112 protein-coding genes, 23 tRNA genes, 1 rRNA gene and 1 pseudogene (2 of these 137 cut by a window edge) are annotated in these 115,343 nt (G+C 35.6%); 99 read left to right on the plus strand and 38 right to left on the minus strand.

All coding sequences use genetic code 11. The features are described 5' to 3' along the window. The 4 genes from uca to LPC09_RS06775 form a co-directional block, all read left to right on the plus strand. Positions 1–2,471, plus strand: the 3' portion of a protein-coding gene (gene uca, locus LPC09_RS06760) for an urea carboxylase (protein ID WP_231309292.1). Its footprint begins 1,162 nt before the window's first position; only the last 2,471 of its 3,633 coding nucleotides appear in the window; its start codon lies off the left edge, out of view; it ends in the stop codon at positions 2,469–2,471. Beyond that, positions 2,468–4,213: an allophanate hydrolase gene (atzF, locus tag LPC09_RS06765; protein WP_231309293.1), complete on the plus strand. Its 1,746-nt coding sequence runs from the start codon at positions 2,468–2,470 to the stop codon at positions 4,211–4,213. Before uca ends, atzF begins: the two co-directional genes overlap by 4 nt. Before the next feature lie 202 nt (positions 4,214–4,415). Beyond that, positions 4,416–5,027, plus strand: coding sequence for a PRC-barrel domain-containing protein (locus tag LPC09_RS06770; protein ID WP_098795982.1), 612 nt, complete (start codon positions 4,416–4,418; stop codon positions 5,025–5,027). 222 nt (positions 5,028–5,249) lie between these two features. Continuing rightward, the gene (locus tag LPC09_RS06775) at positions 5,250–6,209 is read left to right on the plus strand and encodes a 2-hydroxyacid dehydrogenase (RefSeq protein WP_098795981.1); all 960 of its coding nucleotides are present in this window, start codon (positions 5,250–5,252) and stop codon (positions 6,207–6,209) included. Positions 6,210–6,380: 171 nt separating this feature from the next. Here the strand turns inward: LPC09_RS06775 and LPC09_RS06780 are convergent, their stop codons facing one another. Beyond that, complete coding sequence (locus LPC09_RS06780) at positions 6,381–7,088, minus strand: glycosyltransferase family 2 protein (RefSeq protein ID WP_098795980.1); 708 nt, start codon at positions 7,086–7,088, stop codon at positions 6,381–6,383. Positions 7,089–7,115: 27 nt separating this feature from the next. Next, complete coding sequence (locus LPC09_RS06785; RefSeq protein ID WP_098795979.1) at positions 7,116–8,357, minus strand: glycosyltransferase family 2 protein; 1,242 nt, start codon at positions 8,355–8,357, stop codon at positions 7,116–7,118. A 197-nt stretch (positions 8,358–8,554) separates the two neighbouring features. On the opposite strand from LPC09_RS06785, the gene LPC09_RS06790 reads away from it, so the two are divergent. The 7 genes and pseudogenes from LPC09_RS06790 (at position 8,555) to LPC09_RS06820 (ending at position 15,464) form a co-directional block, all read left to right on the plus strand. Beyond that, on the plus strand, positions 8,555–8,971 hold the full coding sequence (locus tag LPC09_RS06790; RefSeq protein WP_098795978.1) for a hypothetical protein: 417 nt from the start codon (positions 8,555–8,557) through the stop codon (positions 8,969–8,971). Positions 8,972–8,985: 14 nt separating this feature from the next. Next, a complete protein-coding gene (locus LPC09_RS06795) occupies positions 8,986–9,447 on the plus strand; it encodes a hypothetical protein (RefSeq protein WP_098795977.1) in 462 nt (153 codons plus the stop codon). 78 nt (positions 9,448–9,525) lie between these two features. Continuing rightward, the gene (locus LPC09_RS06800; protein WP_098795976.1) at positions 9,526–10,269 is read left to right on the plus strand and encodes a hypothetical protein; all 744 of its coding nucleotides are present in this window, start codon (positions 9,526–9,528) and stop codon (positions 10,267–10,269) included. 69 nt (positions 10,270–10,338) lie between these two features. Beyond that, a complete protein-coding gene (locus tag LPC09_RS06805) occupies positions 10,339–10,626 on the plus strand; it encodes a hypothetical protein (RefSeq protein ID WP_098795975.1) in 288 nt (95 codons plus the stop codon). A gap of 29 nt (positions 10,627–10,655) precedes the next feature. Beyond that, a complete protein-coding gene (locus LPC09_RS06810; RefSeq protein ID WP_231309294.1) occupies positions 10,656–10,943 on the plus strand; it encodes a hypothetical protein in 288 nt (95 codons plus the stop codon). Positions 10,944–10,960: 17 nt separating this feature from the next. Continuing rightward, positions 10,961–14,607, plus strand: a pseudogene (locus tag LPC09_RS06815) (multicopper oxidase domain-containing protein). A 50-nt stretch (positions 14,608–14,657) separates the two neighbouring features. Further along, positions 14,658–15,464 (plus strand): hypothetical protein, encoded by an 807-nt coding sequence (locus tag LPC09_RS06820; protein ID WP_098795973.1) that lies wholly within the window; start codon positions 14,658–14,660, stop codon positions 15,462–15,464. A gap of 429 nt (positions 15,465–15,893) precedes the next feature. On the opposite strand, the gene LPC09_RS06825 is transcribed toward LPC09_RS06820, so the two are convergent. Next, positions 15,894–16,778, minus strand: coding sequence for a hypothetical protein (locus LPC09_RS06825; protein ID WP_231309295.1), 885 nt, complete (start codon positions 16,776–16,778; stop codon positions 15,894–15,896). 221 nt (positions 16,779–16,999) lie between these two features. On the opposite strand from LPC09_RS06825, the gene LPC09_RS06830 reads away from it, so the two are divergent. From LPC09_RS06830 to LPC09_RS06840, 3 genes are read left to right on the plus strand one after another with little or no spacing between them, the layout of a single operon-like run. Further along, positions 17,000–17,410, plus strand: coding sequence for a FixH family protein (locus LPC09_RS06830; RefSeq protein WP_176551146.1), 411 nt, complete (start codon positions 17,000–17,002; stop codon positions 17,408–17,410). A 1-nt stretch (position 17,411) separates the two neighbouring features. After that, positions 17,412–18,017: an SCO family protein gene (locus tag LPC09_RS06835; protein ID WP_098798448.1), complete on the plus strand. Its 606-nt coding sequence runs from the start codon at positions 17,412–17,414 to the stop codon at positions 18,015–18,017. Next, positions 18,017–18,727 (plus strand): cytochrome c biogenesis CcdA family protein, encoded by a 711-nt coding sequence (locus LPC09_RS06840; RefSeq protein ID WP_331275795.1) that lies wholly within the window; start codon positions 18,017–18,019, stop codon positions 18,725–18,727. Before LPC09_RS06835 ends, LPC09_RS06840 begins: the two co-directional genes overlap by 1 nt. Positions 18,728–18,798: 71 nt before the next feature. Here LPC09_RS06840 and LPC09_RS06845 read toward each other — a convergent pair whose 3' ends face one another. Then, positions 18,799–19,194 (minus strand): hypothetical protein, encoded by a 396-nt coding sequence (locus tag LPC09_RS06845; protein WP_098798449.1) that lies wholly within the window; start codon positions 19,192–19,194, stop codon positions 18,799–18,801. 265 nt (positions 19,195–19,459) lie between these two features. Between LPC09_RS06845 and LPC09_RS06850 the strand changes: the two genes are divergently transcribed. From LPC09_RS06850 to LPC09_RS06860, 3 genes are all read left to right on the plus strand, one after another. After that, on the plus strand, positions 19,460–19,702 hold the full coding sequence (locus tag LPC09_RS06850) for a hypothetical protein (RefSeq protein WP_098798450.1): 243 nt from the start codon (positions 19,460–19,462) through the stop codon (positions 19,700–19,702). Between the two features lie 217 nt (positions 19,703–19,919). After that, a complete protein-coding gene (locus tag LPC09_RS06855; protein WP_231309296.1) occupies positions 19,920–20,192 on the plus strand; it encodes a hypothetical protein in 273 nt (90 codons plus the stop codon). Positions 20,193–20,457: 265 nt separating this feature from the next. Next, positions 20,458–20,694: a hypothetical protein gene (locus LPC09_RS06860; protein ID WP_098798452.1), complete on the plus strand. Its 237-nt coding sequence runs from the start codon at positions 20,458–20,460 to the stop codon at positions 20,692–20,694. A gap of 43 nt (positions 20,695–20,737) precedes the next feature. On the opposite strand, the gene LPC09_RS06865 is transcribed toward LPC09_RS06860, so the two are convergent. Next, the gene (locus LPC09_RS06865; protein ID WP_231309297.1) at positions 20,738–22,261 is read right to left on the minus strand and encodes a coiled-coil domain-containing protein; all 1,524 of its coding nucleotides are present in this window, start codon (positions 22,259–22,261) and stop codon (positions 20,738–20,740) included. Positions 22,262–22,724: 463 nt separating this feature from the next. On the opposite strand from LPC09_RS06865, the gene LPC09_RS06870 reads away from it, so the two are divergent. From LPC09_RS06870 to LPC09_RS06880, 3 genes are all read left to right on the plus strand, one after another. After that, positions 22,725–23,063 (plus strand): hypothetical protein, encoded by a 339-nt coding sequence (locus LPC09_RS06870; protein ID WP_098798454.1) that lies wholly within the window; start codon positions 22,725–22,727, stop codon positions 23,061–23,063. A gap of 246 nt (positions 23,064–23,309) precedes the next feature. Beyond that, the gene (locus LPC09_RS06875; protein ID WP_098798455.1) at positions 23,310–23,516 is read left to right on the plus strand and encodes a hypothetical protein; all 207 of its coding nucleotides are present in this window, start codon (positions 23,310–23,312) and stop codon (positions 23,514–23,516) included. A 57-nt stretch (positions 23,517–23,573) separates the two neighbouring features. Then, a complete protein-coding gene (locus LPC09_RS06880) occupies positions 23,574–23,780 on the plus strand; it encodes a hypothetical protein (protein ID WP_098798456.1) in 207 nt (68 codons plus the stop codon). Positions 23,781–23,895: 115 nt separating this feature from the next. Here the strand turns inward: LPC09_RS06880 and LPC09_RS06885 are convergent, their stop codons facing one another. After that, on the minus strand, positions 23,896–24,072 hold the full coding sequence (locus LPC09_RS06885) for an SE1832 family protein (RefSeq protein WP_098798457.1): 177 nt from the start codon (positions 24,070–24,072) through the stop codon (positions 23,896–23,898). Between the two features lie 182 nt (positions 24,073–24,254). Between LPC09_RS06885 and LPC09_RS06890 the strand changes: the two genes are divergently transcribed. Next, positions 24,255–24,947, plus strand: a complete 693-nt coding sequence (locus LPC09_RS06890) for a YesL family protein (protein WP_176551147.1) — start codon at positions 24,255–24,257, stop codon at positions 24,945–24,947. Between the two features lie 76 nt (positions 24,948–25,023). On the opposite strand, the gene LPC09_RS06895 is transcribed toward LPC09_RS06890, so the two are convergent. Together LPC09_RS06895 and LPC09_RS06900 are read right to left on the minus strand one after the other, a co-directional pair. Next, positions 25,024–25,203, minus strand: coding sequence for a hypothetical protein (locus tag LPC09_RS06895; protein WP_098798459.1), 180 nt, complete (start codon positions 25,201–25,203; stop codon positions 25,024–25,026). A gap of 209 nt (positions 25,204–25,412) precedes the next feature. Beyond that, a complete protein-coding gene (locus LPC09_RS06900; protein ID WP_098798460.1) occupies positions 25,413–25,598 on the minus strand; it encodes a hypothetical protein in 186 nt (61 codons plus the stop codon). Between the two features lie 381 nt (positions 25,599–25,979). Between LPC09_RS06900 and LPC09_RS06905 the strand changes: the two genes are divergently transcribed. Then, positions 25,980–26,897: a proline dehydrogenase family protein gene (locus tag LPC09_RS06905; RefSeq protein WP_098798461.1), complete on the plus strand. Its 918-nt coding sequence runs from the start codon at positions 25,980–25,982 to the stop codon at positions 26,895–26,897. 28 nt (positions 26,898–26,925) lie between these two features. After that, a complete protein-coding gene (gene pruA, locus LPC09_RS06910; RefSeq protein WP_231309298.1) occupies positions 26,926–28,473 on the plus strand; it encodes an L-glutamate gamma-semialdehyde dehydrogenase in 1,548 nt (515 codons plus the stop codon). Between the two features lie 60 nt (positions 28,474–28,533). Here pruA and LPC09_RS06915 read toward each other — a convergent pair whose 3' ends face one another. Beyond that, positions 28,534–29,265 (minus strand): GNAT family N-acetyltransferase, encoded by a 732-nt coding sequence (locus LPC09_RS06915; protein ID WP_231309299.1) that lies wholly within the window; start codon positions 29,263–29,265, stop codon positions 28,534–28,536. 182 nt (positions 29,266–29,447) lie between these two features. Here LPC09_RS06915 and LPC09_RS06920 point away from each other — a divergent pair, with 182 nt between their 5' ends. The 3 genes from LPC09_RS06920 to LPC09_RS06930 all read left to right on the plus strand — a co-directional run bounded on the left by LPC09_RS06920 (position 29,448) and on the right by LPC09_RS06930 (position 33,775). Next, the gene (locus LPC09_RS06920; RefSeq protein WP_231309300.1) at positions 29,448–30,932 is read left to right on the plus strand and encodes a flotillin family protein; all 1,485 of its coding nucleotides are present in this window, start codon (positions 29,448–29,450) and stop codon (positions 30,930–30,932) included. Positions 30,933–31,064: 132 nt separating this feature from the next. Beyond that, positions 31,065–32,303 (plus strand): PucR family transcriptional regulator, encoded by a 1,239-nt coding sequence (locus LPC09_RS06925; RefSeq protein ID WP_231309301.1) that lies wholly within the window; start codon positions 31,065–31,067, stop codon positions 32,301–32,303. A 239-nt stretch (positions 32,304–32,542) separates the two neighbouring features. After that, entirely contained in the window at positions 32,543–33,775 is a 1,233-nt protein-coding gene (locus LPC09_RS06930; RefSeq protein WP_098798465.1) for a Zn-dependent hydrolase, read from the plus strand. 56 nt (positions 33,776–33,831) lie between these two features. On the opposite strand, the gene LPC09_RS06935 is transcribed toward LPC09_RS06930, so the two are convergent. Together LPC09_RS06935 and LPC09_RS06940 are read right to left on the minus strand one after the other, a co-directional pair. Next, on the minus strand, positions 33,832–34,251 hold the full coding sequence (locus LPC09_RS06935; RefSeq protein WP_098798466.1) for a DUF1801 domain-containing protein: 420 nt from the start codon (positions 34,249–34,251) through the stop codon (positions 33,832–33,834). A gap of 34 nt (positions 34,252–34,285) precedes the next feature. Then, positions 34,286–35,077, minus strand: coding sequence for a Cof-type HAD-IIB family hydrolase (locus LPC09_RS06940; protein ID WP_098798467.1), 792 nt, complete (start codon positions 35,075–35,077; stop codon positions 34,286–34,288). A 263-nt stretch (positions 35,078–35,340) separates the two neighbouring features. On the opposite strand from LPC09_RS06940, the gene LPC09_RS06945 reads away from it, so the two are divergent. Together LPC09_RS06945 and LPC09_RS06950 are read left to right on the plus strand one after the other, a co-directional pair. Further along, positions 35,341–35,541, plus strand: a complete 201-nt coding sequence (locus LPC09_RS06945) for a cold-shock protein (protein WP_098798468.1) — start codon at positions 35,341–35,343, stop codon at positions 35,539–35,541. A 65-nt stretch (positions 35,542–35,606) separates the two neighbouring features. Next, a complete protein-coding gene (locus LPC09_RS06950) occupies positions 35,607–36,497 on the plus strand; it encodes a manganese catalase family protein (protein WP_098798923.1) in 891 nt (296 codons plus the stop codon). A gap of 374 nt (positions 36,498–36,871) precedes the next feature. Here the strand turns inward: LPC09_RS06950 and LPC09_RS06955 are convergent, their stop codons facing one another. The 3 genes from LPC09_RS06955 to LPC09_RS06965 form a co-directional block, all read right to left on the minus strand. Continuing rightward, a complete protein-coding gene (locus LPC09_RS06955; protein WP_442920010.1) occupies positions 36,872–38,206 on the minus strand; it encodes an ABC transporter substrate-binding protein in 1,335 nt (444 codons plus the stop codon). Between the two features lie 183 nt (positions 38,207–38,389). After that, positions 38,390–39,022: a YesL family protein gene (locus tag LPC09_RS06960; RefSeq protein ID WP_098798922.1), complete on the minus strand. Its 633-nt coding sequence runs from the start codon at positions 39,020–39,022 to the stop codon at positions 38,390–38,392. 34 nt (positions 39,023–39,056) lie between these two features. Then, positions 39,057–39,722 carry a carbohydrate ABC transporter permease gene (locus LPC09_RS06965; RefSeq protein WP_269217423.1) on the minus strand — a complete coding sequence of 222 codons (666 nt, stop codon included), beginning with the start codon at positions 39,720–39,722 and terminating at the stop codon, positions 39,057–39,059. A 377-nt stretch (positions 39,723–40,099) separates the two neighbouring features. Between LPC09_RS06965 and LPC09_RS06975 the strand changes: the two genes are divergently transcribed. Together LPC09_RS06975 and LPC09_RS06980 are read left to right on the plus strand one after the other, a co-directional pair. Beyond that, positions 40,100–40,306 carry a YuzF family protein gene (locus LPC09_RS06975; RefSeq protein ID WP_098798924.1) on the plus strand — a complete coding sequence of 69 codons (207 nt, stop codon included), beginning with the start codon at positions 40,100–40,102 and terminating at the stop codon, positions 40,304–40,306. 23 nt (positions 40,307–40,329) lie between these two features. Beyond that, positions 40,330–41,220 carry a manganese catalase family protein gene (locus LPC09_RS06980; RefSeq protein WP_098798923.1) on the plus strand — a complete coding sequence of 297 codons (891 nt, stop codon included), beginning with the start codon at positions 40,330–40,332 and terminating at the stop codon, positions 41,218–41,220. 374 nt (positions 41,221–41,594) lie between these two features. On the opposite strand, the gene LPC09_RS06985 is transcribed toward LPC09_RS06980, so the two are convergent. The 3 genes from LPC09_RS06985 to LPC09_RS06995 form a co-directional block, all read right to left on the minus strand. Then, complete coding sequence (locus tag LPC09_RS06985) at positions 41,595–42,929, minus strand: ABC transporter substrate-binding protein (RefSeq protein ID WP_442920010.1); 1,335 nt, start codon at positions 42,927–42,929, stop codon at positions 41,595–41,597. A gap of 183 nt (positions 42,930–43,112) precedes the next feature. Continuing rightward, entirely contained in the window at positions 43,113–43,745 is a 633-nt protein-coding gene (locus tag LPC09_RS06990) for a YesL family protein (RefSeq protein WP_098798922.1), read from the minus strand. 34 nt (positions 43,746–43,779) lie between these two features. After that, entirely contained in the window at positions 43,780–44,445 is a 666-nt protein-coding gene (locus tag LPC09_RS06995) for a carbohydrate ABC transporter permease (protein WP_269217423.1), read from the minus strand. Positions 44,446–44,822: 377 nt separating this feature from the next. On the opposite strand from LPC09_RS06995, the gene LPC09_RS07005 reads away from it, so the two are divergent. Together LPC09_RS07005 and LPC09_RS07010 are read left to right on the plus strand one after the other, a co-directional pair. Then, positions 44,823–45,029, plus strand: coding sequence for a YuzF family protein (locus LPC09_RS07005; protein WP_098798924.1), 207 nt, complete (start codon positions 44,823–44,825; stop codon positions 45,027–45,029). Positions 45,030–45,052: 23 nt separating this feature from the next. Next, positions 45,053–45,943, plus strand: a complete 891-nt coding sequence (locus LPC09_RS07010) for a manganese catalase family protein (protein ID WP_098798923.1) — start codon at positions 45,053–45,055, stop codon at positions 45,941–45,943. Positions 45,944–46,317: 374 nt separating this feature from the next. Here the strand turns inward: LPC09_RS07010 and LPC09_RS07015 are convergent, their stop codons facing one another. From LPC09_RS07015 to LPC09_RS07025, 3 genes are all read right to left on the minus strand, one after another. Continuing rightward, positions 46,318–47,652, minus strand: a complete 1,335-nt coding sequence (locus LPC09_RS07015; RefSeq protein ID WP_442920010.1) for an ABC transporter substrate-binding protein — start codon at positions 47,650–47,652, stop codon at positions 46,318–46,320. 183 nt (positions 47,653–47,835) lie between these two features. Then, positions 47,836–48,468, minus strand: a complete 633-nt coding sequence (locus LPC09_RS07020; protein ID WP_098798922.1) for a YesL family protein — start codon at positions 48,466–48,468, stop codon at positions 47,836–47,838. 34 nt (positions 48,469–48,502) lie between these two features. Then, positions 48,503–49,168, minus strand: a complete 666-nt coding sequence (locus LPC09_RS07025; RefSeq protein ID WP_269217423.1) for a carbohydrate ABC transporter permease — start codon at positions 49,166–49,168, stop codon at positions 48,503–48,505. Positions 49,169–49,545: 377 nt separating this feature from the next. Here LPC09_RS07025 and LPC09_RS07035 point away from each other — a divergent pair, with 377 nt between their 5' ends. Beyond that, a complete protein-coding gene (locus LPC09_RS07035; RefSeq protein ID WP_098798924.1) occupies positions 49,546–49,752 on the plus strand; it encodes a YuzF family protein in 207 nt (68 codons plus the stop codon). Between the two features lie 23 nt (positions 49,753–49,775). Continuing rightward, the gene (locus tag LPC09_RS07040) at positions 49,776–50,666 is read left to right on the plus strand and encodes a manganese catalase family protein (RefSeq protein WP_098798923.1); all 891 of its coding nucleotides are present in this window, start codon (positions 49,776–49,778) and stop codon (positions 50,664–50,666) included. Positions 50,667–51,040: 374 nt separating this feature from the next. On the opposite strand, the gene LPC09_RS07045 is transcribed toward LPC09_RS07040, so the two are convergent. From LPC09_RS07045 to LPC09_RS07055, 3 genes are all read right to left on the minus strand, one after another. Beyond that, positions 51,041–52,375 (minus strand): ABC transporter substrate-binding protein, encoded by a 1,335-nt coding sequence (locus LPC09_RS07045; RefSeq protein ID WP_442920010.1) that lies wholly within the window; start codon positions 52,373–52,375, stop codon positions 51,041–51,043. A gap of 183 nt (positions 52,376–52,558) precedes the next feature. Next, positions 52,559–53,191, minus strand: coding sequence for a YesL family protein (locus tag LPC09_RS07050; RefSeq protein WP_098798922.1), 633 nt, complete (start codon positions 53,189–53,191; stop codon positions 52,559–52,561). A gap of 34 nt (positions 53,192–53,225) precedes the next feature. Further along, positions 53,226–53,891: a carbohydrate ABC transporter permease gene (locus LPC09_RS07055; RefSeq protein WP_269217423.1), complete on the minus strand. Its 666-nt coding sequence runs from the start codon at positions 53,889–53,891 to the stop codon at positions 53,226–53,228. Positions 53,892–54,268: 377 nt separating this feature from the next. Between LPC09_RS07055 and LPC09_RS07065 the strand changes: the two genes are divergently transcribed. From LPC09_RS07065 to spoIIP, 4 genes are all read left to right on the plus strand, one after another. After that, on the plus strand, positions 54,269–54,469 hold the full coding sequence (locus LPC09_RS07065; protein WP_231309302.1) for a YuzF family protein: 201 nt from the start codon (positions 54,269–54,271) through the stop codon (positions 54,467–54,469). 131 nt (positions 54,470–54,600) lie between these two features. Further along, positions 54,601–55,020: a hypothetical protein gene (locus LPC09_RS07070; RefSeq protein ID WP_098798469.1), complete on the plus strand. Its 420-nt coding sequence runs from the start codon at positions 54,601–54,603 to the stop codon at positions 55,018–55,020. Positions 55,021–55,204: 184 nt separating this feature from the next. After that, positions 55,205–56,386: an MFS transporter gene (locus LPC09_RS07075; RefSeq protein ID WP_231309303.1), complete on the plus strand. Its 1,182-nt coding sequence runs from the start codon at positions 55,205–55,207 to the stop codon at positions 56,384–56,386. A 112-nt stretch (positions 56,387–56,498) separates the two neighbouring features. Beyond that, positions 56,499–57,650, plus strand: a complete 1,152-nt coding sequence (spoIIP, locus tag LPC09_RS07080) for a stage II sporulation protein P (RefSeq protein ID WP_231309304.1) — start codon at positions 56,499–56,501, stop codon at positions 57,648–57,650. A 411-nt stretch (positions 57,651–58,061) separates the two neighbouring features. On the opposite strand, the gene LPC09_RS07085 is transcribed toward spoIIP, so the two are convergent. Continuing rightward, the gene (locus tag LPC09_RS07085) at positions 58,062–59,417 is read right to left on the minus strand and encodes an amino acid permease (RefSeq protein WP_098798471.1); all 1,356 of its coding nucleotides are present in this window, start codon (positions 59,415–59,417) and stop codon (positions 58,062–58,064) included. A gap of 133 nt (positions 59,418–59,550) precedes the next feature. Then, a complete protein-coding gene (gene gvpU, locus LPC09_RS07090; RefSeq protein WP_098796544.1) occupies positions 59,551–59,982 on the minus strand; it encodes a gas vesicle accessory protein GvpU in 432 nt (143 codons plus the stop codon). A gap of 147 nt (positions 59,983–60,129) precedes the next feature. On the opposite strand from gvpU, the gene LPC09_RS07095 reads away from it, so the two are divergent. From LPC09_RS07095 to LPC09_RS07200, 22 genes are all read left to right on the plus strand, one after another. Beyond that, entirely contained in the window at positions 60,130–60,765 is a 636-nt protein-coding gene (locus LPC09_RS07095) for a LysE family transporter (RefSeq protein WP_098796543.1), read from the plus strand. Between the two features lie 126 nt (positions 60,766–60,891). After that, positions 60,892–61,695, plus strand: coding sequence for an ABC transporter ATP-binding protein (locus LPC09_RS07100; RefSeq protein WP_098796542.1), 804 nt, complete (start codon positions 60,892–60,894; stop codon positions 61,693–61,695). Between the two features lie 71 nt (positions 61,696–61,766). Next, positions 61,767–63,155 carry a sigma-54 interaction domain-containing protein gene (locus LPC09_RS07105; protein WP_098796541.1) on the plus strand — a complete coding sequence of 463 codons (1,389 nt, stop codon included), beginning with the start codon at positions 61,767–61,769 and terminating at the stop codon, positions 63,153–63,155. Between the two features lie 15 nt (positions 63,156–63,170). Further along, positions 63,171–64,022 carry a putative beta-lysine N-acetyltransferase gene (gene ablB / locus LPC09_RS07110; protein ID WP_098796540.1) on the plus strand — a complete coding sequence of 284 codons (852 nt, stop codon included), beginning with the start codon at positions 63,171–63,173 and terminating at the stop codon, positions 64,020–64,022. 243 nt (positions 64,023–64,265) lie between these two features. Further along, a complete protein-coding gene (gene ablA, locus LPC09_RS07115) occupies positions 64,266–65,654 on the plus strand; it encodes a lysine 2,3-aminomutase (protein WP_231309305.1) in 1,389 nt (462 codons plus the stop codon). A 34-nt stretch (positions 65,655–65,688) separates the two neighbouring features. Then, positions 65,689–65,961, plus strand: a complete 273-nt coding sequence (locus LPC09_RS07120; RefSeq protein ID WP_231309306.1) for a YokU family protein — start codon at positions 65,689–65,691, stop codon at positions 65,959–65,961. 31 nt (positions 65,962–65,992) lie between these two features. Further along, positions 65,993–67,345 (plus strand): aspartate aminotransferase family protein, encoded by a 1,353-nt coding sequence (locus LPC09_RS07125; RefSeq protein WP_098796537.1) that lies wholly within the window; start codon positions 65,993–65,995, stop codon positions 67,343–67,345. Continuing rightward, entirely contained in the window at positions 67,342–68,046 is a 705-nt protein-coding gene (locus tag LPC09_RS07130) for a CoA transferase subunit A (protein ID WP_098796536.1), read from the plus strand. Before LPC09_RS07125 ends, LPC09_RS07130 begins: the two co-directional genes overlap by 4 nt. Positions 68,047–68,126: 80 nt before the next feature. Beyond that, the gene (locus LPC09_RS07135; RefSeq protein WP_098798475.1) at positions 68,127–68,792 is read left to right on the plus strand and encodes a 3-oxoacid CoA-transferase subunit B; all 666 of its coding nucleotides are present in this window, start codon (positions 68,127–68,129) and stop codon (positions 68,790–68,792) included. A gap of 38 nt (positions 68,793–68,830) precedes the next feature. Then, complete coding sequence (locus tag LPC09_RS07140; RefSeq protein WP_098798481.1) at positions 68,831–70,093, plus strand: peptidase; 1,263 nt, start codon at positions 68,831–68,833, stop codon at positions 70,091–70,093. Positions 70,094–70,361: 268 nt separating this feature from the next. Then, the gene (locus LPC09_RS07145) at positions 70,362–71,480 is read left to right on the plus strand and encodes a 5-methyltetrahydropteroyltriglutamate--homocysteine S-methyltransferase (protein WP_098798476.1); all 1,119 of its coding nucleotides are present in this window, start codon (positions 70,362–70,364) and stop codon (positions 71,478–71,480) included. 286 nt (positions 71,481–71,766) lie between these two features. Next, the gene (locus LPC09_RS07150) at positions 71,767–72,747 is read left to right on the plus strand and encodes a bile acid:sodium symporter family protein (protein ID WP_231309307.1); all 981 of its coding nucleotides are present in this window, start codon (positions 71,767–71,769) and stop codon (positions 72,745–72,747) included. Between the two features lie 4 nt (positions 72,748–72,751). Continuing rightward, positions 72,752–74,188, plus strand: a complete 1,437-nt coding sequence (locus LPC09_RS07155) for an aldehyde dehydrogenase family protein (RefSeq protein WP_231309308.1) — start codon at positions 72,752–72,754, stop codon at positions 74,186–74,188. Positions 74,189–74,532: 344 nt separating this feature from the next. Continuing rightward, on the plus strand, positions 74,533–75,234 hold the full coding sequence (locus tag LPC09_RS07160) for a FadR/GntR family transcriptional regulator (RefSeq protein ID WP_231309309.1): 702 nt from the start codon (positions 74,533–74,535) through the stop codon (positions 75,232–75,234). Between the two features lie 18 nt (positions 75,235–75,252). Continuing rightward, on the plus strand, positions 75,253–76,914 hold the full coding sequence (locus LPC09_RS07165) for a M20/M25/M40 family metallo-hydrolase (RefSeq protein ID WP_231309310.1): 1,662 nt from the start codon (positions 75,253–75,255) through the stop codon (positions 76,912–76,914). 13 nt (positions 76,915–76,927) lie between these two features. Continuing rightward, positions 76,928–77,875: a D-2-hydroxyacid dehydrogenase gene (locus LPC09_RS07170; protein ID WP_231309311.1), complete on the plus strand. Its 948-nt coding sequence runs from the start codon at positions 76,928–76,930 to the stop codon at positions 77,873–77,875. Between the two features lie 20 nt (positions 77,876–77,895). Then, entirely contained in the window at positions 77,896–78,945 is a 1,050-nt protein-coding gene (locus LPC09_RS07175; protein WP_231309312.1) for a TRAP transporter substrate-binding protein, read from the plus strand. A gap of 79 nt (positions 78,946–79,024) precedes the next feature. Beyond that, a complete protein-coding gene (locus tag LPC09_RS07180; protein ID WP_231309313.1) occupies positions 79,025–79,507 on the plus strand; it encodes a TRAP transporter small permease in 483 nt (160 codons plus the stop codon). A gap of 11 nt (positions 79,508–79,518) precedes the next feature. After that, positions 79,519–80,814 (plus strand): TRAP transporter large permease, encoded by a 1,296-nt coding sequence (locus tag LPC09_RS07185; RefSeq protein WP_231309314.1) that lies wholly within the window; start codon positions 79,519–79,521, stop codon positions 80,812–80,814. Positions 80,815–80,832: 18 nt separating this feature from the next. Beyond that, positions 80,833–82,452 carry an amidohydrolase gene (locus tag LPC09_RS07190; RefSeq protein ID WP_231309315.1) on the plus strand — a complete coding sequence of 540 codons (1,620 nt, stop codon included), beginning with the start codon at positions 80,833–80,835 and terminating at the stop codon, positions 82,450–82,452. Further along, entirely contained in the window at positions 82,449–83,774 is a 1,326-nt protein-coding gene (locus tag LPC09_RS07195; RefSeq protein ID WP_231309316.1) for an aminotransferase family protein, read from the plus strand. Before LPC09_RS07190 ends, LPC09_RS07195 begins: the two co-directional genes overlap by 4 nt. A 216-nt stretch (positions 83,775–83,990) precedes the next feature. Then, positions 83,991–85,055 carry a hypothetical protein gene (locus LPC09_RS07200; protein WP_231309317.1) on the plus strand — a complete coding sequence of 355 codons (1,065 nt, stop codon included), beginning with the start codon at positions 83,991–83,993 and terminating at the stop codon, positions 85,053–85,055. 57 nt (positions 85,056–85,112) lie between these two features. Here the strand turns inward: LPC09_RS07200 and LPC09_RS07205 are convergent, their stop codons facing one another. The 3 genes from LPC09_RS07205 to LPC09_RS07215 form a co-directional block, all read right to left on the minus strand. Next, complete coding sequence (locus LPC09_RS07205; protein WP_231309318.1) at positions 85,113–86,069, minus strand: 3'-5' exonuclease; 957 nt, start codon at positions 86,067–86,069, stop codon at positions 85,113–85,115. 163 nt (positions 86,070–86,232) lie between these two features. After that, positions 86,233–86,421 carry a hypothetical protein gene (locus LPC09_RS07210; RefSeq protein ID WP_098798479.1) on the minus strand — a complete coding sequence of 63 codons (189 nt, stop codon included), beginning with the start codon at positions 86,419–86,421 and terminating at the stop codon, positions 86,233–86,235. 345 nt (positions 86,422–86,766) lie between these two features. Continuing rightward, a complete protein-coding gene (locus LPC09_RS07215; RefSeq protein ID WP_231309319.1) occupies positions 86,767–87,030 on the minus strand; it encodes a DUF1292 domain-containing protein in 264 nt (87 codons plus the stop codon). 323 nt (positions 87,031–87,353) lie between these two features. Between LPC09_RS07215 and rrf the strand changes: the two genes are divergently transcribed. The 24 genes from rrf to LPC09_RS07335 all read left to right on the plus strand — a co-directional run bounded on the left by rrf (position 87,354) and on the right by LPC09_RS07335 (position 90,703). After that, a 5S ribosomal RNA gene (gene rrf / locus LPC09_RS07220) occupies positions 87,354–87,469 on the plus strand. Positions 87,470–87,498: 29 nt separating this feature from the next. Then, positions 87,499–87,570 (plus strand) — tRNA-Glu (locus LPC09_RS07225). Between the two features lie 41 nt (positions 87,571–87,611). Beyond that, positions 87,612–87,687 (plus strand) — tRNA-Val (locus tag LPC09_RS07230). 33 nt (positions 87,688–87,720) lie between these two features. After that, a tRNA-Leu gene (locus LPC09_RS07235) sits at positions 87,721–87,806 on the plus strand. Positions 87,807–87,843: 37 nt separating this feature from the next. Beyond that, positions 87,844–87,918: transfer RNA gene (locus LPC09_RS07240), tRNA-Gly, on the plus strand. 8 nt (positions 87,919–87,926) lie between these two features. Then, positions 87,927–88,015 (plus strand) — tRNA-Leu (locus LPC09_RS07245). Between the two features lie 58 nt (positions 88,016–88,073). Further along, positions 88,074–88,150: transfer RNA gene (locus LPC09_RS07250), tRNA-Arg, on the plus strand. Between the two features lie 17 nt (positions 88,151–88,167). Then, positions 88,168–88,244 (plus strand) — tRNA-Pro (locus tag LPC09_RS07255). 12 nt (positions 88,245–88,256) lie between these two features. Continuing rightward, positions 88,257–88,332, plus strand: a tRNA-Ala gene (locus LPC09_RS07260). A gap of 156 nt (positions 88,333–88,488) precedes the next feature. Then, a tRNA-Met gene (locus LPC09_RS07265) sits at positions 88,489–88,565 on the plus strand. A 35-nt stretch (positions 88,566–88,600) separates the two neighbouring features. Next, a tRNA-Ser gene (locus LPC09_RS07270) sits at positions 88,601–88,693 on the plus strand. Between the two features lie 24 nt (positions 88,694–88,717). Continuing rightward, a tRNA-Met gene (locus tag LPC09_RS07275) sits at positions 88,718–88,794 on the plus strand. 145 nt (positions 88,795–88,939) lie between these two features. Continuing rightward, positions 88,940–89,016, plus strand: a tRNA-Asp gene (locus LPC09_RS07280). A gap of 233 nt (positions 89,017–89,249) precedes the next feature. Further along, positions 89,250–89,322, plus strand: a tRNA-Phe gene (locus LPC09_RS07285). A 161-nt stretch (positions 89,323–89,483) separates the two neighbouring features. Beyond that, positions 89,484–89,556, plus strand: a tRNA-Thr gene (locus LPC09_RS07290). A gap of 11 nt (positions 89,557–89,567) precedes the next feature. Next, positions 89,568–89,651, plus strand: a tRNA-Tyr gene (locus LPC09_RS07295). A gap of 58 nt (positions 89,652–89,709) precedes the next feature. After that, positions 89,710–89,783 (plus strand) — tRNA-Trp (locus LPC09_RS07300). Positions 89,784–89,800: 17 nt separating this feature from the next. Beyond that, positions 89,801–89,876, plus strand: a tRNA-His gene (locus LPC09_RS07305). A gap of 301 nt (positions 89,877–90,177) precedes the next feature. Beyond that, positions 90,178–90,252, plus strand: a tRNA-Gln gene (locus LPC09_RS07310). Positions 90,253–90,262: 10 nt separating this feature from the next. Further along, positions 90,263–90,336, plus strand: a tRNA-Cys gene (locus LPC09_RS07315). Between the two features lie 14 nt (positions 90,337–90,350). Further along, a tRNA-Gly gene (locus LPC09_RS07320) sits at positions 90,351–90,424 on the plus strand. A 13-nt stretch (positions 90,425–90,437) separates the two neighbouring features. Next, positions 90,438–90,510 (plus strand) — tRNA-Ile (locus LPC09_RS07325). 27 nt (positions 90,511–90,537) lie between these two features. After that, a tRNA-Asn gene (locus LPC09_RS07330) sits at positions 90,538–90,612 on the plus strand. Positions 90,613–90,629: 17 nt separating this feature from the next. Then, positions 90,630–90,703 (plus strand) — tRNA-Arg (locus LPC09_RS07335). Between the two features lie 313 nt (positions 90,704–91,016). On the opposite strand, the gene LPC09_RS07340 is transcribed toward LPC09_RS07335, so the two are convergent. The 3 genes from LPC09_RS07340 to LPC09_RS07350 all read right to left on the minus strand — a co-directional run bounded on the left by LPC09_RS07340 (position 91,017) and on the right by LPC09_RS07350 (position 91,870). Further along, complete coding sequence (locus LPC09_RS07340) at positions 91,017–91,262, minus strand: DUF1256 domain-containing protein (protein WP_098795307.1); 246 nt, start codon at positions 91,260–91,262, stop codon at positions 91,017–91,019. 86 nt (positions 91,263–91,348) lie between these two features. Continuing rightward, positions 91,349–91,510 (minus strand): sporulation histidine kinase inhibitor Sda, encoded by a 162-nt coding sequence (sda, locus tag LPC09_RS07345; RefSeq protein WP_098795308.1) that lies wholly within the window; start codon positions 91,508–91,510, stop codon positions 91,349–91,351. Positions 91,511–91,648: 138 nt separating this feature from the next. Beyond that, complete coding sequence (locus LPC09_RS07350; RefSeq protein WP_098795309.1) at positions 91,649–91,870, minus strand: hypothetical protein; 222 nt, start codon at positions 91,868–91,870, stop codon at positions 91,649–91,651. 115 nt (positions 91,871–91,985) lie between these two features. Between LPC09_RS07350 and LPC09_RS07355 the strand changes: the two genes are divergently transcribed. The 7 genes from LPC09_RS07355 to LPC09_RS07385 all read left to right on the plus strand — a co-directional run bounded on the left by LPC09_RS07355 (position 91,986) and on the right by LPC09_RS07385 (position 98,559). Continuing rightward, the gene (locus LPC09_RS07355; protein ID WP_098795310.1) at positions 91,986–92,249 is read left to right on the plus strand and encodes a 2OG-Fe(II) oxygenase; all 264 of its coding nucleotides are present in this window, start codon (positions 91,986–91,988) and stop codon (positions 92,247–92,249) included. 234 nt (positions 92,250–92,483) lie between these two features. Further along, on the plus strand, positions 92,484–93,359 hold the full coding sequence (locus LPC09_RS07360; protein ID WP_098795311.1) for a carbon-nitrogen hydrolase family protein: 876 nt from the start codon (positions 92,484–92,486) through the stop codon (positions 93,357–93,359). Positions 93,360–93,372: 13 nt separating this feature from the next. Then, complete coding sequence (locus LPC09_RS07365; protein WP_098795312.1) at positions 93,373–94,041, plus strand: GNAT family N-acetyltransferase; 669 nt, start codon at positions 93,373–93,375, stop codon at positions 94,039–94,041. 20 nt (positions 94,042–94,061) lie between these two features. Beyond that, positions 94,062–94,733: a GNAT family N-acetyltransferase gene (locus LPC09_RS07370; RefSeq protein WP_231309321.1), complete on the plus strand. Its 672-nt coding sequence runs from the start codon at positions 94,062–94,064 to the stop codon at positions 94,731–94,733. A 156-nt stretch (positions 94,734–94,889) separates the two neighbouring features. Beyond that, entirely contained in the window at positions 94,890–95,372 is a 483-nt protein-coding gene (locus tag LPC09_RS07375; RefSeq protein WP_231309322.1) for a hypothetical protein, read from the plus strand. A 45-nt stretch (positions 95,373–95,417) separates the two neighbouring features. After that, a complete protein-coding gene (locus tag LPC09_RS07380; protein ID WP_231309323.1) occupies positions 95,418–95,846 on the plus strand; it encodes a ferritin-like domain-containing protein in 429 nt (142 codons plus the stop codon). A gap of 202 nt (positions 95,847–96,048) precedes the next feature. Further along, entirely contained in the window at positions 96,049–98,559 is a 2,511-nt protein-coding gene (locus LPC09_RS07385) for a DEAD/DEAH box helicase (RefSeq protein WP_231309324.1), read from the plus strand. Between the two features lie 54 nt (positions 98,560–98,613). On the opposite strand, the gene liaG is transcribed toward LPC09_RS07385, so the two are convergent. The 3 genes from liaG to LPC09_RS07400 all read right to left on the minus strand — a co-directional run bounded on the left by liaG (position 98,614) and on the right by LPC09_RS07400 (position 101,465). Next, positions 98,614–99,459, minus strand: coding sequence for a LiaG family protein (gene liaG / locus LPC09_RS07390; RefSeq protein WP_098795317.1), 846 nt, complete (start codon positions 99,457–99,459; stop codon positions 98,614–98,616). A 151-nt stretch (positions 99,460–99,610) separates the two neighbouring features. Continuing rightward, the gene (locus tag LPC09_RS07395) at positions 99,611–100,081 is read right to left on the minus strand and encodes a YndM family protein (RefSeq protein ID WP_098795318.1); all 471 of its coding nucleotides are present in this window, start codon (positions 100,079–100,081) and stop codon (positions 99,611–99,613) included. A 127-nt stretch (positions 100,082–100,208) separates the two neighbouring features. Beyond that, the gene (locus tag LPC09_RS07400; protein ID WP_098795319.1) at positions 100,209–101,465 is read right to left on the minus strand and encodes an MDR family MFS transporter; all 1,257 of its coding nucleotides are present in this window, start codon (positions 101,463–101,465) and stop codon (positions 100,209–100,211) included. A gap of 97 nt (positions 101,466–101,562) precedes the next feature. Between LPC09_RS07400 and LPC09_RS07405 the strand changes: the two genes are divergently transcribed. Together LPC09_RS07405 and LPC09_RS07410 are read left to right on the plus strand one after the other, a co-directional pair. Beyond that, positions 101,563–103,353 carry an ABC transporter substrate-binding protein gene (locus LPC09_RS07405; RefSeq protein WP_098795320.1) on the plus strand — a complete coding sequence of 597 codons (1,791 nt, stop codon included), beginning with the start codon at positions 101,563–101,565 and terminating at the stop codon, positions 103,351–103,353. Positions 103,354–103,402: 49 nt separating this feature from the next. Further along, positions 103,403–103,798 (plus strand): VOC family protein, encoded by a 396-nt coding sequence (locus LPC09_RS07410; protein ID WP_098795321.1) that lies wholly within the window; start codon positions 103,403–103,405, stop codon positions 103,796–103,798. A 269-nt stretch (positions 103,799–104,067) separates the two neighbouring features. Here LPC09_RS07410 and LPC09_RS07415 read toward each other — a convergent pair whose 3' ends face one another. Continuing rightward, entirely contained in the window at positions 104,068–105,117 is a 1,050-nt protein-coding gene (locus tag LPC09_RS07415) for a lactonase family protein (protein WP_231309325.1), read from the minus strand. 193 nt (positions 105,118–105,310) lie between these two features. Between LPC09_RS07415 and LPC09_RS07420 the strand changes: the two genes are divergently transcribed. After that, positions 105,311–107,026 (plus strand): ABC transporter ATP-binding protein, encoded by a 1,716-nt coding sequence (locus tag LPC09_RS07420; RefSeq protein ID WP_231309326.1) that lies wholly within the window; start codon positions 105,311–105,313, stop codon positions 107,024–107,026. A 188-nt stretch (positions 107,027–107,214) separates the two neighbouring features. Continuing rightward, entirely contained in the window at positions 107,215–107,832 is a 618-nt protein-coding gene (locus tag LPC09_RS07425; protein WP_098795324.1) for an acetate uptake transporter, read from the plus strand. A 200-nt stretch (positions 107,833–108,032) separates the two neighbouring features. On the opposite strand, the gene LPC09_RS07430 is transcribed toward LPC09_RS07425, so the two are convergent. Beyond that, positions 108,033–108,824: a formate/nitrite transporter family protein gene (locus LPC09_RS07430; RefSeq protein WP_098795325.1), complete on the minus strand. Its 792-nt coding sequence runs from the start codon at positions 108,822–108,824 to the stop codon at positions 108,033–108,035. A 324-nt stretch (positions 108,825–109,148) separates the two neighbouring features. On the opposite strand from LPC09_RS07430, the gene rocF reads away from it, so the two are divergent. Continuing rightward, complete coding sequence (rocF, locus tag LPC09_RS07435) at positions 109,149–110,057, plus strand: arginase (protein WP_231309327.1); 909 nt, start codon at positions 109,149–109,151, stop codon at positions 110,055–110,057. A gap of 32 nt (positions 110,058–110,089) precedes the next feature. Here rocF and LPC09_RS07440 read toward each other — a convergent pair whose 3' ends face one another. Beyond that, positions 110,090–111,505 carry a sigma-54 interaction domain-containing protein gene (locus LPC09_RS07440; RefSeq protein ID WP_231309328.1) on the minus strand — a complete coding sequence of 472 codons (1,416 nt, stop codon included), beginning with the start codon at positions 111,503–111,505 and terminating at the stop codon, positions 110,090–110,092. Between the two features lie 212 nt (positions 111,506–111,717). Here LPC09_RS07440 and LPC09_RS07445 point away from each other — a divergent pair, with 212 nt between their 5' ends. The 3 genes from LPC09_RS07445 to LPC09_RS07455 all read left to right on the plus strand — a co-directional run bounded on the left by LPC09_RS07445 (position 111,718) and on the right by LPC09_RS07455 (position 114,546). Continuing rightward, positions 111,718–112,911, plus strand: coding sequence for an ornithine--oxo-acid transaminase (locus tag LPC09_RS07445; protein ID WP_098795328.1), 1,194 nt, complete (start codon positions 111,718–111,720; stop codon positions 112,909–112,911). Positions 112,912–112,985: 74 nt separating this feature from the next. Next, positions 112,986–114,248: a Glu/Leu/Phe/Val family dehydrogenase gene (locus tag LPC09_RS07450; RefSeq protein WP_176550962.1), complete on the plus strand. Its 1,263-nt coding sequence runs from the start codon at positions 112,986–112,988 to the stop codon at positions 114,246–114,248. A 46-nt stretch (positions 114,249–114,294) separates the two neighbouring features. Beyond that, positions 114,295–114,546 (plus strand): biotin/lipoyl-containing protein, encoded by a 252-nt coding sequence (locus LPC09_RS07455; RefSeq protein WP_098795329.1) that lies wholly within the window; start codon positions 114,295–114,297, stop codon positions 114,544–114,546. A 101-nt stretch (positions 114,547–114,647) separates the two neighbouring features. Here LPC09_RS07455 and LPC09_RS07460 read toward each other — a convergent pair whose 3' ends face one another. Continuing rightward, positions 114,648–115,343, minus strand: the 3' portion of a protein-coding gene (locus tag LPC09_RS07460) for a YjiH family protein (RefSeq protein ID WP_098795338.1). The gene runs 666 nt beyond the window's last position; the window shows 696 of its 1,362 coding nt (coding positions 667–1,362); the start codon falls outside the window, past its right edge; it ends in the stop codon at positions 114,648–114,650.

Raw genomic sequence — 115,343 nt, forward strand, 5'->3', positions numbered from 1 at the left:
TCGTTCATGGTAAAGACAGACAAGATGCAATAGGCAAATTGATTCAGGCTTTAAGTGAAACGCGAATGTATGGAATCACAACGAATCTTCAGTATTTACAAGCATTGTTACATGAAGAGGAATGTGTTGCTGGTAATGTGTACACTAGAATGTTAAATAGCTTTAAAGCAGTTGAAAATGCACTTGAAGTACTAGATGGAGGAGTACAAACAACAATCCAAGATTGGCCTGGACGAAAAGGGTATTGGGATGTTGGAGTACCACCTTGTGGACCGATGGATCCCTTATCCTTTCGAATCGGAAATAAGCTTTTAGGAAATAACTACGATGCACCTGGCTTGGAGTTTACATTACGAGGAGGGTCTTATCAATTCCGAAATGAGATGTGGTTCTGTTTAACGGGTGCTGATATGGAAGCGAAGCTGGATGGTGAAGATGTTTCCTTATATAAACCGATTTTTGCTGAAAAGGGTCAGGTCTTATCTTTTGGTGAAGCAAAGGTTGGAATGAGAGCTTATATGCTAGTAGCAGGCGGATTCGATATGCCAAAAATATTAGGCAGCTCTTCTACATTTACACTCGGAAACTTTGGTGGACATGGTGGTAGAGCACTTAGAACAGGGGACGTTCTATCTGTTCATAACGATGTTATCCCTCCTGCTACAAAGGCACTTCCAATAGAATATCAACCAAAAGTTAACAACACATGGACAATTGGTGTTATTCCAGGACCGCATTGTACTGAGGAGTTTTTGCAACCGAATTATTTAACACAACTTACCGAAACAAAATGGGAAATTCATTTTAACAGCTCGCGCACTGGAGTCCGCTTAATTGGTCCAAAACCATTATGGACACGAGAAGACGGAGGAGAAGCAGGTCTTCATCCATCGAACATTCATGACAATGCATACGCAATCGGGACACTTGACTTAACTGGTGATATGCCAATTTTACTTGGTCCGGATGGTCCGAGTCTAGGTGGATTTGTTTGTCCTGTCACTACTGCTTCAGCAGAATTTTGGAAAATTGGTCAGCTGCATCCTGGTGATACTGTTCAATTTAAATTAATGACTCTAGAAGAAGCAGCTCGTTTGCGAAAGCTACAGGATGAAAATCTTCATGCAATCGGAGAAGCTAATTTCGCTCAGTTAAGTGAAGTTAAGCTTGCTGACCCTGAAGTTGAGATGACATCTGCTTACCCTGTTTTAGCTTTTGAAAAGGATCGTCAAATTCCAATTACAATCCGCTGCAGCGGAGATGAAAACCTCCTTGTAGAATACGGGGATATGGAGCTTGATTTACAATTACGATTCCAAGCACATGTCTTAATGGATGCTATTCAAAAGAGTGAGGATTTTCCTGTATTGGACCTAACACCAGGAATTCGTTCATTACAAATTCATATTGATGCTTCAAGAATAACGGTGAAAGAAGCTTGTCAAAAAGTATTAGAAATTGATCGTAACTTACCACCACTAGAATCGATTCAGGTGCCATCAAGAATTGTCCGACTACCGTTATCTTGGAATGATCCATCAGTACAATTAGCTACAGAACGCTATCAGCAAAATGTTCGACAGGATGCACCTTGGTGTCCGGATAACCTTGAATTCATTCGAAGAATAAATGGATTAGAAAGTATTGAAGATGTGAAAAATGTAGTTTTTGATGCTAATTATCTTGTTCTTGGATTAGGTGATGTTTATTTAGGGGCTCCTGTGGCAACGCCAATTGATCCACGACACCGATTAGTTACAACGAAGTACAACCCAGCTAGAACGTGGACACCAGAAAACGCTGTTGGAATTGGTGGTGCATATATGTGTGTATATGGAATGGAAGGACCTGGTGGCTATCAATTTGTTGGTCGTACAATTCAGATGTGGAATAAGCTTCGTTCAACTGAAAGCTTTGAACCAGGTAAACCATGGTTATTACGTTTCTTTGATCAAATTCAATTTTATCCAGTTGAAGCCGATGAATTGCTACAACTTCGTGAAGATGTACTTCGTGGTCGTTTTGAAGTTGATATTACTGAAACAACATTCGATCTCGGGGAATACTTGAAGTTCCAAGATGACATAAAAGAAAGTGCAGAGTTGTTTAAACAACGTCAACAAGCAGCCTTCCATGCAGAACGTGAAAGATGGAAGGAGCAAGGAATTGCAGAACATGTTTCAGAAGAAAATTCAATGGGTTCGATTGAAGATGATGAAATTCCAGAAGGCTCAATCCCTGTTAATTGTTCTATGCCAGGGAGTGTATGGAAAGTGCTTGTTTCTCCAGGTCAGCAGGTAAAAAAAGGTGATGTACTTATTATAGAAGAAAGTATGAAAATGGAATTTCCTCAAGCGGCTCCTTGTGATGGAGAAATTGCTGAAGTATATGTAAAACCTGGAGATTCAGTTCATGCAGGTCAATTGATTGTCAGTATCTTTGAAGAAAAAAAGGTAGGTGTTGCACAATGAATAAGATAGAAATTCCTGTGAAATTAACACTTAGCTGGTTACGTAAACAATATGAAACGAGAGCATTGAAGCCGGAAGAAGTTATTGAAGAAATCATTCAACGTTCCCGTGATGATGAGGAAATGAACATTTGGATTACAGCACCTCAAATGGAACATATTCAACCTTATCTTAACCGTCTTTCAGCGCTAGATTTTGAGTCTTCACCGTTATGGGGGATCCCGTTTGCTATAAAAGATAATATTGACCTAGCAAATGTTCCAACAACAGCTGGGTGTGCAGAATATAGTTATACACCTACTGAACATGCTTCAGTCGTTGAGAGATTAATAGCTGCAGGTGCCATTCCGGTTGGGAAAACAAATTTAGATCAATTTGCTACAGGGTTAGTAGGAACGCGAAGCCCTTATGGGGAAACACATAATTCGCTTCGTCCAGAGCTGATAAGCGGTGGCTCCAGCTCTGGATCTGCTATTTCAGTTGCAAGAGGGCAGGTTGCTTTCTCTCTGGGTACAGATACAGCTGGTTCTGGTCGTGTGCCTGCTGCACTGAATGATTTAGTAGGTTTAAAGCCGAGCCTAGGAGCATGGCCGACAAAGGGTGTTGTGCCAGCATGTGCCAGTCTTGATTGTGTTACAGTATTTTCACATAGTTTAGAAGAAGCGTATAAAGTTGATGCTGTTGCTAGAGGTTTAGATCAAGAAGATCCTTGGTCACGTGATCTTGCCATTCCACAAGCTAAGCTTCCTAAGAAAATCTGTTTACCAAAAGATGATTTAACGTTTTATGGTCCCTTTGCTAAGGAATATAAAAAAGCTTGGGATGGAGCTGTTAAACAAATCAAACAATTAAAAATCCAAATTGAATACATTGACTATCAATTCTTTGCAGAAGCAGCGGCGATTCTTTATGATGGACCGTTTGTAGCGGAACGATGGGCTGATCTAGGCGGATTTATTACTGAACATCCAGAAGTAACTTTCCCGGTAACGGAAAAAGTCCTTCGTTCAGGTTCACAACCACAACATGATGCTGCATCTGTATTTCATTCCATGCACAAGTTACAAGAATTTAAATTAAAGAATAGCAAACTACTACAGGATGCTGTTCTTGTTACGCCAACTGCAGGTGGAACATGGACTCGTGATCAAGTCCGTGAAGACCCGATTAAAACAAATAGTGATATGGGGCTATATACAAATCACTGTAATTTGTTAGATTTGTGTGCGGTTGCCGTGCAAGCCGGAGAAGCAGCCGTAAACCTGCCTTTTGGAATTACATTCTTTGCATTGTCTCAGAATGAAGGATTGATTGAAGGAGCTGCTGAGACATTTGTTAATAAAATGCCCGCAAAACAAGAAACCACTTTAGTTGCAGTATGTGGTTTGCATATGAGAGGCTTTCCGTTAGAAAAGCAAATGCTTGAATTCGGTGCGACCTTTGTCCGTGAAGCTGTGACAGCTGAAAAATACCAATTTGTGAAACTAGCTACAGAACCTGCAAAACCTGGATTGATTAAGAAACCAACAGGTGGAAAGGCAATTGAACTAGAAATCTGGGAAATGCCGCTTTCCTCATTTGGTGCCTTTGCTGCGTTAATTCCTGCGCCACTGGGAATAGGGAAAGTTGAGCTACAAGATGGTGTAGAAGTACCGGGGTTTATTTGTGAAGGATACGCATCTGAAGAGGCAGAAGACATTTCAGATGCTGGAAGTTGGAGAAAAATACTATCAGGAATTTAACAATTATAATAAAAATGTACCCTTGCTTAAAAGTGTTGAGCAAGGGTTTTTATGATTTTTAATTAATGGGTATGTTGCACATTTTAGCCCAGAAAGACATATAAAAATACAGTTACTTTATAAAGTGTTCTTAGTAGAAATATTTCTCTATTGCATCGGTTGAATAGAGTTTTGGTAAGTTGTTAAAAATGGAGGGCTATAAATGAAAAAGGCAAAAGAATTACTGCATTTACCAGTTATTAGTATTTCCGAAGGTAAACAGCTTGGAATGATTAAAGATTTGATTATTAATCCTGAAGACAAATCAGTGAATTATTTAATCATAGGACAGGATGATTGGCAGGTAAGCCTTAATGCACTTACTTATGACAACGTCGTAGGGGTTGGAGATTCTGCGGTTATGATTGAAAAGAAAAATTCAATTATTGGGCTAGACGATATCCCTTTTTTAAATAAAATGGTCCCATTAATCGGCTCTCAGGTTATAACAAGGGGTGGGGAACACTCAGGTGTTATATCAGATTACTATTTTAATGAAGAAAATGGACATTTGGAAAGTTTACTTATCCATTCAGCTAACAATAAATTTTTCTTACCAATCGAAAATGTACTATACCTTGGTAAAGAGCGGGTCATAACAAATGAAACTTCATCAGAGATGGTTCCTATTTTAGAAACAGAAGAGCAATTCGGAGGTAAGGCAGTGAAAAAAAGCAATAAAAAAGAAGCGTTAAAAGATATGTTAAATGAATTAATACTAAACGAACTTCCTAAATTAAGTAATTTAAATAATGATTACGATTCTGATAAATAAAAATAAGACTGGGTTATATGTGTTTTCCCGTTCATGCTACTTTTATTTGTTAATAAAATCTGATAAAAAGAAAATCCTTCTCAGTCGGTTAGCTGAGGAGGATTCCTTTGTTGATAAAACCCTCAATCTTTCATAAGTAATTATTGAAAAAGAAGGACTTTACAAAACAAACTTGAAGTATTTTAAGTGTGAAAAACTTATTTATTCCAAAGAGGTGGCAAAGTGAAGAAAAAAGTTGTGGTATATAGAGAAGTTACTGAAAAAGTTATAAATATTTTAAAGGAAAAGTATGAGGTAAGCTATTTCAAAAATTTACATACAAATAATTATGATGAATTTCTGAAAGAGCTTCATTATGCGGATGGATTACTAGGAGCCAGCATGAAAATAAATAAAGAACTTTTACATCATGCACCATATTTAAAAGTTATTTCTAATATTTCGGTAGGCTATGATAATCTCGACTTAGAAGAGTTAAAGAATAGGGGAATTTTAGCAACCAATACACCGGGAGTTTTAAACGATACAACAGCAGATACAATCTTTGGTTTACTTATCGCTACCGCTAGAAGAATGACGGAGCTTGATCATTATGTGAAATCTGGGAAATGGAATGGAAGTAAAAATGAAGATTTATTTGGTGTTGATGTTCACCATAAAAAATTAGGGATCATTGGAATGGGGAGTATCGGACAAGCTATTGCAAAACGAGCTCATTTTGGCTTTGATATGGAGATATTATATCACAATCGTTCAAAAAACAAAGAAGCCGAAGAGAAGTTTGGTGCGATTTATTGCTCGTTAGATGAGTTGCTTACTCAATCTGACTTTGTTTGTCTTATGATCCCACATACCCCTGATACAGAAAAGATGATCGGCGAAAGGGAATTTCAATTAATGAAAAATACGGCGATTTTTATTAACGGATCAAGAGGGAAAAACGTTGATGAGCAAGCGTTAATTAAAGCTTTACAACAAAATTGGATATTACGTGCGGGTCTCGATGTATTTGAAAAAGAACCTATAGATAAGGATAACCCTCTAGTAACGCTGCCTAATGTAGTGACATTACCCCACATAGGATCCGCTACAAAAGAAACAAGAGAAAAAATGGCGATGTTAGCAGCGGAAAATCTTGCAAAAGCACTAGAAGGGGAAATGCCTCCTAACCTTATAAGATAGTTAACGAGGGACAGGTCAATGATCTGTTTCTTTTCTAGGTTTACCTTTTCATTTTTCCTTTAAGGACTATATATTTTTTACAGGGAATCTATGTTTCAAGCATTTCAACTAAAGCTTATTTTTCAATATAAAACGAGATCTAAAAAGATCTCGATTTTACTTGGACCCGATTTATTTTGTATAGTCAGGGTTTTGGTATTTTTGAAGGGTATTTTTTAACATGGTCTTATAGACTTCTTTTAGGTCTAGAGATTTTTTCTCAGAGTTCTTTTCAGTTTCTAATTTAGTTTTTTGAATGTTACTTTTTATTGGTGGCTCATTATAATTGGGTAAAACCGACTTGAAATACCCGTTCTTTTTGCAATCTTCAATAAAAAAGTAGTCTTCAGCTCTTGTTCTTTTTTGAAACTGTACCTTGTTATAAACTTCTTTTCTAAAAATGAGTGTTGCTCCTGAAACTGTATCATCATAAGAGTTCTCTTTGTTTTGAATAAGCATTAGTGCCTTTTTATTTGTAAAATAAACGTAATATGAACTTTTTCCAAGAATAAAGATTTCATCATTTTCAAATACTCTCATGGAGTTTGAGAGATAGTTTGGGCCATAGTAGTCATCATCATCAAATTTCGCAATGTAGTCATAATTCGCTTTTAAAATGCCAAAATTAAGACAGTCTCCTAATGTGGCTCCTTCATGTAATTGAAACACGCGGACATTCGGATATTTCTCGGCTTCTTTCTGCCACTTACTTAGAACTAAATCATCTTTATTTAGGATGATAATTAGCTCTTTTTCATTCCATTGCTGTTGTTCATAATTTGTAAAGACATTGTCCATGAACTGATCTCTTATCGTACAGGTAATAATAGATACTTTCATCGGTATTACTCCCTTTAAGTTATTGAGTTAAGTAAAGATGATCTTTTCAGTTAATTTAGTTAACTTGTTGTAACGATTTAATTTGTTCAGTTTCATCAATTCACTGAGCAAATCATTTTTCTGTTCTATAGATAAACCTGTTGCACCCAAGATGTTTTTATGCCTGACATCTATTTTTAACAGTAAAGAAATCGTTACAAGGATCTTGATAAACATTTTGTTGAACAATAAAAATTCATAAAGGTCATTCTCCAGAAAATCATAATATTCCATAAGTACTTCATTCATCTCATATAGATTTGCTAGTTGACTTAACTCAATTCCTAAAATAAGAACGTCGATATCAGGATGTTTTGTTAGAAAAAGATAATAATTCTCGATCGCTTCTTGCCAATTATCCGAGCTGATGGGATGTTCTTGATGATAACTAATCACTTTATCACTTGCTAAGTATTCCGCACCTGCCTCATATAGACGGTATCCAAGCTCCCAATCTTCGTAGCCGTAGCCCACAAAATCCTCGTCAAATCCACCGACTTTATCTAGCAAAGATTTTCTTAAGGAAACATTGCCTGTTAAAAAAGCCATCCACGGAAATGAAAATCCATCTAAGTTAGAGCCGTATTGCTCCAATATGAAGCTAAACCACGAAGATTTTTCAAAGCATAAGGTTTTGTAGCTTCCATCATCAAAGTCACTATTTTCTAGCAAAGGAAAAGGCGTTGACAATGAGTGTTGATATTCTAAAGATCGAGATGAAAGCTTTGGATCGCCTTTAATCATCTCCTTAATTTCTTGCACTTGTTCTGGTTTAAAGCTTGGAAAAATACATGAATACAAGGCGTTATAGGACATGGCACCCGTTACAATTAAGTTGTTTTTTTGTTGATGATATTGATAATGATTTTGAATAAAACTTGGTTCTACGTACATTTCGGCATCTAAAAAAATAATGACTTTTCCACATGCTTGTTGAATACCTAAATTTCTTACTTTTGCTCGACCGTTGTTTGATTTACAGCGAATATAGTGAAAATGGTAAGGGGGGTGGTAATTCTCTAATAGTTCGGGTGTTTGATCTGTGGAAGCATCATCTAACAAAAAAACCTCTACTTTCGAAAGATCAAAGTGTTGTTTTTCTAGAGAGTAAAGAGTGATTAAATTCAATGGATATTTATTGTAAGACGGAATAATAATACTTACTTCAATCTCTTTAGGAGTCTGAATGTTTCTTGTTATAAATGAATCATTTTTCATGTAATTGAACATACAGCTGAAACAACCTTTCTCGATGTATTAGAATCGAATTTAATAATATAAGATATAAAGATTACTGAGGAATGTATAAGCGAGTATCTATTTTTACATGGAAATGGTTACATGTCATTTAGGAGTTTTAAAAATGAAGCTTGGCTATTAGGAACATGTTCTTATAAGATTCATATTTTAATATAGAGGTGATAAACATGTCCGAATGGTATGGCGTTTTGATTTATATGAATCTTGTTGTGTCAGTTTTAACGTATATATACTTTTATAAAAGACGAAAGTTAATTGGTTTTCATTTAGGCATGAACATAGCGATGGTTACTGGTGGTAGCATTGCGATCGGCACGGGAGTTATTCTAATTAATCAATTTCCGCTTCATTTTCTAGAAATTACTATTGTTGCAACAATAACAGGATTAATAATAGGTAGCTTATTTGGTGGGCTTTTTGATTATCAAACGTTATTAACAGGCTTTATCAATGGATTGATGATGGGAATTATGTCCCCTATGATCGGTGCAGCAGCAAGTGGAACGATATTTATTCTGTTTCTTGAGTTCTGTATTATTGGAGCATTTGGATTACTTATTCTTTCATCAAAAAATTCTTCTTAAGATAGGTGAAAAAATTGAACGCCATTGTGTTGACAATCTTAATAACAAACTGTCTTATTTCGTTATTTGGTTATCGAATCTTATTTCGTTCTCGCTATCTTTTTAGTGATCGTTTCGGGTTTATCGTTTCAATAACAGGAGGTAATATTGTAAGTCTTGTGATCACAAACAACCTTTTTTATTTATTCTCTAATCATTTTATTGTGATCAGCTTTATGAATCTTATCATCGGTGTAGCTGTAGGGGTGACGATAGGTTCTTTATTAAACTCGCAAACTCTAATTGCAGGCATTTACAGTGGTGGCACAGGCGCCGTAATGGGGACGATGATAGGAGCAGTTTCATTAGATCCTTCAATTTGTAGCCTTCCTACACAAATTTATAATCAGCAAGAGCTGGTCCTCTTTTTCGGTCTATTTGGTTTATTTCTTCATCTTCTTACAACCCTTCTATTGTTATATGCAATGAAAGTATAATCCCAGTTTAACCAAGATAACTAGCAAGATCTTTATTGACACATAGACTAATAGAAATTTTATCTGGAGGTGAAAGTTTTGAAAACAGGTATTCGACATGATCAATATGTGAAAAAGCTGTTGGAAGAAAGACAGAAAGAAGAGAGAAAAAAAGATCTTATATATGAAAATGGGGAACGAATTACATCTCCATCAGGCTCAACATCAATAGAAGAAATACGGATATTTAATGAGTATATGGAACAAGCAAACTTATTTAACATAACTAAAGCATTTCCAAGTCAAAGAAAACCTCTGATGTTAAAAAAATTCTTTAAAATGAAGCGATATCAGCAAGTAGAGATTTATTCACAACATGGAGAGGAGGCCGTTCGTACTCTTGGAAAAGTAACAGCGGTAGGAAGAGATTTTGTGATGATTACTAACTTGAAGGATCGCATTTGGTTTCCATATCAGTCTATTCTTTCCGCCAATATCCCTTCTGGTATTCCAAACTATTCAAACAGCCATCAATCGTTTATTTTCGATAATGATCTAAAAAGAAAATTGCTCTATGAATTTGGACAGACTGTTTCAAAACGTGATGCATTAATTCAGCAATTTTATGAGGAGACTTTGCGTACGAATTTAAATACATGGAAGGGTTTATGGGTGAAAGTTCATATAACAGATGGAACTCGCTCGGGTCAAATCGCAGATATAAGAAATAATGTACTAATTATCAAATCCGGGAAGAGCAAATTGGACATTGATTTAGAAAAAATTAACTCAATACAAAGTTTGCGCTTCTTATCATTTTTAACTTTTTTTTCCAAAATATAGGTTGTTATATGAAACAATGTTTCGTGTTTCTAATACTATATAATATTAGGTCGAAAGGAGGAATTAGATTTGAATACTGAAGATGAAATTTTTAGAGAGCTGAAAAAGTTAATTGGTGAGGATGTCTTAATTATAACAGAAGCATCTCAATTAAATTTGCTAGGTCAAACATTTCGTCCGATTTTCTGCGGACCTATAGTTGAGGTAGAAATAGGTCATGTCACGATAAGTCCTGCCACGATAAAAATATTAAATGCACCATTTTATCAATTTCCGACTCCATTATCGATACCACTTGAAAAAATTGCCCAATTTACTCCGAATTTTGATTGTGATGAGAGATTTCCACTTATTTAACATGAATTGGAAAGGAAGATGATTAAAAAGTGAACGTAAATTCGAATGGCCCAACGATCAATGTTATTCGTGACCAAGCAATAACGGATCATTTTACTGAGAATATTGGGAAACGAGCATTTATTCTTACTCCATCGTATCCCTTTATGTTTGTCGGTGAAATCCTGGATGTAATGGAGGATATGGTTTTAATAGACGTTGAAGCGACTCATTTTGCTCAGTTAGAGAATCGAACTTGGTTTATTCACATTCATAATATTGAGGTTTTTTATATTGAACAAGAAGGTGGAGTGGAAATTCCTGAACTATCAGACTAATAGAAAGGAGGGACACTATGATACGGCGATACCATGTCGTTGCGATACCCATTCGAATTGTTGTTAACAATTTTGGAGACTACAACCCGGATGGAAGAATATACGTGTTAAAAGAGAACGTAGATGAAGTAAGAGACTGCGTTCGTAAAAATCCGTTTACCCCTGTAGATTTAGTGCAGCCACTAACAATACGTGCAAATGAAGGGGATGTAGTGGAAATTCTTTTTGAAAATCAACTACCTTTTGCTGCAGGTATGCACTTTCAAGAAGCGGATTATGATGTATTAACATCTGATGGGGCTAATGTAGGCTTTAACCCAAACACATTAGTTGAGTGTGGAGAATCAATTTTGTATAAAATTTTTGCTACTAAAGAAGGAACCTACTTTTTTACAGACTTAGGTAATGTTGCAAGTACAGAAGAAGGTTCAAGTATTCAAGGATTATTTGGTGCCCTGCTCGTTGAAAAAAGAGGCTCCTGGTGGACCGATCCTGTCACGGGTGGTCCAATAAATAGTGGTGTTTATGCGGATATCCACAACCCATTTCTGCCTTCATTTAGAGAGTATGCATGGTTTTTTAATGACGAAATGGAAGTGAATGACTTAACAGGAAACAGACCTTTAAATCCAATTACAAATCAGGAATCTGAATCGTTTCATGGAGTTAACTTACGATATGAACCATTGAGAAATAGATTAAGGTTAATTGAAGAAGGTGTTGTTAGTCCAGAACTTGAAGGAGAAGAAGTCCACCATGATTCTTGGGTATTTGGTGATCCAGCTACTCCGATATTAAGAGGGTATAAAGGCGATCCGGCTATTATAAGATTGATTCATGGTGCTTCAAAAGAAACGCATGTTTTTCACTATCATGTCCATCAATGGCTTCGTGATCCAAGCAATACATTATCAGAAATTGTTGATTCACAAGCGATTAGTCCTCAATCGCACTATGATGTTAGCCCACTTTATGGACTCGGAAGTCTTCACGGAGCATTCGGTGATGCGATTATCCACTGTCATTTATATCCACACTTTGAAGCAGGGATGTGGGGAATTAATCGTATTTTCGACACTCTACAAGATGGAAGCCAGTGTTATCCAAACGGTGTACCAATTGCGCCGCTACAACCTTTACCTGATCGACCTTGTCCACCGCAGCCAACAAAAGAAAATCCTGGGTTCCCGAACTTTATTCCAGGTAAAGTAGGATGTAAAGCACCTCGGCCTCCACTTGGGATCGTTGGTGGCCGGGAAATGACTGAACTAGAAAAAAATGCAGCGGTTCCTAATGCTAGACCAGGTGCAGTATTTGTTGATTCATGTTTGTCTAATCCTGTTGTTGTTGAATATAACGTATCTCTTATTGAGTTACCGATTATTTATAATCGACAAGGCTGGCACGATCCGAAAGGGAGGTTCTATGTACTAGATAAAGATTTAGATGATGTACTCGCAGGTAGAAAAGAGCCTGAGCCCCTTGTTTTACAAATACCTGCTAGTTCGTGTATTCGAATGAATTTTACAAATTTGTTACCTCACATTCTTGACGGTGATGCATTCCAACTTGTAACAAGAACTTATGAAGTGGGTTTTCACATTCATTTTGTAAAATTTGATGTGTTAGTCACTGATGGTGCAAATGTAGGTTGGAATTATGATAGCTCGGTCCTACCTGGTCAGACAATACGTTATGAATGGTATGCTGATACCGAATTAAAGGCATTCTTTTACCATGATCATTTGAATGCGACTTCACATGAGCAGCATGGGATTTTTGGTGCAGGTATTATTCAGCCTAGGTTTTCAAAATTTTTTGATAGTCGTACAGGAGAAGAGACGGATTACGGTACTCAAGTAACCGTTGTGAACCCACTTATCCCTGATTATCGAGATCAATCTCTCTTTGTACAGGATTTTGCTTATCTTTTTGATAAAGATGGCTGTCCTATCCAACCACCTGAATTCCCAGGATCACTTGAAGATCCAGGTGTATTTGGGGTCAATTATAAAAATGAACCATTACAATTTAGATTAGGAAAAGACTGTGATCCAGCCTATTCGTTTAGTTCATACGTTCATGGAGATCCTGTCACACCAATTCTAAGAACCTATGAAGGTGATCCAATTCGAATCCGCTTGCTGCAAGGGGCGCACGAAGAATCTCATAGCTTTAATCTACACGGTCTAAAGTGGAAGTCGGAACGGGCTGATTTAGATTCCATGTTTCAAGCTCAACAGCACATAGGAATATCTGAATCATTCACATTTGAAACAGAAGTCCCACTAGCAGGTGATTATTTATGGGCCTTTGAAGATGAAGAGGACGTTTGGTTAGGAACTTGGGGCTTAATACGGGCTTATGATCAACTGGTTGATGATTTGATCGTACTACCAGATCGACCATGTCCACCACCAAGAACAAAGCCATTACCTGAAGTTACAGGTAAGCCACCTGAATTGGCTGATCCTTTATGTTCAATGCCACCTAGGGCATTTTGTGATGCTCCTGTGAGAAAATACGATGTGGTATGTTTCCAAACACCAATTATTTACAATAAGTTTGGTGATCACGATCCATTTGGTATTATTTTTGCCCTTGAAGAAGATGTTGAAGATATTTTATGTGGCAAAAAGAATCCTGAACCACTTGTTTTAAGAGGAAATGTAGGGGACTTAATAGAGGTCACGCTAACAAGTAAATTAAAATTTGATCTGTTTCCATTCCCAGACGGTATTCATCCTTATCCACCAGTAAAGGAGCAAGCTTTCTATCCACCTTCACTTAGAATATCTCTTCATACTAGTCTACTAGACTATGATGTGAAAACATCGAGTGGTGATACGGTAGGATTTAACCCAGATCAAACGGTTGGTCCAGATGAGAAAATCACATATCGATGGTTTGTGGATGGTGCTCATGGAACATGTGCAATGTGGGATGTAGCTGATTTACGTAATCATCGCTCGTTTGGTACATTTGGTGCATTTATTGCTGAACCAAGGTTCACAACCTATCATGACCCATACACATTGTGTGAGGTGAATACTGAGCCAATGTTGTCCTTAAAAACCCATTTTTACCGGAGACAAGAGAATTCGTATTAATTATGCATGATGGAGTCAGACTCGTTGATAAAAAAGATCAGCTTATTATTGATCCAATAGACGGTATCCTCCCACAACCTGATCCTGATGAAGAAGTAGACACGTATGATTTTGGTTCACGTGGGTTTAACTATCGAACAGAGCGTTTAATCAATCGATATCGGGAACATCCAATTTTAGGTGATTTATTTAGTTCTAAAGTTTTCGGTGATCCTTCAACACCTGTTTTTGAAGCATATCCAGGAGATCCAATTACAATTCGCTTAACAAATCCTTCAGAACGAAGACGTTCACATACGTTCCATTTACATGGACATAAGTGGAAATTTGATGCAAAGGATATTGATTCTCGTGTTACTTCCTTTGTTGGCCATATCATTGCTGGAGCAGCTGAAAATCTAGAAATCATTGGTGGAGCTGGAGGGATCTTTAACTTCCCAGGTGATTATATGTACCGTTCAGGAAATATCAGATGGGACATTGAACAAGGAATGTGGGGAATCATTCGTGTTCATGAGGAGCTTCAAAAACATTTGCCAACATTAAAAGAATAGAAATAGGGGAGGAAGGGGATTCCTCCCCAACTTCGAAAGGAGGGAAAAATGTGATTGAGAAATTTGAAAGCTGTGAATTCGGTTGTCCAGAGGTCGTTCCACCGGATGCACCCGATGACTTTTGTATTCCAGAACAATGCTGCCCTGATAAAATAGCCACACCAAAGTTTCCATCGCCAACCACTTGTTTACCAGAGGATGTTCAGCGTGAATTAGAAGAAAGAATTGATGTAGTAAATGAATTATTATTAAACCTAGCATTATCTGGTGAGCAGCCTGAAGAAGCTAGAAGAGATGCTTTTGATGGTTTAATGGGTCTGTTTATTAAGGTGAAGTTAACCTGTGAAGAAGAATTATTAGCAACAAAAAAGAGAATGTCAGTAAAAAAGAAACGATTGCTGAAGAGAAAATTACTTGCAAGAAGACCTAAAGGGTGTGTTAATCTCGTTGGCTGGGATTTTGTTCAATTGAAGCAAGAGGATACTTTCTTCCTTATTCCTTTTGAAAAGATTTGTCTTATTAAATCAGAGGAGCCTCTTCATGAAACTATAGAAGAACCTCAATTAACTAATATTGACCCATGTTTTAGACGCGCTTTAGCCTATAATTTTGGAGAGGTCGTTTCATCATCTCCTGAATTAATTCAACTATTTTTCCGAATACGTCTAAATAACTTTCTCCTTCTACTTTTGGATAAAGAGGTTGAGGTGAAATTGGACAATCAACTAGTTAAAGGTAAACTTATAGATTTGTCGCGTGAATCTATCACGATATGTAGAGAAGGTAAAGAAGATCGTGAAATTCCTCTAAATGTAGTTTGCTTTATGAAATTTAAAGAGTGTCTTGATGTAGATTGATTAAATAGTTTACTGTTACTCCTCTATCATATGGTAGGGGAGTTTCTTTTTGAATATGGGATTAGTTAACACAAAAAATGCCGAGAATTCGCAAAGCGAATCTCAGCATTTAATGCCACATCGTTTAATGAAAAGAAGATTATCTAGCAGCAATGGTCATGATGTCTAAAGCGAGAGCAGCAAGAATGTCTAAAACGTGGGAAACAAGAATGTCTAAAGTGAGAATGGAAAGAATCGCAACGATGTTTAAAAAAGTGGTCAAAGTGGAAGTCATCATGACATAGTGAACGACAACAGCAAGATTTCTTCTTTTTGCATGAACAGCTCATAATTTCACCTCCCTTCAAAATCAGATAGTATATCTTATGCGGGGAATACTAGATTGAAAGGGATAAAAGGGTAGAAAAAGAGAATTAGGCGGAGTTAGTATTAGCAGCAATCATCCTTTTTTTCCATAATAGAAAGTGACTTAATAGATTCAAATGGTAATATACGAAACTCATCTTTTTTCTCTTTACATCTTTTTTCCTTTTTAATAACTCTTTTCTTCATGAGTCGGTTTCTTTTTACTTTTTTCTTCTTCTTTTCTTTCTTCATAACATCAATCTCTACAAAATCAGCTCCAACGAAACAGATCCTGCCTTGAAGCATTTCCTCTTCTTCACATTCGAGTTCAATTTTTACATCACAATCAATTAATTGGCGAAGTCTAAAGGCCATTCCTCCTTCTAGGCCAGCTAATCGGAAACGGAAGCGATCATCACAAATAAAGTGATTGTTTAAGCAAAAATCGTCGTGGCAGTCAAAAGAATCATGATGCTGAAAGTCACATTCTTTTACGACAAAGCGTCTGTCAAAAATAACTGGATGCTTACAAGTTTCAAAATGATCATGATGATCACACTTCTTACAATCACAGTCATGGCGGTGATGGTGCTTGTGATCATGTTTCTTACAATCACAGTCGTGGTGGTGATGGTGCTTGTGATCATGTTTCTTACAATCACAGTCATGGCGGTGATGATGCTTGTGATCATGTTTCTTACAATCACAGTCATGGCGGTGATGGTGCTTGTGATCATGTTTCTTACAATCACAGTCGTGATGGTGATGATGCTTGTGATCATGTTTCTTACAATCACAGTCGTGATGACGGTGCCGAGGTTTCTTACATTTAGGACAGTGGTCGTCGTGATGATGACGACGGTGTTCACGACATTCATGGCAATCATCATGGAAATCGTTTCCATGCTTTTTACATTTGTGATAGTCATGATGATAATCATACTGTTTATCATGGTCATGATAGTTCATGCTTTTTCCTCCTTTAATTAATTCAACTTATACTTTCATAGGGAAGATAACGATAAGGACAACTGCATGAGTTATCCATCTTAATTAACCCTATAATAATCATGGTATGTTTTTCCAATGAAAAGGGATTAAACGTATGTCTAAAGTACTGAAAATCCGCTAATATCATAGACCGGTATCACACACAAAACATAGAATGTTAAAAAATGGGAGGTAATATAATGAGAAAGCTAACAAATATGATTATGACGTCCTTCTTGTTTTTCTTTGTGAGTGCTTGTCAGAGCCCTTCTAGTCATCATGAACATATGAAGGGCCAAGAAGAATTTTTAGATGTTTCAGTTAAGCTTAATCCAAAGGAGATAGAAGCAGGTGTTTCATTTTCTATACAGCTCCATATTACTCAAATGGACAATGATATAAATCATGCAGATGATGTACGAATAGATGTATGGAAGGATGGAGAAGAATCAGAGAAAGAAACGTATGAAGCGACTTATGACGGAAAGGGGATGTATGTCGTTGACCTTATGCTCGAGGAATCCGGTTCTTATAAGGTCATGTATCATGTTACAGCAAAAGAGCAGCATGTTATGAATGAAGTCCCTTTAACCGTCCAGGAGGGGAATTAATTTGAAGAATAGAAAAGTGATAGTAAATGGTCTGGCTGCTATGTTTATCTTAGTAGGTTTTTTTCTTATTTATTCTGTTTGGCCAAGAGAAGAAAAGCTTCCTGTTCTAGATAAAGTAGAACCATTTATTTTGCAATCAATTGATGAACAAAGCTATAACTCGGATAATGGAAAAGTCAAATTATTGACCTTTTTTTACACAAAATGTCCAGATATTTGCCCACTCACTATGGTTGATTTTCAAACATTACAATCCGAGCTTCAAAAAAAAGGTCTTTTTGGAGATAAGGTAGAGCTGGTGGCTGTTACTCTTGACCCTGAGAACGACACCATTGAAGTGGTTAAAGAATATTCTCAGGCTTTTGAGGCCAGTCCTGAGGGATGGAAATTTCTGAGGGGGTCTGAAGAGGAGACACAAGCAATTGCAGACCTTTATCATATGAAATACAAGAAACTCGAAGGTGACTTTATTGCACATAACACAACCATGTTTTTAGTTGATGGGAAGCAGCAAATAAGAGGTCTTTATGATATGGCGAATCAAAACAATGCAGTTAAAGTAGATGATATTCTACTTGCAATGGAAGAGCTAGTTGTGGATGAATAATGGTGATTGATGTAAATGTTTTCTTAGCCTTTGGAGCTGGATGTTTGTCCTTTCTCTCACCCTGCTGTCTACCTTTATATCCTGTATTTTTGTCATATATGACAGGATTATCTGCACGGGAAATAACCGAGGGTGCAGATGGGAAAAAACGTATTGTTATATTTCACACGCTATCTTTCTTATTGGGCTTTTCCATTATTTTTATTGTGTTAGGAATTTCAACCTCTTGGCTAAGTAACATATTTATTCAGTACCAGGATTTAATTAGACAAATAGGGGCAGTTTTCATCCTGTTTTTTGGCTTTGTAACGATCGGACTCTTGAAGCCAAGGGTTCTATTAAGAGAAAAAAGAATTAAGCTAAAATGGAGTCCTTCAAGTTATGTGGGGTCAGTATTAATTGGGGTTGGATTTGCAGCTGGATGGACGCCGTGTGTGGGGCCGATTCTTGCCTCGGTTATTGCTCTTGGACTTTATACAGGGGAAGGATTTCTTTACGTGATGTCCTATATGCTTGGATTTGCCATCCCTTTTTTTGTGATGGCCTTTTTTCTAGAAAAAACAAATTCCTTAAGAAAATATAGTCAAAAGCTTATGAAAATGTCAGGGCTTATGATGATCATTATGGGGCTCCTCTTATTTTTTGATCTTCTTACAAAGCTTACTAGCTTCCTGACTGAATATATTTATAGAGGTTTTACAGGTTTTTAAAAGGCAATAGACTCAGTAGCTGGCATCTTAATGTGTGTGAGCCACTGAGTCCTTTTAAATACTATAAATTCTTATAGATCAATACATTTAATTGATTCCATAGGGATGATTCTTTTTTTGGACTCATTTCTTTCTTTTGGTAATTTATAATGTTCCCATTCTTTATGAGGTTTTTCATGCTCATGCTTTAGACACACTTCAATAAAGTCACTTCCAACAAAATCAAGTTTCGCTCTTATTTTTTCGATATTTTCTCCGGAAAATATTTCGATTGTTATATCGCAATCAATTAGCTTGCGTAATCGAAAAGAAAATTCATTGCTTAGAGTTCTTTTACATGAGAATTCACGATCACAACAGTCATTCCTATCATGAAATAATTCGTCATGACATGAACAGTGGCTAGATGACAAATGACGATTAAACTTCTTAAACTCCATAAATTCTATAAATTCATCATAGTACATTTAACGAATTGCCTCCTTATATTCATTTTTATGTTCATACTTAAAATATGTAAGAAAATAACATAATGATTAGTGCACTTGTCTCATCTATTAAAAATAGGTGTGGGAACGAAACATAAGTTAGTGTTCATTATGCATACCTCTAGAAGTGAAAATTAGGCAACTTACTCCATAGAAACTAGTTATTCGTCCATACAGAAAGGGCACTAGTTTAATATCCTATATTATCTCGTGGTAGAGAAATAATTGGCAAAGAGGGAGAAAAATGGAAGAAAAAAATAAAAAATGTATACATGATGTATTAATGACAATTCCTCCAAATTATCCTGTTAATACGATCTATCTAAATGGTTTTCCAGTAAAGGTTTGGGCATTTTCTAATATGGATTGTGAAAAGTGTGTAGCTTATTTTGTGAATGAAGAAGGTCAGGTTGTTATTTTCGATATAGCGAAAATAGATGGTATTTCCTTTGGGGAACTAGAAGATGATGACTTTGATGATTGTTAGTTTATATAGGCTCACATAACCTTACCTGCCATTTACTAGCCTATTTTTCAGTTTTTATAAGCCTTTTTTTCTATTAGTTTTGACACTTGTCTATACAGAAATCTATTTCCATTCATAGTTTATATTATCTCTCAAGCTTTGAGAAATTTAACTTGAAAGGAAGGATTAGTATGAGTGGAAAAAAAGGTAGTAAAGGCAAAAGTCAGCAGCCTAGTCCTTGGGATCAATTATTACAGCACAGCCCGAGGATCATAAGCCTAAAAGCTGTATCGAGGATATTCTTAAAAAACTTCCTCCTAGTTATCCAGTTGGAGCGATCTTTTTAAATGGTTTACAAGTACCTGTTACCGCTATTACAAATGTATGTGATTGCTGTGCTTACTTTATCGGTGAAAACGGTCAAGTCGTTGTTGTAGATGCAGGCAAAGTTGAGGGTTTATCATTTGGAGAAGCTGAAACTGAAGAAGAGGAAAAAGCTAGTAAATGCTAGTAATTAAAGGTGCGCTAATAAATACGCACCTTTTTTGTACTGTCAGAAGTATAAGTTTTGTGGATGATAGTTTAAGAAAAGCTAAGGCATTCGCCATTAGGGATTGGCGATTAGCCAAGCTTTTCTAATGTTTATTAGTCTATTATGCTATTGTGGATGCCCTTTTTATTTATCTATTATATTAGTCTATACAATAATGAATCTTCCTCATATAGTATATTAACTCTGAAAATCAGAGAATTAAATTTGAAAGGGGAAATTTGTAATGTCAGATTACAAAAAAACTTGTATTGAGGATATTCTTAAAAAACTACCTCCAGGGTATCCAATGGGAGGACTTTTCTTAAACGGTTTATTAGTACCTGTTACAAACATTTCAAATGTGTGTGACTGTTGTGCTTATTTTGTCGGTGAAGACGGTCAAGTTGTTGTTGTTGACACTAATAAAGTTGACGGACTATCATTTGGAGAAGTAGAAGCTGAAGAAGAAGAAGAAGAATAACAATTGTGGGAGCGATATAGTAAGTATCGCTCCCTTTTTACTGTCAATTATAATCATTCGGTTTTGTTTCTAATGTTTCTTTCCCCCAGTTCACTCCATCTATCTTATTACAATCGAATGTTTTAACCTGCAGCTCATCTGTAAAATGAGCAATACTACCTTCAGAACTTATATTTAAGAATCGAGTCACATCCACATTCTTTCCGTTAATTAAAATAGAATCAATTGGGAAATTCGAGGGTAACCCTTTAAATAATTCCACAAATGGACCTTTGTAGTTAGTATTAGAAAGTTCACGTTTTAGATCAATGTTTACTTTCACTTGATCATTCAATTTTTGTATCAATTCGCCATATTTTTTATCATCTTCATTAGTTGAAGTAGGGAGTTCGTACTGTGTTTGCTGGTCTGTAGAGGAGTTAAACATAGCAAAATTCATAGCAACTGTTTTTGCGATGTGACGTTTTAGAGCTTTTATTCTCTTCTTCATGTTATTGTGAAGCTCATTGTACATATCTTCATACTTTTTCACTTGATAAAGTAGTTCTTCTTTTTGAAAAAAGAGTTCTTCATATAAGTCTTTATGAACATGATCATGATTTAGTAAATGTTCATCTAACTTTGAAATAGTGGTTTCATGTTCATTTAGTTGCTGATACAGGTGATTATGTTGCTCATCTACATCCATCAGTTTAACGTGAAGAAGTTGGTATAGGGCTTCTTGTTGAGACAAGCGGTCTGAGAAGTTAATCATTTTTTGTTCATGATCATGTATAGAAGAAGTAACATCTTCGTTTATTTTAATTTGAGCAAGAAACTGGTCGTTAAGCTTGTTATATTGTTGTTCCACATCATTGTTCATTTCATCTTGACTAGCCAACTTCTGATTCAGTTCATCATGAACTTTTTTATGTTCGTCTAATTGATTAGAGAGCTCATGATAGTGAGTATCTATTTGTTTTTGCTGAGTTGAAAGTAAACGATTAAGGTTTTCCTGTTCTTGAAGAAGGCTTTCGTTATCCTTGCCTTGTCGTAAGACTTGATCCTTAAGAAGATCTGTTTCATGATTAAATTCAGATAATTGCTTAGAGTATGTTGATTGTAATTCATCTATTTTTGAGACATCTTCTTTTATTTTTCCCAGTTCCAGCTTTTGATTGGTTAGTTGGTTCGTATGATTTGTTTGAGTAGAAGAAAGACTGGAAACATTATGAGAAATAGATTGTATATCTTGACTATGAGTTTTTTGTTTATCAACTAATTCTGCATGAAGGGTAGCTTGTTCCTTCACATGTTGGGTGATCCAGTCTGTGAAGTTCGTCTGCTTTGCGACATGCTGACAAAAATCACTCATTAACCTTTTGTTTTTCAATGATAGGTCGTTAAACTCACAAAATAATTCCTCTTGTGCTTTTTCTAATGCACCGTTTTTTTCTTTTTGTTTCTCAATATGCTTAAGTACTTTATTTGAATAATATAAACGTTGATTTACATTCATTTGATCTAACTGAGGTTTTACAAAAACTTGGGGAAAAACATTTTTTTTGATATAAGCGCTAGTAGACAATCTCATCCCTCCCTATATCTACTTTTGACAATAATATATGGGTGTTTTGCTCATAAGGTGCATATTATACAGAATTTAAGCTTGAAAATTTGGCTTTAGAGACTGAGAGGGGTTACAACTCTAAATGAAAAAATTCGTTTGAGTGATATTACTATATATGTAATGACATTAACTTATCTGCAATATTGAAGGTAATTCAATTGCTCCATGATATTTTGGAACTCCGTTAACGAAACAATCGGTCGGACGAAGAGTGTGTTAAAGACACTTTAGCTGTTACACGGTTGAAAAGAATTTGACAACTCCCTGAATTAAAAGGTTCTAATTTAATATTCTTCTTAAAAAGTGCCTATTAGATCTTAAAAAACTCATATTAACTTTACTTGTTTAGGAAAACAAACTATACATATAACAATTTAAGTTCATAGTATAAAAGGAGAATATATGATATGGAGAGGTTAATATGAGCGAAGATTACAGTAATATGGAACAGGAGATCTTAGGAAAAGTAGAAAAAATGATTGAGAATTCTGTTGAAAAACATATAAAAGAACTTTCAAATACAATTTCTACTCAACTAACAAATGAAAACGGGAATGCCAGTATCAAACAGAGTGGTAACGGTATCGTTTATGTGGATAATACGGGAATTGCTTATGCTTTCATCCTTTTTTATCACCACTTTATGAAGTCGAATCATCATGAAGAAGATATAAGCACATTATTCGAAAAACTAGAAAAACTAATTGATGGCAATAGATCAGCGTTTCAAGAATATATGGCAAATCTTAAAAAAAATTAGGTATTTAATAGAATTATGGTGAAACTAAACTTCGAATTTATGATGCGCGAATTTCCCACTTTATAGTTGTTTCGATCAGCTGTATAAAATTGGGGAAATCGTGTATTTTTTTTGAGAAATGTTAAATCAAATATTTTTTGTGTTAAAAAAAGGAAAATGTGTATTTTACTTGATTTATATTAACCATACAAAATCCTATTATTTTCATACTTTATATTAAGTAAAGAGAAAAGGGGGGAAAGATGTATGGGTTATAGTAATGATCAATTAGCTATCCTTTTTGCTGAATTAAAAGCAGAGCTTAAAGCCGTTCAGAAATTGAAAGCGGAACTAGAAGCTAAGTTATCAGCAAGAGCAGAAGCTGACGTAGAAACAGAGGCTGAGCAAGAATCTGATAACAGAGTTAAAGTTGACATTAAAGTAAGAAACGGTAACTCTTCAATTGAAGATTAGTAGTAAATTAACCTATTAAGTTAGTCTATTATATTATACGAAAGTGAGGAATATTAAATGGGATATAGTAATGATCAAATTGCTGCACTTTTTGCTGAGTTGGAGGCTGAGCTAAAAGCAATTCAAAAGGTTAGAGTTGAGCTAGAAGCTGAATTAGAAGCAAAAGCAGAAGCTAAAGTGGAAACAGAAGCTGAGCAAGAGTCTGATAACAGAATTAAAGTTGATATCGACGTAAGAAATGGTAACGCTACTATTGAAGATTAATAGTTAATAGTTGAACTATGGGAGAACAAACCATTTGAGGTTTGTTCTCTCTGTATTTCTTTCGTTATATCTTTCATTTATTTTCAAAAGTTGTTGTACATATAATATAGCACGTTTAACTATTTTTTAGTTGAGTACGAATTTTTGATAGTTCTTCCTCAAGTTCAAGTAACTTACTCTCAAGCTTTTCGGTTGAGTGTCCTGTTGCTTCTAATTTCTCAATATCTCCCTGCACTCGTATATATTCCATTTTCAGTTCATCGATTATTTGTTGAATGTCTTGTGAACTCATGAAAAATCCCATCCTTTCTATTACAGTATAGCTAAATTCTATAAATGATACAAAAAGATACTTCTATCCTATTTATTAATTGGTAAAGGGCTTCTTTAAAGGTAAAAATCCTACAGATGTAATCGGATACAGATAAGTGGTATAATAAAATTAGTATTATATGTGAAAGTGGGATGTTGCTGATGAGTGGTTTAATGGGTGGACTAAATCGTGTGTTTGAATGGATTATGCGTTTGTCCGTTATTAATATACTTTGGATTTTGTTTAATCTACCAATTTGTTATTTACTTTTCTCTATACTTTTTGCTACAGATCAATCGTCTATGTTCTTGTTTTTATTAACTATTGCAGTGTTGGCACCTTTTATCTTTTTCCCTGCAACAACGGCAATGTTTGGTGTAGTTCGTAAATGGGTGATGGGTGATCTTGATGTACCATTACTAAAATCGTATTGGAAATATTATAAAGACAACTATCTGAGAAGCTTAACAGGAGGAATAATCTTAACCTTTATCTGGGTAGTATGGGGAGCGGATTTTTTCTTTTTTGCTAAGATGAATATTATTATAAGTTCGTTTTTTTTAGTAGGCTTTTTATTTTTGTTTTTAATGACAGTGTTTTTCTTCTCAAACACTGTGCATTCCGAGTTAAAGCTATTTACAAGTATTAAGAATTCATTCTTTCTCACCATGGTTTATCCATTAATTAATTTAATGGTTTTAGTATCTAGCGCAATTATTCTTTATATGAGCATTGGAGTTTTTACATTCCTTATCCCATTTTTCATGGGAACACTTATCGCGTATGTATCATTTGCTGCTTATTTTCATAAGCTTGAGAAAATACATGATAAGACTTCAGAAGCTCAAAAATAAACCAAAAGAAAGAGATCGTCACATGGACGATCTCTTTCTTTTGGTAGTCGTAGCGATTCAACGATGCATCCACCTATCAGGAAGCGTTTTCATAAATAACGCCTTTGAATTGAATTTTAAATTTTGCATAATTCTCTTGTTTTAATTGGTTTTTAACTTCTTTTAATTTTGCAACTGCCTCCGTCATACCTGATGCAGGAATTTTATATTCTCTTTTATCTTCTCCTAGGTCAATTAAAAAAACAAACTGTTTCATTTCTGTATTCTCCTTTGATGTTAATACTATTTATTTACAAGTATGTGAAATCGGTTTCAATTATATGTTTAATTTGTTGTATACGCTTTCGTTTTAAACGGTTTGAAAGGAAATGTCAACCTAATGAACCCTTTCTTTTGATCTACAAAAAAATTCTTCTTAATTTGTTCACATTTAAACCAAGAAGAATGAAATAAGTATTGTGTTCATTATTTTATGTATATAGCGAAGGCGATAATAATAGCGATACCTAGAAGAATATAAATCCATGATAAACGAGAAATATTCGATTTTGTATTCTCATCATAATCTTTATCACCTTTGCCTCCAATTAAAATCGTTCCTATTAAAGAGATAGCCCCAATAATAATCACTAGAAAGATGGCTATTTTCACTTTTTGTCCTCCTCGCCTCAATACGCTACTTTTTCTATCATACTATAAATTTTATTAAGACATGCTCTTTTTAACTTTTATATTGGCAAAGCCCTATTTTTATAAATATTAACTAAGGTCATCTAGTCATACCTTTCTTTGACATAAAGAAATGAGTGAATTTCACTTAGCTTGTTTAACTTATCTAAAACTGTGGAAGTGTATAAATATAGCGGGTAGTTTATATACAGCTTTGTAAACGGTTTATTATTGGTTGTATGTTTTACACAACGAGGTAATGAAATCTTTGTATTTGTGCTACATTGTGAAAATCCGCTGTTAAATCGTAAAATATTTGTAAAGAAACAAACTCTTACTTGCTTCTTAATGGAGGTGTTTATAGTGTCAGTTATTACAAGAGATCTATTTTTATATTTATCAAACAACAAAACGTTAAATCGTGCCGCTCAAAATTGGGGTACTAATATTGCCTCTGGAAAGATTGTTGGTGGAATGGATTTTCCAAGCTCCATTAAATTTATTAAAGAATTAAATAATGAAGGATTATCGGTTACAGTTGATCACTTAGGTGAGTTTGTTAGAAGTGAAACGGTAGCAAGAGAGCGTACAGAAGAATGTATTCAAACAATTGAAACCATTGTTGCTCAGCAGTTAGATTCTCATGTTTCATTAAAACTCACTTCACTAGGATTAGATATTTCTAAAGATCTAGTTTATGAGAATATGATGAAAATCATGGAATCCGCTGAAAAGAATAAAGTGATGGTAACAATTGATATGGAAGATGAACAACGTTGTCAAGATACACTATCAATCTTCAAAGATCTAAAAAAGGATTATCACTATATAAGTACTGTTATACAAGCATACTTGTACCGAACAGAGAAAGACTTAGATGATCTAAACAGTTATCAACCCTTTTTACGTCTTGTAAAGGGTGCATATAAAGAATCTCCAAAAGTAGCATTTCCTGAAAAAAAGGATGTTGATAATAATTACAAAAAAATCATCAAAAAACATCTATTAAATAGAAATTATGCAGGAATTGCTACTCATGATGATGCAATTATTGAGTACACAAAGAGGTTAGTAGATGAATACAACATTCCTAAACATACTTTTGAGTTTCAAATGCTTTATGGAATGCGTTCTACAACACAAAGAGAGCTAGTTAAAGAAGGCTATAAAATGCGTGTGTATGTACCATATGGACGTGACTGGTATGGATATTTTATGAGACGACTTGCTGAGCGTCCAGCCAATATTGCCTTTGCCCTTAAAGGAATGACCAAAAAATAAACTTTAAAAATAAAGGAGACGATGAACGATGACAACACCATACAAACACGAGCCATTTACTGATTTTTCAATTGAGGAAAACCGAGTAGCTTTTGAAAAAGCCTTGGAAAATGTGCAAGAAATTATGGGAAAAGAGTACCCTCTTGTTATCAATGGAGAAAGAATAACAACTGAAGCAAAAATTGTCTCATACAACCCGGCAAACAAAGAAGAAGTTGTTGGTAAAGTATCGAAGGCTACACAAGAGCATGCAGAAATGGCAATCCAGGCTGCAGATGAAGCGTTTAAAGAGTGGAGATACTGGAACCCGGAAGAAAGAGCTAATATTTTATTCCGTGCAGCTGCCATTATTCGTCGTAAAAAGCATGACTTTTCAGCATTGTTGGTCAAAGAAGCTGGGAAGCCTTGGAATGAAGCGGATGCCGATACAGCTGAAGCGATTGACTTCTTAGAATATTATGGTCGACAAATGATTGAACTAGCAAAAGGAAAGCCAGTTAACAGCCGTGAAGGTGAAAGTAATAAATATATTTATACCCCAACAGGCGTAACTGTTGTTATTCCACCTTGGAACTTCTTATTTGCGATTATGGCTGGTACAACAGTTGCACCGATTGTAACTGGAAATACAGTTGTATTAAAACCTGCAAGTGCAACACCTGTTATTGCCGCACAATTTGTTGAGGTACTTGAAGAAGCTGGATTACCAAAAGGAGTTGTGAACTTTGTTCCTGGTAGTGGAGCTGAAGTAGGTGACTATCTAGTTGATCACCCAAAAACTAGCATCATTACATTTACTGGCTCACGAGAAGTAGGAACACGTATTTTTGAGCGCGCTGCAAAAGTTCAACCAGGTCAAATGCACTTAAAACGAGTGATTGCTGAAATGGGTGGTAAGGACACAGTTGTGGTAGATAATGATTGTGATATTGAATTAGCTGCTCAATCCATTTTCGCTTCGGCATTTGGTTTTGCAGGACAAAAATGTTCAGCAGGTTCTCGTGCAGTTGTTCATGAGGATGTATATGATGAAGTCCTGCAACGTGTTATCGAAATTACAGAAAGCAAAGTAACTGGAAGCCCAGAAAGTGCAGATACTTATATGGGGCCAGTTATTGATCAAGGATCATTTGATAAAATTATGGACTATATCTCTATTGGTAAAGAAGAAGGGCGTTTAGTAAGTGGTGGAAATGGTGATGATTCAAAAGGATATTTTATTGAACCAACCATTTTTGCTGATCTTGATCCTAATGCAAGAATTATGCAAGAAGAAATTTTCGGACCGGTTGTAGCATTTGCTAAAGCAAGAAACTTCGATGAAGCTCTTGAAATTGCTAATAATACAGAATACGGCTTAACAGGTGCTGTCATTACTAGAAACAGAAAACATATTGAACGTGCAAAACATGAATTCCATGTAGGAAATCTTTACTTTAATCGTAATTGTACAGGAGCTATTGTTGGTTATCACCCATTTGGAGGTTTCAAAATGTCTGGCACTGACTCAAAAGCTGGTGGACCTGATTACTTGGCTCTTCATATGCAGGCAAAAACGATTAGTGAGATGTTATAATAAAGAGGGAGAAAGCAGTGAAGATTCTGCTTTCTCTTTTCTATTTTACCGATAGATGGTTCACCTTTTAACAAAGATTGAATACATTCTTGGATTCTCAAATCCTAATTTTTGAGCCAGGTTTATCGAGCCTACATTATGTATATCACAATCCCAACGTGGTACTTTATCGTACTCTAGGCAATGCTTAATAAAAGCAGCTGAAACATGTGAGGCTAAGCCCATTCCACTAAAATTTGAAGAAGTGGCCACATCAATTTCCGCGTAGTTCTCAGACGCAAATATTGATATACTCTCGCTTACAATTTTATCTTTATATGAAATGAAATATCCAAATCCATGCTGAAGAAAACGCTCCGTTGAACCCCAGTATTCTTTAACATAAGCTTCATTAAATTCATTGCTCTTGTTTATGGTACTTTCTTTAAATCTTCTTAACTCAAACCCATCTTTTAGTTCCTTTAACTCCAGTGAAGAATATCTGTGTTTGTTAAAAAAATAAGAATACCGCTTATATTGCTTAAATTCATTGATTGTTTTATTTGTTAATAACTCATCCCATTCTAAAGAAGTAGAAAACAAGGTAAATCGTTCATTTTTTTGTTTTTTAATTTCATAAATAGGAAGAATTGTATCGTTAAGAAAATCAATACTTGACTCTCCTGACACAACGAATATGCCTGAACTCGTACAAATTAATGTAGAATCGTTTTGTTCTATGATCTCGCCAGTGATTAACTTGTTTATAACTGAATGAGCAAAAACAGGAATAACTTCACTTTTAAATGACATCATACACCTCTTGTAATAAAGTTAGAGAATTTTTAATTTCGTGAAACTTTCGTCTACTTCGTTCGTATTACTTAATGAACATAACTAGTTACGTTTCATTATACAGATTGTAAATAAGAATGGTCATTTCCCACGTGGGATCAGAGAAATTTACACTATCAAAATATACGGAGGGAAAACATATGTCAGGTTTCTTTGGTGTTATCGTTATTTTTATTCCATTGTTAATTGTAGCAGCCATAGCTGGAGTAGGTTATTTCTTTTGGGTGAAAATTCGTTATCGAACTGCCAGGTCAAATCAAGCACTTATTATTACTGGTCCTAAACTAGGTGATCCTGAGAAAGAAACGAATATATTCGCTGATCAAGAAGGACGTTCTATGAAAATTATCAGAGGTGGCGGTTACAGGCTTAGACGATTCCAAACAGCTACACCTGTTAACCTTACTTCGTTTCAGTTAAAGCTATCAACACCAAGAGTATACACAAATGGTGGGGTACCGATTGTAGCAGATGCTGTTGCCATGGTGAAAGTGGCAGATACGTTAAATGGTATTGCCAACTATGCTGAACAGTTTCTAGGAAAAGAACAAGAAGAAATTGAAGCAGAAATTATTGAGGTACTTGGAAGTAATTTACGTGCTATTCTTTCAAAAATGACGGTTGAGGATATTAACAGTGATCGTGAAAAATTTAATCATGATGTTTCTGAGGTTGCTCAAAAACAATTAGATTTAATGGGCTTTAAAATTACTTCACTAGGGTTAACGGATTTACGTGATGCTGATGAGGAAAACGGATATTTAGAAAATCTAGGAAGACCTCGTATTGCTGAGGTTCGTAAATTAGCAGAAATCGCCGAGGCTAATAGTGAGCGTGAAACACGAATTCATAGAGCACAAACAGATCAAGAGGCAAAAGAGGAAGAATACAAGCGCCAGATCGCAATTGCTGAATCGAAGAAGGAAAAAGATATTAAAGATGCTGCCTTCAAAGAGGAAACTGAGCGTGCAAGAGCTAAATCAGAGCAATCTTATGAATTGGAAAGAGCAAAGCTTGCTAAAGAGGTGAAGGAAGAAGAACTAACGCTTAAATTTTTAGAACGAGAACGTGCCGTTAAGCTTGAAGAAGAAGAAAGTAAAGTTCGTAAAACAAAAGCTGATGCCGAATACTATGAAACAACACGTAAAGCAGAAGCAGAGGCACGAAAATCTGAAATTGATGGAGAAGCAAAAGCAAGAATTCGCCGTGAAGAAGGATCTGCTGAAGCGGATGTTATTCGTGAGCGTGGTAAAGCAGAAGCAGAGGCTCGTAAGCTGTTAGCTGAAGCAATGGAAAAACACGGTGATGTTATTATCACTGAAAAACTAATAGAAATGTTACCAGTATTTGCAGAGAAAATTGCACAGCCTTTAACGAATATTGATTCTGTTAAAATTATTGATTCAGGTAACGGTCAAGGTGTTTCTTCATTTGGTAAAAGCATTACAAAAACAATGGTAGATATCCAGGAACCATTAAAAGAAATGACAGGGATTGATATGGGAGAATTGTTAAAATCATATGCAACTCGAACAAATCGTACAGATAATCATATTACCTTTCAAGAAGCAAAACGGGATAACGGCAGTGACATGGTTACAGTAGTAGAAGAAGATGAGAAATAAGGAAAAAGCGGACTCTTGGATGTCCGCTTTTTTATTTATAAAAACCTTGCTACATTTCCTACAAAGAATCTATACAAGTCTTTAATGACACAGTATCATAATGGTAAAGAAACAATGAGTAGGAGTTTTCATATGGATGAGCTATTAGAGCGTGTGTTATCTTTATCTGATTTACACGAAATTGTGGACGGTATAAGCAATGGTTTAAAAAAGCCTGTTATTCTTGAGAGTGATCATTTTTTCTTACTTGCTTATAATTCCTATTATGTGGATCATTTTGATTCGGCAAATCAGCAAACGATTTTTGCAAAAAAATGTCCATTAAATATTTTTGAAAGATTCGTCGAGACAGGAATTATTGACAGATTAAAAACAAATGAACATCCTTTTAGAATTCACGAGATGAAAGAGATAGGTTTAAATCAACGCGTTGTTGTAAGTGCAAAATACAAAGGAACGATTATGGGATACATTTGGATACAAGAAATAGAGGACCCATTAACTGATGAACAGTTAACCTTTTTATACGATGCTTCCTTACATGTTGGTAAAATGATTTATAAGAAAAATAAGTTAAAACAACAAAAAGCTGAGAAAATCGAACATTTTTTCCGTCAGGTTATTAATGGTGACTTTGTTAGTGAGAAGGAGCTTAGATGGGAGGCCACACAGTTAGATATCGTTTTGCCGTCCATTTTTAGTGTTATGGTTGTGAATGCCATTCATGCGGATGAAGAGCTTGTAGAAGAATTAAAAGAAACCATTCGGTCATATTTGAACTTAAAGGATAATACAAGCCATGTGTTAGTTGATCGGACGAATATAGTTATTATCGTTGGTTGCTATTCCCTTAAATACTCACCAGTAGAAGCTGCCTTAAATATTATCGAAAACCTGTTATCAAACTTTGATGAGAAGCGATATTCTGACATTTTTATTGGAATCGGTAATGAATATCAACCTATTACATTGCTTCAAACGAGTTACAAAGAAGCGCTGGAAGTTGTTTCAATTGCTGAAAAACTTGGAACACAGGAGAATGTTCCATATGAACATGATAAAATTGGTATTTTTCGCTATCTTGATGTGATAAACGAAAAAAATAAGAGTATTAGCTATTCAAATAAAAATCTGAAGATTCTTCAACAAAAAGATAAAGAAAGTCAAACAGAGCTAGTCAAAACTCTTGAGTACTATCTAGTGAATAACTGCAAATTGAAGCCAACTGCAGAACAAATGTTTATTCATCCAAATACGTTAAACTACCGAATGAAACAAATTGCTGAGTTAACAACGATTGATTTTTCAGATTTCAATCAAAAGTGTCAGCTATATCTTGATTTGATGTTAAATAAAAAGATACAAGTATGAAACTGTTCCTAAATTTTGGGGCAGTTTTTTTGTTGATTTGTAAACAATATTGCTTTTGACTAATATGTTGAAACGAACTCCTTGTTTTAAAAAAGATATCAGCGGTTTTGCCAAAAATGCATTTAATTGATTCACCTCTTGTCGGAATTTAGTCTGACAGAAAAGATACCAAATAAACTGACATGACTATCTGAATAATGTGAAAATAATGATACTACATATGAAAAAGGAGTGATCTAATGCAAAGACAAAAGGTATTAATTAACGGAGAAAGACTTAAAAATGAACTAGAAACTTTCGCTAATTTCGGTCGTACAGAAAATAATGGGGTCACTAGATTATCATTATCATCGGAGGATATTTTGGTTAGAGATTATTTTTGTAAATGTTGTGAAGATCTTGGAATGAAGATAAAGGTAGACGATATGGGATCGATTTATGCAACACTAGAAGGTAAAAAAAAGAGGCCCCCGATTGTCATTGGATCACATTTGGATACAGTTAAAAATGGTGGTAAATTTGATGGTGTTTTAGGTGTTGTAGCGGGATTAGAGATTGTGAGAACACTTGTGGAAAATAAGATAAAGCCTGAAACATCTATAACCATTGTTAATTTTACTAATGAGGAAGGAGCAAGGTTTGAACCGTCAATGATGGCTTCAGGTGTCCTATCAGGAAAATTTAATAAATCGGATATGATTAAAAGTACAGATCAAAATGGAGAGACCTTTTCCGAGGCACTGCAAAAAAGTGGATATAATGGGGCGATAGAAAATCGATTAACAGAAGCATCTTGTTTTTTAGAGTTACATATTGAACAAGGACCGATATTAGAAAGTGAAAATCTTACTATAGGAATCGTTGATTGTGTGTTAGGGATGGTATGTTATGAAATTGAAGTAACTGGAGAATCTGACCACGCTGGGACAACCCCGATGAGTATGAGAAAGGATGCACTTTTTGAAGCAAATCATCTTATCTCAACAATACGCCAAAAGGTAGGAACCTTAGATGATGAACTAGTTTATACATTAGGAAGGTTGAGTGTGTTACCGAATGTACACACAGTCATTCCAAATAAAGTGGTTTTTTCTTTTGAAGCAAGACATAAAGATTTCATGATCATCCAAAAAGTTGAAGAAATTATCCGTTCACTCCCCAATTCAGCTTTAGAAGGTTGTGAAGTAAAGATAAGAAAATTATGGGATCGTAATACAGTTTGGTTTAATCCAGACCTATGCGAACTGTTGGAGCAATCAACAGACACATTAGGGTACTCCTACAAAAGAATGGTAAGTGGTGCTGGACATGATGCACAATTTTTAGCAAGCTATGTTCCTTCCGCAATGGTATTTGTCCCAAGCGTAAATGGAAAGAGTCATTGTGAGGTGGAGGAGTCAAGCTGGGAAGATTGTGAAAAGGGAGTAAATGTCTTATTAGAGACAGCACTCACGATGATGTCTGAGGGGTAAGTGAAAAAATTAAGAACTAAACCGTTCAACCTTATGAACGGTTTAGTTTTGTTTGGTTACTCTGGATAAGTTCTTCTCAAAAAGTTGATTGATTGAGAAATTAACTCCTCTAAAAATTTTGTATCAATATCTGCCAGTTTATTAATATAAACACATGCTTTTCCACAAGTATGCTTACCGAATTTTTCCAGTAACTTCTCTCGTTCGGTATCACCTGTTGCAAAATACAAGCTTATTTTGGCTTTTCGAGGAGAAAAGCCAACAAGGGGTGCATCACCTTCATGACCGGTGGGGTATTTATAATGATACTTTCCAAACCCAATAATGCTTGGTCCCCACATTTTTGCCTGATAGCCTGATACATCCGTAAAAATATCTAATAATTTGTAGGCGTCTTCGCGTTTTTTGGGACTTTCAACGCTTTCAATATATTCAATGACACTTTTATCATTTTCTTTTGTTTTTTGTTCGTACAAAGCAGTTCCTCCTAAAACAAATTAGAAATACAGCTTAGTCAACAAGGCCAAGTGATTTTAAACCGTTGTATATACCTGAGTTTGTTACCTTCGTTGTTTTATATTTTGCATATTGAAAAAGATCAGGATGTCCATTCCCCATAGCAAATCCTTCACCAACAACCTCTAGCATTTCCTTGTCGTTCATTCCATCACCGAAAGCAATGGCAGCTTCTCTTGGAAGAGAGAGTAGCTCTAGGATATGCTGAACTGCAATTCCTTTATTTACGTTGTCACGAATAACATCATAGCAATGACGTAACCCATCAACATTAACCTGTGATAAATGAATCGAAGGATCTTCTTTTTCATATAATGCTGGTTCATTTTCACTTAAATTAATAAGAGTGATTCCTAAAATTTTATCAATTACATCAAGTGAATAGGAATTATTTTTATGTAGGTGAAAAGCTGAAATAAATTCTTTAACGATTGGACTTTCTAAGTCTGAGAAAATATTCTCCTCATGAGTGTACAAAACAAGCTCATGTCCATTGTTTTTGGCAATTTCAACATATTTCTCAACAGTTGAACTTGACATTGGAGCTCGAAAAATATCCTCACCCTTATGAATGGCATACGCTCCGTTGTAGCCAATAAATGATTCAATATTTAATTCCTTTGCAATATGTGATATTTCATGTAAAGGGCGACCTGTCGCAAGGAATACTTCAATTCCTTTTTTCTTTACTTCAGCTATAGCTTTTTTTGAAGAATCCTCTATTGTGTCATCAGGTCTTAGCAGTGTACCATCAATGTCGAGAAACAAAATTTTATAATTAGTCATTTTTCATCTCCATCTCAGTTTTTTTAAAATGTACTTCTTTTAATGAGTTTAAGTGAGTATTTAATCCAGTTTCTTCAAGTAATTATTTTATCATAGAAAAAACGGGTGGATAAAAATTTAACTATTATTTTATGTAGTTTTTACCTTTTAAAAAAATATTTTAAAAAAAGAGTATATATATGTTTATTTTTTTTTCAGTGGGTAATAATAATAACCGAAATTGTCATCAAACATGTTTTGATTGATTTAGGAGGAAATTTTTAATGGCACAAGGAAAAGTAAAATGGTTTAACTCAGAAAAAGGTTTTGGATTTATTGAAGTTGAAGGTGGAGATGACGTATTTGTTCACTTCTCTTCAATTCAAGGAGAAGGTTATAAGAGCTTAGATGAAGGACAAGAAGTTACTTTTGACATTGAGCAAGGTAACAGAGGTCCTCAAGCTGCTAACGTTCAAAAAATATAAAACCAACTTACCCAGCAAATTATTTGGGTTTTTCCTGGTTAACAAATAGAAGTGGAGGGAAAATAATGTTTAAAAGAATAAATAAATTGCCAATTGAACTTCCTATACCTGAACACGGTGATATGAATGCTGCTGCTGCAGTACAAGAGCTCTTGGGTGGCAAGTTTGGGGAGATGTCTACCTTAAATAACTATATGTTTCAGTCTTTTAACTTCAGAAATAAAAAAAAGCTAAAACCATTCTATGAGTTAGTAGCTAGCATTACAGCAGAAGAAATTGGTCATGTAGAACTTGTTTCTAATACAATTAATTTGTTATCGGTAGGTAATACGTTTCCGGGGGATCCGGATATCACTCCACTCCAAAATGGGAAGGATGCTAGAAACACCCACCACTTTATCTCTACTGCTCAAACGGCTATACCAGGTGATTCGATGGGAAGACCTTGGACTGGTGATAATGTATTTAATAGTGGTAATCTGGTTTTAGATTTAACACATAACTTTTTTCTAGAAATTGGTGCACGTACACATAAAATGAGAGTTTATGAGATGACTGATAACCCAGTTGCTCGAGAAATGATTGGGTATTTACTTGTTCGTGGAGGAACACATGTCCTCGCCTATGCGAAAGCAATCGAAATTGTGACAGGGGTAGACTTAACGAAAATGCTTCCAGTTCCAAATCTTGATAACTCAAAATTTGATTATGCTAGGCCATTCATAGAAAAAGGCTTAAGCAATGTGCTTTACACATGGAGCGAAACAGAATACAGGGATATTGGAATGATTTGGAAAGGAACTAATCCGGAAAATGGGCATCCACTGGAAGTGAAAATTGGTGCTCCTGAGGGGGGACCCATACCAGACTTAGAGGAATTACCTGAAGAATTTGCTCCTGGTATTACTAGGGACGATTATGAATTAATCAAAAAACGTCTAATGGAAAAGTTATAATGAATTTTGCAGGAAATATTAATGAAATTTGGATTTCTTTAGCGAACGGCAGCAGCCACTGTTCGCTATTTTCATTCATACTTCAACAATCCAATTTGACACTTTGATAGAATCAGTTTGAAGTCGTCTTATGACAGTTTTTCCTTGTTTTCAATTCATTTAGGGCAACCATAGCCAATTTTATACCACTAGGTGTTACTAATTGTTCATGGTCGAAGTACGCATTATAGAATTTTAGGATTCATAATTATATAATTACATAGTAAATGGGTGGTGAATCTTGGTGCTAACTCTAAACTGACTTTCACCAACAATCTAATTCTATAACACCCAAAAGGGCTGAAACGAAAGTGTTCCAACCCTTTAAAAAATACCTACTGCATATTTGCTTCAACTGTTTCCTGTGCTTTCTTTAAAGCATCTTCAGGAGATTCAGATTTCTGTCTTAGTACATTATTTAATGTATTGGTATTTAACTCGGTTAGAACATCTGGATATTGTTCTGTTACGTTAATACCATTAATTTCGTCTTTGATCTCAAGTAATGTATCAAAAATATCCGTACCGAAATATTGATAGAATTTGTTATCCTCTTGAACCGCCGGATCTTCCCACACATCCCAACGAGGTGGATCAAAGCCCAGAACTGTCCATAGTTTAATATTTGCTTCCTTAGAAAGTTTTGCAAATGCCAGGAATTCCTTTGCAAGCTCAGCATGCTCAGTTTGATTTGTAACAACGGTACCAGTTCCACCAATACCTACCGAGCGATCTCCACCTTCTTCCCAAGCAGGCATTGGTCGTATCACCATTTTACCTTTTAGGTCAGGCATATAATCTGTGAAACGTCCCATATACCACATTGGCATAGAGATAGATGCCGCTTTTCCTTCATTCATAAATGCATAAAACTCTTCAGCATGTGGCTCGCCACCAGGTGTTAACTCTGCAATTTTATGTGTATTAAGCATATCATTCAACAAAGAAAGTGTTTTGATGTTTTCAGGGCTATCTATTGTTAAATTACCCTCATCATCAAATAAGTCAGAACCTTGTTGACTGATCATTTGCTGGAAAGTAGTTGCATCACCCGTATGAACTGTTGTCATAACAGCATCAGTGTTTTCAACGACCTTTTTACCCGCTTCTACATAGTCATCCCAAGTTTTGATTGAATCTATATCAACACCAGCTTGGTCCATAATTTCTTTGTTATAATACATGACAGTCGCACCAACATGTGTAGGCATACCGTAGTAATTACCATCCTTAGCATATATGTCAAATCTTGATTGGATGAAGTTATCCATTTCTGGTTCAACATATTCATTCATAGGTAAAAGCTGTGGTTCACCTTGTAAAAAGTTCGGAAAACGACCAACTTCAATATCAGAAATATCAGGTGCACCTTTACCAGACTGTAGCGCTAATAATAAGTTGTTATGCATTTGATCGTAAGGGAATGTTTCAGCAACAAGTTTAATCGGTTTATCTGGGTGAAGTTCATTCCAACGAGGAACCGCGTCTTTAAAGAAATCCATGTGCAGTTCAACAAATGTCCAATACTTTAATTCGGTTGCATCTTCAACATCTCCACCTATAACTTCCTTTTCAGTTGCCTCACCAGATGCCGAGTCTCCTCCACCATTACATGCCGCTAATACAAAACACATAAGTAATCCTAAAAGTACCGATAACGACCTTTTCAATTTTCTTCCCCCTTGTTTATCATTTTTAAAAGCCTAGAGTTTTTTCATAACAGAATTAATTCGATAGATTCACCTCCCTTAAGTTTGCTAACTACAGGATAAGCGCTTACAAATTAACAATTATGCATACTCATAGCTGAAAGTATTTTCACTTAGGTAGAAAATAATAGAAACCTCCGCACTTTATAGCGACTTCACCTTTACTCCCTGATCCATTTTAGTAAAGACTCGCAACGTAACCCACATCACCCCTATCCCTAAGGCACTAATCGTGAAAAATGGAATGATTCCCGGATAACTTAAAGATAGATACAATACAAAAAAAATCTTCAAACCACACATGAGGGTATAATGAAGTTTTGATAAACCTACAATAATGGCATTCTTAAGATGCTGTCTCCAGGTAGCTTTATAATGAACAAGCATTGGAAAAGCCCAAATTAATAGAATCATATAGAAGAAAACCATTAAATAAAAGGCAAAAGGAGTTACAATAGAGAACACACTTACCGAATTCTTCATTAATTGAAAATTAAAATACAGAATAACTCCAGTTATTGTTAAAATCCATCCCAATATATTGGCTGTAGCAAATTCTTGACGATATGTTTTCTTAAATGTTTGGAAAATCTTGATATCATGTTCACCCAGAATCCACTTTCGAGCTACACTTAACATAGCGGCAGTAGATGGAAAGATACCTGCTACAATTAGTCCAAGAACTGAATAGAAAATCCACATTACATTCAGCACAACAAGGCGGAAAATCCATTGAAGTATAAAATCTAATTTTGATACAATTTCTTTCCCATTCATATCAATACTCCACCTCTTTAGATCCGAAATAGGTTTATCCCTTCACTCCACCAACTGTAAGTCCTGCAACAAAGTACCGTTGGAAAAAGACAAAGAGAATAATGATTGGAATAATGGTCATAACAGAACCTGCAATGAGCACATCATAATTATTTCCATAAGGTGTTAGTAACGTTGCTAAGCCGATTGGTAATGTAAACATATCGTTCGATCTTAAAACAATTAATGGCCATAAGAAATTGTTCCAGCTTCCTAATCCCTGAAGAATTGCCATTGCTGCCATTGATGGCCCCATAAGCGGTAGCATAATCCTAAAGAAAATTCCATACTCTGTAGCTCCATCAATCCTTGCCGCATCCATTAATTCTTTTGGAAGACCAATGGCATATTGTCTGAAGAAGAATACTGCTATCGGTGCAACTACAGCAGGTAGAATAACAGCTGTGTACGTATTAATTAAATTCATACTAATCATTAATTGGAAGAGTGGAAGCATAAGAATTTCAAATGGAACCATTAAAATAAATAGCACAAACCCAAAAATTAGATTTCTTCCTTTAAAGTCATATAACGCAAGTGCATACCCGACCATTGAAGAGAAAAATAACGATAGTACAATCGTAATCGCTGAAATGGTCAAGCTGTTCATATACCAGCCCCAATAATTACCAGCTTGTGTAAAAATATACATTAATATCATTACACTAGTTCCATAAGCAAAACGAACAGAGTTGCATCATCCTAATTGCACAATCGGTTTGATGGCCATACCTTTTTAGAATCCTCAAAATCCTCATTAATCTTCGCAAACTCATAGAACTTTACTAATTTTATCTAATGGAAACATCCCTTTTTTATAATACTCCGCTAATTGAGGCACAGCATCTCCTTCAATAACACCTACCATTGTTTTTCCCTCTGCCATTATCTCCTCATGAACGTCTATAAGAAATGTAAAGCTAAGTAATACTTTTGCACCTTCGAAAAAAACAGTCAATTGAACCGTTGTTTTTCAGTCTTTTTTCATATCGAGAAACATATACTCAGTAAGAATGACATTAGAATAGGAGAATCTAAATGACAAACAACATGTTATCCTTTTATGATCCCTATGTTTATCAGACATTAACAACAATTGTTGGTAAGATGGTTACAGTTCAAACCATAAGAGGTAGCGTTCGTGGTTCCCTGAAAAATGTATTGCCAGATCACATTGTTGTCGAATCTAACGGAACTCCCTTTTTTATTCGAACCCAGCAAATTATTTGGGTTTTTCCTGGTTAACAAATAGAAGTGGAGGGAAAATAATGTTTAAAAGAATAAATAAATTGCCAATTGAACTTCCTATACCTGAACACGGTGATATGAATGCTGCTGCTGCAGTACAAGAGCTCTTGGGTGGCAAGTTTGGGGAGATGTCTACCTTAAATAACTATATGTTTCAGTCTTTTAACTTCAGAAATAAAAAAAAGCTAAAACCATTCTATGAGTTAGTAGCTAGCATTACAGCAGAAGAAATTGGTCATGTAGAACTTGTTTCTAATACAATTAATTTGTTATCGGTAGGTAATACGTTTCCGGGGGATCCGGATATCACTCCACTCCAAAATGGGAAGGATGCTAGAAACACCCACCACTTTATCTCTACTGCTCAAACGGCTATACCAGGTGATTCGATGGGAAGACCTTGGACTGGTGATAATGTATTTAATAGTGGTAATCTGGTTTTAGATTTAACACATAACTTTTTTCTAGAAATTGGTGCACGTACACATAAAATGAGAGTTTATGAGATGACTGATAACCCAGTTGCTCGAGAAATGATTGGGTATTTACTTGTTCGTGGAGGAACACATGTCCTCGCCTATGCGAAAGCAATCGAAATTGTGACAGGGGTAGACTTAACGAAAATGCTTCCAGTTCCAAATCTTGATAACTCAAAATTTGATTATGCTAGGCCATTCATAGAAAAAGGCTTAAGCAATGTGCTTTACACATGGAGCGAAACAGAATACAGGGATATTGGAATGATTTGGAAAGGAACTAATCCGGAAAATGGGCATCCACTGGAAGTGAAAATTGGTGCTCCTGAGGGGGGACCCATACCAGACTTAGAGGAATTACCTGAAGAATTTGCTCCTGGTATTACTAGGGACGATTATGAATTAATCAAAAAACGTCTAATGGAAAAGTTATAATGAATTTTGCAGGAAATATTAATGAAATTTGGATTTCTTTAGCGAACGGCAGCAGCCACTGTTCGCTATTTTCATTCATACTTCAACAATCCAATTTGACACTTTGATAGAATCAGTTTGAAGTCGTCTTATGACAGTTTTTCCTTGTTTTCAATTCATTTAGGGCAACCATAGCCAATTTTATACCACTAGGTGTTACTAATTGTTCATGGTCGAAGTACGCATTATAGAATTTTAGGATTCATAATTATATAATTACATAGTAAATGGGTGGTGAATCTTGGTGCTAACTCTAAACTGACTTTCACCAACAATCTAATTCTATAACACCCAAAAGGGCTGAAACGAAAGTGTTCCAACCCTTTAAAAAATACCTACTGCATATTTGCTTCAACTGTTTCCTGTGCTTTCTTTAAAGCATCTTCAGGAGATTCAGATTTCTGTCTTAGTACATTATTTAATGTATTGGTATTTAACTCGGTTAGAACATCTGGATATTGTTCTGTTACGTTAATACCATTAATTTCGTCTTTGATCTCAAGTAATGTATCAAAAATATCCGTACCGAAATATTGATAGAATTTGTTATCCTCTTGAACCGCCGGATCTTCCCACACATCCCAACGAGGTGGATCAAAGCCCAGAACTGTCCATAGTTTAATATTTGCTTCCTTAGAAAGTTTTGCAAATGCCAGGAATTCCTTTGCAAGCTCAGCATGCTCAGTTTGATTTGTAACAACGGTACCAGTTCCACCAATACCTACCGAGCGATCTCCACCTTCTTCCCAAGCAGGCATTGGTCGTATCACCATTTTACCTTTTAGGTCAGGCATATAATCTGTGAAACGTCCCATATACCACATTGGCATAGAGATAGATGCCGCTTTTCCTTCATTCATAAATGCATAAAACTCTTCAGCATGTGGCTCGCCACCAGGTGTTAACTCTGCAATTTTATGTGTATTAAGCATATCATTCAACAAAGAAAGTGTTTTGATGTTTTCAGGGCTATCTATTGTTAAATTACCCTCATCATCAAATAAGTCAGAACCTTGTTGACTGATCATTTGCTGGAAAGTAGTTGCATCACCCGTATGAACTGTTGTCATAACAGCATCAGTGTTTTCAACGACCTTTTTACCCGCTTCTACATAGTCATCCCAAGTTTTGATTGAATCTATATCAACACCAGCTTGGTCCATAATTTCTTTGTTATAATACATGACAGTCGCACCAACATGTGTAGGCATACCGTAGTAATTACCATCCTTAGCATATATGTCAAATCTTGATTGGATGAAGTTATCCATTTCTGGTTCAACATATTCATTCATAGGTAAAAGCTGTGGTTCACCTTGTAAAAAGTTCGGAAAACGACCAACTTCAATATCAGAAATATCAGGTGCACCTTTACCAGACTGTAGCGCTAATAATAAGTTGTTATGCATTTGATCGTAAGGGAATGTTTCAGCAACAAGTTTAATCGGTTTATCTGGGTGAAGTTCATTCCAACGAGGAACCGCGTCTTTAAAGAAATCCATGTGCAGTTCAACAAATGTCCAATACTTTAATTCGGTTGCATCTTCAACATCTCCACCTATAACTTCCTTTTCAGTTGCCTCACCAGATGCCGAGTCTCCTCCACCATTACATGCCGCTAATACAAAACACATAAGTAATCCTAAAAGTACCGATAACGACCTTTTCAATTTTCTTCCCCCTTGTTTATCATTTTTAAAAGCCTAGAGTTTTTTCATAACAGAATTAATTCGATAGATTCACCTCCCTTAAGTTTGCTAACTACAGGATAAGCGCTTACAAATTAACAATTATGCATACTCATAGCTGAAAGTATTTTCACTTAGGTAGAAAATAATAGAAACCTCCGCACTTTATAGCGACTTCACCTTTACTCCCTGATCCATTTTAGTAAAGACTCGCAACGTAACCCACATCACCCCTATCCCTAAGGCACTAATCGTGAAAAATGGAATGATTCCCGGATAACTTAAAGATAGATACAATACAAAAAAAATCTTCAAACCACACATGAGGGTATAATGAAGTTTTGATAAACCTACAATAATGGCATTCTTAAGATGCTGTCTCCAGGTAGCTTTATAATGAACAAGCATTGGAAAAGCCCAAATTAATAGAATCATATAGAAGAAAACCATTAAATAAAAGGCAAAAGGAGTTACAATAGAGAACACACTTACCGAATTCTTCATTAATTGAAAATTAAAATACAGAATAACTCCAGTTATTGTTAAAATCCATCCCAATATATTGGCTGTAGCAAATTCTTGACGATATGTTTTCTTAAATGTTTGGAAAATCTTGATATCATGTTCACCCAGAATCCACTTTCGAGCTACACTTAACATAGCGGCAGTAGATGGAAAGATACCTGCTACAATTAGTCCAAGAACTGAATAGAAAATCCACATTACATTCAGCACAACAAGGCGGAAAATCCATTGAAGTATAAAATCTAATTTTGATACAATTTCTTTCCCATTCATATCAATACTCCACCTCTTTAGATCCGAAATAGGTTTATCCCTTCACTCCACCAACTGTAAGTCCTGCAACAAAGTACCGTTGGAAAAAGACAAAGAGAATAATGATTGGAATAATGGTCATAACAGAACCTGCAATGAGCACATCATAATTATTTCCATAAGGTGTTAGTAACGTTGCTAAGCCGATTGGTAATGTAAACATATCGTTCGATCTTAAAACAATTAATGGCCATAAGAAATTGTTCCAGCTTCCTAATCCCTGAAGAATTGCCATTGCTGCCATTGATGGCCCCATAAGCGGTAGCATAATCCTAAAGAAAATTCCATACTCTGTAGCTCCATCAATCCTTGCCGCATCCATTAATTCTTTTGGAAGACCAATGGCATATTGTCTGAAGAAGAATACTGCTATCGGTGCAACTACAGCAGGTAGAATAACAGCTGTGTACGTATTAATTAAATTCATACTAATCATTAATTGGAAGAGTGGAAGCATAAGAATTTCAAATGGAACCATTAAAATAAATAGCACAAACCCAAAAATTAGATTTCTTCCTTTAAAGTCATATAACGCAAGTGCATACCCGACCATTGAAGAGAAAAATAACGATAGTACAATCGTAATCGCTGAAATGGTCAAGCTGTTCATATACCAGCCCCAATAATTACCAGCTTGTGTAAAAATATACATTAATATCATTACACTAGTTCCATAAGCAAAACGAACAGAGTTGCATCATCCTAATTGCACAATCGGTTTGATGGCCATACCTTTTTAGAATCCTCAAAATCCTCATTAATCTTCGCAAACTCATAGAACTTTACTAATTTTATCTAATGGAAACATCCCTTTTTTATAATACTCCGCTAATTGAGGCACAGCATCTCCTTCAATAACACCTACCATTGTTTTTCCCTCTGCCATTATCTCCTCATGAACGTCTATAAGAAATGTAAAGCTAAGTAATACTTTTGCACCTTCGAAAAAAACAGTCAATTGAACCGTTGTTTTTCAGTCTTTTTTCATATCGAGAAACATATACTCAGTAAGAATGACATTAGAATAGGAGAATCTAAATGACAAACAACATGTTATCCTTTTATGATCCCTATGTTTATCAGACATTAACAACAATTGTTGGTAAGATGGTTACAGTTCAAACCATAAGAGGTAGCGTTCGTGGTTCCCTGAAAAATGTATTGCCAGATCACATTGTTGTCGAATCTAACGGAACTCCCTTTTTTATTCGAACCCAGCAAATTATTTGGGTTTTTCCTGGTTAACAAATAGAAGTGGAGGGAAAATAATGTTTAAAAGAATAAATAAATTGCCAATTGAACTTCCTATACCTGAACACGGTGATATGAATGCTGCTGCTGCAGTACAAGAGCTCTTGGGTGGCAAGTTTGGGGAGATGTCTACCTTAAATAACTATATGTTTCAGTCTTTTAACTTCAGAAATAAAAAAAAGCTAAAACCATTCTATGAGTTAGTAGCTAGCATTACAGCAGAAGAAATTGGTCATGTAGAACTTGTTTCTAATACAATTAATTTGTTATCGGTAGGTAATACGTTTCCGGGGGATCCGGATATCACTCCACTCCAAAATGGGAAGGATGCTAGAAACACCCACCACTTTATCTCTACTGCTCAAACGGCTATACCAGGTGATTCGATGGGAAGACCTTGGACTGGTGATAATGTATTTAATAGTGGTAATCTGGTTTTAGATTTAACACATAACTTTTTTCTAGAAATTGGTGCACGTACACATAAAATGAGAGTTTATGAGATGACTGATAACCCAGTTGCTCGAGAAATGATTGGGTATTTACTTGTTCGTGGAGGAACACATGTCCTCGCCTATGCGAAAGCAATCGAAATTGTGACAGGGGTAGACTTAACGAAAATGCTTCCAGTTCCAAATCTTGATAACTCAAAATTTGATTATGCTAGGCCATTCATAGAAAAAGGCTTAAGCAATGTGCTTTACACATGGAGCGAAACAGAATACAGGGATATTGGAATGATTTGGAAAGGAACTAATCCGGAAAATGGGCATCCACTGGAAGTGAAAATTGGTGCTCCTGAGGGGGGACCCATACCAGACTTAGAGGAATTACCTGAAGAATTTGCTCCTGGTATTACTAGGGACGATTATGAATTAATCAAAAAACGTCTAATGGAAAAGTTATAATGAATTTTGCAGGAAATATTAATGAAATTTGGATTTCTTTAGCGAACGGCAGCAGCCACTGTTCGCTATTTTCATTCATACTTCAACAATCCAATTTGACACTTTGATAGAATCAGTTTGAAGTCGTCTTATGACAGTTTTTCCTTGTTTTCAATTCATTTAGGGCAACCATAGCCAATTTTATACCACTAGGTGTTACTAATTGTTCATGGTCGAAGTACGCATTATAGAATTTTAGGATTCATAATTATATAATTACATAGTAAATGGGTGGTGAATCTTGGTGCTAACTCTAAACTGACTTTCACCAACAATCTAATTCTATAACACCCAAAAGGGCTGAAACGAAAGTGTTCCAACCCTTTAAAAAATACCTACTGCATATTTGCTTCAACTGTTTCCTGTGCTTTCTTTAAAGCATCTTCAGGAGATTCAGATTTCTGTCTTAGTACATTATTTAATGTATTGGTATTTAACTCGGTTAGAACATCTGGATATTGTTCTGTTACGTTAATACCATTAATTTCGTCTTTGATCTCAAGTAATGTATCAAAAATATCCGTACCGAAATATTGATAGAATTTGTTATCCTCTTGAACCGCCGGATCTTCCCACACATCCCAACGAGGTGGATCAAAGCCCAGAACTGTCCATAGTTTAATATTTGCTTCCTTAGAAAGTTTTGCAAATGCCAGGAATTCCTTTGCAAGCTCAGCATGCTCAGTTTGATTTGTAACAACGGTACCAGTTCCACCAATACCTACCGAGCGATCTCCACCTTCTTCCCAAGCAGGCATTGGTCGTATCACCATTTTACCTTTTAGGTCAGGCATATAATCTGTGAAACGTCCCATATACCACATTGGCATAGAGATAGATGCCGCTTTTCCTTCATTCATAAATGCATAAAACTCTTCAGCATGTGGCTCGCCACCAGGTGTTAACTCTGCAATTTTATGTGTATTAAGCATATCATTCAACAAAGAAAGTGTTTTGATGTTTTCAGGGCTATCTATTGTTAAATTACCCTCATCATCAAATAAGTCAGAACCTTGTTGACTGATCATTTGCTGGAAAGTAGTTGCATCACCCGTATGAACTGTTGTCATAACAGCATCAGTGTTTTCAACGACCTTTTTACCCGCTTCTACATAGTCATCCCAAGTTTTGATTGAATCTATATCAACACCAGCTTGGTCCATAATTTCTTTGTTATAATACATGACAGTCGCACCAACATGTGTAGGCATACCGTAGTAATTACCATCCTTAGCATATATGTCAAATCTTGATTGGATGAAGTTATCCATTTCTGGTTCAACATATTCATTCATAGGTAAAAGCTGTGGTTCACCTTGTAAAAAGTTCGGAAAACGACCAACTTCAATATCAGAAATATCAGGTGCACCTTTACCAGACTGTAGCGCTAATAATAAGTTGTTATGCATTTGATCGTAAGGGAATGTTTCAGCAACAAGTTTAATCGGTTTATCTGGGTGAAGTTCATTCCAACGAGGAACCGCGTCTTTAAAGAAATCCATGTGCAGTTCAACAAATGTCCAATACTTTAATTCGGTTGCATCTTCAACATCTCCACCTATAACTTCCTTTTCAGTTGCCTCACCAGATGCCGAGTCTCCTCCACCATTACATGCCGCTAATACAAAACACATAAGTAATCCTAAAAGTACCGATAACGACCTTTTCAATTTTCTTCCCCCTTGTTTATCATTTTTAAAAGCCTAGAGTTTTTTCATAACAGAATTAATTCGATAGATTCACCTCCCTTAAGTTTGCTAACTACAGGATAAGCGCTTACAAATTAACAATTATGCATACTCATAGCTGAAAGTATTTTCACTTAGGTAGAAAATAATAGAAACCTCCGCACTTTATAGCGACTTCACCTTTACTCCCTGATCCATTTTAGTAAAGACTCGCAACGTAACCCACATCACCCCTATCCCTAAGGCACTAATCGTGAAAAATGGAATGATTCCCGGATAACTTAAAGATAGATACAATACAAAAAAAATCTTCAAACCACACATGAGGGTATAATGAAGTTTTGATAAACCTACAATAATGGCATTCTTAAGATGCTGTCTCCAGGTAGCTTTATAATGAACAAGCATTGGAAAAGCCCAAATTAATAGAATCATATAGAAGAAAACCATTAAATAAAAGGCAAAAGGAGTTACAATAGAGAACACACTTACCGAATTCTTCATTAATTGAAAATTAAAATACAGAATAACTCCAGTTATTGTTAAAATCCATCCCAATATATTGGCTGTAGCAAATTCTTGACGATATGTTTTCTTAAATGTTTGGAAAATCTTGATATCATGTTCACCCAGAATCCACTTTCGAGCTACACTTAACATAGCGGCAGTAGATGGAAAGATACCTGCTACAATTAGTCCAAGAACTGAATAGAAAATCCACATTACATTCAGCACAACAAGGCGGAAAATCCATTGAAGTATAAAATCTAATTTTGATACAATTTCTTTCCCATTCATATCAATACTCCACCTCTTTAGATCCGAAATAGGTTTATCCCTTCACTCCACCAACTGTAAGTCCTGCAACAAAGTACCGTTGGAAAAAGACAAAGAGAATAATGATTGGAATAATGGTCATAACAGAACCTGCAATGAGCACATCATAATTATTTCCATAAGGTGTTAGTAACGTTGCTAAGCCGATTGGTAATGTAAACATATCGTTCGATCTTAAAACAATTAATGGCCATAAGAAATTGTTCCAGCTTCCTAATCCCTGAAGAATTGCCATTGCTGCCATTGATGGCCCCATAAGCGGTAGCATAATCCTAAAGAAAATTCCATACTCTGTAGCTCCATCAATCCTTGCCGCATCCATTAATTCTTTTGGAAGACCAATGGCATATTGTCTGAAGAAGAATACTGCTATCGGTGCAACTACAGCAGGTAGAATAACAGCTGTGTACGTATTAATTAAATTCATACTAATCATTAATTGGAAGAGTGGAAGCATAAGAATTTCAAATGGAACCATTAAAATAAATAGCACAAACCCAAAAATTAGATTTCTTCCTTTAAAGTCATATAACGCAAGTGCATACCCGACCATTGAAGAGAAAAATAACGATAGTACAATCGTAATCGCTGAAATGGTCAAGCTGTTCATATACCAGCCCCAATAATTACCAGCTTGTGTAAAAATATACATTAATATCATTACACTAGTTCCATAAGCAAAACGAACAGAGTTGCATCATCCTAATTGCACAATCGGTTTGATGGCCATACCTTTTTAGAATCCTCAAAATCCTCATTAATCTTCGCAAACTCATAGAACTTTACTAATTTTATCTAATGGAAACATCCCTTTTTTATAATACTCCGCTAATTGAGGCACAGCATCTCCTTCAATAACACCTACCATTGTTTTTCCCTCTGCCATTATCTCCTCATGAACGTCTATAAGAAATGTAAAGCTAAGTAATACTTTTGCACCTTCGAAAAAAACAGTCAATTGAACCGTTGTTTTTCAGTCTTTTTTCATATCGAGAAACATATACTCAGTAAGAATGACATTAGAATAGGAGAATCTAAATGACAAACAACATGTTATCCTTTTATGATCCCTATGTTTATCAGACATTAACAACAATTGTTGGTAAGATGGTTACAGTTCAAACCATAAGAGGTAGCGTTCGTGGTTCCCTGAAAAATGTATTGCCAGATCACATTGTTGTCGAATCTAACGGAACTCCCTTTTTTATTCGAACCCAGCAAATTATTTGGGTTTTTCCTGGTTAACAAATAGAAGTGGAGGGAAAATAATGTTTAAAAGAATAAATAAATTGCCAATTGAACTTCCTATACCTGAACACGGTGATATGAATGCTGCTGCTGCAGTACAAGAGCTCTTGGGTGGCAAGTTTGGGGAGATGTCTACCTTAAATAACTATATGTTTCAGTCTTTTAACTTCAGAAATAAAAAAAAGCTAAAACCATTCTATGAGTTAGTAGCTAGCATTACAGCAGAAGAAATTGGTCATGTAGAACTTGTTTCTAATACAATTAATTTGTTATCGGTAGGTAATACGTTTCCGGGGGATCCGGATATCACTCCACTCCAAAATGGGAAGGATGCTAGAAACACCCACCACTTTATCTCTACTGCTCAAACGGCTATACCAGGTGATTCGATGGGAAGACCTTGGACTGGTGATAATGTATTTAATAGTGGTAATCTGGTTTTAGATTTAACACATAACTTTTTTCTAGAAATTGGTGCACGTACACATAAAATGAGAGTTTATGAGATGACTGATAACCCAGTTGCTCGAGAAATGATTGGGTATTTACTTGTTCGTGGAGGAACACATGTCCTCGCCTATGCGAAAGCAATCGAAATTGTGACAGGGGTAGACTTAACGAAAATGCTTCCAGTTCCAAATCTTGATAACTCAAAATTTGATTATGCTAGGCCATTCATAGAAAAAGGCTTAAGCAATGTGCTTTACACATGGAGCGAAACAGAATACAGGGATATTGGAATGATTTGGAAAGGAACTAATCCGGAAAATGGGCATCCACTGGAAGTGAAAATTGGTGCTCCTGAGGGGGGACCCATACCAGACTTAGAGGAATTACCTGAAGAATTTGCTCCTGGTATTACTAGGGACGATTATGAATTAATCAAAAAACGTCTAATGGAAAAGTTATAATGAATTTTGCAGGAAATATTAATGAAATTTGGATTTCTTTAGCGAACGGCAGCAGCCACTGTTCGCTATTTTCATTCATACTTCAACAATCCAATTTGACACTTTGATAGAATCAGTTTGAAGTCGTCTTATGACAGTTTTTCCTTGTTTTCAATTCATTTAGGGCAACCATAGCCAATTTTATACCACTAGGTGTTACTAATTGTTCATGGTCGAAGTACGCATTATAGAATTTTAGGATTCATAATTATATAATTACATAGTAAATGGGTGGTGAATCTTGGTGCTAACTCTAAACTGACTTTCACCAACAATCTAATTCTATAACACCCAAAAGGGCTGAAACGAAAGTGTTCCAACCCTTTAAAAAATACCTACTGCATATTTGCTTCAACTGTTTCCTGTGCTTTCTTTAAAGCATCTTCAGGAGATTCAGATTTCTGTCTTAGTACATTATTTAATGTATTGGTATTTAACTCGGTTAGAACATCTGGATATTGTTCTGTTACGTTAATACCATTAATTTCGTCTTTGATCTCAAGTAATGTATCAAAAATATCCGTACCGAAATATTGATAGAATTTGTTATCCTCTTGAACCGCCGGATCTTCCCACACATCCCAACGAGGTGGATCAAAGCCCAGAACTGTCCATAGTTTAATATTTGCTTCCTTAGAAAGTTTTGCAAATGCCAGGAATTCCTTTGCAAGCTCAGCATGCTCAGTTTGATTTGTAACAACGGTACCAGTTCCACCAATACCTACCGAGCGATCTCCACCTTCTTCCCAAGCAGGCATTGGTCGTATCACCATTTTACCTTTTAGGTCAGGCATATAATCTGTGAAACGTCCCATATACCACATTGGCATAGAGATAGATGCCGCTTTTCCTTCATTCATAAATGCATAAAACTCTTCAGCATGTGGCTCGCCACCAGGTGTTAACTCTGCAATTTTATGTGTATTAAGCATATCATTCAACAAAGAAAGTGTTTTGATGTTTTCAGGGCTATCTATTGTTAAATTACCCTCATCATCAAATAAGTCAGAACCTTGTTGACTGATCATTTGCTGGAAAGTAGTTGCATCACCCGTATGAACTGTTGTCATAACAGCATCAGTGTTTTCAACGACCTTTTTACCCGCTTCTACATAGTCATCCCAAGTTTTGATTGAATCTATATCAACACCAGCTTGGTCCATAATTTCTTTGTTATAATACATGACAGTCGCACCAACATGTGTAGGCATACCGTAGTAATTACCATCCTTAGCATATATGTCAAATCTTGATTGGATGAAGTTATCCATTTCTGGTTCAACATATTCATTCATAGGTAAAAGCTGTGGTTCACCTTGTAAAAAGTTCGGAAAACGACCAACTTCAATATCAGAAATATCAGGTGCACCTTTACCAGACTGTAGCGCTAATAATAAGTTGTTATGCATTTGATCGTAAGGGAATGTTTCAGCAACAAGTTTAATCGGTTTATCTGGGTGAAGTTCATTCCAACGAGGAACCGCGTCTTTAAAGAAATCCATGTGCAGTTCAACAAATGTCCAATACTTTAATTCGGTTGCATCTTCAACATCTCCACCTATAACTTCCTTTTCAGTTGCCTCACCAGATGCCGAGTCTCCTCCACCATTACATGCCGCTAATACAAAACACATAAGTAATCCTAAAAGTACCGATAACGACCTTTTCAATTTTCTTCCCCCTTGTTTATCATTTTTAAAAGCCTAGAGTTTTTTCATAACAGAATTAATTCGATAGATTCACCTCCCTTAAGTTTGCTAACTACAGGATAAGCGCTTACAAATTAACAATTATGCATACTCATAGCTGAAAGTATTTTCACTTAGGTAGAAAATAATAGAAACCTCCGCACTTTATAGCGACTTCACCTTTACTCCCTGATCCATTTTAGTAAAGACTCGCAACGTAACCCACATCACCCCTATCCCTAAGGCACTAATCGTGAAAAATGGAATGATTCCCGGATAACTTAAAGATAGATACAATACAAAAAAAATCTTCAAACCACACATGAGGGTATAATGAAGTTTTGATAAACCTACAATAATGGCATTCTTAAGATGCTGTCTCCAGGTAGCTTTATAATGAACAAGCATTGGAAAAGCCCAAATTAATAGAATCATATAGAAGAAAACCATTAAATAAAAGGCAAAAGGAGTTACAATAGAGAACACACTTACCGAATTCTTCATTAATTGAAAATTAAAATACAGAATAACTCCAGTTATTGTTAAAATCCATCCCAATATATTGGCTGTAGCAAATTCTTGACGATATGTTTTCTTAAATGTTTGGAAAATCTTGATATCATGTTCACCCAGAATCCACTTTCGAGCTACACTTAACATAGCGGCAGTAGATGGAAAGATACCTGCTACAATTAGTCCAAGAACTGAATAGAAAATCCACATTACATTCAGCACAACAAGGCGGAAAATCCATTGAAGTATAAAATCTAATTTTGATACAATTTCTTTCCCATTCATATCAATACTCCACCTCTTTAGATCCGAAATAGGTTTATCCCTTCACTCCACCAACTGTAAGTCCTGCAACAAAGTACCGTTGGAAAAAGACAAAGAGAATAATGATTGGAATAATGGTCATAACAGAACCTGCAATGAGCACATCATAATTATTTCCATAAGGTGTTAGTAACGTTGCTAAGCCGATTGGTAATGTAAACATATCGTTCGATCTTAAAACAATTAATGGCCATAAGAAATTGTTCCAGCTTCCTAATCCCTGAAGAATTGCCATTGCTGCCATTGATGGCCCCATAAGCGGTAGCATAATCCTAAAGAAAATTCCATACTCTGTAGCTCCATCAATCCTTGCCGCATCCATTAATTCTTTTGGAAGACCAATGGCATATTGTCTGAAGAAGAATACTGCTATCGGTGCAACTACAGCAGGTAGAATAACAGCTGTGTACGTATTAATTAAATTCATACTAATCATTAATTGGAAGAGTGGAAGCATAAGAATTTCAAATGGAACCATTAAAATAAATAGCACAAACCCAAAAATTAGATTTCTTCCTTTAAAGTCATATAACGCAAGTGCATACCCGACCATTGAAGAGAAAAATAACGATAGTACAATCGTAATCGCTGAAATGGTCAAGCTGTTCATATACCAGCCCCAATAATTACCAGCTTGTGTAAAAATATACATTAATATCATTACACTAGTTCCATAAGCAAAACGAACAGAGTTGCATCATCCTAATTGCACAATCGGTTTGATGGCCATACCTTTTTAGAATCCTCAAAATCCTCATTAATCTTCGCAAACTCATAGAACTTTACTAATTTTATCTAATGGAAACATCCCTTTTTTATAATACTCCGCTAATTGAGGCACAGCATCTCCTTCAATAACACCTACCATTGTTTTTCCCTCTGCCATTATCTCCTCATGAACGTCTATAAGAAATGTAAAGCTAAGTAATACTTTTGCACCTTCGAAAAAAACAGTCAATTGAACCGTTGTTTTTCAGTCTTTTTTCATATCGAGAAACATATACTCAGTAAGAATGACATTAGAATAGGAGAATCTAAATGACAAACAACATGTTATCCTTTTATGATCCCTATGTTTATCAGACATTAACAACAATTGTTGGTAAGATGGTTACAGTTCAAACCATAAGAGGTAGCGTTCGTGGTTCCCTGAAAAATGTATTGCCAGATCACATTGTTGTCGAATCTAACGGAACTCCCTTTTTTATTCGAAAAACCATCCAACAGGCCCTATTTTAGGGTCTGTTTTTATTTTAGACCTTTTTTCGTTGTAAGCTCCTATTTTGATTCGGTACTTTTTTAAACAGCCTTTGAATAGGTTTGTACTAATCGTCAATTTATCGACATTCATAGAAATGGGGGCATTAGTAATGAAGATGGTTGATCAATTAAAAGAATTTATTGTAAATCAAGATGTAATCCCAAAGTCAATTAAGATTCATCCTGACGCGCTTTTGGAGCTCGAATCAGAAAAGTTTGTTTATATCATTAATAAACATGAAAAAAAACCTGTGAAACGCTTTATGGGGATAGAGCTTATTACGTCAGCTGATGTAAAAGGTTTTGACGTAGTAGAAGAAGGAGTTAATCAAGAGCGGTGGATTGTGAAAAAAGAGGTTAAAAAGATAAGAGAAAAATATGTCCGAGAAAAGGATAATGAAATATCTAAGGATATTAGTTTATTATTCGCGTACATGGGTTACTTAGAAAGAGAATTAGAAGATAAAATGAATTACTTGAACTACTTAAAAGAAAAGGAAGCGATTCGTGCTTCAGAAAATGTTGAATAATTTCACGACTTTATGGAAAGACACTAGTACGCTGGTGTTTTTTCTTTTGGAAAATTGAAACCCTTACATTTCTGGAGAAGATGTTTTATAATAGAAAAATTGATAACTAAACTTCTAAGATATGTAAGTATGAAAATGTTTATATTTTATCTCATACTTGCAAATAAAACAAAAGGATTTTTTTATGATAAAACAAAACTCCCTTGTACCATTAAGAACATTTATGTTTTTCGTTAGCGCTATCGGATCAATGGTTGTTAGCTTTCTTCCAATTTACTTTCAGCATAAAGGATTTTCTAGCTCTCAAATTGGCTGGTTTTTGGCAATTGGTCCATTTGTCGGCTTGATTGCTCAGCCGCTATGGGGATATGCTAGTGACAAGTATAAGACAGTGAAAAAAGTTTTATTCTCTTGTTTAATAGGATTTTCGGTAAGTGTAATTTGGCTGTTTCAGATTGATTCATTTTTATGGATTATTATAGCGGGATCTCTCTTTTTCTTTTTTTTCTCACCACTTAATCCACTGGCTGATAATCTTGCAAAAAGACAATCTCAAATTCACTCCGTCACATTTGGATCAATTAGGATGTGGGGATCTATTGGCTTTGCGCTCGTTTCATTATTTAGTGGCTTTTTACTATCGAAGTTTGGGATTGGATTTTTAGCGATTCCCATTACTGTTCTCGCGATTTCTACTTGCTTACTTTCATTGACGTTAACTGATGCAAAAGCTGGTAGCAAAAAAGTGAACTATAAAGACATTGGTATGTTTTTTAAAGATCCAACCTTAACGGCATTTTTTATCTTGATTTCGTTAGTTTTGCTTACACACCGAACTAGTGATTCGTTTATTAGTTTATATTTGTTTGAAATAGGTGGGAACGAAATGTTAGTTGGGTGGATATGGTTTATTGGTGTATCAAGTGAAGCACTTCTGTTTTTCTTAAGTGCCAAATGGTTTCGTTCTTCTAGCCCAATTAAATATATTATAATCGCCTCAGTTCTTTATTGTATTCGCTGGATATTAACAGCGCTTTCGCAGGATCCAGCGATGCTCTTAAGTATTCAAGTTTTACATGGAATTTGTTTTGCTATCGTTTTTTTAGGTGCTCTGGAGTATTTGTATAAAGTCGTTCCTGAGGAGTTACAAGCAACAGGCCACATGGTATTTGTAGGTATTTCCTTTGGAATAACAGGAATCATCGGATCTTCAGTTGGAGGAATTATTTTTGAAAACTTCGGGGGATCGACGCTGTATTTCTTACTAGCAGGTTCATCGTTTTTAGGTTTGATTGGTTTTCTTATATTTTATAAAAAGGAGAGAAAAGCCGAACTCAAGCAAATTGAAATGGGAAGTGTTAGTTAAAAGATGGCCGCTGTGTATATCGACTACATAGTGGCCTTTTCAAGTTTAAAGTTAGAAAAATTAGCCATACAATCTCCTGCTATTCATATATATAAGTGAAGGGGGTTGTACAGTGAGATCTACAAGACCATTCATTTTAAAACTTGTTTATATACCTATTCTAATAATCCTCCTCATGTTCTTCTTAATTGGCTTTCTGATTTCGATGAATGTTACTGTGGATTCAAGAAGTATCCAGAGAACGATCGGTGAACTAAACACAGAACTGTTATTTGTACATTTTCTCCAGTTTGAAAATCATTATTTCTATCCAGAATCTGAAAACCCCTTATTAACAGCATCTAATTTATCTACCTTAGCCATTCAGCTTGCAACAAGTGTAAAACCAACTGACGCAAGGACCTTTCTAGGAAATGAATTACCTGGTCTTAGATTATATGATACAGAGATAGCAGTTGCAGGTGAAGGAACGAATCTTAGCAACATACCATATGAATCTCCCCCACCAACCGAAATTTTACTTCAGGAAAGAAAAGTTGTGGAGGAAGAATTAAAGGGAAGAACAACAGAAGATAACAATGAACAAATAACGAATCCAGAAGAAAAAACAGTGTTTATCTATCAGAGCCATAGCTGGGAGTCTTTTTTACCATTATTGGAGGGGGCTGAACAGCCAAGTGAGGCAATTAGTTCGGATGAGCGTGTAAATGTAATTGGCCTTGGAAATCGTTTAACTGAAAATCTAATGAAAAAGGGAATTGGTGTACAGCACGATAAAACAAATATGACTCAAGAGCTACAACAAAAAGGTTGGAAGTCAACGAAGGCCTATACCGTTTCTGGAACAATTGTAGATCAAGCAGCGACGGCAACAAATAGTGAATATGTATATTACATTGATATTCATCGTGATTCTGCAAGAAAAAACATTACGACAAAAACGATTAATGGAGAGACTTACGCGCGACTCTATTTTGTTGTGGGAAAAGAAAATGAAAACTATTTAGAAAATCTTGATTTTGCCAAGACTTTACATCAAAAACTCGAGAAAAAATATCCAGGAATTAGTCGAGGTGTATTCTTAAAATCAAAAAGTGAGGGTAATGGTGTTTATAATCAAGATGTTTCTAATAAAGCAATGTTGATTGAAATAGGTGGAGTAGATAATAATCTTGATGAGCTTGAAAGAACAGTTGATGTTTTTGCTGATATTCTTTCTGAATATCATTGGGAAAATGAGGCAAAAGAAGTGGATGGACAGTGATATTTTTGGAAGGTGGAGTAAAAGCATGTCTTCTTCGAGAGACATGGAAATGGAGAAGATTATTACTATTATACACAAGGTGAGTTTTTAGAAATGGGCAATGGCCCATTTAGGGGATAAAGGAAGAAGGCTTGATTTTTTGGTCCGATTTGCTTTTTATTGAGACAGGGTTTACGTCTTATGGTAGAATTTTGTCCTGATATCGGAGGAACTGAGACAGGGTTTTATTCTAAAGAGTAGTTTCTGTCCCGATACCCTAAGTATCGAGACAGAACTCAACAATTAAGACTGTTTCCTGTCCTGATTCCCTGTGCACAAACAACGATAACCTTAGTAATCTCGCTTGCATCAATTCAATTTCACTTTGGACATACGATGTATCATGCGCTAATATACTGAGGCCTCAAAATATCAATAATATTTCACTTTGCTATTAGATTTAGGGTTTTTCCAATGCTTTCTCATAATTAAACAAATCATCCCGATAATGGTAACAAATAATATACTAATGTAAAAACCTGGTCGTATTGACTTTTCAAACAAGGTTCCGCTGATTGCGGCGAGGAGAAGTATTAAGCCAATATATCCTAAAATTTTATTCCAAGCTTTTAGCTTCAGAAGTTTAAATGAAGAACAAATAATAAAGATCCAGTTGTATAGCAGCAAAATTCCTGCTGCTGTTGTAATATATTCGTATATTTTTCCTGGTAACAATAAAGCAGTAACAATTGAGGAAATAAGCCCAACTGTTGCAAGAATTAATGAAGGTAAAGGTAAGCTTTTAAACTTTAATTTCTTTGAGAACACAGCTGGTGCATCTCCATCATCAGCAAGGGTAACAAGGAGGTTTGTTACTCCATATAAAGCGGCTGTCATTGTTGAAAAACCAGCAATAATAATGGCGCCATTAAAAACATGTGGGAAAAATGGCAAATGAAAGTCAGATAAAGCAGTGACAAATGGGCTTTCTTTGTCACTAAATTTATCAAATGCAACTAGTGAAACAGCGAGTCCTAACGATAATACATATACGGTAGTTAAGCTAATTAACATGAAAGATCCAGCTTTTGGTGCATCCTTTTTATCCTTTAATTGCATTGCTTTTAATCCAATAACTTCGATTCCGCCATATGCATAGAAGGCATAAATGAGTGAAGCATAAAAACCTTTAAAACCATCTGGAAAAAGTTCCTTAGGTGCGACAGGCACACCTGTTGGTTTTGCGTTTCCACCACCTATCCATCCAAAGAGTGCGGCTAAGGCAAGAATGATGAACATAACAATAGCAGCAAACTTCACAACAGCAAAAATGTCTTCCATTTTATCAAACCCACTCGTTCCAGAAATCACAACAAGGATGGAAAGTACAGCATACCCTGCTGAGAAAATCCATAAAGGAACATTAGGAAACCAAAATTGTGACAAAATGGCTAGTGCTGTTAATTGACTTCCCATTACAAGAATATTTGAACTCCAATAATTCCATCCACAACCAAATGCAGCCCACTTACCAAATGCTTTTCCAGCATAATAGCAAAATGAGCCTTCCTGTGGGTCTTTAGCAGTCATTTTTGCTAAAACATTATAAACAATAAAAGTTCCAAGGGCAGCTAATAAAAACGAGAAAACAATGGAAGGACCAGCAATTTCAACCCCAATTCCAGATCCTAGAAAATAACCTGTCCCAATCGTACATCCAATTCCTATTAGTGATAACTGCCACCATGTCAAGTTGCCTTGTGATGTGTTTTTTTCAGACTTTGCCATACAATACCCTCCTAAAACTCCCTAATCAATAGGGTTTCAAAGAACTGAGTTATTATGTAAAGTTTCGGTTGCTTTCCGAAATAGAAAGCTAATCTTCATTTAAAAACCCCTTACAATAGTAAGGGGAATATTATTAGACAAGCGAATTGAAGGAAAAGCCATCAACTGCTGAAATTCTTCCTCTCCACCATGTTCCGCGGTTAAGAGTTTCTTGACTGTTTGTATTTAGATATTTAGCATCTTTAAGATGAATAAACGTGAAAGGAGTCGAATTATCTTTAGACTCTTTATCAGATTCTTGTTGTTTCTGCTTGGCGTATTCCTCTTTTAAATCATGAAATTTCTTTGAGATAATTTTTGACATTGTGCTATCATGAAAATTCTTCGATGCTTCAGTAATTCCTTCGTAATAGGCAGTTGCCCCGATAAGTGTTCCTGAGACAACAGTTCCGTTCACGCTTAAAGTAACATCAACTTCAACACCGTCTTGCTCAACTAGATCTAAAAACATCAAAATAATTGCATCATCAGTACCTGTTTGTTCTTGCTCTTTTTCTTTTGCCATATTGAAACACCTCGCAAATAAACGTTGGTAAAGTTATCATGCCCTAAAAAGTAGGTCATTCTTACTCCATTTTTTAACATTTAATCATAGTGGACAACTCCCTTCATATAATGTACAAGTCCGGTAAAAAGGGAGTGTGTGGTTTCATTGAGTATCAGCATATTGGTTAGTTACATTTTTTTAGGATTATCCTTAGCTGCTCCGATTGGACCAGTTAATTCTGCTAGATTAGATAAAGGAATAAAAAATGGTTTCTGGCATGCTTGGATTGTAGGAGCAGGAAGTATGATGGCAGATGCTATTTTTATGCTCTTTGTTTACCTTGGTATGGTGAATTTTCTAGATATACCCTTTGTCCAAATTTTTCTATGGTTATTTGGTGGATTTATTCTTATTTATTCAGGTATTGAAAGCATTCTAGGTGTGAATAAGGTTAATCTTACAATAACCCGTAAAAAGGATTCCTTAACAAAATGCTTTTTTACTGGGTTTATGATGTCTATAACAAGTCCACTTTCCATTCTGTTTTGGTTAGGAATTTATGGATCGGTATTAGCTAAAACGATTCAAGTGAATGGTACAAGCCAATTATTGGTGTACAGCTGTATGATTTTTGTAGGGCTAACATTGTGGGATGTTTTTGTTGCTGGTCTTACAACAGGATTCCGTAAATTTTTAAATGATACTAGCTTAAAGGTAATCTCCATTATCTCTGGTGCTTCACTTTTAGGGTTTGGACTTTATTTTGGTTTTCAAGGTCTGAAAGCGCTCTTTAGTTTCTAATTCCAGTGGTGTTATTGACCATTTGAAATAAAAGTTAGAAAAGCGATTGCCTTTATTCAATCGCTTTTTTCTTTTAAACTTATACTATTAAGAGGAAAAAGCTAATGTTGGTGAAAGGAGAAACTTATGGCATCAATAATTGAATTAAAACACGTTTCACTTAAAAGAAATGGTCAATGGATTTTGAACGATATTAATTGGGAAATCAAAAAGCATGAACATTGGGTGTTGTATGGATTAAATGGAGCTGGAAAAACAGCGCTATTAAATATGCTTTGTGCGTACTACTTTCCAACTGAAGGAGATGTGAAAGTATTAGGGAAGGTATTTGGTCGAGATTATTTAGCGGAAAAACTTCGTCAAAAAATCGGACTAGTATCTACAAAACTACAACAGAAATTTTATCCGTCAGACAATGCATTTGAAATTGTATTAAGTGGTGCTTTTGCTTCAATCGTACTTTATGAGAAACCAACAGAGGAAATGAGACAAAAAGCGATTGGACTATTAAAAGAACTAAGCTGTTTACATTATGCCGATAGAGCTTATGAAACTTTGTCGCAGGGAGAAAGGCAACGAGTTTTGATTGCTCGAGCTTTAATGACAGAGCCTGAGCTGTTAATTTTAGATGAACCGACAACAGGTTTAGATTTTCTTGCACGTGAACAGCTATTAGAATCAATAGAGGGCATGATGAAAAAGGAATCCGCACCAACTCTTCTTTATGTTACTCATCATGTTGAAGAGATATTGCCAATCTTTTCTCATACTCTTTTATTAAAAAGAGGAGAAGTATTTGATTCTGGTGAAACAAAAGAGATGCTATCTGCTGGGAAGCTTTCAGCGCTTTTTGATTCTGACGTTTCGGTAATCTGGGATGAAGGACGTGCAAGTTTAAGGAAAAAAGTTCAAACCATTGATGCAGAATAGTACTCGCTCTTTCTTAATAAAAATAGAAATAAGGCCTACATCTTTTACGATTATTAAAGAAGGTGTTCGAAATGTTTCTAAAATCCTTTGAAACTAAACAAATGCTTGAGGCAATTTTAGAGAGTATTGATGAAGGAATTCATGCTGTTAATTCTGAAGGGATAACAATCTTTTATAATCAAGTAGCAGCAAAGCATGACGGAGTTGAAGTGGAGGAAGTACTCGGAAAACATGTTCTTGAGGTATTTCCTTCATTAAATAAGCAAACAAGTACCTTACTCAAGGTCATTGAGACAGGAAACTCAATTTATCAGCAATCTCAGACCTATAAAAATAGTAAAGGTCAGCTAATTGATACGGTAAATACTACTTTACCTATTAAAGTTGGGAATAACATTGTAGGGGCAGTTGAAATTGCTAAGGATTTTACAAAAGTAAAACAACTTTCTCAAAAGCTTCTTGAACTTCAGGAAAAAATGAATGGGCAACAATCAAAGCCAATAACCATTTCAGGAGCAAAGTATGAGTGGGACCATTTTGTAACTGCTTGTGAAGAAATAAATGAATTAAAGAGATTGGCTAAAAAGGCTGCCAATAGTACATCACCGGTTATGGTATATGGTGAGACTGGAACAGGAAAGGAATTAATGGTTCAGGCCCTTCATAATGGTTCAGTAAGAAAAAATGGACCATTTATTGCTCAAAATTGCTCTTCTTTACCTGAATCTTTGCTTGAAAGTATCTTATTTGGTACGAAAAAAGGAAGTTACACAGGAGCGGTCGATCGAGCGGGATTATTTGAGCTTGCTCATGGTGGAACTCTGTTTTTAGATGAGATTCATACAATGCCCTTAGATTTTCAAGCAAAGCTATTACGAGTCCTGGAAGATGGAGTTATTAGGCGAGTGGGAGGTGTTGATTCATATTCAGTAGATGTAAGAGTTATTGTCGCGATGAACGAGCATCCTTACATTTGTATGGAAAAGAAGCAATTAAGAACTGATTTATACTATCGTTTAAATGTTTTCTTTCTTGAGCTTCCTCCTTTAAGAAAAAGAACAGGAGATATTCCTCTATTAATTCATCATTTTATTCAAAAATATAACTACAATTTCGGTAAACTTGTGATTCATATTGATGAGAACGTGATATCGATGTTAGAAAGTCATTCCTGGCCTGGAAATGTTAGAGAGCTTGAGCACGTAATTGAATATGCGATGAACATGGTAGAAAATGAGGATACATTAACAATCCATCATTTACCATCATTTATTAAAAATAAGGTTTCTGCCGAGAAGGATGAAATAAAACCCTTTCGTGAAGCTGTTGAGAAAACAGAGAAAGACTTAATTCAACAAGCTTTACACAAAACAAATGGAAATGTGCTTAAGGCCTCCGAGCTCCTTGAACTCCCAAGACAAACTCTCCAATATAAAATAAAAAAATATAAAATTCACTAAAATGAGGTGGATACAATGACCTTGTCTTCCGAAACGAAGAAACTTTCAACATCTCGCTATGTCATGCAACTGTATTTAGACTATTTTAATGAACGAATTAGAGTCGATCATTACCGGGGAAATATGACAATGATTTTGCAGGAAATAGAAAGATTAAGCGCAGAAAATACCTTTCAAAAAATTATTTTTTACACACGCCCTGAGCAATGGATGGACCTTTTATCAAAAGGATATGAGTTGGAAGCAGTAATAAAAGGATATTTTAATGGTGCCGATAACATGATTATGACGAAGTATATAGATGATAAACGAAGAACAAGTGAACACTGGATTCAAGAGAATATTATCCTTGAAAAAGTCTTTCAAAAAGAACGACAAGTAAATGAAACGAACTTACCGGCTCATTATCATTTCCGAAAAGCTGAAATCAACGATGCAGAACAGCTCGCCAATTTATATGGAAGGGTGTTTGAAATTTATCCAACACCGATGAATAATAAAGACTATGTAAAAAAAATGATTAGTGCAGGCAATCTTTTTTATGTAGTTGAGAGCAACAACTTACTAGTTAGTGCTGCTTCTGCAGATGTGAACATTGATTTTAAAAATGCTGAGTTAACAGACTGTGCAACACTACCAGAACATAGAAAATACGGGTTAATGAAAATGCTGTTATTATTTCTAGAAACTGATTTGCGAGATAATGGGATTTTTTGTGCATTTTCAATTGCGAGGTCTTTATCCTTTGGGATGAATGCAGCATTTTATCAGCTTGGTTATGAATACAACGGGAGATTGACTAAGAACTGTTATATATTCGATAAGCTTGAAGATATGAATGTATGGGTTAAAGATCTCTCTCATTAACTGCCAAGTTTTTAACATGCTGCCGAATATTCAGCAAGTCTAAAAGGTTTTATTTGCCCGAATATTGGCACTGACTGCTTCTTTTTATATAAAAAAGGATGGCTCTTTATGAAGAGTAGACATAATTTATTTTTCCAGATGTTTAATCATAACGGTTTATCTAAAGGAAATGGTTTCCTTCTTATAGTTGGCACAAATCTTGCTTAATAATTTGTGAATAGCAAATGTAAGGGGGAAATCTTCATGTTGCATGATTTATATAAACCTGACCGTCATTGGAAAGAAATTAGTTTATGGAAAGATGTCACTGATGAAAAATGGAATGACTGGATTTGGCAGTTAACAAACACAATCCGAACTCTTGATGACTTAAAACAAGTCATTGACTTAACACCTGAGGAAGAAGAGGGTGTAAAAATTTCTACAAAAACAATCCCACTCAATATTACTCCATATTATGCATCACTTATGAATCAAACTGATACGAGATGTCCAATTCGAATGCAATCTGTTCCGATTAGTCAAGAAATAAAGAAAACGAAATATGACTTAGAAGATCCATTAGAAGAAGATGAAGATTCACCTGTAGCAGGTTTAACACATCGTTATCCAGATCGTGTACTTTTTCTCGTTACGAATCAATGCTCCATGTATTGTCGTTACTGTACCCGTCGTCGTTTTTCCGGGCAAATCGGGATGGGAGTGCCTAAGAAGCAACTAGATGGTGCGATTGAGTATATTCGCAATACACCAGAAGTTAGAGATGTTCTCTTATCTGGTGGAGATGGACTTTTAATAAATGACACAATATTAGAATATATCTTAAAAAATTTACGAGAAATCCCACATGTGGAAATCATTCGGATTGGCACAAGAGCACCTGTTGTGTTTCCACAACGAATAACAGAAAACCTTTGTAATATTTTGAAAAAATATCATCCTGTTTGGCTAAACACCCACTTTAACACTTCTATTGAGATAACAGAAGAATCTAAGCGTGCTTGTGAAATGCTTGTTGATGCGGGTGTGCCTGTCGGAAATCAGGCTGTTATTTTAGCGGGAATTAATGACAGTGTGCCGATTATGAAAAAACTCATGCATGACTTGGTGAAAATTAGAGTCCGACCTTATTACATTTATCAGTGTGATCTGTCAGAGGGGATCGGTCACTTTAGAGCGCCGATTTCAAAAGGTTTAGAAATCATCGAAGGTTTACGTGGACATACGAGCGGTTATGCTGTTCCAGCCTTCGTCGTTGATGCTCCTGGTGGTGGCGGGAAAATTACATTACAACCAAACTATGTGATTTCACAAAGTCCAACAAAAACGGTACTTCGCAACTTTGAAGGAGTGATCACAACGTATCCAGAACCGGAAAAGTATGTTGCAGGACGTGCAGATGATTACTTTAATGAGATCTATGCAAAGGAAAATATCAAACCGTCTAAAACTGGTATTACCTCTCTACTAAATGATGAGAAATTTAATCTTGTACCAGAATCATTGGAACGTATTAACAGAAGACAAAGTTTCCAAGAAGATCCGAATTATTCAACATTAAAAGATAAGCGTGAGAAACGTGATGAATTAAAGGAGAAAAAATTTCAGGCACAACAAAAGAAAGATAGTTAGTAAACGGAGGGATAAGGGAGGTGCCTCATTATAAATGAAATGTGAATGGTGCGAATCCGTTAATGTAACAAATATAACCTGTACGGTTTTTTGGGAGCTGCCTGATGGAACGCGTGCTATTGAAATTACCGACACACCTGGTGTGAAATGTTCCTCATGTGGAATGGAATATCAAGATGAAAAAATGATTGAGGAGCTAGAAGATCAGTTGTTTCTTATTGATACAAAGAAAGTGGATAAAGTGGTTTCATTCCAATCGTTAATGGCAATGCCGAGGTTATTAAAACGTAACTATTTTAAATTTTAACGTTGCTTATGTAAAAGAAAGAGGCGATCGTATGAAACGGTCATTATTAATTAAACCAACCATGAATGAGCAATATCCAACAGTGAGTTATGGGAGGGGGATTTATTTATACGATAATGCGGGCAAGCGATATATTGACGGATCCTCAGGTGCAGTTACAGCGAGCCTTGGTCATGGGGTAGACGAAATTATTAAAAGCATGCAGAATCAAGCAAATAAAGTTTCATTTGTTTATCGTTCTCAATTTACTTCAGAGCCTGCCGAACGTCTGGCTGAGAAGTTAAACAAACTTGTTGATGCTGATGAAGATTATTGGTCCTTTTTTGTTAATAGTGGATCAGAAGCAACGGAAACGGCGATGAAGGTTGCCATTCAATATTGGCAGGAGCAAGGTGATTTTAAGAAGCAAAGAATCTTGTCGCGGTGGGTAAGCTACCATGGGATCACACTCGGTGCGTTATCTATGTCTGGACATGTGAATCGTAGGGAACGATTTGTTTCCTTGCTAGAGGATTACCCCTCTGTTACTGCTCCGTATTGCTATAGATGTTCTTTTGATAAAGCATATCCAACTTGTCAGTTAATGTGTGCAAATGAAGTGGAGGCTGCGATAAAAAGAATCGGAAGTGATCATATTGCTGCTTTCATCGCAGAACCAATTATTGGTGCAGCAGGAGGTGTGATCGTACCCCCGGACGGATATTATCAGAAAGTTAGAGAAATATGCGATCGCTACAACATTTTATTTATAGCAGATGAAGTGATGACGGGAATCGGTCGTACGGGTAAGATGTTCGGCCTAGATCATTGGGGAGTAAAGGCGGATATTATTGCACTCGGAAAAGGGATGAGCGCAGGCTTTACTCCAATTGCTGCAACTCTCGTGAGTGAAAAAGTGATGAAACCGATTCTAGAAGGCTCAAATTCTATCATGAGTGGCCATACGTATAGTGCCAACCCTCAATCAGCAGCAAGTGCTTTAGCTGTTTTAGAATATATTGAGAATAATAACTTAGTAGATAAGGTAAAAGAACGTGGCACATACTTGTTGGAAAGACTTAAAGAAGAAACAGCCAACCTTGAAATGATTGGCGATATACGTGGAAAAGGACTAATGATTGGGGTTGAGTTTGTTTCTGATAAAAATATAAAGCAGTCATTTCGTAAAAATGATGCTATTACGAACAAGATTGTAATAAGAGCTAGAGAAAAAGGCTTATTAATCTATCCATCCTCCGCAGGTCAAGATGGAGTAGGTGGAGATGCGATCATCATTTCTCCTCCCTTTATTATTTTAAAAGAAGAAATAGAGGAACTTGTTACTATTTTTAAAGAAGTTGTCTCCGAAATTCAGAAGGAGTTAGGCAGGGGGAACAGACCATGAAGCAACCAATGCCAAAAAAGAGGATAAATAAGGTTGGGAGTTTAGAAGAAGGTTTTTCCCGTATACGTGATGGATGTTCACTTATGTTTGGTGGATTTGGAGGAGTAGGAAATCCACCTACTATTATAAATGGCATACTTCAAAAGAGGATTAAGGATTTCACACTTATAGGAAATGATGCTGGTTTTCCTACAATTGGGATTGGGAAAGTGGTCAGTCAAGGAAGGGCTAAAAAAATGATTGTCTCCCATATTGGGTCAAATCCGGTTGCAGGTCAGTTAATGATAGATGGGAAAATGGAAGTCGAATTTTGCCCACAAGGTACATTGGCAGAACGAATAAGGGCAGGTGGAGTTGGTCTTGGAGGAATTCTCACTGATATCGGAATTGATAGCATGATTGAAGAAGGAAAACCAAAAATCAAGATAAAAGGTCAAGACTATTTAGTAGAAACAGCACTTACTGCAGATGTTTCAATTGTTTACGCCAAAAAAGCAGATACCTTCGGAAATCTTGTTTATGAAACAAGTGCCCGAAATAACAATCCTTTAGTAGCGATGGCTGGTCGATATACAATTGTCGAGGCCGAACAAATCGTCGAAGCAGGAGAACTCGATCCAGAAGCCATCATCACACCAGGCGTTTACGTAGACATCGTTGTACAAAGTGAAGGAGTCGATTGGAAATGGGCTTGGGAGTAGTGGGGTGGAGCCTGTCCGGGTGGAAAGGTGCCTGTCACTTCCCGAGTTTTGTCTGTTAATGTCGATTGGGGGGCAGAAAAGTGACTGCAGAATTAGATGCTAGAAATAGGATTGCCAAACGAGCTGCTAAGGAAATTGAGGAAGGCATGATTGTTAATTTAGGAATTGGAATCCCATCTCTTATACCAAACCATTTACCAAAGAATCTACAAGTTATGTTTCAGGCCGAAAACGGAATTTTAGGGATGGGAGAGTCACCCAAAAAGGGTGAAGAAAACCCAACTTTATGCAATGCAGCAGGCTTCCCAGTGACGATTGTGCCTGGAGCATCTTATTTTGATAGTGCCACAGCTTTTGGAATGATTCGTTCCGGATATTTAGATATGACCATTCTTGGTGGACTACAAGTAAGTGAAGAAGGTGATTTGGCAAACTGGATCGTACCTGGTAAACGAGTACCTGGGATTGGTGGGGCAATGGAGCTAGCTAAAAAAGCCAAAAAAGTTATTGTTTTAATGAATCATTGTGATAAAAAAGGACAGTCCAAAATAGTTAACACATGTACACTCCCTTTAACTGCGAAAAGATGTGTTAGCCTGATTATTACAGAAATGGCGGTAATAGAAGTAACAAGTGAAGGTTTACTATTAAAAGAAGTCATGAAACCATATACAGTCGTAGAAGTTGTGAGTCTAACAAATGCTAGATTACAACTATCAGAAAATATTAAGAACAGCACCTACTAAAAAGAGATGAGGGATGAAGGGTGAACGGAGAACGAGAGATGCTTCGGGCACAAATAAACCAATGGCTTGCTAATAATCATGATCATGGTATAAAGCTATTACAAAATTTAGTTAAAGAAAATAGCATACAGGGGAATGAACGGAAGGCTCAAATAATTGTTATTGAAAAGCTACGTAAAATTGGCTTAAAAGTGGATGCATGGGAGCCTGAGGGGAAACAGCTAGTTGAACATCCTTATTTTGCTTCACCAAGAACTGAATTTAAAGGCAGTCTAAATGTTGTTGGTGTATTAAAGGGAACAGGTGAAGGTCGTTCTCTCATATTAAACGGTCATATTGATGTTGTTCCCGAGGGAGATATAACACAGTGGGAGCAGCACCCTTATAGCGGAAAGGTGATTGATGGAAGGCTTTATGGTCGCGGTGCAACAGATATGAAAGGTGGAAATGTTTCACTTTTGTTAGCATTATCAGCTCTCCGTGCACTCGGTATTCCATTAAAAGGAGATGTTATATTTCAAAGTGTAATAGAAGAAGAAAGTGGCGGTGCTGGAACGCTGGCAGCGATATTAAGAGGTTACCAGGCAGATGCTGCCCTCATTCCTGAACCGACAAATATGAAAATATTCCCAAAACAGCAAGGATCAATGTGGTTTCGGTTAAATGTTAAGGGTCTTGCTGCACATGGAGGCACACGGTATGAAGGGGTAAGTGCAATTGAAAAATCAATGATTGTTATCGAACATATAAAAGAACTTGAAAAGAGAAGAAATGAACGTATTTCTGATCCCTTATATAATAATATCCCTATTCCTATTCCAATTAATATAGGTAAAGTGGAAGGTGGAGATTGGCCTTCCTCTGTAGCTGATTTTGTCAAATTAGAAGGAAGGGTAGGAATTTCTCCAGATGAGACGATAGAGCAAGCTCAAAAAGAATTTGAAAGCTGGATTCAGGAGCTGGAAAAAGTAGATCCATGGTTTGCCAAATATCCAGTTTCTCTTGAATGGTTTGGAGCGAGATGGGTTCCAGGCTCAATTGATGTTAATCATCCATTCATATCTTCATTAACAAAAAGCTATTTTAAAGTTACAGGAGAGCAACCAGTTATTGAAGCATCACCATGGGGGACAGATGGTGGTTTATTAACTACAGTTGGTTCAACTCCAACCATTGTGTTTGGCCCTGGTGTTACAGAAAAAGCGCATTATCCAAACGAATACATTGAAATTGAAAAGGTATTCGAAGCGGCTGAAATTATTGCGCTCACTATTGTTGATTGGTGTGGAGTCGAACGATAACAGTCGTTTTTATTTAGGATAATTCACTTTACAATACGCTAATCTCTTAAATTATGAAGGGATTGGCGTAAAATACATAGTTAAGAGCCGAAATTATATTTGTAATAGTTTATTAAAAATTCTAAATAGCAGAAATAAACAAACGCAAAATTAGGCGAATGATAAAAAAATGTGTATAATCAGTTTTAACAAGAATGATTCCAATTACTAGATTGCTATTCTAAAAGCTTTAATTGCTTACGGAGTCAAAAAGAGAGGAAGGATACATTTGAGTACTATTGTTTCTACTTTACCAAGGTTTGATCATGTAGGAAGTTTTCTAAGACCGAAGCGTATTAAAGAAGCACGTCAAAAACATGCTGAGGGAAGTATCACGTTTGAAGAACTAACAAAAATAGAAAATGAAGAAATTACTAAATTAGTTTCTAAGCAAAAAGAAGTAGGTCTAAAAACAATTACTGATGGAGAATTTAGACGCGGTTGGTGGCACTTCGATTACCTAGCAGGTTTAGAAGGTATTGAGGTTGTTGAAACAGAGCGTGGTGTACCATTCCATGATGTGGAAACTTCTGCTTTCAATATTCGGATTAATGGAAAAATTAAGTTTAATGATCATTACATGCTTGAGCATTTCCGTTACTTAAAAGAAGTAGTTGGTAACGATGGTCATATTGCTAAAATGATTATTCCAAGTCCAAATATGATTTTCTTTAGAGAAGGAATCGGCAGTGATTTTGAAAAACAATTTTATAGTAGTTTAGATGAAATTTATGTGGATCTCATTCAAGCATACAAAGATGCAGTAGTTGCATTTTATAATGAAGGTTGTCGTTACCTACAACTTGATGACACAGCTTGGGCATTATTTTTTGATGAAAGCAGTCGTAACCTTGTAAGAGCTTTTGGTTCTGATCCAGACGAACTTATCCATCAGTTTAAACATGCTGTAAATGAGGTTACTTCTGTTAAGCCAGATGATATGGTTCTGACAATGCATATTTGTCGTGGAAACTACAAATCATCCTATGCTTCTTCTGGTAGCTATGATGGTGCTTCAGAAATTATTTTTGGACAACTTAACCTAGATGGTCTTTTCTTAGAGTTTGATGATAGCCGATCAGGTGGTTTTGAGCCACTTCGCCACATAAATAGAAGTGACCTTCACGTAGTGCTAGGTCTAATCACAACAAAAACACCTTCACTTGAAGATACCGAAGCTATAAAAGCTCGAATAAACGAAGCAGCACAATATGTATCTTTAGATCAGCTACACTTAAGTCCACAATGTGGCTTCGCATCAACTGAAGAAGGTAACTTACTAACTGAAGAAGAGCAATGGGCGAAGGTTCGCCATGTTATTGAAATTGCGAATAGTGCTTGGAAGTAGTTCGACAAGTGACAGGCACGACCCGAAGTATGTCGAATGAAGAGGCTGTACCGAATTGGTACGGCTTTTTTCTATTGTTAATGAATCAAAACGGTGATGAGTTTACTAAAAATAGCGTCAGACTATCTAACAGTTTGGTTGAAGCTAGTTATCTTTGTGATTTAGGATTGATTTATCCCCTCCCATTTCATTTACTAACTTTCTCTCCACAATATTAAAATCCCTTTGCTATGTACAGTAATTTTTCTCTCTATCAGTCGTCCAACTCTAGATTAAGGAGTTTGACATGCTTGTGAAAATTAATAAGCAACTAAATAGGTTCATTCCTTTAATGGCTCCGATCAGTGTAGTGTTAGGCGTTCTGTTGTCCGATTATTTTACCAACCTTACGTCTGTTGTTCCATGGATATTTGCTTTTATTACATTTTCTGGTAGTTTGGGTTCTACTTTCAAATCTTTATATCAGACTATTTCAAATCCAATTCCTATATTAATACTCTTAGTTATATTGCATATTGTGATGCCTATGTGGGCGACTTTAGTTGGACATATAACCTTTAATAATGATATTTACACAATTTCAGGGCTAATTTTGTCTGTAGTAATTCCTACTGGGATTACCAGTTTCATCTGGGTGTCTATCCATAAAGGAAATATAGCCTTAACGTTTACCATAGTTTTAATTGACACAATTTTATCCCCATTTCTTGTACCTATGATGTTATCTTTATTCATTGGAAAATCAGTAGAACTCGAAGTGTGGAATATGATGTCAGCTTTAATAGGTATGGTTGTGATTCCCTCCATATTAGCTATGGTGTTAAATGCAATTACTAAAGGACATGTTCACAAGGTTTGGAGTCCGCGTTTAGAACCGCTCTCAAAGTTGGGATTAATGCTCGTCATTATGATAAATAGTGCTGTTGTTGCTCCTTATCTGTCTAATATAAATAAAAAATTATTACTTATTTCCTTAATTGTTTTCTTGGTGTCTGCATCAGGTTATATATTATCTTTACTGACTGGAAAATTACTAAAATATCAAAAAGAAGACGTTATTGCATTTACTTTTTCAGGAGGAATGAGAAATATTAGTGCTGGCTCTGTAATAGCTGTTGCTTTTTTCCCTCCGCCTGTTGCTTTACCGGTTGTTATAGGTATGTTATTTCAACAAGTCATTGCGTCATTTTTTGGTTATATATTGGAACGTACTTACTCAAAAAAGTTGTATGTTGATACTAATATTAAAGTAGAAAGAGAAGGGTGATTGCATGAGATATGAAAACTACATTAATGGTCAATGGATTGAACCATCATTAGGAGGTTATGTTGATAATCTAAATCCACATAATCAAAAAGCACTAGACCAGTTTCCAGCTAGTACACCAGAAGATATAAATTTAGCAACTGCAGCAGCAAAAGAAGCATTTACAACATGGAGTAAACTATCATATCAACAGCGTGGGGAGTATTTATTAAAAGCTGCAGATTTTTTATCTGAAAAAGTTGAAGACATTGCACGTGATTTAACTAGTGAAGAAGGAAAAACACTACCCGAGGCGATAGGTGAAACTAATAGAGCTATTCGTGTATTACATTATTATTCAGGGGAAGCAACCCAATCGGTGGGAGATATTATCCCATCAGTTAATCCTAAAACGATGATTTATACTAAGCGGGTACCGATAGGACCTGTTGGGCTAATTACACCATGGAATTTTCCTATTGCGATACCAGCTTGGAAAATCGCTCCAGCACTGGTTTATGGTAATACAGTTGTGATAAAACCTTCAGAATTTACGCCGAAATCAGCTTATCACCTTATTGATGCTCTTCATCAAGCAGGAGTACCTGCTGGTGTTGTAAACTGCGTTTTTGGTGTAGGCGGTGATATTGGAGCTGAATTAGTGGATAGTCCAGATATTAAAGCTATTTCTTTTACTGGATCAAATAAGATAGGTAATGTAATTAAACAGAGAGCAACAATTCTTGGAAAGTCAGTGCAATTAGAAATGGGCGGTAAGAATCCGCTTATCGTTCTTAACGACGCAAATATTGATAAAGCAGTTGCCTTTTCCATTCAGGATGGGTTTATGTCTACAGGACAAAAATGTACAGCAGCAAGTCGACTTATTGTGGAAGCTGGAATTTATGATGAGTTCTGTAGAAGATTACTAGATCAAACAAATTCATTAAAAGTTGGAAATCCGTTAGATGAAGGAACTTATATGGGGCCAGTAGTGTCAGCTAGACAATATGAGTCTGTGTTAACAATGATTGAACAGGGGAAAAAAGAAGCCAGACTTCTCGCTGGTGGTAACGAAATAAATACTCCAGATTTAAAAGAGGGGTTTTATGTTCAGCCAACTGTGTTTGAGGTAGATTCCCAATCTGTAGAAATTGCTCGTAAAGAAATATTTGGTCCTGTTGTTATGTTACTTAAGGTTAATAGTTTTGATGAAGCGGTTGAGTTAGCAAACGATACTTCGTACGGGTTAAGTGCTGCCATTTTTACTAATAATCTTACACTGTCTCAACGCTTTGTGGATGAAGTTGAAGCGGGTATGGTACATGTTAATTCTGGAACAGTTGGAACAGAGTTTCAAGCCCCTTTTGGTGGAATGAAAAGCTCTAGTGATGGACCTCGAGAACAGGGAAAAACATCGATTGATTTTTATACAAAAATGAAAACTGTTTATATGGATTAATAAGAAAAAATTAAATATTTAATTTGCTAATTCAGTTCTGTATTTTTCTTTTGGTAAAGATACAGAGCTGTTTTTTATACTTTTATGAATGATAGTATTAGAAAAATAAAAGCTTTCACCATTAGGACTTGGTGATAAGGCAAGTTTTTCTAATAAAATAATAAAAAATTTATTATTGATTAAAGTGTTGAAATGATTGGTATGTATTCGTTTTCTCTATATTTTCTTTGAAAATAGCATGTAACATTGCCTGACGAATTTATTGAGTATTCAGAAAAAAGTTAATATATTATACCTGTACAACTGGTATAACCAGTTAAGGGTGACAGGGGAGAGAAAAATTAGTGAGTAATTTATTGTACATGGATATCGTTTCAGATATTGAAGAAAAAATTTCAAAAGGGGTACTAAAAGATGGTAATAAATTACCTTCAGAGAGGGAACTTTCAATTCAATTTAAAGTAAGTAGAACTGTTGTAAGGGAGGCGATAAATGTATTAAGAGAGAAAGGATATGTTGATGTACAAATGGGAAGAGGGGCTTTTATTACAAAACCAAATGGGACTATAGTGACAGACTCATTACAGAGAGTGATTAACAGTACAAATTCAAAAATGACAGATATTCTAGAAGTAAGAGAAGAGTTAGAATTAGCTATTATCAAAAAGGCTGTATCAAAAGCAACTAAGTCAAATATAGACTCTCTTAAGAAGATCTTTGCCAAGATGGAAATGAAAAAATTTAATATCAATGAATTTATTGAAGAAGATACAAATTTCCATATGGAATTAGCCAAGACTACCCAAAATAATATTTTTTATGTTTTGACTAGTTCCTTTCTTGATCTAACAGACAAAGCACTTTTTCAAGTAACAAAATATACACCTTTTAGTGTACATGAAGCACAAAAACAACACTGGGATATTATACAAGCAATTGAAATGAGGGATGAAGTATTAGCAGTTAAAACAATATTGAATCATACCCAAATGATCCGTGATGAAATAAAAATGCTTCAAGATCAAAAAGTATTTTTAGATGAGTGAATTAGTTTGGAGGGCTATATGAGTATTGATGCAAAGATGTGTTCCTTTTATGATACTGTTCAGAAATGGACTAGCGAATTAGTGGCTATTAAAAGCGTAAATGGTACTACAGGTGAAGTAGATATTTTGGATAAAGTTGAAAGTTTGTTGAGATCGTTTCATTATTTTAGTGAGAGGCCTTGTATGGTGTGGACTAAAGTAATGAAAGAAGACCCAATTGGGAGAAAAAATTTGTTTGCACTAGTCTCAGGTGAAAAAGGACCTTCTAACAAAGTGGTTCTAATACATGGTCATACAGATACTGTTTCAACAGAAGATTATGGAGAGTTGGAGGATTTCGCAACAAAACCTGAAGAACTAATGAGAAAATTTCAACAACTTGAATTGTCACCCGATGTAAAAGAGGATTTAGAATCGGGAGAATGGTATTTTGGGAGAGGTACTGTTGATATGAAAAGTGGAGTTGCCTCACACTTATGTGTACTAAAATACTTATCTGAAAATCCTGAGACATTTGCAGGGCATATATTGTTTATGGCAAATCCTATTGAAGAAACTACTCATGGTGGAATTATGGACGCTTTAAGTGAATTACAACGTTTAAAAACAGAAAATAATTTTGAATATGTTACAGCTATAAATGCAGACTTTGTTGGTCCACTTTATCCTGGAGATACTACTAGATATATTTATTTAGGAGCAGTTGGTAAATTATTACCCTCATTTTATATTAAAGGAAAAGAAACTCATGTAGGTCAACCATTTGAAGGTTTTGATCCAAATCTAGTTGCTTCAAAATTGGTAGAAAAAATCAATTTAAACATGTCTCTGGTAGATGAAGCTGAAGGTGAATATACACTACCACCGGTTGCTTTAAAAATGGAGGATTTAAAGAATACTTATAATGTGCAAACACCTATTTCTTCCTTCGTTTATTTTAATTATTTTGTTCATAAAAGGACACCAGATGAAGTAATGATACAATTGCAGACAGTTGCAACAGAGGCATTTAATGAAGTAATTGATTACTTAAATGAACAATATAGCTACTATTCTCGTAAAAATAGTAGGCAATCGGAGAATCTCCCTTGGACTACAAGAGTAATGACTTATGAGCAGTTAATGACAAAATTACTAAGTGAAAAAGGAGAAGTTGTAAAAGAGAGAATACAGGAAATCTTAGTTAATAATCGTGATAATGATTTAAGAATAATCACACGTCAAATCGTTAGTGAATTGTTAAAAATGGATAATGATCAATCACCGGTAATTGTTATTTTTTTCAGTCCGCCATATGTGCCACATAATTTAGTAAAAGAGCAAAGCAAGATAGAGAGAAATTTGAAGAAGGTACTTATTAATACCTTGAATGATTTAGAAGTTCAGACAGGACATCATTTTGAAGTTAAGAAGTTTTTTCCGTCTTTAACAGACAGCAGCTATCTTTCAATGGATGATAGTAAAGAAGCCATTAATTACTTAAAATGCAATTTTCCAGAAATGGATACTCTTTATCCTGTACCTGATGACACAATAAGAGATCTGAATATTCCGTCTATTAATGTTGGAACATGGGGGAAGGATGCGCACAAGATGACAGAAAGAGTATATAAACCATATACCTTTCAGGTGTTGCCGGAGTTAACAAAAAATTTAACACTTAATCTTTTAAGTGAATAAAGCGGAGGATTATATGATAGTAGTTACGATTGATGAATTGTCGGCCCCACATGTACATACTATCAGAAATCTTGACTTATCAATGGAAATCTTTTTTGAATCAGATCTATTAAATACAGATATCCCACTTGACCAAGTAAAGGTTTTGTTAACTTATGGTTTTGATATAACAGAAGAATTATTGGATAAAATGAGTTCACTAAAATGGGTTCAAGTGTTTCAAACAGGTGTAGAACATGTTCCTATTTCTGAACTAGAAAAACGTAATATTACGTTGACAAATGTGAGAGGAATATATGGAGATTCTATTTCTGAATATGTCATGGGGATTATTTTGTACCATGTCAGAAATTTTTCTAGTTTTATAGAAAACAAAAAGAAGCATATATGGGATCGTCAGTTACTACCAGATGAGGTGAACAATAAAACAATTTCCATTTTAGGTGCAGGGATAATTGGCAGAGAAGTTGCCAAAAAAGCAAAAGCCTTTGGAATGAATGTGCTAGGTGTAAACACATCTGGTAGAAGCCAACCGAACTTTGATGAAATGTTTTCTTTAAAAGATATGGACTCTGCTATATGTCGAGCTGATTATATAGTTGCACTATTGCCAGTGACAAGTGAAACCTACCAGTGCATAGGTAGTAAGCAGTTTTCGAAAATGAAACAGTCTGCTTATTTTATAAATGTAGGAAGAGGTGAGCTGGTTGATGAAAATGCATTAATAAAAAGTCTAATTAATAATGAAATAAGTGGAGCAGCACTAGATGTATTTCAACAAGAGCCTCTACCAAAGCATCATCCACTGTGGGAAGTTGAAAACTTAATTATTACCCCGCATTTATCAGGGAAAACCATTTATTTCTATGACCGATGTATAAAAATCTTTTCACATAATTTGCATCTTTTTAAGAGTAAGAAAGAATTACTCTATTCTATAGATGTTAATAAGGGATATTAAAAAATTATGGGGGTTTTGAAATGAGAAAACAATCACAATTTAAGTTGTACATTGTCGGTTTCGTGGTTCTATGTTTAGGAATGCTAGCAGCTTGCTCGAGTGATAGCACAAGTGGTGAATCATCTAGTGGAGAAAGTTCTTCATCCGAAGAAACAATACAGTTAAGACTTTCTCATGTTGTTGCAGAAGACCATGCTTCTAATCTAGCTTTACTAGAGTTTGAAAAGGCAATTGAAGCAAAAACAGATGGAAGAATTGATGTTGAAATCTTTCCGAATGGCCAGCTATACGGGTCAGATCGAGAAGCGGTCGAAGCTGTTCAATTAGGAAATATTGAAATGACGACAATCGCTACTCCAACATTATCTTCTTTTAGTAGTAAGTTTATGGTTATTGATTTACCTTTTATCTTTAAATCGGATGAAGCAGCCCATAATGCCATGGATGGTGAATTAGGGCAAACACTTAACGATGAACTTCCTGCAATTAATTTAGTTGGATTAGGCTATGGTGAAAATGGTTTTAGACATTTAGTTAATAACAAACGACAAATTGAAACACCTGAAGATCTAGATGGATTAAAGATGAGAGTAATGGAAAACAAACTATACCAGGATACTTTTAATTTGTTAGGAGCAAATGCGTCACCGTTAGCTTTCGGTGAATTATACTCAGCTTTACAGCAAGGGACATATGATGCTATGGATAATCCAATTTCATTAATATACGCTTCGAAATTTTATGAAGTTCAAGATTATCTAACATTAAGTGGTCATGTGTATGCTCCTGTTATCACTGTCATGAACAAAGAGGTATTAGAGGGAATGCCGGAGGATTTACAAACCATTCTTTTGGAAGAAGCTAAGAAAATGTCACAGAATCAGCGTGAAATCACACATCAACAAGATGAAGAAATGCTAGAAAAATTAAAGGAACAAGGTATGAAAGTAAATGAGCTAACAGACGAACAAAAAGATACCTTCGTTAAAAACGTACAGCCAATCTATGAGGAATACGTTGACGAAATTGGTCAGGATTTAATTGATTTGGCAAAAAGCTACAATGAGTAAATAAAAAATGATCATGACATATGTCTTTATTCTAGGAGAGGTTAGAGAATAAAGACATATGTTCAACTGGAGGAGATCCATGAACATAAAAAAACTTATCAATGAAAAGATAGAAGAATGGTTACTTGTCGCAGCTTTTTTGTTTATGGTTACTCTAGTGTTTGTCCAAGTAATTTTTAGATATGTTATTAATGATTCCTTGGGGTGGAGTGAAGAATTATCAAGATATATTCTTATTTGGATTGCTTGGATTAGTGCTAGCTATGCTGTAAGAAAAAATGAGCATATAAGAATTGAATTTATCAAGAACCTTTTTAAAGGCATTGGGAAAAAGGTTATAGAAATGCTTGTTCTGATTTTATGGTTTCTAATGGCATTGTTTTTAGCAATAGAAGGTACACAATTAGCTATGCAAATTAAGATTACAAACCAAGTTAGCCCATCGATGGGGGTGCCAATGTGGATGTTATATTTAGCAACTCCTGTTGGAGGAACTCTGATGTGTATTAGACTCATTCAACAAGCATTCTTAATTTTCAAAACAGAGCAAAAGCCGAACTAGGAGGTGTTAACTTGACGATTGCAATTCTTTTTGGAAGTCTATTTCTCTTTTGTTTATTAAGTGTCCCAATAGGTATAGCAATAGGGTTATCGACACTTACTACCATTATATTTGCAAGTGATAATATCCAATTATCGACTATTGCCCAAAAAGCCTTTACTTCGTTAGATTCATTTCCAATTATGGCTATTCCATTTTTTATGTTAGCAGGCATATTAATGGGGAAAGGAGGAGTGTCTAAACGTTTACTAGATTTCGCTAATTCACTTGTTGGATTTCTCGTAGGCGGACTGGCAATGGTAACTGTGTTAACGTGTATGTTTTTTGCTGCAATATCAGGATCGGGGCCTGCGACAGTTGCTGCAATCGGATCGTTTATGATTCCTGCAATGAAAGAGAAAAACTATGGGCTTGGTTTTGCTTCGGCAATAACAGCAACTGCAGGTTCAATCGGGGTAATTATACCACCTAGTATTCCATTTATTCTCTTCGGAGTTATAGGTAGCGTATCAATCGGCGGATTGTTCATGGCAGGTATCATTCCAGGAATTCTAATTGGTGTTGTCTTAATGGTGATGTCTTACTTCATCGTAAAGGGTAAGAATTTAAACACTGAAGGAATTGAAAACAGAAAAATTAGTTTAAAAGAAGTGGGGAAAACATTCTATGAAGCGAAGTGGGCACTTCTAACACCAATCATTATATTAGGTGGAATTTATGGAAGTATATTTACCCCTACTGAAGCCGCAGTAGTTACCATTTTTTATGCACTTTTGATAGGAAGCTTTGTTCATAAAGAACTAAGGTGGAAGGAAATATACGATGCTGTTGTTGAGACAATCACTATTACAGGTACCACGCTTTATATGATTGGTTTATCCATTGCTTTTGCATATTTATTAACAGTAGAGCAAATTCCATCTACTATAGCAAACTTTATTACAACAACATCAGACAACCCAATTATTATCTTGTTAATGATAAATATATTTTTGCTTATTGTAGGTGCATTTATTGATACAATTGCAGCTCTTGTTATTTTAACACCAATATTACTTCCCGTAGCTACGCAGATTGGAATCGATCCCATTCATTTTGGGGTGATAATGGTGACAAACTTGGCAATAGGTTTTATTACACCACCAATAGGAGTGAACTTATTTGTCGCTTCTGGAATAGGGAAAGCACCTATGGAAAGCATTATTAAATCAATTATTCCTCTATTCTTAGCAATGGTTTTTAGTCTCCTAATTATAAGTTTTTTGCCAAGTTTATCAATGTTTTTACCAAATCTTTTAAACAAGTAGATATATTGGAGGAATAAAATGTTTGCAGATCTGGTTTTATATAATGGTGAAATCGTAACTATGGATAAGGACCAAAGTATTTATAGATTCATAGCGATTAAAAATGATCACATTATGTTACTTGGAACCAATGAATCCATTAAAGGTTTGATTGGACCAAAAACAAAAGTGATTGATTTAGAAGGGAAAACGGTTATTCCGGGCTTTATTGATGCCCATCAACACTTATTTATTAGTGGATTTAATTTAGTCTATGTGCATTGTAATCAAACATCTATTAAGGAAATGGTGGATGTTATTCAAGAAAAGGCAAACGTCTCTAAACCTGATGATTGGATTATTGGCTGGGGCTATGATGAAGCAAATCTCATAGATGAGAGACATCCTGATCAATATGATTTTGAAGATATTGAAAATCCGATCTTTTTAAACAGGTATTGTGCACATGCTGCTGTTGTGAATAGAACAGTTTTAGAACTAGCTGGAATTGATGAACACACAACAGTTAAAAATGGAGAAATTGTCAGAGATGCAAATGGGCAGGCTACTGGATTATTAAAAGAACAAGCGGTGGATATAGTAAGAAAAATAATGCCACCTTATACAAAAGAACAAATGAAAGAAGCTATTAAACTAGTTTCTGAACACAATGTTGCAAGAGGAATTACTTCGGTACATGAAGCTGGAATGGGTTTCTTTTATAACTTACTAGATGAATTTCATGTTTTACATGAAATGGTACAAGAACAAAGAATTCCTTTAAGAATATATGCAATGATACTAGATAAATATATTAATGATGCGAAAGATCTAAATTTACTCTCACAAGAAAGTTATCCAAACTTAAGGGTCGGTACAATAAAAATGTTCGCAGATGGAACGATAAGTGGAAAAACTGCTGCCATATCCCAAGATTACAAAAATTCACCTGGTAATAAAGGAATGCTGATGTACAGTGATGAAGAACTAAAATCAAAAGTTTTGGACGCTCATCAATTGGGGTTTCAAATTGCCATTCATGCGATTGGAGATAAGGCGATAGAACAAGTTTTAGACGCTTATGAAGCGGCACTAAAAAAGTACCCAAGAAAAGATCATCGACACAGGATTGAGCATGCGATGGTCACCAACAATAAATTATTGGAAAGGATGAAGAAACTAGAAATTATTCCGGTTCCACAGCCAACTTTAGTGCATCAAGCTGGTGATGTTTACTTAGAAAACCTAGATTCATCTATGATTCCTTATGTTTTTGCAAATAAAAAATACTTGAACTATGGCCTTGCACCGGCAGGAAGTTCTGACTTTCCAATTACACCATCTTCTCCGCTTTTAGGCATTTATGCAGCGATGTGTAGAGAAACTGCAAAAGGGGAAATTTTCTCATCTGAAAATAGAATTAATCTCTATGAGGCATTAAAAATGTACACAATAAATGCCGCAAAAGCTTCTTTTGAAGAAAATGTAAAAGGATCATTAGAAATAGGGAAATTAGGAGATTTAACTGTTCTTCCATCTAAATTTTTGGAATTTTCTGCTTATGAAGTTAGAGAAACGAAAGTTGAAATGACCATCATAGGTGGAAGGGTTGTTTATCATAATAAATTTTCAACATTACTAAAGGAGGAAATATTATGAAAAATGAATTAAAACAAAGACTTGTGGAGTTAGATAAAAAGCATTTTCTGCATCCAACATCATCTGTAAAACAACAACAGGAAAACGGTCCAGCTTTTATCTTTGAAGAAGGTTATGGAATCTATTTGAAAGATATTGAGGGTAAGGAATATATAGAAGGAATGTCTTCCTTATGGAATGTTGCAATAGGTTATGGAAGAAAAGAATTGGGTGAAGTAGCTATGGAGCAGATAAACAAATTGAGTTTTAGTTCAGCCTTCTCTACATTTAGTCATGAGCCAGCAATTCGACTTGCTGAGAAGCTTGCACATTTAGCACCTGGAGATTTAAATACGGTATTTTTTACATCTGGGGGATCGGAGGCAAATGATTCAGCGTTTAAGTTAGCTCGGTATTATTGGATTTTAAAAGGAGAACCAAACCGTAAGAAAATCATTTCAAGAAAAAAAGCTTATCATGGTGTAGCGACAGGTGCAACGAGTGCAACAGGTATACCAGAGTTTCATCGAGTGACGAATTCTCTTGCTCCAGATTTCGTCTATGCAGAACCAATGTCAGCAGAATCGCTTAGAGAAGTTATTGAAGAAGAGGGTCCAAGAACAGTTGCAGCGTTTATTGCAGAACCGGTTATGGGAGCAGGAGGCCTATTTGTCCCTACTGAAGATTATTTCAAAGAGGTACGAAGCATTTGTGATGAATATGGAATATTATTTATTGCAGATGAGGTCATTACTGGGTTTGGTCGAACTGGAAAAATGTTTGCATTGGAAAATTGGGATGTTGTTCCAGATATGATGAGTTTTGCAAAAGGTGTAACAAGTGGTTATTTTCCACTTGGGGGTGTGATGATTTCAGAAAAAATCTTTGATGTTCTAAAAGAGAAATCAACAGGCACTTTGTTTCATGGATTTACTTATAGTGGTCACCCTGTAGCTTGTCAGGTTGGGTTGAAAAATTTAGAAATAATGGAGAAAGAGGGGATTGTTGAGAATTGCAAAGAAATGGAAGGGGTGTTTATGGAAGGTTTTAAACGATTAGAAGATGAATTCGAACAAGTGGGAGATACACGTATTATTGGATTATTAGGGGGATTTGAATTCTATTCAAATCGTGATACAAAAGAGCGGTTTACAGAAAAGGTTGCTCCAAGGGTAATGGCTGAAGCTGCTGAACGTGGTTTAATATGCAGATGTGTTATATATAACGATAGCGACACATTGGTTATAGCACCTCCGCTAATCATCACAAAACCAGAAGTTGAGAAAATCATTAGTATATTAAAGGAATCTATTGCGGCGGTAGTGAACAAAGCTCTAGTCTGACAAATGACAATTCGACAAGTGACAGGCACGACCCGAAGTATGTCGAATGAAGAGGCTGTACCGAATTGGTACGGCTTTTTTCTATTGTTAATGGATTGCATAAACAATCATTTTAATCAGATAAGAATAAATCCGCCATAAAATTGTAATAAATTACCTTTATTTACGCCCATTTCTATCTATCTTTTCTTATATAATAGAAGAAAGGAGGTATGCATGATGCATGCTTTTACAAAGAAAAGCTGGATTAGTTTTTTTATTCTTCTTGCATTAATTATTGCAGCCAATACAATGCTTTATCGTGTGGAATTTATGAAACCGCTTCCGAATGGGGTTGCATTAGGTTCTCTGTTTGATTTTATTATTGTTATTCCATTATTGGCGTATTTTTTTATTATAAGAAAACGCTACTCGCTAAAATATCTACTTCCTGTTGCATTAGCAGGCTATGGGATTGCTTATCTTGTTGTACCGAATGGACTACTTTCATCCTATTCTTTTGTGAAATACCTGCTCTTTGCTGGGGAAGGGGCATTATTATTACTAGAGCTTTACATTCTTTATAAATTAATAACCAAAATACCAGCTATCTTAAAAAGAGTAAAAACACACCAAACGGAAATTCCTACACTACAATATCGAATTGAACAGTCTATTTATCAAGAGTTAAAGCCTTCGCGATTCTTAAGTATAATCGTATCTGAACTTTCTATGTTTTATTTTAGCCTTTGCACTTGGAGAAAGAAATCACTGACTATTAGTAATAATCATGAAATGTTTTCGTACCATAAAAAGTCAAGTTCTATGGCATTTAATATCATGTTAATTCACGCTTTGATACTTGAATCTGTAGGGTTTCATTTTTTACTTCATTCTTGGAATGAGATTGTGGCGATCATCTCACTCGTTTTGAATGTGTACACCCTTTTCTTTTTAGTAGCTGAAATTCACTCTATTCGCCTAACGCCTTTCATTATTAGTGACCGTTTGATGTCTTTACAGGTTGGATTAGCAAAGCAGCTAATCGTTCCATTAGAGGAGATAAAAAGCATTCGCTATTATGATGGTCCTGAAAAATTGTCCAAAGAAGAGAGAGAAAAGGTATTTGATGCAGTATTATCTGATTTTATGAAAGAAAAGCCAATTTTTGAAATCGAATTTACTTGTGAGCAGGAAGCCAGATTCATGTATGGCTTTAAGAGAAAAGTAAAGAAAGTACATCTTTCGCCTGATGAGCCTGAGAGATTTTATCAAGCATTATTGAGTAAAATAGAGGCCTAATTAAACCAAAGATATACTTGCTATAATAGAAGGTAATGAACGAAACTAAAAACCCCACTAAATGAAGGTGGGGTTTTTAGTGTTTATTGAGATAACTTCCTTTAATGGGTTAAGCATATATTCGTGTAAAATAACAACTCTTGAAGAATGCGCAAAATGTTCTTCAAAAGTAAAAAGAAAATCTTGATAAAAAGAAAGAAAGCACTCTGCATCATATACATTTTGTCTTGTAAATATTCCAGATCGATTTATAAACACATTTTCATATTTTAGAGAAAGTCTCTTAATCGGCTTTAAGAGCTTCTTTACATCACGTAGCCGGTATATCTCGCGTAATTGTTCTGTTATTTCTTTGGCGTCTTGTTGCATGTGCATAGAAAGCTTTAGATTTATCATATTCATATCTTCAGGTGATTCTTCTTCAAAGATGAATTTTTTTAGCATAATCATGTCGGATTTAATCGGTTCACACAAATAGCTTTGATAAATACGAAGTGTATTGTAAGCATCATACATAGGGTTATGCTTGTCACCTAAAAACTCTAATCCATACAGAGCTAATGCATCCTCAACCGAAATATTAGTCTTAGAAACTGTCTTTTTAAAAATATCTTGAAAGTCAGTATATCGTGTTTCAATTTTTCTAATTGTACGTTCAGGAATGCAATGTTTTAATGCGTCGATTTTTAGTCGTGATAAATCACTTGGCGACCAGGAAAAATATTGAGACTTCTTTAACCCACCAACCCATTCAAGAAATTCAGCAAAAACGTCTTTAAAATCGCTTGCTTTTTGTAAATCAGAATCTTTAATACCGGTTAACGTTTTGCAAAATTCAGTTAAAGGATTGCTGTTTTCCGGTCGTATAAATCGATCAAAATATGAAATTTTTTTTGAATCTAATTCATATTTTACAGCGCCCAAACGAATGGCTTCCATCTTCTCAAAAGCCATCCCTTGATCAGAGCATATCATTTCGAAATCAAAGAAAATATATTGTTTGATGTCCGCCATTCATTTCCCCCCTTAAAAGGTAATTATATGGGGGAAAGTTTAAAATGAAAAGGTCCAATAAGTGTAAAATGAAAGTATGTGTAATATTACAATTAGCCTTTTACTTCCTTTAAATAGAAAAAAGCATAAGAAGATAACCAAATATCTCCTTATGCTTCTTATTTTATTTGTTCAAAAACCATTTTAAGAAAGGCGGTAATTTCTTGTCTACGATTTTTAATTCATCCATTAATAATTTGTCTTGATGGTCTGTTATCCAATTTTCAAGTTCTTTTTTTGTGTTTAGTTGCGTATAGTAAGTTTCTCCCTTTTTACCTACCGCATTGACAACAAACCGACATGTGTTCCCCATAAATGCCCACCTTTTTGAAATAATCTATCCATTTAGCATTATAACAAGGGAAAAATTAATTTCTAGCCTTTACTTATGAGGAAGAAGGGAGTAAAATTTAACTCTTTACCTTAATTAGAGTAAGACCTCTTGTACCTTAATTAGATTGAGAGCATTTGACTGGTTTATATAGATAAAAGCATTATATCTATCTGGCATTATTGATGGAACATAACTTCCAATGTACGTAAGCTGGATTAAAGGCAACCCGATTGCTCGATGACCAATTGTCATATTGAAAAGAACTTTATTTTGTTCGTTGTATACTAGATACTTGTTATGTGAACCAGCTTGAGCAGGAAAGGTTTAATTAGCAGGGTTCGCATCAACAGCAATTTCATACGCATCTATAACGATATTCTTTTTAATTGGATCTGAAACTCCAACAAGATATTGACCATCTTCTTCGTTTAAAACCTGCATAATGATTGGATCATAATAATGGTCTTTTGATGTCAATAGAGCATAGGTGTCAGCTTCCACTACAAGTAATGCTTCAACTGAAAATGTTCTTTCCTTGCCGTTCTCATCTTCGACTGTAATAAAATCCCTTTCTTGCTCCAAGGTCATTTTACACACCTCCAAATTGTCAAAAGTAGTTTATCCTAAGTAGAATCATTTAATGAGCTTGAGAGGGAGATTACTTATATAGAAAAATAAAAACTCAATAGCCCATAATTTGGATCTTTTCTTTTATAAATTGAGATGATATGATTGTTTCCGTTGCCGAGTAAGCTTGGTAAATACAATTAAGATATTGACACATGATTAACTAGTGTGATAAATTATAAATCCTGCTTCATTCGAAACAAGACAAGCGAAATAAGTTTTTTATAAAAAGGTCTTGAAATTTTTCGTGAAGTAATTATAATAATATTTGTCTTTGAAATTTGTCTGGTAATGATGGCGAAGAGGTCACACCCGTTCCCATGCCGAACACGGAAGTTAAGCTCTTCAGCGCCGATGGTAGTTGGGGGATTCCCCCTGTGAGAGTAGGACGTTGCCAGGCATGACCATCTTATGGTCAAAAATAAATATGGCCCATTGGTCAAGCGGTTAAGACACCGCCCTTTCACGGCGGTAACACGGGTTCGAATCCCGTATGGGTCACTTACTATAATTTAAATTAATAGGAAGTAACATATTGATTTGGAGGATTAGCTCAGCTGGGAGAGCACCTGCCTTACAAGCAGGGGGTCGGCGGTTCGATCCCGTCATCCTCCACCATATTATTTTCGCACTAGCGAATTAACTTACTATGCGGGTGTGGCGGAATTGGCAGACGCGCTAGACTTAGGATCTAGTGTCCTTGTGACGTGGGGGTTCAAGTCCCTTCACCCGCACCAAAGTTTTTTCACGTTAGCGAAAATAACTAACAATATTGCGGAAGTAGTTCAGTGGTAGAACACCACCTTGCCAAGGTGGGGGTCGCGGGTTCGAATCCCGTCTTCCGCTCCAATAGTAGTGCCGGGGTGGCGGAACTGGCAGACGCACAGGACTTAAAATCCTGCGGTAGGTGACTACCGTACCGGTTCGATTCCGGTCCTCGGCACCAACGTTTTTTCGCGTCAGCGAAAATAACGCACATTAATCCAAAAACTTTTAAAAACTATGCGCCCGTAGCTCAATTGGATAGAGCGTTTGACTACGGATCAAAAGGTTAGGGGTTCGACTCCTCTCGGGCGCGCCAGTTTTAGTTATCAAGTACGGGAAGTAGCTCAGCTTGGTAGAGCACTTGGTTTGGGACCAAGGGGTCGCAGGTTCGAATCCTGTCTTCCCGACCATCATTAAATATTGGGGCCTTAGCTCAGCTGGGAGAGCGCCTGCTTTGCACGCAGGAGGTCAGCGGTTCGATCCCGCTAGGCTCCACCAAATTTATAAGTAACAAACAATGATTATGGCGGTCTAGCTCAGCTGGCTAGAGCGAGCCGTAAACATCTTGAAAAATCTCCATTGTAGGCTTGTGAGGAATGTGTCTGGAAGAGACATGACGAACATGGTTTTTTACAATGAGCGTATTGTAACTATGGCGGTGTAGCTCAGCTGGCTAGAGCGTACGGTTCATACCCGTGAGGTCGTGGGTTCGATTCCCTCCGCCGCTACCATATTCACAAACGACCAATAGGTCACATATGTTATTGGAGGAATACCCAAGTCCGGCTGAAGGGATCGGTCTTGAAAACCGACAGGGGTGTCAAAGCCCGCGGGGGTTCGAATCCCCCTTCCTCCTCCATATAATTTATTATATTTTTATCATCGCGGGGTGGAGCAGTTCGGTAGCTCGTCGGGCTCATAACCCGAAGGTCGCAGGTTCAAATCCTGTCCCCGCAACCAATTTCAGTTGACGATGCTACGTCGAGTAATCATCTAAGCAAGTCAATATAGTAGTGCTGTTAAGTGCAACCAAAAAAATGTAATGTAATATGAATGTTAAAATATTATGTTAAGGTAAGTTATTTTCACTACGTGAAAAAACTCTGGTCCGGTAGTTCAGTTGGTTAGAATGCCTGCCTGTCACGCAGGAGGTCGCGGGTTCGAGTCCCGTCCGGACCGCCATTATTGCCGTAAACTAATTTGGCTAGGTAGCTCAGTTAGTAGAACACGTTCGAATATGCTTCTCTGAATAAAACTTCAGCGTACTCATCAAGCTGCTTCTTGAATAATCCTTCTGAGATGAGGACGATCTACTAGTTAAAAACACTAGTAGAATACGTATAAGTTATACGTATAAATAACTTATACGTAAAGAGCAATCCTTTATCTTACTTATTAATACTAACTAATTATTCGGCTCGGTAGCTCAGTTGGTAGAGCAATGGACTGAAAATCCATGTGTCGGCGGTTCGATTCCGTCCCGAGCCACCTTTATCTATAATGATGCCTGTAGCTCAATTGGTAGAGCACGATCGAATATGCTTCGAAGCTTTTGCTTCAGCACACAAATCGAGCCGCTACTTGAATGAACTTCCTGAGATTTGGGTGACAGGTAAGTAAGGAAAAACTTTATATACATCTATAGTAATGCCGGTGTAGCTCAATTGGTAGAGCAACTGACTTGTAATCAGTAGGTTGGGGGTTCAAGTCCTCTCGCCGGCACTCTCATATATGGAGGGGTAGCGAAGTGGCTAAACGCGGCGGACTGTAAATCCGCTCCTTAGGGTTCGGCAGTTCGAATCTGCCCCCCTCCACCATAGATTTTTGCGACAGCAACATATCTAGCATTAATTTAAAAAACAACTCTTAAATATTAGGGGCATAGTTTAACGGTAGAATAGAGGTCTCCAAAACCTTTGGTGTGGGTTCGATTCCTACTGCCCCTGCCAATATATAAAAATTAATGGCGGTTGTGGCGAAGTGGTTAACGCATCGGATTGTGGTTCCGACATTCGTGGGTTCGATTCCCATCAGCCGCCCCAATTGTATATTCAGACATCGTTGCTTAGTATCTTGTTACTTAGTATTTTTAGATGCTTAAAAGCACTTAGTTTTCGACGATATTTCCTTTAGAATATCCTCTTGCTGGTGTAGAGCACGAGACTTTTATTTTTGTGTAGAAAGTTTGGAATATAAAGTGATCGACACAGATTAAGCTGGAAAGTATACCTAGTTGTCGACGATATTCCGTGATATTTCCTGTCAGAAATACCCCAGAATATCCTCTTGCGATGAGGATTCATGTAGCTTATTCAGGGAAGTTTATTCTTGAAGGTTATTCAATGGGCTATAGCCAAGCGGTAAGGCATCGCACTTTGACTGCGACATGCGTTGGTTCGGTTCCAGCTAGCCCAGCCATTTATTTTAAGGCATCATAGCCAAGTGGTAAGGCCGAGGTCTGCAAAACCTCTATCCCCGGTTCAAATCCGGGTGGTGCCTCCAATTCATTTCAATATGCGGGTGTAGTTTAGTGGTAAAACCTCAGCCTTCCAAGCTGATGATGAGGGTTCGATTCCCTTCACCCGCTCCAAAAAGAAACTTATGGGTTATAGCTCAGCTGCTTAGAGCGCATGCCTGATAAGCGTGAGGTCGATGGTTCGAGTTCATTTAGCTCCACTTTAAATCATGCATATTTCATTTTGTTCCGCAGTAGCTCAGTGGTAGAGCAATCGGCTGTTAACCGATCGGTCGTAGGTTCGAGTCCTACCTGCGGAGCCATTTTATCTTTATAAATTGCGCCTTTAGCTCAGCAGGATAGAGCAACGGCCTTCTAAGCCGTCGGTCAGAGGTTCGAATCCTCTAAGGCGCGTCAAAAAAGAGACTAGTGATCTAATCCTGGTCTTTTTTTATTTTTTATTTAACTCCTAGAGAGATATTCATCACATCATTTTCTTCTTTCCGACAACATGGTTTTACCTCGTTATTATTTAATTTCTATAGAAGTAGCAAACATAAATTCGATTTGATCCACTTTTTCATTGTGATAAAAATCCTCCTACATTGACGACACCTGTTATGTTATAATCGCCAACAGTATCTAACTCTTTTTACCAACCCCTGCACAGGTTTTAGTCCTCCATCAAATACATAAAACTTGCCGATGATTCAATTTTCCCTAACATTTAATCAATTACAATTACTTTCTTATTTGAAGGAACATCACTAAGCCTCTCATTTAGATTTGTAGCATGTACGAGGTTGTTAATTGTACCAATTACATTTCTGTAACCCTTCTTTTTTAGGAATGAATCTACTAATGGACCTAACGAATCACCTGTTGAACGGTCTGTTCCTATGTAAACAAATACAACTCTATTGTTGGTTATATTAGTAGGGATCATATCTTGTAATGCTTCATATAAATTCATATTTCTTATATTAAGATAAAGAATTTTCTGAATTTATTTCTGCATTTTTCGCAGAGGGAGTTGATTTTTAGGTGATATGAAAGGGATTAATATTTTTTTGTTGAGATTGGTAGAGGCATTGGACGGGATTCGATTTCGTTCAGTAATAAATGAATAAATTCATCTGATGCCTTTAACTTGATAGCATCCTTATATGCTTTATAAAGTGTTAAGTTTGAGATTAATTGAAGGGTTGTCTTTTTTTGCATTTTTTGAAACTCCTTGAATATTTTTGATTGCAAAATTTATTGTAGCCAATTTCAAAAAGAATGATAAGGGTTTCGACGATCATTCTTATATTTTGACAAGAAGATTCTTGTTTTAGAGAGGATGATGAAGGGAACTTATTAGCTATTTTCGTAAGGTATAAGATCATCAATTTCATTCAATTCAAGACTGCATACAGATTTTGTATCAACATTATAAAATAAAAGTTGAGTTCTATCTGGTGATAAATGAATAACACGACCAGAAAATGAGGTTCTCCCTATTTTCGTTTTTGTATATGCCACTCGAAGAAGGGTATGCATTTCTTGCCATTTTTCAACTTTTGAAAAGAATTTTTCCATAATAAATAGTCCTTTCTAAGGATAATCATAATGATGTGATAAATAAAATATTTCCGAAATAATTGAGAAATATAAAGGATAAAATAAATAATAGTGAAAATAAGGTGGTGTAAAGATGAAAATAGAAGGTACAATTATTTCTGGAGAGTTTGATTTTTCCATGAATGAATTTTCAATACATACTGTAAAGCGTTTTCATACAGAATCTACTCTAAAAGAAAGGCAAATATCAATGCTCTATGAATATCTAACAAAGCATAAAGATGATGATGGTGGGCAATTTGTAACATTATACGATCAATTACCGGTACACTTAACAGGAAAGGAAATGAATGATTTAATAGAAGATCTACGAAAGGTTAAATCATTATATGAGTAAATTTTATCAGAAATAATATGTTTAGACTAGTAACTTAAAGAATTTTTAAAAACCACATATTTTTTGTTTGTGGTTTTTTATTATGCTTTGTAAAATACATTAGTATACATTTACACACTTAGTGAAAGTAAAGTATGTACTTGTAAAATATTGCTTGTTATTTAATAATGTGGATAGTATCATCCATGAGTGCGTTTTATGAATTCATAGATTGATTGAAAAGAGGTTTAAGAAATGAACTTAAGAGTATCTGCAGTACAATATCACCTTCACACGATTCATTCGTTTGAGGAGTTTGCAAGTCAAGTCAAACACTATGTTAAAACAGCTGAAGAATTTGGTTCAGATTTTATTTTGTTTCCTGAGTTTTTTACCACACAATTATTATCCATTGGGGATGAACAAGGTAATGCATTACCTATTTATCGTTTACCCGATTTTACTGAAAAATATAGATCCCTATTTATTGAACTTGCCATGAGTACAGGAATGCATATTATTGGTGGAACTCATGTCATAGAAAAAGAAGGTAAGTTATATAATGTGGCACATCTTTTTTATCCAGATGGTCGAGTAGCTGAACAAGCAAAGCTGCATATTACACCTACCGAAGTAGAAGAGTGGAATATGAGTGCAGGTGATAGTCTGCAAGTATTTGTAACAGAAAAAGGGACAATAGCCATGCTAACTTGTTATGATATTGAGTTTCCTGAAATTGTTCGAATGGCAAAGGCAAAGGGGGCAGATGTAATCTTTTGTCCTTCTTGTACAGATGATCGTCATGGTTTCCATCGTGTTCGTTACACAAGCCATGCTAGAGCAATTGAAAATCAAGTATACGTTGTCACTACTGGTACAGTTGGATCTCTTCAAACAGTTGATTTTATGAGAGGAAACTTCGGGCAAGCGGCTGTTATTACTCCGAATGATGTTCCTTTCCCGCCAAAAGGAATTATGGTTGAAGGTGAAATTAATCAAGATATGATTGTAACAGCAGATTTGAATTTAGAGCTTCTGTATAAAGTACGCCTCACAGGCTCTGTTACTACATGGAGAGATCGTCGTACGGATCTTTATCCTGATTGGGAACCAGAAAAAATAACGTATTAAACAGGAGGTTTCTATGTATCGAAAAGAATTTTATGTTTTCGACCAAGATAAACCAATTAAAGCTGTAATTCGTAACTATGAAAAAAAAGATTTCAAAAATTTAATCCTAATTCAGCAAGAAAGTTTTCCTCCTCCTTTTCCATCAGAGCTTTGGTGGAATGAAGAGCAATTGGAAAACCACATTGAATTATTTCAACAAGGTGCTTTATGTATTGAGATTGAGGGGGAGATGGCAGGATCAATGACTGCATTAATTGTAGATTTTAATCCGGATCATCCTAACCATACATGGGGAGAAATAACAGATAACGGGTACATCCGTAATCATAGCCCAGAAGGCAACACCTTATATGTTGTCGATATAGGTGTAAGGCCTAAATATAGAAAATTAGGTCTAGGAAAATGGTTGATGCTGTCAATGTATGAAGTGGTTATTCATTTAGGGTTAGAACGATTGCTTGGTGGTGGACGTATGCCCGGCTATCATAAAAAGTCTGACGATATGTCACCTGAGCAATATGTAGCAGCTGTTGTAAAAGGAACAATTAAAGATCCTGTTTTAACGTTTTTGTTACGGTGCAGCAGAACACCTATTGGAGTTGTATCAAACTACTTAGAAGATGAAGAATCATGCCATTATAGCACTCTTATGGAATGGAAGAATCCGTTTCATGTTGAATAATCATTAAAGGAGAATTATTAATGGAGTATAACCGTATAACAAATATTGAAGACCCACAATTTGCACAAATGCATCAACTCATGAAGGAGGTTTTCCCGCCCGAAGAAGTGTTGGAATTCAATCTTTGGAAAGAGCCTTTAGAAGATCCTGGTATTCGTGTATTTGTTGCTGTTCACGAAGGCAAAGTTGTAGGAGCAACAGAGTATCGATATTATGAAGACTATAATGTGGCAATGACTGATTTTACGATTATTGGTCAGGCTGGCCTTGGAGTGGGTCCTTTCTTAGCAAACAATCGATCTCATGATCTGCAGCAACTAGCTAATGAAAATGGACAAAAACTATCAGGTATGTTCGCGGAAATCTATGATCCTTATCGTGTTGAAGATTTTGAATTTGGCGGTGTAAAACCGATGGATCCGTATGTACGTCGAGAAGTATTAGCTCACCTTGGTTATAAACGAATTGATTTTCCTTATGTTCATCCCTCATGGAATAATGATGGAGAGGCTGTAACAGGTCTTGATCTTTGCTTCTTACCAATGGGAGAAAACACCACAACCATTCAATCTGATTTAGTTGTAAAATTCCTGAAGAGGTATTATACTGTACTACCTAACAAGCCTGAAGCATGGCTTAAGATGATCGAAGAACTTGAGTCTAAGGAGCATTTAGCTTTAAAAAATATTTAATAATTTCAAAAGCCCACTAGCCCACTTTTTATAGTGGGCTTTTTCTATGAAAATAGTTCGTATATTTATCCTGTCCTTGCAAAAACTTATTATTAAAAGACAGATTTTATCAGGTAGTGTTTAAATGAAATTTGAAAAAAGGAGGAGAACCTATAATTGCTTAAATATACAAGATCCTTATTGTGTTTAATGATGATTCTTCCCTGGTTTTCTCTGCCATTTATCGATAAAAAATCATTTAAACGGTATTATCCTGCAAGTATATTTATTTCAATTATTGTATGGCTTGAAAGTTATATTGCAAAAAAAAGAAGATGGTGGTGGTTCTATGAAAGTATCCATCCTAAAATAAGGGGTGAAACTCCACTCATTTTTGGTCCCTTTTTTATAGGCTCTCTGTGGATCATGAAATTCACTTATGGAAAATTTTATTTATATCTTTTGATCAATTTGCTTGTTGATTCATTCTTTTCTTATCGGCTAGTAAACTGGTTTCAAAAATTAGGTGTTAGTTCGTTGGTTCGTATGACTAGATTACAATTGCTCTTCGTTTTTCAATTTAAAGCACTATTGCTGTATGGTTTTCAACTTTTAAAAGAAAAAGGAAATAAAGTAAACCATAATAAATCAACAAGTTGAATCATTACATACTTCATATTCGATTAAGAAAGGAGAGAAAAGTGATTGAAAGAGGAAAATGTTATAGATACTTTAAATGAATTTTTAAAAGGACAATATATGGGGATTCGTTCTTATGAACATTTCATTGAAAAGCTAGATGATGGATTAATAAAAAAACAATTTCAAACGATGCAACAGGAGCATAAACAGCATGCCTTACATGTAGCTGAGAGAATTCAAAATCTTGGGGGTACACCTGTAAGTAGTGAGGGAATTGTTGGGTCTGTTCAAGGATTTATCAGCCAATTCCAAATTCCAGACACAACGGAAGGTATTATTCAAAGTGCAAAAAAAGGTGAAAGCTATTATGGAATTGGTATGTCAGAGGAAATTGTAAGGGGAGATTTAGACGAAGAAAGTCGACAACTTATCGAACAGATATTGGATAAAGATCGACAACATGTACAGATTTTAAAAGATATGCTTCACTAAGAAGAGCTGCCATTAGCTCTTTTTTTTATTGCTTTGTTCTAAAAGAAATTTTTCTCCAGCTAATTCCCCCGTCAATATACTACCACTTTTTCATATTTTTCATCTACAATAATAAGAACAATTACTAATTAGTCAATACATACATGAATTGATAATGAAATATAGAAACTAAAGATAACCTACATGGTGAAGGAGTTTTATCATGAATGACATATTAGCAAGTTATTATACAATGGCAGTAGAGCGTACTAAAACCAAGGCTTTAGAGGATATAGATAAGTATTTAGAAAAGAAGGAAACATTACCTTCATACGAACAATATGTAAGAGAACGTGGAGAGTATATTGATCAAATTTGGTTAAACTCATGGTTAAATACAACAGCGAGTCATGCAGCGACCTATGAAAAAAAGGAATTTTTAATAGAAAGAGGATTTGACTTAGAAGGAGTAACTAAAAAGCTAATAAACCAAATGTTTCGAAATGAAATAAGAGATGTAGATCCTTTTCATGTTCTAAACTGGTTAGACGAAAAGTTCTTGAATCATAGTGATCATTGGAACGAAAGATATGAGCAAGCAAAGGAATTGTACGAAGATCGCCGAAAAATGCAGGAGCACCGGGAACTTACCAAAAAATTAATTTTAAAATTTGAATTTTATATAGAAGAACTCCTTAATGAGCACTATGAAGAGTTATATCTTTATGTTCGCTATTTAGTTGGTTCTCATCTCGCAATTGAAATTGAACAAAAAGGTGTTGTTATTGCTTCAGAAGGTTTAACATTTTCAACATATTTATATGATGAAGCACATCTAGCTTATAACAGACATCAATATGAAGAAGACATGACAGAAATGTATGAAAGATTAATATCAGGTTATTTGTTTGACTTTGGGCCAAATTGGATTAAAGAGCGATTATCTTCAAACCTTTTTGATGAATATAAGCATGTCTTTCACGAGCCTGTACCAGATACATTATTTAAGGAAATAGCCTTTGATTTATTTATGGAACTTGCAGAAGAGTTTTTCGCTGATTTACTAGAAGAGTTTGTAACAGATTTAACAAAGCTTATTGATACTCCTTTCGATCTTCAAGCACATCAAAAAATATTTGAACAAGACCTTTTAGAACGGGAACGAAAGGTTGCCCAAGAATTAGAAGAGATTAAACGAAGAAAAGAAGAAGAAGCCAGAATGGTTGAAGATATTTTTGGAAGAGAATATAATCCACCAGCTGGTCGAAATATCCAATATATTCTTCATGTTGGAGAAACAAATACAGGGAAAACCTTTCAGGCGATTCAACGTATGAAGGACGCAAGTAGTGGAATATACTTAGCTCCCCTTCGATTACTTGCTCTTGAGATATACGAAAAGTTAAATGCCGAGGGTGTTCCATGTTCTTTGAAAACCGGTGAAGAAGAAAAAACAATTGAAGGTGCTGCTCACATAGCTTGTACTGTTGAAATGTTTTATGAGAAGAATTTTTATGATGTGGTGGTGATTGATGAATCACAGATGATTGCTGATAAAGATCGAGGGTTTTCTTGGTATAAAGCTATTACAAAAGCAAATGCAAAAGAAGTTCATATTATTTGCAGCTTTAATGCAAAACCAATGATTTTACAGCTTCTCGGTGACTCGGATATTGAAATACATGAATATATTAGAGATATCCCTTTAGAAGTTGAACCACAGCTTTTTCGCCTGAATCAAACGAGAAGAGGAGATGCGTTAGTTTGCTTTTCGAGGAAGAGGGTGCTTGAAACAGCATCTGAGCTGCAAAGAACAGGTCGTCAAGTTAGTATGATATATGGAAGCATGCCTCCTGAAACAAGAAAAAAACAAATGCAGAGGTTTATTAATGGTGAGACGACGGTTATCGTAGCCACAGATGCTATTGGCATGGGACTAAATTTACCAATTCGGCGAATTGTCTTTTTAGAAAATGATAAGTTTGACGGTACGAGAAGAAGGTGGCTCACCTCACAAGAAGTAAAACAGATTGCCGGTCGTGCCGGCAGGAGGGGAATTTATAATATAGGGAAGGTTGCATTTGTACACAACCCAAAATCAATGGCCCGTCTTCTAGATCAAGAGGATGAACCACTACAAGGTTTCGCAATTGCCCCGACAACAGGTGTCCTTGACCGCTTTCAAAAATATTCACGAAAGCTTGGTTTGTTTTTCTATTTATGGGATCAATTTAAAAGCCCAAAGGGAACAAAAAAAGCTTCCCTGGCAGAAGAAAAGCTATTGTATGAAATGATTGAAGACACCATTATTGAAGCAAAACTATCAATGGCTGATTTATATGGCTTTTTACATTTACCTTTTTCAACGAATGAACCAACTCTTAGAGCTCAATGGAAACAAAAGCTAGAAGCAATTGTTGATGGAGAGGACCTACCAGATCCTTTAATAAAAGATTCAGGTTTAGAAGAACTTGAACTCTCTTATAAATCAATTGGCCTACATTTATTATTTTTATATAAGTTAGGTCGAAATACTGAAGCTCATTACTGGGAAAGACTACGAGAAGAAATTAGTGACAAAATTCATGAGCAGCTAAAGTCGGGTGTTCAAATAACAAAGAAAGTATGTAAAGTTTGTGGGAAAAATTTGTCTTATAAATTTAAGTTTCAAATATGTAATGAATGTCACTTTGAACGAAAAGACAGGAAAGAAAAAAAGAATTCCCGTTATTAATGAGAAGAGGATAACTAACAGGATATCATCCTAATCGTTATCCTCTATTTATATTTAGTTTATCTCTACTTTTCCACTTGAAACATCAATGTTGACTTGGTGTTTACCAGAACCATATACACCGTACATTCCATCTGAATTTTTTTGTAGATCTTTTAGATCAAAATCAGAAGAAATGTGACCACTACCAATACTTCCATTAAGAGTAAAGTCTGCATCAGATGGAAGATGGATTGTTGCTAAACCAGAGTTGATTTCAACATCGATCGAATCAATCAGTTTGTTCATTTCTAGGTTTATTTTCCCAGAGGAAAGATCAGCCTCTACTTTCCCAGTATGTTCTTTAATGGTAAGATTGCCCGAACTCATATCAAAAATCCCAGATTCAGTTGAGATAGATGACAGGTTAACATTTCCTGATGATCCGTCAAGCTCCAAAACATTTGCTGTTAACTTACTAATTTGCACATTGCCCGAACTCATGTCGATTGTTAAAGCATCCAATTTCATCTTTGACTGACCATTGAAAGAAACATTACCTGAGCCACTATCAATAATAAGTTCCTTCTGATAATCCTCTGGAATATATACGGTTATTTCAGTCTTATTAAACATAGAAAATATGTGAAACCATTTTTGAGATTTTGATTCTACAGTAATTGTATCTCCATTCTCTGTTACCACTACTTTCCCTTTTCCTTCTAACTCAGCCCTTACTTGATCTGTATTTTCAGGAATAATTTTCGTGCTAGCTCCAGTAATATCTAATTCAATTTTATCTACTTTATTTGAAACCTTTGCTGAAGAACCATTTCCTCCAAAAACAAACCAAGTAGTGTTTGAATGAATGATGAGGAACAAACCTCCGATAAAAAACAAAAGCAAAAATAATTTTTTCATACTGTTAACCTTTCCTTTCGGTACAATTTGTTGTTATCTCTATCATAAGGAAAAGTAAGGAACACAACAATGAACCCTAGCTTTATTTTAACTAGGGCTTGAGGCGTAGTATATTTATTCTGATCTTTTTCACCACCGTCATGATTTGAAGCTATTTATTTTCTTCCTTCCTTTTTAATAAGTTGGAAACATCTTTTAGATTTTCATCTTCCGCCATCTCAGTTCCAAACGCTAATCTTGAATTCAAAACAGGATTTCTGCTTGCAGAAAAGGATGTGGTGTTTTGACGTTCTCCAACAAAAAGATGAACAAAGATTTCTGCACCTGTAATGATTACAGCAGAAATGATACTTCCCCATGCTACTTGTAGATAGCTTTCAAAAAGGAAGCTTCCGAAAACCCAAACACTAAGATACGTAAGTAAAAAATCAGCAATTGCAGCAGCTCTTTTACCTAACTGAGGCAAAATCACTAATTCACCAACGGCGTATGAAACAATTGTTACGAATAAACTAAAAGAAACAATATCAACGATTGTGGCATCAAAAAACAAATCAAGGCCAATTCCAAAGGCGATAATGCATGTCACAAATTTAATTAATAGTATTGTCGCATGATTCATGTAAAAACCTCCTCATTGGTTATTTTGGTCAAAACAGAAAAGTTCATGCAGTTCTGTTTACTAAAGAAGGAATTTTGGTAGATGTGTAATACATAAAAAAGTTGATTCAACTGAATCAACTTTTCAATTAATGCGTATTATATAAACTTTTATTTTGCTCTATCGATTTTCGTTCCTTTATACTAATTGAATAACGATAGCAAAGTAACCCTATAATACCCAGCCCAAAGTATACAATCGCCATTGCTTTAGATGGAATAAATGCTCCTAGCGTTAATCCGAAGCTACCCAATAACATGGCCACGTTATAAGAAAGATTATCTACTGCCATATATGAAGCTCTTGCTTGTTCATGAACAATTCCAGCTAAAATCGTTTGTCGTACAGGTGAATACATAAGTTCGCCAAGAGTAAACAAAAGAGCTGATAAAACAAGTAAACTGAAGGAATTACTGAATGCAAGTATACTAAAGCTGCAGGCGTAAATAGAGAGACCGATGGTTAAAACCACTTTCGAATTATATTTACTTAACCATTTTGATAAATATAAAGTGGTGCAAACAATCGTAATGGTATTGATGAGCATAATAAGTCCAAACATCTTAATCCCTGTTATTTCAATTGAGAAAAAGTAAGTGTGAAATTCATTTTTTAACCTTACTGCTACATATTTATCAAGCTGAAATTCCAAAGACATTGTGAAAATGGTCGCTAGCACAAATAACATAAAGCCACGATCTTTTATAACGGCAATATAGTGATTGATGATTCCTAATTCCTTTTGAACTATTTTTGAATCTACCGTAGTTTTAGTTAATGTCTCATCAATAAAGAAGATGATAAGAAGCAAAGTGATGCCGCTAACAATAAGAAACAAAAGAAAAAGGAAGAACTTATAATCTTCAAAAAGTAGACCACCAATTGCTGCCCCTAATGCAATCGAAATGTTTCCAGTCCAATAACCGAGACCATAAATAAATGGCCTTTCTTTTTCAGTGCTAATATCAATAATCATTGCATTTGCTGCAGGCCCAATTAAACTAGAGCTCGTGTTACTAAATACAAACATCAAATAGGTAATCCAAACGGAAGTAAACCATGGTGAGTTGACGGATGCCATCACGGATAGTGCGATAACTTGGATCACTTGTGCTATGACCATCATTTTTTTGCGACCGATACGATCTGAAAGAAAACCAGAATATAAACCAACGACAATAGAAATAGAAATGTTAATCATTAGTAGTATTCCAGTCATTCCAGCTCCAACATGAGTACTAAAATAAATGGCCATAAATGGGAGGATGGACATTTGAGTAATGTCAGTGAAAAAATCTGTGATCAATCTGAGTTTTATCGTTGAATGTAAGTCACGAAATTTCATGCTATCTACCTTCTTTCTTCATTTTTTATTATAATGAAAAAAACAAGAAGAAAAACTGTAAACGGTGTTAACATGATTTCGTATTTTAGGAGGAACTATGAATCTTATTGAACATTATGTTAATTTGCGATTAGCCTATCAAGGGTACAAGGAAGAAGAAAACATTGAAACAACAACAGGGGAAATATCGCAATATCTTTCTTGTACGATGCGAAATACAAATATCTCGATGAAGAAAATGATGGAGTTTGGTTATCTTCAATGGAAGCCTCAAAAAGGAAGAGGAAGAAAATCAACTTTACTTTTTTATCTTTCATTGCAAGAAGCCGCTATAAATAATGTGCAAAGATTGCTCACTGAAAAAAATTTTGAAGAAGCATACTCATATATTATGAGTATTCAATTCCCACAATTAATAAAAGAAAAACTATTACATAATATGCACAGTCATTTTGGATTAAAGTCTATCACCCATTCCACAGGTCGACGAGATACATTGAAAATTCCTCAGAGTATGAAAATTCATACGTTAGATCCTGCTTTTGTTGGAATTGTTCATGAAGCTCATATCGTTCAGCATATTTTTGATCCACTTGTTCGCTATGATCGAGAGAGTAAATCGTATACTCCGGGAATTGCCCTAGCCTGGGAAGAGAATGATGGAAAAGAATGGACCTTTTATTTACGCAAAGGTGTAATGTTTCACCACGGTCGAGTACTTCAAGCGAAAGATGTTCAATATACACTGGAGAGACTAAGAACGAATAAAGAAATTCCTTATCACACTCTGTTTGAATGTGTGGAAAACGTAACAATGATTGATGATATTACAATACAAGTTACTTTGAAGAAGCCAAATTATATGTTCCTTGATGTTATGAGTAGTTTCTTTTCATCTATCATTCCACATGACGTAGAAATAGATCTTTTAAAACCGATTGGAACAGGGCCATATCAAGTGGAAAAAAATGAAGAACATCTTCTTGTACTAGAGGCATTTTCTCAACACTTTCAAGGGAGGCCTTTCCTAGATACAATCGAAGTTTGGCATATGCCGAATTTAAAAGAACAACCATATAAGAAAGAGGAAGTAGTTTATTCCGCTGAGCATGAAACAGCTACATACCAAGAGCTTGGAAGCTTTTTTTTCGTATTTAATTTGAAAAAAAATGGTTTTCATCATAATAAAGATTTTCGGGTGGCATTTCAACAAATCATTGACCCTTTGAATCTTGTAGAGAAGCTCGGATATCCAAGGCAATTTCCTGCATATAGTTTTAGGTTAGACAGAAGTAAACAAATCGTTAATCATCTGCATAACGACCTACAGCAAGCAAAAAAATTACTGTCTTTAAGTGGTTATGAGGGACAAATGCTTAAAGTGGCAACATTTAATTTTAAAGAAGCAAAAGAAGACATGGAATGGCTGAAAGTTCACTGTCAGCAAATAGGTCTTAACATTGAGGTGTCGGTCATTCAAGCCTCTGAAATTTATGAGAAAAAGGTATTTGGTCTTTACGATGTTATTTATACGGGTGAAACCTTTGAGATAAACGAGGAGCTTAGTCTTTATATGATGTATTCAAGTGATAATAGTGTGCTTAGAATGGCACTAGATTCTAAAACAAAGCAACAGATCGATGAAAAGCTTAATTGTTTAATATCCTTAGATGATTTAAATAAGCGTTCAGCCGGGTTTCAGAAAATTGAAGATTGGTTAAGAGAAGAAGCATATATTGTTCAGACCTATCACACAATTGAAGAACAAAATTATCATAAGGCATTAAAAGGTATTGAAGTTTCAGGATATGGAATGCCGGATTTACGGTCACTATGGGTCAAACCTGATACAGAGAGTTCATCAAGTTATTCAATTTATATTCCGTAGGTAATTAAATTTTTAAAAATATAGAAAATGAAATAAGGAGTGAATCTTGTTGATAAGATCCGAAGGTATTCATCATGTTAGTCTTTCTGTAACAGATTTAAAAAAAGCGAAACAATTTTATGGATCAGTTCTAGGCTTTAAAGAAATAGAGCGACCGAAATTTGACTTTCCAGGTGCATGGTATCAAATTGGGCCTCAGCAACTACATTTAATTGTGGATGAAGGTTCTTCAACACTACGAAAAGTCAATGATTTGAACTCAAGAGAAGGTCACTTTGCTGTTAGAGTAAAAGATTATGAGGAAACTCTTGAACACTTGAAAGAACAAAGAGTTCAAATTTTGGAAAAACCAAAAAGTAAAAGTGGATTTGCGCAAATTTTTTGTATGGACCCTGATTTTAATTTAATTGAATTTAATGTAGATCAAGAAACGATGAATAAGTGAAGTGTTGGGGCATGAAGATCATAACGAGTGTGGATTGCTTAGGGGATGTACATCATCAAAGTAATGAAGACCATAACGAGTGTGGATTGTTTGAATGATGTACTTCAATAGGGTGATGAAGACCATTTCAGTCAATCATCCCTATAAAAATGTACTTCATGAATGAAAAACGTTCTTTTTGGAAAATGACATGTCAATTTTGCCCCTTATTCCCCTTATTTTGAGTGGATAAAAAAGGATGAGCTCATGCTAAGCTCATCCTTTATCCTTTATTTTACATTCAAAAACTTCACACAAACCGGATCAGGAACAGATACTTGTGAGTCGAGCAAACGAAGTTTCCCTGATTCTGTATCTCGTGCAAATAATACAAGGTTACTACTTTCTTGGTTAGATGCTACAATGAATTTTTCAGTAGGGTCCAGCGCGAAATCACGAGGCCAATTTCCTTCTGTTGATGTAAATTCTATAAATGAGAGTTCACCATTTTCTTGATTTACACTATAAACAGCAATGCTATCATGCCCGCGGTTGCCAGCATAAACAAAACGGCCGTCAGATGAAATGTGTATCGCACTGCCTTGACTATTGTCCGTGAAATCTTCAGGAATGGCTGGGCTGTATTGAAGCTCTGTGAACACGCCTGTGTCAGAGGTATAGCTTAATGTGATCACTTCATTACTTAATTCTGTCATCACATAAGCATATTTTCCATTCGGATGGAATGTTATATGTCTTGGGCCACTACCAGCTTTCACAAGTAATGTATGAGCTTCTTCCAGCTGTCCATTGTTAATTTTATAAGTGATAATTTTATCAATTCCTAGATCAACTGCAACGACATATTTTTCATCAGGAGTGAAGCCTGAATAGTGAGTATGAGGTTTTTCTTGCCTTTCATGTGGTCCCTGGCCAGTATGTTCATTAACCGAAACAACAGAATTGATCGAGCCATCTTCATTCGTTAAAAAGGATTCTACTGTTCCTTTGTGGTAGTTAGCCGTCACAACTTGTTTGTTTTGACTGTCTACACTTACGTGACATGGTGAAGCACCGTCAAGCAGCTGTTGATTAATGGCTGTAAGATCACCTGTTATACTGTCAACAGCATAGGATGCAACACCGCCTTGGTTTCCTTCCTTTACGACTGCATAAAGATTTTTATTGTCTTGGCTTAAATTTACATATGTAGGGTTGTCCAATTCAGCAACAGCTTTAACATCACTTAGTTTTCCTGCATCTGTGTCTAAGGTAAAGCTGTAAACTCCTTTACTATCACCTTTTGTGTATGTACCAACATAACCGATTAATTTTGCCAATTTTTTAACTCCTTTCAAATGTACTATTTCTCATTATATCGTTAGTTTCATCTGTTCAACAACATTAATGACTGTTTTTGATATTAAGCCGAAGAGTTTCAAATTTACACTTGAAGTACAAAATGATTCTATCAATTATTCAGGCTATGCTAATATAATAGTATTTATATGAAAATGAAAGGAAGTAAGATTCATGCTAAGGCGGTTTTATTCGTATTATATACCTCATAAGAAATTATTTATTATTGATTTTAGTAGTGCTATTATCGTGGCTCTTTTGGAGTTAGCATTTCCATTAGCTGTTCAGTGGTTTATCGATTCGTTGCTTCCTAGTGAAAACTGGTCGGCAATAGTTTCTGTTAGTATCGCCTTGCTTGTGTTATATATTATTAGCACGTTCTTACAATATATCGTGAACTATTGGGGACATATGCTCGGAATTAATATTGAAACAGATATGAGAAAACAATTGTTTCAACATGTGCAAAAGCAATCATTTAAGTTTTTTGACAATACCAAAACAGGAAATATTATGAGTCGAATTACAAATGACCTCATGGATATTGGTGAGCTAGCGCATCATGGACCGGAAGATTTATTTATTTCCATTATGACCTTTGTAGGGGCCTTTTGGATTATGTTCACCGTAAATGTAAAGCTTGCGTTGGTTGCGTTGATTATTTTCCCGTTTTTAGGATGGCTTATGATTGTAAGTAATTTAAAGATGAATAAGGCCTGGAAGAAAATGTACGGTGAAATTGCTGATGTAAACTCACGAGTAGAAGATAGTGTTTCTGGTGTTCGAGTTGTGCAATCTTTCACAAATGAAAAATTCGAAAATGAACGTTTCTCTGTAAATAATTTAAAATTCCGTAAAGCTAAGCTTGGTGGGTATAAAGTAATGTCCTATAGTTTATCAGGAATTTATATGATGACAAGATTTGTTACATTGGCTGTTCTCGTAGTAGGTGCATGGTTAAGTTACACAGGACAATTAACATATGGTGAGCTTGTTGGATTTGTTTTGTATGTGAATGTCCTGTTTAAACCAATCGATAAAATCAGTGCTTTAATGGAATTGTATCCAAAAGGAATGGCTGGATTTAAACGTTTTACAGAGTTGCTTGACATGGACCCTGATGTAAAGGATGTAAATGACGCAGTTGAAGTAAAATCATTACGAGGGGATATAGCGTTCAATGAGGTCACCTTTGGTTATGATCAACATAAACGCGTATTAAATAATATCAATCTATCCATTTCAACTGGAGAAACCGTTGCATTTGTTGGTCCATCAGGAGCAGGGAAAACCACAATTTGTTCATTAATTCCACGATTTTATGATGTAGAATCTGGAGAAATAAAAATTGATGGCATTGATATACGGAATATGACAAAGCATTCTCTGCGTTCACAGATTGGAATTGTGCAACAAGATGTGTTTTTGTTTACAGGTACCTTAAGAGAAAATATCGCTTATGGAAAACTTAATGCTACTCAAGCGGACATTGAAGAAGCAGCAAAACGTGCACATCTAGAAAGCTTCATCGAATCACTACCGTTTGGCTACGATACTCAAATTGGTGAAAGAGGCTTAAAGTTATCAGGTGGACAAAAACAAAGAATTGCCATTGCAAGAATGTTCTTGAAAAATCCACCTATCTTAATATTGGATGAAGCAACGTCAGCATTAGATACCGAAACAGAGCTTATCATTCAAAAAGCACTAACAGAGCTATCAAAAAACAGAACAACTCTTGTCATTGCTCACCGTCTTGCTACAATTCGAAACGCGGATCGTATTGTTGTTGTAACTGAGGACGGAATAGCGGAACAAGGGAAACATGATGAATTGATTGAACAAGGCGGGATTTTTGCTAATCTTCATCGTGTTCAATTTCAGAGATAAGATGGGGCATTTTTTGTTCCATCTTTTTTACTAATTTTTTTAAAAAATTGGTTGCGATTACAGTTCAAATATACCAAGGGAAGGTGCATTTTTCTTGGTTTTTTCAATTATTCGACTTCTTTAAAACAGATTGACATGGCATACTAACTTCTGTATTTTATTTAAGTATGTTTTTTTAGGAGGAAGTTATGAATAGTAATAATACACAACAAGTTAAAATTACAACAGCAGATCCCTCAGCGTTAGGTTTATTTGGACTGGCAATGGTAACGCTCGTTGCTTCTTCACAAAAGTTAGGGTTAACAGATGGAGTTTCATTTATTTTACCATGGGCATTCTTCTTAGGTGGACTAGCTCAATTATTCGCATGTGTTCAAGATGCTAAACATAACAACATCTTTGGGACAACTGCATTTGGAGCTTTTGGTCTATTTTGGTTCGGTGTTGGAATGTCTTGGTTAATTCAATTAGGAGCATTTGGTGAAGAACTAGCAGCAAATGCTGATCCAAAGCAGTTAGGTGTCGCATTCATCGGTTACCTAATCTTTAGCGTTTATATGACAATAGGTGCAATGGAAACTCATAAGGTATTATTTTTCATTTTTGTTTTCATCGATTTCTTGTTCATCGGCTTATCTTTAAGCACGCTTGGTGTGATGCCTGAGGCAACACATATGCTTGCCGCCGTTTCAGAATTAATCATCGCCTTGCTATCTTTTTACGGATCTGCAGCTGTTGTTTTAAATACACATTTCGGCCAAGTTGTCTTACCGATTGGGAAGCCGTTTGGTTTATTTAAAAAGTAAAAGAAATGGAGGCTGACATTTGTTAGTCTCCATTTTATTTGTCGTATATTGTAGAATCGTTGATAAGTTAGGTGAAATCGAAGGTGAATTCCTCAGAATCGAGGATAAGTCACCAGAAATCGAAGGTAAACTCCCAAGAATCGAAGTTAAATCTTAGAAATAAGGGTTAGTCCACTTGTAAACCTGAGCTAGATATCCATTTATTCCTCATTTTCTTCACCCATAAAAGGTTTATTTACAAAGTAGTACATCCATCCCATTAAAACTCCACCACCAATTAAATTTCCAATTGTTACAGGAATCAAATTATGAATAACTCCAGCGAGCGTAAAACTTTCAGGTGGATTAGAAACAAAAGCAATAGCAAACGTGCACATATTTGCAATACTATGTTCATATCCAGAAATGAAGAAGCAAAACACAAATAACATCATCGTAAATAGCTTAGCTCCATCTCCTTGAAGTTTCATTGGGATAAAAAATGCCAAACAAACCAACCAGTTACACAGAATTCCTCGAAAAAATAACTCATAGGTAGGAAGATGAACTTTTTTATCAGCGACACTCAATAAAAAACCTGTTGTTTCTTTATCTGAAAATAATCCAGTTGAAAAAATAAAAAATGCAAAAAAACATGCTCCTAAAATGTTTCCAATATAGCTTGTGGTCCAAAGCTTAATTACTTCAGCCCAACGCATTTTCTTTTGAAAAGCTGTGTAAGAGAAATAGAATGTGTTCCCAGTAAACAAATCACCACCACCATAAGCGATTAAGATAATGGCAGCACCAAACGTTAGTGCTGCAATAGGGTAAGCAAAGGGAGAATGCTCAATATAAAAGAAATTTCCTGCCTTGAAAGCAACAATAACTCCAAAACCAATAAACATGCTAGCAAGCATTGAACGTAATAGGTATCGAAGCGGACTTTTATGAAAGATCTTATGTTTCTTTAGAGCTAGCTTCTCAACTTGCAGTAAAGCCTTATTTTCCAAGTCATTCACGCTCCAAATATATGTATTTAGGATTTAAATTTTAATGAAAAATTGAAAGAATTAATGTGATGAAAGTCACTATTATTGTTCTTTTAAAAATTTTTTTTATAAATAATTTAAAAATAAAACGGAAAAGTTGTTCGAGTGTTATTATATTGAAATTGTAGTTTATTATTGAAAACGCTTATTTTTAGATACTTTAATTTAAATATAGTTATATTTATATATCTATTTTTGTATATATGTGCATATTTATACATAAAGATGTCAAGTTGAGTCAAGAATTACCCATAAGATACAATTGGAAAAAAAGGAGGGGTTTGGATGAAAAATCATATTTCAATCATAGGGGTACCAATGGATTTAGGACAATCAAGACGTGGAGTAGATATGGGTCCTAGTGCTATTCGTTATGCAGGTGTTGTGGAAAGGTTAGAAGAGCTAGATTATGAGATTCATGATAAAGGAGATATAGAGATTGGCAGACCAGGTAAAGATGAAGAAGCAACTCTTGGAAATAACCTCAAATATTTAAAGGCTGTTACGATAGCAAGTGAAAAACTTGCTGAATCAGTTGATGAGGTTGTAGCAAAGGGATCATTTCCATTAGTGTTTGGTGGTGATCATAGCATTGCAATTGGTACACTAGCTGGTATTGCTAAGCATTATGATAACCTGGGTGTCATTTGGTATGATGCACACGGAGATTTAAATACAGGAGACACCTCTCCATCAGGTAATATTCATGGAATGCCTTTAGCAGTAAGTTTAGGTATAGGTCATCCGGATTTAACAAATATAGCTGGATATTCCCCGAAAATTAAGCCGGAAAACATCGTGATCATTGGTGCCCGTTCTTTAGATGAAGGAGAGAAAATACTTATCCGTGAAAAAGGGATTAGAGTCTATACAATGCATGAAATTGATCGTTTAGGTATGACAAAGGTAATGGAAGAAGCAATCGATTATTTAAAAGCTAGAAACATAGATGGAGTACATTTATCGCTTGATTTAGATGGACTTGATCCGGATGAGGCACCAGGAGTTGGAACGCCAGTTTTAGGTGGAATAAGTTATAGAGAAAGTCACTTAGCAATGGAAATTTTAGAAGAATCAAAATTAATAACTTCTGCTGAATTTGTAGAGGTTAATCCAATCTTAGATGAAAAAAATAAAACAGCTACTGTCGCGGTAGCGTTAATGGGCTCACTTTTTGGAGAAAAATTATTATAACAGACCGAAGGGGAGTACCCCCTTCGCCAGTTTTATTTAAGTTTAAATTTTCTTAAACGATATTGAAGACTCTGTCTACTAATTTGTAACGTCTTTGCGGTTTGGGAGATATTATAGTCGTGCTCTTTTAATATTTTTTCAAGATATTCTTTTTCGCGATTTGTCATATAGTCTTCAAGTGTTAGGAGTTCTTTTGATTCTTCTTTATCCTTTTCGTAGAATTGATTTTCATCATATACAGCTGGATCAACTAGTTCAGTACCTTTTTGTCTAAAGGAAATTGGTAAATGTGGAACGTCAATGATTACTTCTTCAGGCTCCATCAAATTCATTGCACCTTCAATGATGTGTTCAAGTTCGCGGACATTTCCAGGCCAATCATAGACTTCAAACAAAGCTAATACATGTTTGCTGATGCTTTTTACGTTCATGTCAAATAAATGATTAAATTTTTTCAAAAATGACTGTGCAAGTATTTGAGTATCATCCTTACGTTCCCTTAGTGGAGGGATGAATAATGAGACAACACTTAAGCGATAAAAAAGATCTTTTCGTAAATGACCATTAGCAATGGCATCGATTGGATCTTCGTTGATTGTTGCAATAACTCTAACATCTATTTTCTTATCTTTTGTATCTCCAACTCTTCTAATGGCTTTTTCTTGGAGAGCACGAAGAAGCTTTGCTTGAAGTGTTGGATCTAACGAGTTGATTTCATCAAGAAGCAACGTTCCACCCTCAGCTTGCTCGAATAAACCTGGTCTTTCAATTGATCCGGTAAAAGCTCCTTTTTTTGTGCCAAAGAGAATACCTTCTATTAAACTTTCAGGTAATGCAGCACAATTTTGGCTAATAAATGGATAGGAGGAACGCTTACTCCCATTATGAATACTTTGGGCAAAAAGCTCTTTTCCGGTGCCGGTTTCACCGACAATAAGGATTGAAGATGAAGTTCTTGTTGCTCGTTTACTAGCTTCAATAACTTCTGCAATCTTTATACTTTTTCCAATAATGTGATCAAACGTGAATTTTGTGTCTCCCTTTTTAAGGATATTATCTCTAATAATTCGCTCAAGGTTTGTAATATCCTTGGCTACTTCGATTGCTCCGCATATTTGCTGAGTAGAATCATATAAAGGGCAGGTATCATTAATTGTCGTAATTTCTTGACCATTGTGGGTAAAATACGTTTGTTTTGACTTCTTTGTAGCATTACCTCGTAGAGCTGAAATGAGAGTGCTCTCAGTCTCATTATTAAATTTAAACAGTTCAAGAATATTTTTGCCGTGTACGTTATTTGGATCCATCTCTTCAATATCAGCCATTTTTTTATTATATATAATTGTTTTACCATCTTTATTTACTACATGTATTCCGATGTCGATCATATTCACCAAAGTTTGAATAATGGCTTGCATTTCAGCATTCGTTAAATTTTCTATTTTCATTTTTTTCCACCCTCCTAGAATAAGAATAGATCATATAAAAGAGGGGGTGCAATGATAATTTGCACAAAAGTAATTATGGTGAGTTGATGGTGTAAAAAAAATTTGCGATAGGATGCTGAGTAACCAATGAAACTAGGGGAATTAATGTTGGCATAGATATTGCATAATAGATAGATAAGAAATGACTTATTAGTTACAAGGAGGAATATACAATGACAACAAAAACAGAACAAGTGATTACTCAGACAGAACAATTTGGTGCAAAAAACTATAATCCTCTACCAATTGTTATATCAAAAGCAGAGGGAATATGGGTGGAAGATCCTGAAGGTAACAAATATTTGGATATGTTAAGTGCTTATTCAGCCGTTAACCAAGGCCATAGACATCCTAAGATTATTCAGGCATTAAAAGATCAAGCGGACCGCGTTACCTTAACATCCCGTGCTTTTCATAATGATCAGTTAGGTCCATGGTATGAGAGAATTGCAAGAATCACTAAAAAGGAAATGGCACTACCAATGAATACAGGTGCTGAGGCTGTGGAAACAGCTATAAAAGCAATAAGACGATGGGGATATCAGGTGAAAGGGATTGCTGATAATCAAGCTGAGATTATTGCTTGTGAAGGTAACTTTCATGGACGTACGATGACAGCTGTTTCTTTATCCTCTGAAGAAGAGTATCGTAAAGGATTTGGGCCGATGTTGCCAGGAATTAAACTAATTCCTTATGGTGATGTAGAAGCTCTAAAAGCAGCGATTACCCCGCAAACAGCAGGATTTCTTTTCGAGCCAATTCAAGGTGAAGCCGGAATTAATATTCCGAGAGAAGGGTTTTTAAAAGAAGCATATCAAGTATGTAAAGATAACAATGTTTTGTTTGTAGCCGATGAAATTCAAGCTGGATTAGCGCGATCTGGAAAAATGTTTGCTTGCGATTGGGAAGATGTTGTACCTGATATGTATATTTTAGGGAAAGCACTAGGTGGGGGAGTTTTCCCAATTTCATGTGTGGTAGCTAATCGTGATGTTTTAGGCGTATTTAACCCTGGCTCACACGGATCTACATTTGGAGGTAATCCTCTTGCATGTGCTGTTTCAATTGCTGCACTTGATGTGATAGAGGAAGAAAATCTAGTTGATCGTTCATTGAAGCTAGGAAACTATTTTGTGGAACGCCTAAAAGAAATTAACAATCCTATTATTAAAGAGATAAGAGGCAGAGGCTTGTTTATTGGGGTAGAGTTAACGGAGCCTGCACGTAGTTATTGTGAAAAGTTAAAGGAAAATGGTTTATTGTGTAAAGAAACACATGATACTGTTATTCGTTTTGCCCCACCATTAGTTATAAATGAAGAGGAGCTAGATTGGGCGATTGATCGTATTAAGCGTGTATTATCATAAGTGTTTTAAGAGCTCGTCAATTATATCTTATTAAGAAACTTTATAAGCTTTTATTCCATATGAGGTGATGACAATTGAATACAACTATTCAAAAAAATGAGGTTTTAAACTTATTTTCATCCACGCAAGTCGTAATTAAAGAAGCCTTAAATCATTTAGGATATCCAGAAGAAATGTACGAATTATTAAAAGAACCATTAAGAATGTTGACAGTTAGAATTCCAGTCAAAATGGATAATGGGTCAACAAAGATTTTTACCGGCTATCGAGCACAGCATAATGATGCTGTAGGACCGACTAAGGGTGGGATTCGTTTTCATCCTCATGTTGACGAGGATGAGGTAAAGGCCCTATCGATGTGGATGAGCTTGAAATGTGGAATTGTCAGTCTCCCGTATGGAGGTGGAAAAGGTGGAATTGTTTGTGACCCCAGAAATATGTCTCAAACGGAATTAGAGCGGCTTAGCAGGGGATACGTACGTGCTATTAGTCAAATTGTTGGACCAACCAAAGATATACCAGCCCCTGATGTTTATACAAATTCACAAATTATGGCTTGGATGGTTGATGAATATAGTCGTTTACGTGAGTATGATTCACCAGGATTTATCACAGGGAAACCTTTAGTATTGGGCGGATCTCATGGTAGAGAAAAGGCAACAGCACTTGGTGTAACCATCTGTATCGAAGAAGCTGCAAAGAAAAAGGGTATCGAGCTTAAAGGAGCAAAAGTTGTTATTCAAGGCTTTGGAAATGCAGGTAGCTTTTTAGCGAAAATGATGAATGATGCAGGGGCTATAGTGATTGGTATTTCAGATGCTTATGGAGCCTTGTATGATCAGAATGGATTAGATATAGAGTATCTATTGGATAGAAGAGATAGTTTTGGTACAGTAACAACACTTTTCAATGAAACGATTTCAAATGAAGAGCTCTTAAAGTTAGAATGTGATATTTTAGTCCCAGCAGCTATATCAAATCAAATTACTGTAGAAAATGCAAATGATATAAATGCTAAGATTGTTGTAGAAGCAGCTAATGGTCCAACTACCTGGGAAGCAACAAAGATACTATCTGATAAAGGTATATTACTCGTACCTGATGTGTTGGCAAGTGCTGGTGGTGTAACTGTTTCTTATTTTGAATGGGTGCAAAATAATCAGGGTTATTACTGGTCAGAAGTAGAGGTATTACAAAAGTTAAATAAAGTATTAATTGAATCTTTTAATCAAGTCTATGAACTTGCTGAGTCCAGAAATGTTAACATGAGGTTAGCGGCCTATATGGTTGGAGTTCGAATGATGGCTGAAGCATCAAGATATAGAGGATGGGTTTAAGAAAAGGCTTTTTATACTTGTTATAAATGAGGAGTGGAAGGTTAGTATGAATCATATTTATTCTATTGAAAGTCTTGATGATGGAGTTGTCTCACAAGTTTGTATTAATGAAAATGAGTATGTTTATGAATGGGAAACACTTTTTCAGATAAAAACAGATAAAGGAAATGTAGTTAATATAACAATTGGTGCTAGTGGGCTAGTAAAGGATATTTCTGTGAAGGCTGGAGATCCTGTATACAGGTGTTCATTCTTAGCTAGATTGCATGATGATAATAAAATAACTGGGTCTGATTAATTGAAAAGTTTTTAGACTCAAAAAATCAATAAAGAAGCCCCGTTCCAGTTCTGGAATAGGGCTTCTTTTCTTTAGTTAATCTATCTTATCAAAAATAAAGATTAAAATACGATGTGTGCCATTAGCACAATAATTGGTAGAGAAATAATTGTACGTTGAAGGAAGATCATCACTAAATCAAGAAAAGAAACCGGGAGTTTAGATCCTAATAGCAACCCTCCGACCTCTGACATATATATTAATTGTGTGATCGATAAACAGCCAATGACAAAACGTGTCATTTCACTTTCAATTCCACTTCCAATGATAGCAGGCAAAAACATATCTGCAAATCCAATCACCATCGTTTGTGATGCTTCTGCAGCCTCAGGAATTTGCATCATCTCCAATAATGGAATAAATGGAGTACCAAGAATACTGAATAATGGAGTGTATTCAGCAATGATTAGTGCAAGTGTACCGATTGCCATAACAATTGGTAAAACACCTAACCACATATCAACTACATTCTCAACTCCACCTTTTATGACATTCGAATACTTAACTTTTTTTGCTTCTTGAACAGCACGGTTGACCCCCCATTTGAAGCTTGACACACCAGGAGGAATTAGCTCATCCTCTTTTTCGACTTCACCAATATAAGTATTAGATTTGCGTGATAAGGGAGGGATTCTTGGACTGATAAGTGCACATGCGATACCTGCAAGTACAATAGTTAGATAAAAACTGCCAAAGTATGCTTCCAACTCTAAATACGACATAATGACGATTGTAAAGGTAATGGATACAACGGAAAA

The organism is Metabacillus sp. B2-18 (assembly GCF_021117275.1).
GTDB lineage: Bacteria > Bacillota > Bacilli > Bacillales > Bacillaceae > Metabacillus.

Excerpts from the sequence above, each read along its gene's own strand:
- atzF (WP_231309293.1), top strand. The coding sequence starts at position 2,468 with ATGAATAAGATAGAAATTCCTGTGAAATTAACACTTAGCTGGTTACGT.
- LPC09_RS06770 (WP_098795982.1), top strand. The coding sequence starts at position 4,416 with ATGAAAAAGGCAAAAGAATTACTGCATTTACCAGTTATTAGTATTTCC.
- LPC09_RS06780 (WP_098795980.1), bottom strand. The coding sequence starts at position 7,088 with ATGAAAGTATCTATTATTACCTGTACGATAAGAGATCAGTTCATGGAC.
- LPC09_RS06785 (WP_098795979.1), bottom strand. The coding sequence starts at position 8,357 with ATGTTCAATTACATGAAAAATGATTCATTTATAACAAGAAACATTCAG.
- LPC09_RS06790 (WP_098795978.1), top strand. The coding sequence starts at position 8,555 with ATGTCCGAATGGTATGGCGTTTTGATTTATATGAATCTTGTTGTGTCA.
- LPC09_RS06825 (WP_231309295.1), bottom strand. The coding sequence starts at position 16,778 with ATGAACTATCATGACCATGATAAACAGTATGATTATCATCATGACTAT.
- LPC09_RS06830 (WP_176551146.1), top strand. The coding sequence starts at position 17,000 with ATGAGAAAGCTAACAAATATGATTATGACGTCCTTCTTGTTTTTCTTT.
- LPC09_RS06840 (WP_331275795.1), top strand. The coding sequence starts at position 18,017 with ATGGTGATTGATGTAAATGTTTTCTTAGCCTTTGGAGCTGGATGTTTG.
- LPC09_RS06845 (WP_098798449.1), bottom strand. The coding sequence starts at position 19,194 with ATGTACTATGATGAATTTATAGAATTTATGGAGTTTAAGAAGTTTAAT.
- LPC09_RS06850 (WP_098798450.1), top strand. The coding sequence starts at position 19,460 with ATGGAAGAAAAAAATAAAAAATGTATACATGATGTATTAATGACAATT.
- LPC09_RS06860 (WP_098798452.1), top strand. The coding sequence starts at position 20,458 with ATGTCAGATTACAAAAAAACTTGTATTGAGGATATTCTTAAAAAACTA.
- LPC09_RS06870 (WP_098798454.1), top strand. The coding sequence starts at position 22,725 with ATGAGCGAAGATTACAGTAATATGGAACAGGAGATCTTAGGAAAAGTA.
- LPC09_RS06875 (WP_098798455.1), top strand. The coding sequence starts at position 23,310 with ATGGGTTATAGTAATGATCAATTAGCTATCCTTTTTGCTGAATTAAAA.
- LPC09_RS06880 (WP_098798456.1), top strand. The coding sequence starts at position 23,574 with ATGGGATATAGTAATGATCAAATTGCTGCACTTTTTGCTGAGTTGGAG.
- LPC09_RS06885 (WP_098798457.1), bottom strand. The coding sequence starts at position 24,072 with ATGAGTTCACAAGACATTCAACAAATAATCGATGAACTGAAAATGGAA.
- LPC09_RS06890 (WP_176551147.1), top strand. The coding sequence starts at position 24,255 with ATGAGTGGTTTAATGGGTGGACTAAATCGTGTGTTTGAATGGATTATG.
- LPC09_RS06895 (WP_098798459.1), bottom strand. The coding sequence starts at position 25,203 with ATGAAACAGTTTGTTTTTTTAATTGACCTAGGAGAAGATAAAAGAGAA.
- pruA (WP_231309298.1), top strand. The coding sequence starts at position 26,926 with ATGACAACACCATACAAACACGAGCCATTTACTGATTTTTCAATTGAG.
- LPC09_RS06915 (WP_231309299.1), bottom strand. The coding sequence starts at position 29,265 with ATGTCATTTAAAAGTGAAGTTATTCCTGTTTTTGCTCATTCAGTTATA.
- LPC09_RS06920 (WP_231309300.1), top strand. The coding sequence starts at position 29,448 with ATGTCAGGTTTCTTTGGTGTTATCGTTATTTTTATTCCATTGTTAATT.
- LPC09_RS06925 (WP_231309301.1), top strand. The coding sequence starts at position 31,065 with ATGGATGAGCTATTAGAGCGTGTGTTATCTTTATCTGATTTACACGAA.
- LPC09_RS06930 (WP_098798465.1), top strand. The coding sequence starts at position 32,543 with ATGCAAAGACAAAAGGTATTAATTAACGGAGAAAGACTTAAAAATGAA.
- LPC09_RS06940 (WP_098798467.1), bottom strand. The coding sequence starts at position 35,077 with ATGACTAATTATAAAATTTTGTTTCTCGACATTGATGGTACACTGCTA.
- LPC09_RS06945 (WP_098798468.1), top strand. The coding sequence starts at position 35,341 with ATGGCACAAGGAAAAGTAAAATGGTTTAACTCAGAAAAAGGTTTTGGA.
- LPC09_RS06950 (WP_098798923.1), top strand. The coding sequence starts at position 35,607 with ATGTTTAAAAGAATAAATAAATTGCCAATTGAACTTCCTATACCTGAA.
- LPC09_RS06960 (WP_098798922.1), bottom strand. The coding sequence starts at position 39,022 with ATGAATGGGAAAGAAATTGTATCAAAATTAGATTTTATACTTCAATGG.
- LPC09_RS06965 (WP_269217423.1), bottom strand. The coding sequence starts at position 39,722 with ATGATATTAATGTATATTTTTACACAAGCTGGTAATTATTGGGGCTGG.
- LPC09_RS06975 (WP_098798924.1), top strand. The coding sequence starts at position 40,100 with ATGACAAACAACATGTTATCCTTTTATGATCCCTATGTTTATCAGACA.
- LPC09_RS06980 (WP_098798923.1), top strand. The coding sequence starts at position 40,330 with ATGTTTAAAAGAATAAATAAATTGCCAATTGAACTTCCTATACCTGAA.
- LPC09_RS06990 (WP_098798922.1), bottom strand. The coding sequence starts at position 43,745 with ATGAATGGGAAAGAAATTGTATCAAAATTAGATTTTATACTTCAATGG.
- LPC09_RS06995 (WP_269217423.1), bottom strand. The coding sequence starts at position 44,445 with ATGATATTAATGTATATTTTTACACAAGCTGGTAATTATTGGGGCTGG.
- LPC09_RS07005 (WP_098798924.1), top strand. The coding sequence starts at position 44,823 with ATGACAAACAACATGTTATCCTTTTATGATCCCTATGTTTATCAGACA.
- LPC09_RS07010 (WP_098798923.1), top strand. The coding sequence starts at position 45,053 with ATGTTTAAAAGAATAAATAAATTGCCAATTGAACTTCCTATACCTGAA.
- LPC09_RS07020 (WP_098798922.1), bottom strand. The coding sequence starts at position 48,468 with ATGAATGGGAAAGAAATTGTATCAAAATTAGATTTTATACTTCAATGG.
- LPC09_RS07025 (WP_269217423.1), bottom strand. The coding sequence starts at position 49,168 with ATGATATTAATGTATATTTTTACACAAGCTGGTAATTATTGGGGCTGG.
- LPC09_RS07035 (WP_098798924.1), top strand. The coding sequence starts at position 49,546 with ATGACAAACAACATGTTATCCTTTTATGATCCCTATGTTTATCAGACA.
- LPC09_RS07040 (WP_098798923.1), top strand. The coding sequence starts at position 49,776 with ATGTTTAAAAGAATAAATAAATTGCCAATTGAACTTCCTATACCTGAA.
- LPC09_RS07050 (WP_098798922.1), bottom strand. The coding sequence starts at position 53,191 with ATGAATGGGAAAGAAATTGTATCAAAATTAGATTTTATACTTCAATGG.
- LPC09_RS07055 (WP_269217423.1), bottom strand. The coding sequence starts at position 53,891 with ATGATATTAATGTATATTTTTACACAAGCTGGTAATTATTGGGGCTGG.
- LPC09_RS07065 (WP_231309302.1), top strand. The coding sequence starts at position 54,269 with ATGACAAACAACATGTTATCCTTTTATGATCCCTATGTTTATCAGACA.
- LPC09_RS07070 (WP_098798469.1), top strand. The coding sequence starts at position 54,601 with ATGAAGATGGTTGATCAATTAAAAGAATTTATTGTAAATCAAGATGTA.
- LPC09_RS07075 (WP_231309303.1), top strand. The coding sequence starts at position 55,205 with ATGATAAAACAAAACTCCCTTGTACCATTAAGAACATTTATGTTTTTC.
- LPC09_RS07085 (WP_098798471.1), bottom strand. The coding sequence starts at position 59,417 with ATGGCAAAGTCTGAAAAAAACACATCACAAGGCAACTTGACATGGTGG.
- gvpU (WP_098796544.1), bottom strand. The coding sequence starts at position 59,982 with ATGGCAAAAGAAAAAGAGCAAGAACAAACAGGTACTGATGATGCAATT.
- LPC09_RS07100 (WP_098796542.1), top strand. The coding sequence starts at position 60,892 with ATGGCATCAATAATTGAATTAAAACACGTTTCACTTAAAAGAAATGGT.
- LPC09_RS07105 (WP_098796541.1), top strand. The coding sequence starts at position 61,767 with ATGTTTCTAAAATCCTTTGAAACTAAACAAATGCTTGAGGCAATTTTA.
- ablB (WP_098796540.1), top strand. The coding sequence starts at position 63,171 with ATGACCTTGTCTTCCGAAACGAAGAAACTTTCAACATCTCGCTATGTC.
- ablA (WP_231309305.1), top strand. The coding sequence starts at position 64,266 with ATGTTGCATGATTTATATAAACCTGACCGTCATTGGAAAGAAATTAGT.
- LPC09_RS07120 (WP_231309306.1), top strand. The coding sequence starts at position 65,689 with ATGAAATGTGAATGGTGCGAATCCGTTAATGTAACAAATATAACCTGT.
- LPC09_RS07125 (WP_098796537.1), top strand. The coding sequence starts at position 65,993 with ATGAAACGGTCATTATTAATTAAACCAACCATGAATGAGCAATATCCA.
- LPC09_RS07130 (WP_098796536.1), top strand. The coding sequence starts at position 67,342 with ATGAAGCAACCAATGCCAAAAAAGAGGATAAATAAGGTTGGGAGTTTA.
- LPC09_RS07140 (WP_098798481.1), top strand. The coding sequence starts at position 68,831 with ATGCTTCGGGCACAAATAAACCAATGGCTTGCTAATAATCATGATCAT.
- LPC09_RS07150 (WP_231309307.1), top strand. The coding sequence starts at position 71,767 with ATGCTTGTGAAAATTAATAAGCAACTAAATAGGTTCATTCCTTTAATG.
- LPC09_RS07155 (WP_231309308.1), top strand. The coding sequence starts at position 72,752 with ATGAGATATGAAAACTACATTAATGGTCAATGGATTGAACCATCATTA.
- LPC09_RS07165 (WP_231309310.1), top strand. The coding sequence starts at position 75,253 with ATGAGTATTGATGCAAAGATGTGTTCCTTTTATGATACTGTTCAGAAA.
- LPC09_RS07170 (WP_231309311.1), top strand. The coding sequence starts at position 76,928 with ATGATAGTAGTTACGATTGATGAATTGTCGGCCCCACATGTACATACT.
- LPC09_RS07175 (WP_231309312.1), top strand. The coding sequence starts at position 77,896 with ATGAGAAAACAATCACAATTTAAGTTGTACATTGTCGGTTTCGTGGTT.
- LPC09_RS07180 (WP_231309313.1), top strand. The coding sequence starts at position 79,025 with ATGAACATAAAAAAACTTATCAATGAAAAGATAGAAGAATGGTTACTT.
- LPC09_RS07190 (WP_231309315.1), top strand. The coding sequence starts at position 80,833 with ATGTTTGCAGATCTGGTTTTATATAATGGTGAAATCGTAACTATGGAT.
- LPC09_RS07195 (WP_231309316.1), top strand. The coding sequence starts at position 82,449 with ATGAAAAATGAATTAAAACAAAGACTTGTGGAGTTAGATAAAAAGCAT.
- LPC09_RS07200 (WP_231309317.1), top strand. The coding sequence starts at position 83,991 with ATGATGCATGCTTTTACAAAGAAAAGCTGGATTAGTTTTTTTATTCTT.
- LPC09_RS07205 (WP_231309318.1), bottom strand. The coding sequence starts at position 86,069 with ATGGCGGACATCAAACAATATATTTTCTTTGATTTCGAAATGATATGC.
- LPC09_RS07210 (WP_098798479.1), bottom strand. The coding sequence starts at position 86,421 with ATGGGGAACACATGTCGGTTTGTTGTCAATGCGGTAGGTAAAAAGGGA.
- LPC09_RS07215 (WP_231309319.1), bottom strand. The coding sequence starts at position 87,030 with ATGACCTTGGAGCAAGAAAGGGATTTTATTACAGTCGAAGATGAGAAC.
- LPC09_RS07340 (WP_098795307.1), bottom strand. The coding sequence starts at position 91,262 with ATGAATTTATATGAAGCATTACAAGATATGATCCCTACTAATATAACC.
- sda (WP_098795308.1), bottom strand. The coding sequence starts at position 91,510 with ATGCAAAAAAAGACAACCCTTCAATTAATCTCAAACTTAACACTTTAT.
- LPC09_RS07350 (WP_098795309.1), bottom strand. The coding sequence starts at position 91,870 with ATGGAAAAATTCTTTTCAAAAGTTGAAAAATGGCAAGAAATGCATACC.
- LPC09_RS07355 (WP_098795310.1), top strand. The coding sequence starts at position 91,986 with ATGAAAATAGAAGGTACAATTATTTCTGGAGAGTTTGATTTTTCCATG.
- LPC09_RS07360 (WP_098795311.1), top strand. The coding sequence starts at position 92,484 with ATGAACTTAAGAGTATCTGCAGTACAATATCACCTTCACACGATTCAT.
- LPC09_RS07365 (WP_098795312.1), top strand. The coding sequence starts at position 93,373 with ATGTATCGAAAAGAATTTTATGTTTTCGACCAAGATAAACCAATTAAA.
- LPC09_RS07370 (WP_231309321.1), top strand. The coding sequence starts at position 94,062 with ATGGAGTATAACCGTATAACAAATATTGAAGACCCACAATTTGCACAA.
- LPC09_RS07385 (WP_231309324.1), top strand. The coding sequence starts at position 96,049 with ATGAATGACATATTAGCAAGTTATTATACAATGGCAGTAGAGCGTACT.
- liaG (WP_098795317.1), bottom strand. The coding sequence starts at position 99,459 with ATGAAAAAATTATTTTTGCTTTTGTTTTTTATCGGAGGTTTGTTCCTC.
- LPC09_RS07395 (WP_098795318.1), bottom strand. The coding sequence starts at position 100,081 with ATGAATCATGCGACAATACTATTAATTAAATTTGTGACATGCATTATC.
- LPC09_RS07400 (WP_098795319.1), bottom strand. The coding sequence starts at position 101,465 with ATGAAATTTCGTGACTTACATTCAACGATAAAACTCAGATTGATCACA.
- LPC09_RS07405 (WP_098795320.1), top strand. The coding sequence starts at position 101,563 with ATGAATCTTATTGAACATTATGTTAATTTGCGATTAGCCTATCAAGGG.
- LPC09_RS07420 (WP_231309326.1), top strand. The coding sequence starts at position 105,311 with ATGCTAAGGCGGTTTTATTCGTATTATATACCTCATAAGAAATTATTT.
- LPC09_RS07425 (WP_098795324.1), top strand. The coding sequence starts at position 107,215 with ATGAATAGTAATAATACACAACAAGTTAAAATTACAACAGCAGATCCC.
- rocF (WP_231309327.1), top strand. The coding sequence starts at position 109,149 with ATGAAAAATCATATTTCAATCATAGGGGTACCAATGGATTTAGGACAA.
- LPC09_RS07440 (WP_231309328.1), bottom strand. The coding sequence starts at position 111,505 with ATGAAAATAGAAAATTTAACGAATGCTGAAATGCAAGCCATTATTCAA.
- LPC09_RS07445 (WP_098795328.1), top strand. The coding sequence starts at position 111,718 with ATGACAACAAAAACAGAACAAGTGATTACTCAGACAGAACAATTTGGT.
- LPC09_RS07455 (WP_098795329.1), top strand. The coding sequence starts at position 114,295 with ATGAATCATATTTATTCTATTGAAAGTCTTGATGATGGAGTTGTCTCA.